112 protein-coding genes and 2 tRNA genes (2 of these 114 cut by a window edge) are annotated in these 112,151 nt (G+C 70.6%); 43 read left to right on the forward strand and 71 right to left on the reverse strand.

Annotated elements, in window-relative coordinates:
- On the reverse strand, positions 1-295 hold the beginning of the coding sequence (gene dacB / locus AB0M59_RS06700) for a D-alanyl-D-alanine carboxypeptidase/D-alanyl-D-alanine-endopeptidase (RefSeq protein WP_364609853.1). Its footprint begins 2,069 nt before the window's first position; the window shows 295 of its 2,364 coding nt (coding positions 1-295); the start codon lies at positions 293-295; its stop codon lies beyond the left edge, outside the window.
- Positions 296-471: 176 nt separating this feature from the next.
- Here dacB and AB0M59_RS06705 point away from each other — a divergent pair, with 176 nt between their 5' ends.
- A complete protein-coding gene (locus tag AB0M59_RS06705; RefSeq protein ID WP_364610688.1) occupies positions 472-990 on the forward strand; it encodes an inorganic diphosphatase in 519 nt (172 codons plus the stop codon).
- 72 nt (positions 991-1,062) lie between these two features.
- On the opposite strand, the gene AB0M59_RS06710 is transcribed toward AB0M59_RS06705, so the two are convergent.
- Positions 1,063-2,718, reverse strand: a complete 1,656-nt coding sequence (locus AB0M59_RS06710) for an MDR family MFS transporter (protein WP_364609856.1) — start codon at positions 2,716-2,718, stop codon at positions 1,063-1,065.
- 682 nt (positions 2,719-3,400) lie between these two features.
- Here AB0M59_RS06710 and AB0M59_RS06715 point away from each other — a divergent pair.
- Positions 3,401-3,604, forward strand: coding sequence for a hypothetical protein (locus tag AB0M59_RS06715; protein ID WP_364610690.1), 204 nt, complete (start codon positions 3,401-3,403; stop codon positions 3,602-3,604).
- On the opposite strand, the gene glyA is transcribed toward AB0M59_RS06715, so the two are convergent.
- From glyA to AB0M59_RS06745, 6 genes are all read right to left on the reverse strand, one after another.
- Positions 3,592-4,860, reverse strand: a complete 1,269-nt coding sequence (gene glyA, locus AB0M59_RS06720) for a serine hydroxymethyltransferase (protein WP_364609859.1) — start codon at positions 4,858-4,860, stop codon at positions 3,592-3,594. The genes AB0M59_RS06715 and glyA overlap by 13 nt on opposite strands.
- 112 nt (positions 4,861-4,972) lie before the next feature.
- A complete protein-coding gene (locus AB0M59_RS06725; protein ID WP_364609862.1) occupies positions 4,973-5,377 on the reverse strand; it encodes a hypothetical protein in 405 nt (134 codons plus the stop codon).
- A gap of 1 nt (position 5,378) precedes the next feature.
- Positions 5,379-5,801: a 50S ribosomal protein L11 gene (locus tag AB0M59_RS06730; RefSeq protein ID WP_364609865.1), complete on the reverse strand. Its 423-nt coding sequence runs from the start codon at positions 5,799-5,801 to the stop codon at positions 5,379-5,381.
- Between the two features lie 39 nt (positions 5,802-5,840).
- Positions 5,841-6,365, reverse strand: a complete 525-nt coding sequence (locus AB0M59_RS06735) for a gamma carbonic anhydrase family protein (protein ID WP_364609868.1) — start codon at positions 6,363-6,365, stop codon at positions 5,841-5,843.
- Positions 6,366-6,395: 30 nt separating this feature from the next.
- Positions 6,396-7,601 (reverse strand): M14 family metallopeptidase, encoded by a 1,206-nt coding sequence (locus AB0M59_RS06740; protein ID WP_364610693.1) that lies wholly within the window; start codon positions 7,599-7,601, stop codon positions 6,396-6,398.
- A gap of 106 nt (positions 7,602-7,707) precedes the next feature.
- The gene (locus tag AB0M59_RS06745) at positions 7,708-8,295 is read right to left on the reverse strand and encodes a TetR family transcriptional regulator (protein ID WP_364609871.1); all 588 of its coding nucleotides are present in this window, start codon (positions 8,293-8,295) and stop codon (positions 7,708-7,710) included.
- 122 nt (positions 8,296-8,417) lie between these two features.
- Between AB0M59_RS06745 and AB0M59_RS06750 the strand changes: the two genes are divergently transcribed.
- Positions 8,418-8,873, forward strand: a complete 456-nt coding sequence (locus AB0M59_RS06750) for a GreA/GreB family elongation factor (protein WP_364609874.1) — start codon at positions 8,418-8,420, stop codon at positions 8,871-8,873.
- 174 nt (positions 8,874-9,047) lie between these two features.
- On the opposite strand, the gene AB0M59_RS06755 is transcribed toward AB0M59_RS06750, so the two are convergent.
- Positions 9,048-9,121: transfer RNA gene (locus AB0M59_RS06755), tRNA-Thr, on the reverse strand.
- Positions 9,122-9,254: 133 nt separating this feature from the next.
- Here AB0M59_RS06755 and AB0M59_RS06760 point away from each other — a divergent pair.
- Positions 9,255-10,919, forward strand: a complete 1,665-nt coding sequence (locus AB0M59_RS06760) for a hypothetical protein (protein WP_364609877.1) — start codon at positions 9,255-9,257, stop codon at positions 10,917-10,919.
- Positions 10,920-11,260: 341 nt separating this feature from the next.
- Here AB0M59_RS06760 and AB0M59_RS06765 read toward each other — a convergent pair whose 3' ends face one another.
- The 8 genes from AB0M59_RS06765 to topA all read right to left on the reverse strand — a co-directional run bounded on the left by AB0M59_RS06765 (position 11,261) and on the right by topA (position 21,686).
- The gene (locus tag AB0M59_RS06765; RefSeq protein WP_364609880.1) at positions 11,261-12,466 is read right to left on the reverse strand and encodes a DNA polymerase III subunit delta'; all 1,206 of its coding nucleotides are present in this window, start codon (positions 12,464-12,466) and stop codon (positions 11,261-11,263) included.
- On the reverse strand, positions 12,463-14,631 hold the full coding sequence (locus tag AB0M59_RS06770; protein ID WP_364609883.1) for a dTMP kinase: 2,169 nt from the start codon (positions 14,629-14,631) through the stop codon (positions 12,463-12,465). Before AB0M59_RS06770 ends, AB0M59_RS06765 begins: the two co-directional genes overlap by 4 nt.
- 149 nt (positions 14,632-14,780) lie before the next feature.
- Positions 14,781-15,386, reverse strand: coding sequence for a hypothetical protein (locus AB0M59_RS06775; RefSeq protein WP_364609886.1), 606 nt, complete (start codon positions 15,384-15,386; stop codon positions 14,781-14,783).
- Between the two features lie 835 nt (positions 15,387-16,221).
- On the reverse strand, positions 16,222-17,013 hold the full coding sequence (locus AB0M59_RS06780; RefSeq protein WP_364609889.1) for a hypothetical protein: 792 nt from the start codon (positions 17,011-17,013) through the stop codon (positions 16,222-16,224).
- Positions 17,006-17,209: a hypothetical protein gene (locus AB0M59_RS06785; protein ID WP_364609892.1), complete on the reverse strand. Its 204-nt coding sequence runs from the start codon at positions 17,207-17,209 to the stop codon at positions 17,006-17,008. Before AB0M59_RS06785 ends, AB0M59_RS06780 begins: the two co-directional genes overlap by 8 nt.
- Positions 17,202-17,993 carry an ESX secretion-associated protein EspG gene (locus AB0M59_RS06790; protein ID WP_364609895.1) on the reverse strand — a complete coding sequence of 264 codons (792 nt, stop codon included), beginning with the start codon at positions 17,991-17,993 and terminating at the stop codon, positions 17,202-17,204. Before AB0M59_RS06790 ends, AB0M59_RS06785 begins: the two co-directional genes overlap by 8 nt.
- Before the next feature lie 86 nt (positions 17,994-18,079).
- Positions 18,080-18,658, reverse strand: a complete 579-nt coding sequence (locus AB0M59_RS06795; RefSeq protein ID WP_364609898.1) for a hypothetical protein — start codon at positions 18,656-18,658, stop codon at positions 18,080-18,082.
- A gap of 148 nt (positions 18,659-18,806) precedes the next feature.
- Positions 18,807-21,686: a type I DNA topoisomerase gene (gene topA, locus AB0M59_RS06800; protein WP_364609901.1), complete on the reverse strand. Its 2,880-nt coding sequence runs from the start codon at positions 21,684-21,686 to the stop codon at positions 18,807-18,809.
- A gap of 307 nt (positions 21,687-21,993) precedes the next feature.
- Here topA and AB0M59_RS06805 point away from each other — a divergent pair, with 307 nt between their 5' ends.
- Positions 21,994-22,800, forward strand: a complete 807-nt coding sequence (locus tag AB0M59_RS06805) for a serine protease (RefSeq protein WP_364609904.1) — start codon at positions 21,994-21,996, stop codon at positions 22,798-22,800.
- Between the two features lie 18 nt (positions 22,801-22,818).
- On the opposite strand, the gene AB0M59_RS06810 is transcribed toward AB0M59_RS06805, so the two are convergent.
- From AB0M59_RS06810 to AB0M59_RS06820, 3 genes are all read right to left on the reverse strand, one after another.
- Positions 22,819-23,469: a hypothetical protein gene (locus AB0M59_RS06810; protein ID WP_364609907.1), complete on the reverse strand. Its 651-nt coding sequence runs from the start codon at positions 23,467-23,469 to the stop codon at positions 22,819-22,821.
- A gap of 51 nt (positions 23,470-23,520) precedes the next feature.
- Positions 23,521-23,997 (reverse strand): hypothetical protein, encoded by a 477-nt coding sequence (locus AB0M59_RS06815; RefSeq protein WP_364609910.1) that lies wholly within the window; start codon positions 23,995-23,997, stop codon positions 23,521-23,523.
- Between the two features lie 256 nt (positions 23,998-24,253).
- Positions 24,254-26,548 (reverse strand): sodium-translocating pyrophosphatase, encoded by a 2,295-nt coding sequence (locus tag AB0M59_RS06820; RefSeq protein WP_364609913.1) that lies wholly within the window; start codon positions 26,546-26,548, stop codon positions 24,254-24,256.
- 357 nt (positions 26,549-26,905) lie between these two features.
- Between AB0M59_RS06820 and AB0M59_RS06825 the strand changes: the two genes are divergently transcribed.
- Positions 26,906-29,368: a DEAD/DEAH box helicase gene (locus AB0M59_RS06825; RefSeq protein ID WP_364610696.1), complete on the forward strand. Its 2,463-nt coding sequence runs from the start codon at positions 26,906-26,908 to the stop codon at positions 29,366-29,368.
- A gap of 100 nt (positions 29,369-29,468) precedes the next feature.
- Here AB0M59_RS06825 and AB0M59_RS06830 read toward each other — a convergent pair whose 3' ends face one another.
- From AB0M59_RS06830 to ssd, 9 genes are all read right to left on the reverse strand, one after another.
- Positions 29,469-30,086: a bifunctional DNA primase/polymerase gene (locus AB0M59_RS06830; RefSeq protein ID WP_364609916.1), complete on the reverse strand. Its 618-nt coding sequence runs from the start codon at positions 30,084-30,086 to the stop codon at positions 29,469-29,471.
- 1,018 nt (positions 30,087-31,104) lie between these two features.
- Positions 31,105-31,482 carry an Rv3654c family TadE-like protein gene (locus AB0M59_RS06835; protein WP_364609919.1) on the reverse strand — a complete coding sequence of 126 codons (378 nt, stop codon included), beginning with the start codon at positions 31,480-31,482 and terminating at the stop codon, positions 31,105-31,107.
- Positions 31,469-31,804: a TadE family type IV pilus minor pilin gene (locus AB0M59_RS06840; protein WP_364610699.1), complete on the reverse strand. Its 336-nt coding sequence runs from the start codon at positions 31,802-31,804 to the stop codon at positions 31,469-31,471. The genes AB0M59_RS06835 and AB0M59_RS06840 overlap by 14 nt, the downstream gene beginning before the upstream one ends.
- 20 nt (positions 31,805-31,824) lie before the next feature.
- Positions 31,825-32,001 carry a DUF4244 domain-containing protein gene (locus AB0M59_RS06845; protein ID WP_364609922.1) on the reverse strand — a complete coding sequence of 59 codons (177 nt, stop codon included), beginning with the start codon at positions 31,999-32,001 and terminating at the stop codon, positions 31,825-31,827.
- A 27-nt stretch (positions 32,002-32,028) separates the two neighbouring features.
- Positions 32,029-32,751, reverse strand: a complete 723-nt coding sequence (locus AB0M59_RS06850; protein WP_364609925.1) for a type II secretion system F family protein — start codon at positions 32,749-32,751, stop codon at positions 32,029-32,031.
- Between the two features lie 100 nt (positions 32,752-32,851).
- A complete protein-coding gene (locus tag AB0M59_RS06855) occupies positions 32,852-33,610 on the reverse strand; it encodes a type II secretion system protein (RefSeq protein WP_364609928.1) in 759 nt (252 codons plus the stop codon).
- A gap of 64 nt (positions 33,611-33,674) precedes the next feature.
- Positions 33,675-34,826 (reverse strand): TadA family conjugal transfer-associated ATPase, encoded by a 1,152-nt coding sequence (locus AB0M59_RS06860; RefSeq protein ID WP_364609930.1) that lies wholly within the window; start codon positions 34,824-34,826, stop codon positions 33,675-33,677.
- Complete coding sequence (locus AB0M59_RS06865) at positions 34,823-34,996, reverse strand: hypothetical protein (protein WP_364609933.1); 174 nt, start codon at positions 34,994-34,996, stop codon at positions 34,823-34,825. Before AB0M59_RS06865 ends, AB0M59_RS06860 begins: the two co-directional genes overlap by 4 nt.
- Positions 34,993-36,066 carry a septum site-determining protein Ssd gene (gene ssd, locus AB0M59_RS06870; RefSeq protein WP_364609935.1) on the reverse strand — a complete coding sequence of 358 codons (1,074 nt, stop codon included), beginning with the start codon at positions 36,064-36,066 and terminating at the stop codon, positions 34,993-34,995. Before ssd ends, AB0M59_RS06865 begins: the two co-directional genes overlap by 4 nt.
- A 599-nt stretch (positions 36,067-36,665) precedes the next feature.
- On the opposite strand from ssd, the gene AB0M59_RS06875 reads away from it, so the two are divergent.
- The 7 genes from AB0M59_RS06875 to AB0M59_RS06905 all read left to right on the forward strand — a co-directional run bounded on the left by AB0M59_RS06875 (position 36,666) and on the right by AB0M59_RS06905 (position 46,277).
- Positions 36,666-37,496 carry an HAD family hydrolase gene (locus tag AB0M59_RS06875; protein WP_364609938.1) on the forward strand — a complete coding sequence of 277 codons (831 nt, stop codon included), beginning with the start codon at positions 36,666-36,668 and terminating at the stop codon, positions 37,494-37,496.
- A gap of 671 nt (positions 37,497-38,167) precedes the next feature.
- Complete coding sequence (locus AB0M59_RS06880; protein ID WP_364610701.1) at positions 38,168-39,907, forward strand: glycoside hydrolase family 3 protein; 1,740 nt, start codon at positions 38,168-38,170, stop codon at positions 39,905-39,907.
- Complete coding sequence (locus tag AB0M59_RS06885; protein WP_364609940.1) at positions 39,904-41,181, forward strand: DUF1343 domain-containing protein; 1,278 nt, start codon at positions 39,904-39,906, stop codon at positions 41,179-41,181. The genes AB0M59_RS06880 and AB0M59_RS06885 overlap by 4 nt, the downstream gene beginning before the upstream one ends.
- Before the next feature lie 46 nt (positions 41,182-41,227).
- Positions 41,228-42,952, forward strand: a complete 1,725-nt coding sequence (locus tag AB0M59_RS06890) for a serine hydrolase (protein WP_364610704.1) — start codon at positions 41,228-41,230, stop codon at positions 42,950-42,952.
- Positions 42,953-43,163: 211 nt separating this feature from the next.
- Positions 43,164-44,165 carry a MurR/RpiR family transcriptional regulator gene (locus tag AB0M59_RS06895; RefSeq protein ID WP_364609947.1) on the forward strand — a complete coding sequence of 334 codons (1,002 nt, stop codon included), beginning with the start codon at positions 43,164-43,166 and terminating at the stop codon, positions 44,163-44,165.
- Positions 44,166-44,188: 23 nt separating this feature from the next.
- Positions 44,189-45,118 carry an N-acetylmuramic acid 6-phosphate etherase gene (locus AB0M59_RS06900; RefSeq protein WP_364609952.1) on the forward strand — a complete coding sequence of 310 codons (930 nt, stop codon included), beginning with the start codon at positions 44,189-44,191 and terminating at the stop codon, positions 45,116-45,118.
- A 61-nt stretch (positions 45,119-45,179) separates the two neighbouring features.
- Positions 45,180-46,277: a HoxN/HupN/NixA family nickel/cobalt transporter gene (locus tag AB0M59_RS06905; protein ID WP_364609955.1), complete on the forward strand. Its 1,098-nt coding sequence runs from the start codon at positions 45,180-45,182 to the stop codon at positions 46,275-46,277.
- On the opposite strand, the gene AB0M59_RS06910 is transcribed toward AB0M59_RS06905, so the two are convergent.
- Both AB0M59_RS06910 and AB0M59_RS06915 read right to left on the reverse strand, forming a co-directional pair.
- Positions 46,274-46,996: an oxidoreductase gene (locus tag AB0M59_RS06910; RefSeq protein WP_364609958.1), complete on the reverse strand. Its 723-nt coding sequence runs from the start codon at positions 46,994-46,996 to the stop codon at positions 46,274-46,276. The two genes, AB0M59_RS06905 and AB0M59_RS06910, sit on opposite strands and share 4 nt — an antisense overlap.
- Entirely contained in the window at positions 46,989-47,486 is a 498-nt protein-coding gene (locus AB0M59_RS06915) for a phosphoribosyltransferase (RefSeq protein WP_285477178.1), read from the reverse strand. Before AB0M59_RS06915 ends, AB0M59_RS06910 begins: the two co-directional genes overlap by 8 nt.
- Before the next feature lie 112 nt (positions 47,487-47,598).
- On the opposite strand from AB0M59_RS06915, the gene AB0M59_RS06920 reads away from it, so the two are divergent.
- From AB0M59_RS06920 to AB0M59_RS06930, 3 genes are all read left to right on the forward strand, one after another.
- Positions 47,599-48,201 carry a GNAT family protein gene (locus tag AB0M59_RS06920; RefSeq protein WP_364609961.1) on the forward strand — a complete coding sequence of 201 codons (603 nt, stop codon included), beginning with the start codon at positions 47,599-47,601 and terminating at the stop codon, positions 48,199-48,201.
- A gap of 100 nt (positions 48,202-48,301) precedes the next feature.
- Positions 48,302-50,284, forward strand: a complete 1,983-nt coding sequence (acs, locus tag AB0M59_RS06925) for an acetate--CoA ligase (protein WP_364609964.1) — start codon at positions 48,302-48,304, stop codon at positions 50,282-50,284.
- 141 nt (positions 50,285-50,425) lie between these two features.
- Positions 50,426-50,911, forward strand: a complete 486-nt coding sequence (locus AB0M59_RS06930) for a DUF6319 family protein (protein ID WP_364609967.1) — start codon at positions 50,426-50,428, stop codon at positions 50,909-50,911.
- Positions 50,912-51,000: 89 nt separating this feature from the next.
- Here the strand turns inward: AB0M59_RS06930 and AB0M59_RS06935 are convergent, their stop codons facing one another.
- Positions 51,001-51,342, reverse strand: coding sequence for a cupin domain-containing protein (locus tag AB0M59_RS06935; protein WP_364609970.1), 342 nt, complete (start codon positions 51,340-51,342; stop codon positions 51,001-51,003).
- A gap of 130 nt (positions 51,343-51,472) precedes the next feature.
- Between AB0M59_RS06935 and AB0M59_RS06940 the strand changes: the two genes are divergently transcribed.
- A complete protein-coding gene (locus tag AB0M59_RS06940) occupies positions 51,473-52,189 on the forward strand; it encodes a VIT family protein (RefSeq protein ID WP_364609973.1) in 717 nt (238 codons plus the stop codon).
- Positions 52,190-52,228: 39 nt separating this feature from the next.
- Here AB0M59_RS06940 and AB0M59_RS06945 read toward each other — a convergent pair whose 3' ends face one another.
- The gene (locus AB0M59_RS06945; RefSeq protein WP_364609976.1) at positions 52,229-53,686 is read right to left on the reverse strand and encodes a peptide MFS transporter; all 1,458 of its coding nucleotides are present in this window, start codon (positions 53,684-53,686) and stop codon (positions 52,229-52,231) included.
- 187 nt (positions 53,687-53,873) lie between these two features.
- Here AB0M59_RS06945 and nhaA point away from each other — a divergent pair, with 187 nt between their 5' ends.
- The 3 genes from nhaA to AB0M59_RS06960 are packed head-to-tail and all read left to right on the forward strand — an operon-like array spanning position 53,874 to position 56,538.
- Entirely contained in the window at positions 53,874-55,052 is a 1,179-nt protein-coding gene (gene nhaA, locus AB0M59_RS06950) for a Na+/H+ antiporter NhaA (RefSeq protein WP_364609979.1), read from the forward strand.
- 60 nt (positions 55,053-55,112) lie between these two features.
- The gene (locus AB0M59_RS06955) at positions 55,113-55,613 is read left to right on the forward strand and encodes a phage holin family protein (protein WP_364609982.1); all 501 of its coding nucleotides are present in this window, start codon (positions 55,113-55,115) and stop codon (positions 55,611-55,613) included.
- 4 nt (positions 55,614-55,617) lie between these two features.
- Positions 55,618-56,538, forward strand: coding sequence for an alpha/beta hydrolase (locus AB0M59_RS06960; protein ID WP_364609986.1), 921 nt, complete (start codon positions 55,618-55,620; stop codon positions 56,536-56,538).
- On the opposite strand, the gene AB0M59_RS06965 is transcribed toward AB0M59_RS06960, so the two are convergent.
- Complete coding sequence (locus AB0M59_RS06965) at positions 56,531-57,619, reverse strand: FAD-dependent monooxygenase (RefSeq protein WP_364609989.1); 1,089 nt, start codon at positions 57,617-57,619, stop codon at positions 56,531-56,533. The genes AB0M59_RS06960 and AB0M59_RS06965 overlap by 8 nt on opposite strands.
- 109 nt (positions 57,620-57,728) lie before the next feature.
- On the opposite strand from AB0M59_RS06965, the gene AB0M59_RS06970 reads away from it, so the two are divergent.
- The gene (locus tag AB0M59_RS06970) at positions 57,729-58,610 is read left to right on the forward strand and encodes a GntR family transcriptional regulator (RefSeq protein ID WP_364609992.1); all 882 of its coding nucleotides are present in this window, start codon (positions 57,729-57,731) and stop codon (positions 58,608-58,610) included.
- Here the strand turns inward: AB0M59_RS06970 and AB0M59_RS06975 are convergent.
- The 4 genes from AB0M59_RS06975 to nth are packed head-to-tail and all read right to left on the reverse strand — an operon-like array spanning position 58,607 to position 61,770.
- Positions 58,607-59,791 (reverse strand): MarP family serine protease, encoded by a 1,185-nt coding sequence (locus tag AB0M59_RS06975; RefSeq protein ID WP_364609995.1) that lies wholly within the window; start codon positions 59,789-59,791, stop codon positions 58,607-58,609. The genes AB0M59_RS06970 and AB0M59_RS06975 overlap by 4 nt on opposite strands.
- 4 nt (positions 59,792-59,795) lie before the next feature.
- The gene (locus AB0M59_RS06980) at positions 59,796-60,494 is read right to left on the reverse strand and encodes a CoA pyrophosphatase (protein WP_364609998.1); all 699 of its coding nucleotides are present in this window, start codon (positions 60,492-60,494) and stop codon (positions 59,796-59,798) included.
- On the reverse strand, positions 60,491-61,090 hold the full coding sequence (locus AB0M59_RS06985; protein WP_364610001.1) for a TlpA disulfide reductase family protein: 600 nt from the start codon (positions 61,088-61,090) through the stop codon (positions 60,491-60,493). Before AB0M59_RS06985 ends, AB0M59_RS06980 begins: the two co-directional genes overlap by 4 nt.
- Positions 61,087-61,770, reverse strand: a complete 684-nt coding sequence (gene nth / locus AB0M59_RS06990) for an endonuclease III (protein WP_364610004.1) — start codon at positions 61,768-61,770, stop codon at positions 61,087-61,089. The genes AB0M59_RS06985 and nth overlap by 4 nt, the downstream gene beginning before the upstream one ends.
- A 239-nt stretch (positions 61,771-62,009) precedes the next feature.
- Between nth and AB0M59_RS06995 the strand changes: the two genes are divergently transcribed.
- From AB0M59_RS06995 to dnaN, 4 genes are all read left to right on the forward strand, one after another.
- Entirely contained in the window at positions 62,010-62,261 is a 252-nt protein-coding gene (locus AB0M59_RS06995; RefSeq protein ID WP_013230551.1) for a hypothetical protein, read from the forward strand.
- Positions 62,262-62,410: 149 nt separating this feature from the next.
- On the forward strand, positions 62,411-63,085 hold the full coding sequence (locus tag AB0M59_RS07000) for a Crp/Fnr family transcriptional regulator (RefSeq protein ID WP_003081747.1): 675 nt from the start codon (positions 62,411-62,413) through the stop codon (positions 63,083-63,085).
- Between the two features lie 414 nt (positions 63,086-63,499).
- A complete protein-coding gene (locus AB0M59_RS07005) occupies positions 63,500-64,762 on the forward strand; it encodes an MFS transporter (protein WP_364610707.1) in 1,263 nt (420 codons plus the stop codon).
- A 37-nt stretch (positions 64,763-64,799) separates the two neighbouring features.
- Positions 64,800-65,861: a DNA polymerase III subunit beta gene (dnaN, locus tag AB0M59_RS07010; protein WP_364610007.1), complete on the forward strand. Its 1,062-nt coding sequence runs from the start codon at positions 64,800-64,802 to the stop codon at positions 65,859-65,861.
- Here the strand turns inward: dnaN and AB0M59_RS07015 are convergent.
- On the reverse strand, positions 65,851-66,600 hold the full coding sequence (locus AB0M59_RS07015; protein ID WP_364610010.1) for a hypothetical protein: 750 nt from the start codon (positions 66,598-66,600) through the stop codon (positions 65,851-65,853). The two genes, dnaN and AB0M59_RS07015, sit on opposite strands and share 11 nt — an antisense overlap.
- 205 nt (positions 66,601-66,805) lie before the next feature.
- The gene (locus AB0M59_RS07020; protein ID WP_364610013.1) at positions 66,806-67,771 is read right to left on the reverse strand and encodes an Lrp/AsnC family transcriptional regulator; all 966 of its coding nucleotides are present in this window, start codon (positions 67,769-67,771) and stop codon (positions 66,806-66,808) included.
- Positions 67,772-67,854: 83 nt separating this feature from the next.
- On the opposite strand from AB0M59_RS07020, the gene AB0M59_RS07025 reads away from it, so the two are divergent.
- On the forward strand, positions 67,855-68,676 hold the full coding sequence (locus tag AB0M59_RS07025) for a VOC family protein (protein WP_364610016.1): 822 nt from the start codon (positions 67,855-67,857) through the stop codon (positions 68,674-68,676).
- Positions 68,673-69,854: a carboxylesterase family protein gene (locus AB0M59_RS07030; protein WP_364610019.1), complete on the forward strand. Its 1,182-nt coding sequence runs from the start codon at positions 68,673-68,675 to the stop codon at positions 69,852-69,854. The genes AB0M59_RS07025 and AB0M59_RS07030 overlap by 4 nt, the downstream gene beginning before the upstream one ends.
- On the opposite strand, the gene AB0M59_RS07035 is transcribed toward AB0M59_RS07030, so the two are convergent.
- From AB0M59_RS07035 to AB0M59_RS07065, 7 genes are all read right to left on the reverse strand, one after another.
- On the reverse strand, positions 69,835-70,086 hold the full coding sequence (locus tag AB0M59_RS07035; protein ID WP_364512631.1) for a glutaredoxin domain-containing protein: 252 nt from the start codon (positions 70,084-70,086) through the stop codon (positions 69,835-69,837). The two genes, AB0M59_RS07030 and AB0M59_RS07035, sit on opposite strands and share 20 nt — an antisense overlap.
- Positions 70,083-70,853 carry an MBL fold metallo-hydrolase gene (locus AB0M59_RS07040; protein WP_364610022.1) on the reverse strand — a complete coding sequence of 257 codons (771 nt, stop codon included), beginning with the start codon at positions 70,851-70,853 and terminating at the stop codon, positions 70,083-70,085. The genes AB0M59_RS07035 and AB0M59_RS07040 overlap by 4 nt, the downstream gene beginning before the upstream one ends.
- On the reverse strand, positions 70,850-71,668 hold the full coding sequence (locus AB0M59_RS07045; RefSeq protein ID WP_364610025.1) for an NUDIX hydrolase: 819 nt from the start codon (positions 71,666-71,668) through the stop codon (positions 70,850-70,852). The genes AB0M59_RS07040 and AB0M59_RS07045 overlap by 4 nt, the downstream gene beginning before the upstream one ends.
- A gap of 110 nt (positions 71,669-71,778) precedes the next feature.
- Positions 71,779-72,930: a hypothetical protein gene (locus tag AB0M59_RS07050; protein WP_364610028.1), complete on the reverse strand. Its 1,152-nt coding sequence runs from the start codon at positions 72,928-72,930 to the stop codon at positions 71,779-71,781.
- A 36-nt stretch (positions 72,931-72,966) separates the two neighbouring features.
- Positions 72,967-73,593, reverse strand: a complete 627-nt coding sequence (locus tag AB0M59_RS07055; RefSeq protein ID WP_364610031.1) for a hypothetical protein — start codon at positions 73,591-73,593, stop codon at positions 72,967-72,969.
- The gene (locus AB0M59_RS07060; protein WP_086840822.1) at positions 73,593-74,048 is read right to left on the reverse strand and encodes a RidA family protein; all 456 of its coding nucleotides are present in this window, start codon (positions 74,046-74,048) and stop codon (positions 73,593-73,595) included. Before AB0M59_RS07060 ends, AB0M59_RS07055 begins: the two co-directional genes overlap by 1 nt.
- A gap of 4 nt (positions 74,049-74,052) precedes the next feature.
- A complete protein-coding gene (locus tag AB0M59_RS07065; RefSeq protein ID WP_086679227.1) occupies positions 74,053-74,214 on the reverse strand; it encodes a DUF4177 domain-containing protein in 162 nt (53 codons plus the stop codon).
- 163 nt (positions 74,215-74,377) lie between these two features.
- On the opposite strand from AB0M59_RS07065, the gene AB0M59_RS07070 reads away from it, so the two are divergent.
- Genes AB0M59_RS07070 through AB0M59_RS07080 form a run of 3 tightly spaced genes read left to right on the forward strand, consistent with a single transcriptional unit; the run spans position 74,378 to position 76,764 of the window.
- Complete coding sequence (locus AB0M59_RS07070; protein ID WP_364610034.1) at positions 74,378-74,626, forward strand: hypothetical protein; 249 nt, start codon at positions 74,378-74,380, stop codon at positions 74,624-74,626.
- Between the two features lie 21 nt (positions 74,627-74,647).
- Positions 74,648-75,655, forward strand: a complete 1,008-nt coding sequence (locus AB0M59_RS07075; protein WP_364610037.1) for an ArsA-related P-loop ATPase — start codon at positions 74,648-74,650, stop codon at positions 75,653-75,655.
- Entirely contained in the window at positions 75,652-76,764 is a 1,113-nt protein-coding gene (locus tag AB0M59_RS07080; protein WP_364610040.1) for an ArsA family ATPase, read from the forward strand. Before AB0M59_RS07075 ends, AB0M59_RS07080 begins: the two co-directional genes overlap by 4 nt.
- Before the next feature lie 496 nt (positions 76,765-77,260).
- On the opposite strand, the gene AB0M59_RS07085 is transcribed toward AB0M59_RS07080, so the two are convergent.
- On the reverse strand, positions 77,261-77,557 hold the full coding sequence (locus AB0M59_RS07085; RefSeq protein WP_364610043.1) for a WhiB family transcriptional regulator: 297 nt from the start codon (positions 77,555-77,557) through the stop codon (positions 77,261-77,263).
- Between the two features lie 342 nt (positions 77,558-77,899).
- Here AB0M59_RS07085 and AB0M59_RS07090 point away from each other — a divergent pair, with 342 nt between their 5' ends.
- Positions 77,900-80,077 carry a transglycosylase domain-containing protein gene (locus AB0M59_RS07090; protein ID WP_364610046.1) on the forward strand — a complete coding sequence of 726 codons (2,178 nt, stop codon included), beginning with the start codon at positions 77,900-77,902 and terminating at the stop codon, positions 80,075-80,077.
- Between the two features lie 52 nt (positions 80,078-80,129).
- Here AB0M59_RS07090 and AB0M59_RS07095 read toward each other — a convergent pair whose 3' ends face one another.
- The gene (locus tag AB0M59_RS07095) at positions 80,130-81,875 is read right to left on the reverse strand and encodes a protein kinase (protein WP_364610049.1); all 1,746 of its coding nucleotides are present in this window, start codon (positions 81,873-81,875) and stop codon (positions 80,130-80,132) included.
- A gap of 118 nt (positions 81,876-81,993) precedes the next feature.
- Between AB0M59_RS07095 and AB0M59_RS07100 the strand changes: the two genes are divergently transcribed.
- Together AB0M59_RS07100 and AB0M59_RS07105 are read left to right on the forward strand one after the other, a co-directional pair.
- A complete protein-coding gene (locus AB0M59_RS07100) occupies positions 81,994-82,974 on the forward strand; it encodes a metallophosphoesterase (RefSeq protein ID WP_364610052.1) in 981 nt (326 codons plus the stop codon).
- A gap of 29 nt (positions 82,975-83,003) precedes the next feature.
- A tRNA-Pro gene (locus tag AB0M59_RS07105) sits at positions 83,004-83,077 on the forward strand.
- A gap of 53 nt (positions 83,078-83,130) precedes the next feature.
- On the opposite strand, the gene AB0M59_RS07110 is transcribed toward AB0M59_RS07105, so the two are convergent.
- Positions 83,131-83,895, reverse strand: a complete 765-nt coding sequence (locus AB0M59_RS07110) for a methyltransferase domain-containing protein (RefSeq protein ID WP_364610055.1) — start codon at positions 83,893-83,895, stop codon at positions 83,131-83,133.
- Between the two features lie 39 nt (positions 83,896-83,934).
- On the opposite strand from AB0M59_RS07110, the gene AB0M59_RS07115 reads away from it, so the two are divergent.
- Entirely contained in the window at positions 83,935-85,785 is a 1,851-nt protein-coding gene (locus AB0M59_RS07115) for a prolyl oligopeptidase family serine peptidase (RefSeq protein WP_364610058.1), read from the forward strand.
- A 41-nt stretch (positions 85,786-85,826) separates the two neighbouring features.
- Here AB0M59_RS07115 and AB0M59_RS07120 read toward each other — a convergent pair whose 3' ends face one another.
- Complete coding sequence (locus AB0M59_RS07120) at positions 85,827-86,012, reverse strand: tautomerase family protein (protein WP_013230573.1); 186 nt, start codon at positions 86,010-86,012, stop codon at positions 85,827-85,829.
- Between the two features lie 10 nt (positions 86,013-86,022).
- Positions 86,023-86,649 (reverse strand): TIGR03085 family metal-binding protein, encoded by a 627-nt coding sequence (locus AB0M59_RS07125; RefSeq protein WP_364610061.1) that lies wholly within the window; start codon positions 86,647-86,649, stop codon positions 86,023-86,025.
- A 73-nt stretch (positions 86,650-86,722) separates the two neighbouring features.
- Between AB0M59_RS07125 and AB0M59_RS07130 the strand changes: the two genes are divergently transcribed.
- Positions 86,723-87,784 carry an NADH:flavin oxidoreductase/NADH oxidase gene (locus AB0M59_RS07130; protein ID WP_364610064.1) on the forward strand — a complete coding sequence of 354 codons (1,062 nt, stop codon included), beginning with the start codon at positions 86,723-86,725 and terminating at the stop codon, positions 87,782-87,784.
- Between the two features lie 9 nt (positions 87,785-87,793).
- Here the strand turns inward: AB0M59_RS07130 and AB0M59_RS07135 are convergent, their stop codons facing one another.
- From AB0M59_RS07135 to AB0M59_RS07150, 4 genes are all read right to left on the reverse strand, one after another.
- Positions 87,794-89,182 carry a glutamate decarboxylase gene (locus tag AB0M59_RS07135; protein WP_364610067.1) on the reverse strand — a complete coding sequence of 463 codons (1,389 nt, stop codon included), beginning with the start codon at positions 89,180-89,182 and terminating at the stop codon, positions 87,794-87,796.
- Positions 89,183-89,269: 87 nt separating this feature from the next.
- Positions 89,270-89,746 carry a DNA starvation/stationary phase protection protein gene (locus tag AB0M59_RS07140; RefSeq protein ID WP_155547858.1) on the reverse strand — a complete coding sequence of 159 codons (477 nt, stop codon included), beginning with the start codon at positions 89,744-89,746 and terminating at the stop codon, positions 89,270-89,272.
- A gap of 46 nt (positions 89,747-89,792) precedes the next feature.
- Positions 89,793-90,215 carry an organic hydroperoxide resistance protein gene (locus AB0M59_RS07145; protein WP_364610070.1) on the reverse strand — a complete coding sequence of 141 codons (423 nt, stop codon included), beginning with the start codon at positions 90,213-90,215 and terminating at the stop codon, positions 89,793-89,795.
- A 134-nt stretch (positions 90,216-90,349) separates the two neighbouring features.
- Positions 90,350-90,922 carry an NADPH-dependent FMN reductase gene (locus AB0M59_RS07150; RefSeq protein ID WP_364610073.1) on the reverse strand — a complete coding sequence of 191 codons (573 nt, stop codon included), beginning with the start codon at positions 90,920-90,922 and terminating at the stop codon, positions 90,350-90,352.
- A gap of 128 nt (positions 90,923-91,050) precedes the next feature.
- Between AB0M59_RS07150 and AB0M59_RS07155 the strand changes: the two genes are divergently transcribed.
- The gene (locus AB0M59_RS07155) at positions 91,051-92,103 is read left to right on the forward strand and encodes an alpha/beta hydrolase (protein ID WP_364610076.1); all 1,053 of its coding nucleotides are present in this window, start codon (positions 91,051-91,053) and stop codon (positions 92,101-92,103) included.
- A 96-nt stretch (positions 92,104-92,199) separates the two neighbouring features.
- Here AB0M59_RS07155 and AB0M59_RS07160 read toward each other — a convergent pair whose 3' ends face one another.
- The 3 genes from AB0M59_RS07160 to AB0M59_RS07170 all read right to left on the reverse strand — a co-directional run bounded on the left by AB0M59_RS07160 (position 92,200) and on the right by AB0M59_RS07170 (position 95,236).
- A complete protein-coding gene (locus AB0M59_RS07160; protein WP_364610079.1) occupies positions 92,200-92,730 on the reverse strand; it encodes a hypothetical protein in 531 nt (176 codons plus the stop codon).
- Between the two features lie 399 nt (positions 92,731-93,129).
- On the reverse strand, positions 93,130-93,729 hold the full coding sequence (locus AB0M59_RS07165; protein WP_364610082.1) for a TetR family transcriptional regulator: 600 nt from the start codon (positions 93,727-93,729) through the stop codon (positions 93,130-93,132).
- Positions 93,710-95,236 (reverse strand): DHA2 family efflux MFS transporter permease subunit, encoded by a 1,527-nt coding sequence (locus AB0M59_RS07170; protein WP_364610085.1) that lies wholly within the window; start codon positions 95,234-95,236, stop codon positions 93,710-93,712. The genes AB0M59_RS07165 and AB0M59_RS07170 overlap by 20 nt, the downstream gene beginning before the upstream one ends.
- Before the next feature lie 184 nt (positions 95,237-95,420).
- On the opposite strand from AB0M59_RS07170, the gene AB0M59_RS07175 reads away from it, so the two are divergent.
- On the forward strand, positions 95,421-96,560 hold the full coding sequence (locus AB0M59_RS07175; protein ID WP_364610710.1) for an MFS transporter: 1,140 nt from the start codon (positions 95,421-95,423) through the stop codon (positions 96,558-96,560).
- A 62-nt stretch (positions 96,561-96,622) separates the two neighbouring features.
- Here the strand turns inward: AB0M59_RS07175 and AB0M59_RS07180 are convergent, their stop codons facing one another.
- The 5 genes from AB0M59_RS07180 to AB0M59_RS07200 form a co-directional block, all read right to left on the reverse strand.
- Entirely contained in the window at positions 96,623-97,003 is a 381-nt protein-coding gene (locus tag AB0M59_RS07180; protein WP_364610088.1) for a hypothetical protein, read from the reverse strand.
- 16 nt (positions 97,004-97,019) lie between these two features.
- Complete coding sequence (locus AB0M59_RS07185) at positions 97,020-98,201, reverse strand: RtcB family protein (RefSeq protein WP_364610091.1); 1,182 nt, start codon at positions 98,199-98,201, stop codon at positions 97,020-97,022.
- A 97-nt stretch (positions 98,202-98,298) separates the two neighbouring features.
- Entirely contained in the window at positions 98,299-99,087 is a 789-nt protein-coding gene (locus AB0M59_RS07190; RefSeq protein ID WP_364610094.1) for an arginase family protein, read from the reverse strand.
- Positions 99,088-99,121: 34 nt separating this feature from the next.
- Positions 99,122-100,162, reverse strand: a complete 1,041-nt coding sequence (locus AB0M59_RS07195; RefSeq protein WP_364610097.1) for an aspartate-semialdehyde dehydrogenase — start codon at positions 100,160-100,162, stop codon at positions 99,122-99,124.
- The gene (locus AB0M59_RS07200) at positions 100,162-101,427 is read right to left on the reverse strand and encodes an aspartate kinase (RefSeq protein ID WP_364610099.1); all 1,266 of its coding nucleotides are present in this window, start codon (positions 101,425-101,427) and stop codon (positions 100,162-100,164) included. Before AB0M59_RS07200 ends, AB0M59_RS07195 begins: the two co-directional genes overlap by 1 nt.
- Positions 101,428-101,657: 230 nt before the next feature.
- Between AB0M59_RS07200 and AB0M59_RS07205 the strand changes: the two genes are divergently transcribed.
- The gene (locus AB0M59_RS07205) at positions 101,658-102,248 is read left to right on the forward strand and encodes a nitroreductase family protein (protein ID WP_364610102.1); all 591 of its coding nucleotides are present in this window, start codon (positions 101,658-101,660) and stop codon (positions 102,246-102,248) included.
- A 127-nt stretch (positions 102,249-102,375) separates the two neighbouring features.
- Here the strand turns inward: AB0M59_RS07205 and AB0M59_RS07210 are convergent, their stop codons facing one another.
- Positions 102,376-102,762 carry a hypothetical protein gene (locus AB0M59_RS07210; RefSeq protein ID WP_364610105.1) on the reverse strand — a complete coding sequence of 129 codons (387 nt, stop codon included), beginning with the start codon at positions 102,760-102,762 and terminating at the stop codon, positions 102,376-102,378.
- Positions 102,763-102,982: 220 nt separating this feature from the next.
- On the opposite strand from AB0M59_RS07210, the gene leuA reads away from it, so the two are divergent.
- Together leuA and AB0M59_RS07220 are read left to right on the forward strand one after the other, a co-directional pair.
- On the forward strand, positions 102,983-104,743 hold the full coding sequence (leuA, locus tag AB0M59_RS07215) for a 2-isopropylmalate synthase (protein ID WP_364610108.1): 1,761 nt from the start codon (positions 102,983-102,985) through the stop codon (positions 104,741-104,743).
- 80 nt (positions 104,744-104,823) lie between these two features.
- A complete protein-coding gene (locus AB0M59_RS07220; RefSeq protein WP_364610111.1) occupies positions 104,824-105,375 on the forward strand; it encodes a DedA family protein in 552 nt (183 codons plus the stop codon).
- Here the strand turns inward: AB0M59_RS07220 and AB0M59_RS07225 are convergent.
- Positions 105,362-105,982: a peroxiredoxin-like family protein gene (locus tag AB0M59_RS07225; protein ID WP_364610114.1), complete on the reverse strand. Its 621-nt coding sequence runs from the start codon at positions 105,980-105,982 to the stop codon at positions 105,362-105,364. The genes AB0M59_RS07220 and AB0M59_RS07225 overlap by 14 nt on opposite strands.
- 59 nt (positions 105,983-106,041) lie before the next feature.
- Between AB0M59_RS07225 and AB0M59_RS07230 the strand changes: the two genes are divergently transcribed.
- Entirely contained in the window at positions 106,042-106,647 is a 606-nt protein-coding gene (locus AB0M59_RS07230) for a TetR/AcrR family transcriptional regulator (protein ID WP_364610117.1), read from the forward strand.
- Here AB0M59_RS07230 and AB0M59_RS07235 read toward each other — a convergent pair.
- The gene (locus tag AB0M59_RS07235; protein WP_364610120.1) at positions 106,637-107,542 is read right to left on the reverse strand and encodes a LysR family transcriptional regulator; all 906 of its coding nucleotides are present in this window, start codon (positions 107,540-107,542) and stop codon (positions 106,637-106,639) included. The two genes, AB0M59_RS07230 and AB0M59_RS07235, sit on opposite strands and share 11 nt — an antisense overlap.
- Before the next feature lie 86 nt (positions 107,543-107,628).
- Between AB0M59_RS07235 and AB0M59_RS07240 the strand changes: the two genes are divergently transcribed.
- The gene (locus AB0M59_RS07240; protein WP_364610122.1) at positions 107,629-108,525 is read left to right on the forward strand and encodes an EamA family transporter; all 897 of its coding nucleotides are present in this window, start codon (positions 107,629-107,631) and stop codon (positions 108,523-108,525) included.
- On the opposite strand, the gene AB0M59_RS07245 is transcribed toward AB0M59_RS07240, so the two are convergent.
- The 4 genes from AB0M59_RS07245 to AB0M59_RS07260 form a co-directional block, all read right to left on the reverse strand.
- Positions 108,522-109,166: a DedA family protein gene (locus AB0M59_RS07245; RefSeq protein WP_155547873.1), complete on the reverse strand. Its 645-nt coding sequence runs from the start codon at positions 109,164-109,166 to the stop codon at positions 108,522-108,524. The genes AB0M59_RS07240 and AB0M59_RS07245 overlap by 4 nt on opposite strands.
- 108 nt (positions 109,167-109,274) lie before the next feature.
- Positions 109,275-109,916 carry an SDR family oxidoreductase gene (locus tag AB0M59_RS07250; protein WP_364610125.1) on the reverse strand — a complete coding sequence of 214 codons (642 nt, stop codon included), beginning with the start codon at positions 109,914-109,916 and terminating at the stop codon, positions 109,275-109,277.
- Between the two features lie 394 nt (positions 109,917-110,310).
- Entirely contained in the window at positions 110,311-111,486 is a 1,176-nt protein-coding gene (locus AB0M59_RS07255; protein ID WP_364610128.1) for a sigma-70 family RNA polymerase sigma factor, read from the reverse strand.
- Positions 111,483-111,854, reverse strand: a complete 372-nt coding sequence (locus tag AB0M59_RS07260; RefSeq protein WP_364610131.1) for a YciI family protein — start codon at positions 111,852-111,854, stop codon at positions 111,483-111,485. The genes AB0M59_RS07255 and AB0M59_RS07260 overlap by 4 nt, the downstream gene beginning before the upstream one ends.
- A gap of 79 nt (positions 111,855-111,933) precedes the next feature.
- Here AB0M59_RS07260 and AB0M59_RS07265 point away from each other — a divergent pair, with 79 nt between their 5' ends.
- A protein-coding gene (locus tag AB0M59_RS07265) for a nuclear transport factor 2 family protein (protein WP_364610134.1) crosses the window boundary here: on the forward strand, positions 111,934-112,151 show its 5' portion. Its footprint extends 214 nt past the window's final position; only the first 218 of its 432 coding nucleotides appear in the window; its start codon is at positions 111,934-111,936; its stop codon lies off the right edge, out of view.

Genomic DNA, 112,151 nt, shown 5'->3' on the forward strand with positions numbered 1-112,151 from the left:
GCTTCTGCTTCGGCTCGCGCGAACCGAGCCGGTCGGCCAGGTCCTGCTTGGCGGGGGCCGGCGAGGGCGGCGGCTCCTCCTCGGGGGCGTTCAAACCCGGGATCGGCTCGGGCTCGACGTTCGGCGCGAACCACGATCCCTTCGGCGCCTCACTGCTTGTGACCTTGGGCACGCCAGACTCCCCCGGCGCCTTCGCCGGCGGGTCCGGCAGCGACATCGGCGTGGTCTTCCGCGCGCCGGACGACGAGCGGTCTTCGTCCGACGAAGGCCACCTCGGCTGGTCGTTTTCCGGCACCCACCACTCCTTCTCACCTGCCCCGCAAGGGGCCAAGCTCACATGCGTCCGGGCCGACATCGATGCGACCCCGGCGCAGGGCGTAGTCCACACTAGGAGACGTCAAGACAGTCATGAAGGTTGCCGCCCGCGACGCGTGGCATGCCGGGACCTATGAAGAAGCAGTGAGGACAGGCGTGGAGTTCGACGTCACGATCGAAATCCCCAAAGGGGAGCGCAACAAGTACGAGGTCGACCACAAGACCGGCCGCATCAAGCTGGACCGGACCCTGTTCACGGCCACGCAGTACCCGGCCGACTACGGCTTCATCGACGACACCCTCGGCCAGGACGGCGACCCGCTCGACGTGCTGGTCCTCGTCCAGGAGCCGACGTTCCCGGGCTGCCTGATCCGCTGCCGCGCGATCGGCATGTTCCGGATGACCGACGAGAAGGGCCCGGACGACAAGGTCCTCGCGGTCCCGAGCGCCGACCCGCGCCTGGAGCACTTGCGCGACATCCACCACCTGAACGAGTTCCACAAGCTGGAGATCCAGCACTTCTTCGAGGTCTACAAGGACCTGGAGCCCGGCAAGAGCGTCGAAGGCTCGTCCTGGGTCGGTCGCACCGAGGCCGAGGCGGAGATCGCCCGGTCGTACGAGCGCGAGACCGACCGCCTGGCCAAGGAAGCGGCCGACGGCGGCTCGGCGCACTAGTCCCCCAACGCCGTGAAGGCCCCCTTACCGGCTCTTATGGCCGGTAGGGGGCCTTTACGGCTTTTCAGCGGGTCAGTGCGCGAGGGCCAGAGCCGGAGCGGCGTCCGCCTCGGCTTCCGCGCGCTGCTCCATCGCCGACTTGTCCGACAGCGGCTTCTCCTTGAGGAACCACACCAGCGCGAACCCGACGGTCAGCACGATCCCGCCGACCAGGAACACCGTGCTCATCGACTCGGCGAAGCCCTGCAGGATCGGCCGGGCCAGCGTCGGGTCGAGCGAGGACAGGAACGACGTGTCGTTGACGTCCAGGCCGCTCTGCATCTGCTTCGCGAACTCCGGGTGCTGCGCCAGCGCCGACGTGTAGGCCGGCGTGGTCATCGCCGAGCGGATGGCGTTCGCGATCCGGTCGCCGACCGTGCCGAACAGGATCGACAGGAACACCGCGGTGCCCGCCGTGCCGCCGATCTGCCGGAAGAACGTCGCGGCCGAGGTGGCGACGCCGATGTCCTGCGGACGGACGTCGTTGGTCGCGGCCAGCACCAGCGTCTGCATCGAGGCGCCGAGGCCGAGGCCGATCACGAAGGCGATCACCATGACGAAGGACAGCGAGGTGTCGACGCTGATCGTCGACAGCGCGAACAGCGCCGCCGCCATCAGGCCGATCCCGGCCACCGCGAACATCTTGTAGCGCCCGGTCTTCGCGATCAGGCGGCCGCTGGTCAGGCTGGCGACCATGATGCCCAGCGTCAGCGGGAGCATCTGCAGGCCGGCCTGGGTGGGCGTCGCGCCCTTGACGATCTGCAGGTAGAGCGGCAGCGACATCATCGCGCCGAACATCCCGGCACCCTGCACGACGGTGACCAGCGTCGCCATCCGGAACACGGTCCGCTTGAACAGGCGCAGCGGCAGCAGGGCGGCGTCGCCCATCCGGCGTTCGATCCACACGAACGCGGCCACGCCCAGCCCGCCGACGACGTACATGGCGATCGACGCGGCCGAACCCCAGCCCCACTCGCGACCCTGCTCGGCGACGATCAGCAGCGGCACCAGCCCGGTGGCCAGCGCGACGGCGCCCCAGTAGTCGACCTTCTGGTCGACGCGGGTGTGCGGGAGGTTCAGCACCTTGGTGACGACGACCAGCGCGGCGAGCGCGATCGGGACGTTGACCAGGAAGACCCAGCGCCAGCCGGTGATGCCGGCGAAGGAGTCGACACCGGCGAAGAAGCCGCCGACGACCGGGCCCAGGACGCTCGAGACACCGAAGACGGCCATGAAGTAGCCCTGGTACTTGCTGCGCTCACGCGGCGCGGTGATGTCGGTGATGATCGCCAGCGCCAGGGACATCAGGCCACCGGCACCGAGGCCCTGGAAGGCGCGGAACGCGGCGAGCTCGTACATCGACGTCGCCATTCCGCTGGCCAGCGAGCCGACCAGGAACAGCGAGATCGCCGTCAGGTACATGGGCTTGCGGCCGTAGAGGTCGGACAGCTTGCCGTACAGCGGCGTCGAGAGCGTCGCGGTGATCAGGTACGCCGTGGTGGCCCAGGCCTGCAGGGACAGGCCGTGCAGCTCGTCGGCGATGGTGCGCATCGACGACGAGACGATCGTCTGGTCGAGCGCGGCGAGGAACATGCCGAGCATCAGCCCGGACAGGACGGTCAGGATCTGGCGGTGGGACAGTTTGCCGTTCGTAGCGGCTGCTCCTTCCGCCGTGGTGGTGTCGCTCATGGTGGTCTCCCTCGGTCAGCCTTCGCTGTAGTTGCTTGTACCCCTCAACTACTTGCCTCAGCCAAGTATTCCGCGGAAGCTTGTATCGTGCAATCAAATATTCTGTGAGCCCGGTCTCCCGCCTCGCTTGACGGCCCGCGCGACCACGGTGACCTCCGCGGACGGCACATCGAGGCTGGTCACGAAGGTGTAGAGGTCGCTCAGGTCCCGGCACCACACCGCGGCCATCAGGTCGTGACACCCGTGGTGGCGCGGGTGCCGTGGACCATCGGGTGCCGCGCCAGCGCACGTCCGACGTCGTCGAGCCGGCCGGGCGGGACGGTCATCCAGACGTTGGCGTCGACCGTCAGGCCGCGCGCCGCGACGTCGATGTTCGCGTAGGTGCGGCCAGGGCATCGGCGATCACCGGCGTCCGGCCGCGGAGCACCTTGACCCGCAGCAGCATCGCGCCGCGCAGGCCGTGCGCCGGATCGGGAACGCAGACGACGCTCAGCCGCCCATCGGTCTTGAGCCGGGCGATGACCCGGGTGACGGTGCGCGCCGAGAGGCCGAGCACCTCGGCCCATGCGGAAATCAGTGATCGACATCGTGGAAACCCTGGCTGCCGGCATCCGGCGGCCGGCACCCCCACCCACGTCGCTCGAAGACGTCGTGGCAGGTCGCCGACGTCGGCGCCGGGCGGCTGGACCTCTTCTGGCAGTACGGCACCGACGCGACGAACCTGGTCGGCGCGGCCCTGATCGGCGCGGCCCTGATCGCGCGCGAAGCCGGCGCGGTGGTCACCACCGCCGACGGCGCCCCGTGGACGCCGTCGGCCGGCAGTTTCCTCGCCGCCGCGCCGGCCCTGCACGAAAAGGCCGTGGAAATCCTGCGTCAGGCGGAGTAGCCCGGGATCGGGAACGGCGCCAGGAACTCGCGGATCTCCGCGGCGATGGTGTCGAGCGAGGACTCGTCGGACGCGGCCGCGGCGGTGATCGTGCGGTCGATCCACTCCGCCACCTGGACCTGGTGCTCCGGCCGCAGACCGCGGGTCGTGATCGCGGACGTGCCGAGCCGGATGCCCGACGGGTCGAACGGCTTGCGCGGGTCGAACGGCACCGTGTTGTAGTTCAGCTCGATGCCCGCGCGGTCGAGGGCCTGCGCGGCCGGCTTGCCCGCGACCCCCTTGTTCGTCAGGTCGATCAGCAGCAGGTGGTTGTCCGTGCCGCCGGACACCAGGTCGTAGCCGCAGGCGAGCAGCGCGTCGCCCAGCGCGCGGGCGTTCGCGACGATCGTGTGCGCGTAGTCGCTGAACGACGGCTGCTGCGCCTCCCCGAGCGCGACGGCGATCGCGGCCGTCGTGTGGTTGTGCGGGCCGCCCTGCAGACCCGGGAACACCGCTTTGTCGACCGCCTTGGCGTGCTCGGAATCGGAAAGGATCATCGCGCCGCGCGGGCCGCGCAGGGTCTTGTGCGTCGTCGTCGTGATCACCTGCGCGTGCCCGACCGGCGACGGGTGCGCGCCGCCCGCGACGAGCCCGGCGATGTGCGCGATGTCGGCGACGAGGACCGCGTCCACCTCGCGCGCGATCTCGGCGAACGCCGGGAAGTCGATCGTGCGCGGGATCGCCGTGCCGCCGGCGAAGATCAGCTTCGGCCGGTGCCGGCGTGCGAGGTCGCGCACCTGGTCTAGATCGACGCGGCCGGTCTCCTTCGCGACGCCGTAGCGCACCGGGTTGAACCACTTGCCGGTCGCCGACACGCTCCAGCCGTGCGTGAGGTGGCCGCCGTCCGGCAGCGCCATGCCGAGCACCGTGTCGCCGGGCTGCGCGAAAGCCAGGTACACGGCCAGGTTCGCCGGAGACCCGGAGTACGGCTGGACGTTCGCGTGGTCGGCGCCGAACACGGCCTTCGCGCGCTCGATGGCCAGCAACTCGACCTGGTCGATGAACTGCTGGCCCTCGTAGTAGCGCTTGCCCGCGTACCCCTCGGAGTACTTGTTGGTGAGCACGGTGCCGGTCGCCTCGAGCACAGCCTGCGAGACGTAGTTCTCCGAGGCGATCAGGCGGATCTTGTCGTGCTGGCGCTTCGCCTCGTCCTCCACGAGCCCGGCGATCGCGGGGTCGGCGGCGGCGAGTGCGTTCAGTTTCGGCTGGTGTGTCATGGCGTACTCCGGCTCTGGAGTGGCCTTCACCCAGGCGCGCGGTGCCGGCCTCGTCGTCGCTTCCCGGTGGTGCTCCACCTCGATGGCGCCAGTCGCTGCTGCGGGGAAGAGCCTAGTCCACCGCGCGCGGGGCCCGGCGGTGTTCGGCGCACCACTTGCGGGTGCAGCCCGACGTGCGGTCGCAGAACGGCCGGGCGCACGTCGCGCAGCGCTTCACCCGGCGCCAGCCGCCGACCGTGACGAGCTCCGCGAGTCCCGCGGCGCCCGCCGCCAGCTCGCTCTCGCTCACCGACGACGTCACGTAGACGATCCGCCAAGTCGCGCCCGTGTCGACGAGCCGCGGCCGCGCTCCCGCCTCGGCCAGCACGGCGTTGAGGCGGCGCGCGGCCGCGTGTTCGTCGGGCAGCTGCGCGGCGATCCCGCACAGCTGCGCGTTTCCTTTGCGCAGCAACCGTTCCGCCACCCCGAGTTCGGGATCCAGTGCGTGGAACGGCGGCACGACCGCGTGCTTGCGCACGTCAGTCGACGACCACGACGCCCATGGACCGGGCCGTGCCCGCGATCGTGCGCATCGCCATCTCGACGTCGGCGGTGTTCAGGTCCGGCAGCTTGCGCTCGGCGATCTCGCGCAGCTGCTGCGTCGTGAGCTTGCCGGCGACCTCGTGCCCGGGTCGTGAAGAACCCTTGTCCCCCAACGCCTTCTTGATGAGGAACGACGTCGGCGGCGTCTTGAGCCGCAGCGCGAACGAGCGGTCCTCGAACACCGAGACGACCACCGGCACGATGTCGCCGCGCTGGGCCACCGTCGCCGCGTCGTAGGCCTTCTTGATCTCGACGAGGTTGACCCCGGTCTGCCCCAGCATCTTGCCGAGGTCGACGACCGGGGCGTTGCCCGCGGCGAGTTCGAGGGTGACCTGGTGGGTGAGTTTCTTCGGAGCCATGCCCCGAAGCTAGAGTCTCCAGTTACTGGAGAGTCAAACTCAATCCAGGGGCTTGGCGCCGGCCTTGTGCCGCCTCGCCAGGTCCTGGTAGACGGGCGCGTTGTGCTCCACCCACAGCCGTGCGGAGTCGGTCAGCGGCACGAACTTCTTGGCCGGGCTGCCCATCGCGACGACCTCGGACGGCACCTCGGTACCCGGCGTCACGGTCGCGCCGGCCGCGACCAGCGTCCGCTCGCCGATCTTCGCGTCGTCCAGGATCGTCGAGCCGTTCCCGATCAGGGCCTGCTCGCCGACGGTGCAGTCGTGCACCAGGCACTGGTGGCCGACGGTGGCGTTCTTGCCGATCTCGCACACCTTGCCGACGTTGACGTGCACGACGGAGTTGTCCTGGATGTTGGCGCCTTCGCGCACGATGATCTTGCCGAAGTCGGCGCGCAGCACGGCGCCGTACCAGACCGAAGCGTCCTTTTCGACGACGACGTCGCCGATGAGCGTGGCGGTGGGGGCGATGAAGGCGTCCGGGTGGACCTGCGGGCTGAGCCCTTCGAACGAGAACAGAGGCATGCCCGCACCCTAAACCGCCCCCGCGCGCGCTCAGCCCGTGATCGCCGCGTTGATCAGGATGTCGACGGCTTTGTCGTTGCGCGTGGTCTGCGGGACGATCTGGGTGTCGCGCGGGTAGAAGCCCGGGCTGCTGCCCTTCGGGTACATCTCGAAGGTGAAGCTCCAGATCTTGTGCGTCGCCCACATCCAGTCGTTGACGCTGCCGTCGGTGATGTAGAGGTCGCTCGACTGCTGCGGCGTGTAGCCGTTGGTCGCCGCCATCTGCTTGCCGAGCGTCTCGAACTTCGTCGCTTCGGCGGCGGTCAGCCCGGGCGCCGTCCGGTCGTAGGTGTAGCCGAACGGCCAGAGCACCAGCTCGGAGTAGGTGTGGAAGTCGATGTGCGTCTTGATCTGCTGGACACCGCCGACCACGCGGGAGTTCACCCAGTTCGAGACGGCCCGGGTCTCGGGCGCGGAGAACGCCGCCGTGCCGCGGTAGGTCTCGCTGGACGTCGAGCCCGAGGAGCCGCCGCAGCAACCCCACTTGTAGCCCCAGTTGCGGTTGGTGTCGGTGCCGGGGCCCTGGCGGTTCTTGCGCCAGCTGTGGAACGTGCCGCCGGAGATGTCGTACTCGGAGCCGTCCGGGTTGACGCTCGGGACGACCCAGATCTCGGTGCTGTCGACGAGCCGCTTGATCGCGCTGTCGGTGGCGTACCCGCTGGTCAGCCGCTGGACGATGCGCAGGCACATCTCGGTCGTGAGGTGCTCGCGCGCGTGCTGGTTGCAGGTGAACAGCACCTCCGGCTCGTTCTCGTCGGTCGCGGCGTTGTCGGAGATCTTGATCAGCGACAGCGCGCGGCCTTCGTAGGAGTTGCCGGCGCTGCCGAGCTTCGTCAACGCCGGGTAGTTCGCGACGGCCTTCTGCAGCTCGGTCTGGGTCTCGGCGTAGGTGTGGTAGCCGGTGTAGTCGGCCGGGAAGTCCTCGACGGTCGCGGTGCCCTGCGGCCGGTTGACCGCGGAGAGCGCTCTGACGCCGAAGCCGAGCGCCCGCAGCTGGGCCGCTTCGCCCGGGTTGGCGATGACGGTGGTCGTCGCGCCTTCGGTGTCGAGGATGTCGGCGCCGGTCCGGGCGACTTCGGTGCGCAGCTGGGCCGTGCCGGTGCCGGTCACCTCGTACACCTGCGGTTCGGTGGGCTGGGCGGCACCGGCGTGACCGCCGGTCGTGAGCATCAAGAGGGCGGCCGCGGCCGCCGCCAGGCACGTTCGTGAGCGCATCACGTCTCCTGCTCTCGGGGGTTTTCCGAGAGTGGCCGGAGCCGGACGTAGTGCACAATCCGTACGTCTACGGATCTAAAGGGCGTTTCTAGCCGTAGTTGGCGAAGCAGAGCGCCTCGATGTCGGCACGCAGCGTGGCGAACGGCCGCGGGCGCACCCGCTGCTGGACGACGGTGCCCAGCAGGTACGACAGCAGCGCACGGGCCCGCGCCCGCGGGTCGTCGACGTCCAGCGGGGCGAGCAGCTCGGCCAGCAGCTCGGTGAGCGAGGAGAGCATGGCGTCGATGGCCTGCGGGTGGTGCGCGCGCCCGGCCGCGATCCAGTACTCGAACCAGAGGAACGCGGCGTTCGGGTTGGCGGCGAAGACGCTCAGGTACTCCTCGAGGACGGCGAAGAGGCGCTCGCGGGGCTCGTCGTGCTTCGCGGCGACCTCGCGCAACCCCGCGGCGAAGGCGGTGATGTGCGCGGCCATGGCGCGGTCGATGAGGACGTCGATGTCGGCGAAGTAGTAGTGGATCGCGCTCTTGGTGAGCGGCCCGGCGTCGGCGATGGCCCGCACGGTGCACCCGGCGAGCCCGTCGCGCGCGAGGACGACCCGCGCGGCTTCGACGATCTGTTCCTGCTTGGCCAGCTGGTTGGGAGAGAGCCGCTCGCTGCGACCGGGGACTGCGCTCACGGTGATTCTCGTTACCTTCTTCCTGGACGGCAGCCCCGAATCCTAGGGCAGACGTCCCGCGGGTGGCCTCGGGGTGAAAAACCGGATTGGCCACCCCGGTCCGCGCAGCGGACAATGCGCGCATGGTGATCTCAGGGGACAAGGGGCTCAGCCCGGCTGCGCGCAGCCAGCTGGAGAAGGAAATCGCGAACCTCCGCGTGCAACGGGCCGCTCTCGCGCCGCAACCCGGCGAGCAGGAGCGAACGGGCGACGCGGCGGACCAGGCGGACGTGATCGACCGCGCGGAGGCGGCGGCGCGACTCGACCGCCAGATCGCCGACCTGGCCGCGAAGATGGAGCACGGCGGTTACGGCAACGCCCAGCTCCCCGACGGCACAACGGTGGCCCTCCGCTTCGCGGACGGCGACGAAGAGACGTTCCAGGTGGTGACGGTCCCAGGCGAGGACGCGGACGCGATCACGTCCGACAGCCCCCTGGGCCTGGCCCTGGTGGGCCGCAAGGCGGGCGACGAGATCACCTACCGAACCCCCCGAGGCGACGCGAAGGCCACGGTGCTGAAGGTGACCCCGCCCAAGTAAGCCCCAACCCCCGCAGCGAAGGCCGTCTCCCCCGGGAGGCGGCTTTCGCTGTCTGAATTTGACCCGTAAGGGTGGTTCCCCCGAGGAGATTCCTCCCGCCGCGGCGGACTTCGCGTACGTCGCAACGCAAACAGGGACCTTCCGGAATCCGGAAAGTCCCTGATCTTCTGCTTGAGCCGCCTAGGGGAATCGAACCCCTGACCTATTCATTACGAGTGAATCGCTCTGGCCGACTGAGCTAAGGCGGCATGCCACCGGCTCGCGCTGGCGACGTCAGCAAGTGTAGCGGAGGCTGTCAGCGTCACTTTCCGGGGGGACTGTCGTTAGGGCCCTATGACGTCGGTCTCACTCCCCGGTCGACCTATCTGGAGGCTCTGGCACATGCGGCGAAGACTGCCCCGTTCGGTGGCCCTGCCGGCGGCCGCGGCGTTGCTCCTGTTCAGCGCGGCGCCCGCGAACGCCGACCCGACCTATCCGACGACGCCGATCCCGCAGCCGGCGAACCCGGGGCAGGCGCCGATCTCGGCGCCGATCGGGCCGCAGCCGCTGGGGCAGGCCGTCGGGGACGCGGGGACCGCGCTCGGCATCATCCGGTTGCTGCCCAACGCCGTGCCGACGAGCACGATCCTGCCCGGGTTCGGGGAGACGCTGCCGAAGCAGTCCGCGCTCGAGGCCGGGATGGGCCTGTCGAGCGCGTCGGCGAACTCCGACGCTTACCTGAGCTACGAGAAGGCGATCGCACAGGCGTCGCCGTTCGGGCTGTCGGTGGGCGGGAACGCGCCGCAGACGCCGGGCAGCGTCGTGCAGACGGCCTTGCCGGACAACCCGCAGCCGATCAGCGGTGGCCTGAACGCGCCGCCGAATCCGCTGCTGAACATCGGGCTGCTCAACGGGAGCGCGCACGCGCGGTGGAGCCCGACGCTCGGCCCGTGCGTCGACACCATCGCGGACGCGAGCACGTCGGTGGCGAGCCTGTCGCTGCTGAACGTCATCCCGTCGATGCCGAACCTGGGACTGGACGCGCTGAAGCCGAAGCTCGACCCGAGCACGCTGGCGAGCGGGTTCGACCTGACCAAGGGCCTGCAGAGCCTCGGTGGCCTGCTGCAGGGCGGCGGCCAGACCGCAGCGAACGGCAACGGCTCGCTGCTGAGCCTGCCGAACACGCTGTCGTCGCGTTCGCAGGTGAAGCTCGTCGACGTGCCCGGCTCGAAGAACAAGGCCGTGCAGTCGACGTCCACGCTGCAGGCCGCGGACATCGAGATCCTCAAGGGCACGCCGCTGGCGCTGAGCATCAAGGTGGCCAGCCAGCCGACGCTGAAGGTGACCTCCACCGGCGACGCGAAGACGTCCAAGGTGGAGTATTCCGCGCCGGTGCTGACCATCGAGGCAGCCGGGAAGACGCTGTACACGCTGGACGCGGCGCACCCGACAAAGGACATCCCGATCGGGCTGCCGCTGGCCGGGCTGAGCGACCAGTTCGGGCAGCTCAACGACATCCCGGTGGTCGGCGGCCTGGTTTCGACGCTCACCAAGGGCATCCAGCAGGTCGGCAACACCGCGGGGACCGTGCTCGACCTCGGCGTCCTGCGGCTGAGCATCGCCGGGCTGGACCAGAAGTCGGCGCAGATGACCACGCCGTTCAAGGGCTTCCAGCTGGGTGCGTCGGCGCGGCTGTTCGACCTGCAGCTGCTGCCGACGGCGAAGCTCAAGAGCCTGCTGCCGGACGACCAGGCGAAGAACCTGCCGTCGTCGCTGGCCCAGCTGTCGCTCGGCGAGCAGGTGGCGCGGGCCTACGCCCCGACCGGCGGCGTGGTCTGCGGGACCGCGTCGACGCCGCCCGCGGGCGGCCAGGCACCGAAGGGGCCGGTGAAGAACCTCGCCTACACCGGCGGCGCGTACGACACGGTGCCGTTGTTCTGGTGGGGCACGGCGATGCTGCTGCTCGGCGTGGTCATGGTGGCCGCGATGCCGGGTTCGCGACGTCGTCCGCTGGCCGTGACGGTCGAAGAGAAGCCGTTCAAGCCGTCACCGCGTCCGCGCGAGTGACCTGAGACAGCCCCCGGGGGGCAGTGGAGGAACCCGCCAAGAGCTCCGGCTCTTGGCGGGTTCTTCGTTCGTCAGGTGCCCAGGGCCGCCAGGGCGCGGCGCAGCCTGGCCGGCTCCGGCCGCGGCGTCCGGAGGGTGGCGAGCGACTCGTCGACGACCTCACGGTCGGTGCCGGACAGCGCCCAAGCCGAGAACCAGCCACAGCAGCGCAAAGCCCAGGAACCGGCCGAACGCGGCTCCGCGCCGGACCGTCAGCCACACCACCCTTGCCCGCGCGGAAACCGCAACGGATCCAGGGTCACCGGAATTCGTACCCGGAACAATGTCCTTTCGGGCGGACCTCAGCCCTGGCGAAGAGTCGTGACCATGGCTTCGACGGCGATGCGCGGCTTGACGTTCAGGTCGATCGCCTCGCGGCATTCCAGCACCGCTTCGAGCCGGCGGAGCGTCGATTCCGGTGTCCACGCCGAAGCCGCTTCGGCGATCTGGTCGGCGTGGTCGGGGTGGTTGAGCGTCGCGCCGGAGCGGGTCGTCGTCACCAGGACGTCGCGGTAGAAGCCGGCCAGGTCGATCAGGGACAGGTCGAGCGTGTCGCGCTGGGTGCGCGTCGCGCGGGACTTCTGCTTCTTCTCGAGCTGCTTGACCGCCGCTTCCGCGGCCCGCTTCGCGCCGGCGACGCCCTTGCCGATGCCGTCGCCGCCCATTGCTGTGCGCAGTTCGTTGCGCTCGTCCTCGTCGCGGCCCTTGCTCGCCTCGCCCGCGTCGGCCTCCGCCGCGCTGATCAGCTGGTCGGCGCAGGTGAAGACGTCACCGGGCCGGCGCAGGCCCAGCGGGATGCGGAGCACGGTGGCCCGCCGGTGCCGGGCGGCCTCGTCCGTGGCGAGGCGGCGCGCGCGGCCGACGTGGCCGCCGCACACCGAAGCCGCCCAGTGCGCGCGCTCCGGGTCGACGTGGTCGCGGCGCATCAGGACGTCGGCAATTGCTTCCGGCGGCGGGGTCCGCAGCGTCACCAGGCGGCAGCGCGAGCGGATGGTCACCGAGACGTCGTCGGGGTGGTCCGACGGCGCGCAGAGCAGGAAGACCGTGCGCTCCGGCGGCTCCTCGACGGCCTTCAGCAGCGCGTTCGACGCGCCTTCGGTGAGCCTGTCGGCGTCCTCGATGATCACGACCTGCCAGTGGCCGGTGGTCGGGCGGCGCGCGGCCGCCTGCACCAGCGCGCGCATCTCGGCGACCGAGATCGACAGGCCTTCCGGCACCACGAGCCGGACGTCGGCGTGGGTGCCCGCCATCGTCGTGTGGCAGCCCGGGCAGGCGTCGCAGCCGGTGCCGGTGCTGCACTGCAGGGCCGCGGCGAACGTCCGCGCGGCCACCGAGCGGCCGGACCCGGGCGGGCCGGTGAGCAGCCACGCGTGCGTCATCGCGCCGGGCGGGGCGGGCTCGCCGGCGACGATCTTCGCGGCGGCCGCCGCGGCCGAGGCCAGCGTTTCGACCGCGGGCTCCTGGCCGACCAGCTGGTTCCAGACGCCGATGCGTTCGGTCGTCGTCACTTCGCCTCCACGCGAGGCTCTTCCGGGGTTTCGACGGGCAGCGGGTCGTCGAGGTCCAGCGGCAGGGTCGACGGCAGGTCCGTCGCCGGCCCGTCGGCGGTCGCCGGGTTTCCGGTGGCCGGCGTGCCGGCCGTCGGGGCCAGCGCGGACAGCCGGCCGACGAACACGGCGCGCAGTGCGGTGCGGATGCGCTCGGCGACCTCGGTGTCGGTGCCGTCCGCGTCGATCACGACGTACCGTTCCGGGTCGGCCGCGGCCATCTCGGTGAGCAGGTGCTGGACGCGCCACTGGTCGTTCATCGCGGTCGCCCGGTCGCGCGGCGCGCCGTGCGGGGCGGAGTCCAGCAGGACAGTCAGGTCCGGCCGCAGCCGCCCGGTCGCCCAGTCGGCGAGGCCTTCGAGCTCGTCGCTGTCCAGCCCGGCGACGGCCGACAGGTGCGCCAGCGGCGAGTCGACGAACCGTTCCATCACCACGACCGAACCGGCGTCGAGCGCCGGCTGCACGTGCCGCTCGACGATGTCGGCCCGCACCGCGGCGGCGGCCAGCGCCTGGGCCCTCGCGCCGGTCAGCGAAGCGCCCGAGACGAGCGCGGTGAGCCGCTTGTCGTCGAGCGCCGGATCGGCGGCGACCACCACGGGCCGGGTGCCGCCGCGCATCCAGTCGGCGAGGTTGACGGCCTGGATCGCGGTGTTGATCGCGGTGGTGCCCTCGACGGCGATGAGGAAGCCGTTGACTCGCCTCGGCGTGCGGCGCAGCGCGTTGCGCAGGTCCGACAGGATCGGCTCGGTGCGCTTGTCGTCCATCTGCCGGTAGGCGAAGAGGCCGGCGACCAGCGCGATCGCGGCGCCGGCGAGCATGATCGGCCGGGTGCCGTCGATCGTGACCGGGCTGCCCCAGACGTTGATGGTGCGCGGCGCCACCACACCGACCAGGACCGGAACCGTGACCGTGGTGCCGAACAGCACCAGCTTCATCATCAGCTGGTAGATCGCGTTGATCCGGCCGCGGATGGCGTCTTCGACACGGGAGCCGATGATCGTGACACCGGTGAGGAACGCCGTCCCGGCCCAGAAGCCGACCAGCACCACCGTGATGAGCGAGATCGACAGGTGCGGCGACAACGCCACCAGCGCGAGCGAGAGCCCGGCCGCGATGATCGAGACGCCGAACAGCCGGTCGTGCGGGAGCCGCCGGGAGAGCTTGGGCGCGAAGGCCATCCCGGAGGCCAGGCCGAGGAAGACGGCCAGCACCAGGAGGCTGAACGCCGAGTCGCCGGCCAGCAGGCTCGAGGAGTACGGCTTGGCCGAGCCGATGACGGCGCCGCCGGCCGCGAACGCGCCGAAGGCGCCGACCAGCAGGCCGCGCACGAGCGGCGTGCTGCGGATGAACCGGAAGCCGTCGGCGATCATCCTGCCGATGCCGAGCTTCTCCTCGTCGGCCGCCTGGACCTTCTGCTCCGGCAGCGCGTGGACGTTGCGCAGCGAAAGCTCGGGGATCCGGGTGGCGATGAGGATCGCGCTGGCCAGGTAGAGCAGGCCGGTGATGACGACGACCAGCTTCGCGATGTTGAGGCTCGGGTCGCCGGAGAACAGGTGGAACGTCGTGTTGACGCCGGTGATGATCGCGTTCGCGCCGGCCGCGGTGACGACGGCCAGGCCGTAGGTCATCACCATGCCGAGCTGGTTGGCGGTCTCGACCTGGTCCGGCCGGCGGAGCAGGTTCGGGACCGCGGCCTCTTTCGAGGGGATCCACATGCTCGCCGCGCTGCCGACGAGGAAGTTGCCGGCCAGCAGCCACCACGGCGCGCTGACGAAGGCGATGGACAGCAGGAAGCCGCAGCGCAGCAGGTCCGCCACGATCATGACCTTGCGGCGGTCGAACCGGTCCGCGAGCAGCCCGCCGACCGGGGCGAACAGCAGCCCCGGCGCCAGGCCGGTCAGCACGACACCGACGAAGGCGAAGTTCTGCGCGAAGTAGTTGTTCGTCAGCTTCGTGGCGAGGCCGGTGAGGGCGAGGATGTTCAGCCAGTCGGCCACGCTGCACAGGTACGTGACACCCCAGAGGCGCCGGAACGGTTTGATCGCCAGTACCCGCCGGACCCGGTTGATCGTGGACGCCTCGGCGCCCGACGACCTACCCGGGCCGGCCCCGGGTACCGATCGCACGCCCTCGCTGATACGCCCACCCCACTAGTCACCGCGGTGCCGGGACGCCATCATGAGGTCGCCCGACCGTGAAGCCAGAGTAGCCCGATCGGCCCTTGCCTCGCGGACGGCCCCGAGGTGCCGGTGGGGTGGGGAACAGCGATCGAACGCTAGTCGAACAGTCCGGTCACGCTGCTGACCAGGCTGGACACCAGCTCGATGGCGACGACTCCGAACACGATCAGCAACACCACGGCGAGCATGACCCCCGCCGCACTCGACGACGGCCGGCTGAACGCCGGCATCGACATCGACGGCAGGCGCCGCCGCTTGACGGGCACCACCTCGAGGTCTTCGTCGAAGTCGTCGTCGGCGGGTGCCTTCTGCCGCACGGGCCGTTGCAGCGGCGGCCGGTTCGGCCACGTCCGCCGCCGGTTCCGCTGGCGCGGAAGGAGCCCCATCGGCGGCGCCACGTCTTCGCCGACGCTGCTCGTGGTGCCGGCCGGCGGGATCGCCTTCGGAGTCGAGGCGTTCTCCTCCCGGAGGGTTTCCTCGACCATCCGCCGCACGGCTTCCTCGTCGGGCGGCACGGGCCCCGCTACCGGGAAGGCAGCGGGCTCGTGGCCATTGGCGACCGCGGTGCGTGGCTCGGGGGCCGCTGTGACCAGTCCCGAGACGGGGTCGGCGAACATTTCGCCGGGGGCTTCGGACAACGTGCCGTCGCGCTGCGTGAGCTCGGGGGCATTGAAGAAGGGAGCCTCACCGTTCGCGCTCATGGTGACCACCTCACTACTGAATGTCCTCGCCTTTCCAGGGTAGCGACGATGGCGGATAACGCATCCGCCCAATGGCTCTGTCTCCAGTGGAGGGTCGGTCACGCAGCGCAAGCCCGTGCCCGAACCCCCTGCAGTGTCCAGTCAGACGGTGGTTCGGTCGACCGCCAATGGTGACGGATCGTAGTGAGTCGGGTCACAAGGGCCGTTGGGAGGGGCTGGCCAAGGGCGGGCCTTCGGTGACCAGTTTGCCGGTCTTCGGTCGGGTTGGGGACGGGTTTCCCTGGAGGCGACTGGTTAGTGGGGTGCGCCGGTCGGCGGGTCGGTGGCGGCTGGTTGGAGCAGCGGGTTGCGGGAGCGTGGTGACTGCCTGTTTCGGTTGGCGTGCCCGCGCCGGCTCGGGCACGTGGGCCGGACCGGGCCGCCGCCGGCAGCGGCTGGCTTGGCCGACTGGGCGCTCTTCGCGGCGACGGATTCAAGCCGACTGAGACCGCACCGGCCACCGGTGCCGGTTGGCGAGTTGGCAGCGGCTGGCTAGAGCACGGCCCGCGCGAGCGCGGTCGCCGTCCGGCTACGGCGCGACCAACCGGCTTGGGCGCGGGGACAGTCAGCGGCCGGCGTGGCCTGCCGGACGCTCCCCAGCGACGGATCCACGCCGGTTGCGATCGGGCGGCCGCGTACCGGGGCCCGGCAATGCTGACGCGCCAGCATTGCCGGACCGCCGGCTCGGCTGGCGTTGCGCCGGCCGGGACTGCGCGACCCGACCTCGGCCGGCAGGAGAGCTGCAAGTGCCGTCGGGGGCGGCGGCCGCTCCCCCTGCACCGCCGCGCTCCAGTTCTCAGGGCACCTCCTCGTGTCCCAGGTCGATCATCTTCCGGCACCAGTCGCGGAGCATTTCGCGGCTGAAGGGGCTCAGGACCAGCTGGCGGCGGCCGTCGCCGCGGTCCAGGGCCGCCAGGGCGAACCGGCCCAGGTCCGTGTCCACCAGGACGAACCCGTGGTCCGGGAACTCCGCGCACAGGCCGCCGAACGCCAGCATGTCCAGCACCGCCGTGCCCGAGCGCGGGCGGGCCAGCAGCTCGCGCATCGCGCCCACGTCGGCGTCCTGGCCGTCGTGGACCAGGCCGTCGTCGTCGACCGACAGCCAGATCGCGCGGGGCGAAGCGCCGAACGGGGCCTCCGGCAGCTCCGCCACCAGCATCTCCGGCAGCTCCTCGAAGTCGGCGAGGTGGATCGCCGTACGGCCGGGCAGCGAACCCATCATGAAGGCCCGCTCGCCGTCCGCGTAGCAGCGGATGTCCGCCGTCTCCGGCCCTTCGTCGAACACGCCGCACAGCGCCGCCCGGACCGAACCGCGCAGCATCAGCGACACCACCTCGAAGCCGACCTCGTTGAGCTCCCCGTCCACGCCGAACGGTGTGCCGTCGATCCAGGCGGCCCACGCCGTGTGCCGCTCGACCTCCTCGACCAGATCCGCGGGGTCGTCGGAGACCGGGCCGTGGACCAGGATGTCGTGGTCGCTGACCTCCGGGTTGTAGAGCCGGTCGACCGGCTCGCGGTCCGGCATCGCCGCCAGCACCGGGCCGGCCGCCAGCTCGAGCAGCTCCAAGGCCGCCGTACGTTCAGCCATGCCGCCGCCTCTCGTCCGCCTCGGCCTCCGAACCGGTCTCGCCCGCCGGCGCCGCCCACCGCTGCTCCGGGACGCCGCTGTTCAGCTCGGCCGCCGCGAGGATCGCCTCGCGGACCGTCAGGTCCCTCGAGGCCGCCACGACCACCCGGTCCACGCCCTCCCCGGCTGTCGTCCGCACCTCCGCGTGCTCAGGCATGGCTCTGCACCGCCTCGACGATCCACTGCTCGGCCGTGCTCCGCGATGCCGGACCCCACGTGACCGTCCAGCGCCCGGTCCGGCCCACCGCGGCACTGAACTGGTACCGGCCCAGGTCGTTGTCCACCAGCCCGAACGCGCCGTGCGGGTACTCGGCCAGGATCGCGTCGCGCACCGCGAGGTCGACCAGCACCGTGCCCAGCCGCGGCCGGGCCGCGCACTCGCGGATCAGCTCGACCGCCCGCTCGCACCGGCGCGGGATCAGCCCGCCCTCGTCGGTTTCGATGCGCAAGTGCTGCCCGGGGCCCGGCGGCCGGTCGGGCAGGCCGTCGAACACCCAGCCCGGCAGCTCGCTCAGGAAGCCGGACCGCAGGCGCGCTCGGTTGCCCAGCTTGTGCAGCACCGTGGTGTAGTCCTCGTCGCCGAAGAACCGCACCTCCCACGGCTCGCGCCGAGTCGGGAAGACACCGGTGACCACGCCGCGGATGAAGCCGCCCCGCAGCGCCCGGTACAGCCCGACCGCTTCGGGCGTGACCTCGCCACCCGGGGCGAGGCCGATCGCGGCCATCCCGGCGACGAACCGGGTGTACTGCTCCACCTCGTCGGCGAGGTTCCGCGCGGGCGCGGAGCGACGACCCGGCAGCGGTTCGGTCTCCGCCAGCACCGGCGGGATCTCGAACTGGGGGTCGTAGAACTCCATCACCGAGGGCCGCTCCGGCACCTCGGCCGACAGCGGAGCGATGACCTCGTCGATGACGTCGAAGACGGCGACTGAAGTGTTCACCCCTAGATTGAACACCCTGGCACCGACAATTTCTCGCACATATGTTCGAGTGGGTGACATCGTTCGGTGAGCGGTCGCCGAGCGGCTCAGGCATGCTCCGGCACCCGCCCTTCGACGAACTCCGCGAGCCTGCCGACGCTTCCGGGCAGCCACCAGAACCGGCGGTGGCCGCCCTGGCGTCTGCCCAGCGCCGCCAGGTGCCGGCCGCGGTCGTCGTCGACGAACGCCAGCATCTCCCACGGCCACCGCGAGCCGTCGCGGGTGATGTCGAACTGGACGGTGCCGAGCCGCGGCCGGCGCAGGTCGTCCATCAGATCGAAGATCAAGCAATCCTGTTCGGGCTCGATCACTCCACGCTCGTCGGCATCGAGGCACAGCCCTTCACCCGGCGCCGGCGGGCGAGGCGGCAGCCGTGTCAACGCCAGGGCGAGGAACTCCGCGACCGAACCCGGCGAGGGCCCGGACATGCGCAGACCGTCCCCGGCGACGCCGAACCGCGTCCGGTCGTCGAAGAACGCCGACGTCCACGGCTCCTCGAACACCGCGACGGCCACGCCGCAGACGCCGCCGCTGCCCGCGAAGCCCGGGAGCGAGTCGATCAGGTCCGTGGCGGTGGAACTGCCGGCGGCCGCCGCCCGGACCGGCTTGAGGATCTTGGTGGTCACCGTGTGCACGGTGCGTGGTGTTGTGGTCACGCGTTCATGAAACCCGGGACCACCGACAATTTCCCGAACATCCGTTCGAGGTGTCACCCGAAAGTGTGGCCGGACGCCGTGAAGGCCCCCAGCGCACCGGGGGCCTTCACGAGCGGTCTTACTTGGCCTTCGTCGCGGTCGAGCTGCGCTTCGTCGTGGTGGACTTGGCGGTCGCGGCCTTGGCGGTCTTGCTCGTGCCCGCCTTGACCGTCTTCGCCGTCGTCGAAGCCGGCTTCCGCGCCGGCGCCTTCCGCTTCGGCGCCGGCCCCTTCGCCCGCTTCTCCGCGAGCAGCTCGGACGCCCGTTCGGCGGTCAGCGACTCGATTTCGTCGCCCTTCCGCAGGGTAGCGTTGTACTCGCCGTCGGTCACGTACGGGCCGAACCGGCCTTCCTTGACGACCATCGGCTTCTTCGACGCCGGGTCCTCGCCGAGCTCCTTGAGCGGCGGCTTCGCCGTGGCGGAACGCCCGCGCTGCTTGGGCTCGGCGTAGATCTTCAACGCCTCTTCGACCGTGATCGAGAACAACTGGTCCTCGGTCGAGAGCGAACGCGAGTCCGTGCCCTTCTTCAGGTACGGCCCGTAGCGCCCGTTCTGCGCCGTGATCTCGTCACCGGACTCCGGGTCCTTGCCGACCACGCGCGGCAGCGAAAGCAGCTTCAGCGCGTCTTCGAGCGTGATGGTCTCGATGTCCATCGACTTGAACAGCGAACCCGTACGCGGCTTCGGCGCCTTCGCCTTGGCGGCCTTCTTCTGCGCCGGCGTGGCGTCCTCGGGAATCTCGATCTCCGGGAGCACCTCGGTCACGTACGGACCGAAACGGCCTTCCTTCGCGACGATGTCGTGCCCGCTCACCGGGTCGGTGCCCAGCGTGCGGCCCTCCTGCGGCGTCGCGAACAGCTTCTCCGCGATCTCCTGCGAGAGCTCGTCGGGCGGCAGGTCCTCGGGCAGGTTCGCGCGCTGCGACTCGCCGTTGACCTCGCGCTCGAGGTACGGCCCGTAGCGTCCGACCCGGACGACGACGGTGTGCCCGTCGGCGTCGCTGAACAGCGGGATCGAGTTGATCTCCCGCGCGTCGATGTCCTCGACACTGCCTTCGACCAGCTTCTTCAGCCCGCCCAGGCGGCCGATCGAGCCGTCGACGCCCATGTCGCCGCCGAAGTAGAACTTCGACAGCCACTGCGCGCGCTGCTCGTTGCCGGACGCGATGCGGTCGAGCTCGTCCTCCATGCCGGCGGTGAAGTCGTAGTCGACCAGCCGCTCGAAGTGCCGCTCCAGCAGGCCGATCACGGCGAACGCGACCCACGACGGAACGAGCGCGGAGCCCTTCTTCCAGACGTAGCCGCGGTCCTGGATGGTCTTGATGATCGACGCGTACGTCGACGGGCGGCCGATGCCCAGCTCTTCCAGCTTGCTGACCAGGCTCGGCTCGGAGTACCGCGCCGGCGGCGACGTCGTGTGCCCGTCCGGGCTCAGCTCGGTCGCGGTGAGGGCCTGGTCCTTCGCCAGCACCGGCAGGCGGCTCTGCTTGTCGTCGGCCTCGCCACCGGTCTCGGTGTCGACCGCCTCGACGTACGCCTTCAGGAAGCCCGCGAAGGTGATCGTGCGGCCCGAAGCCGCGAAGGTGCACTCCTCGCCCGAAGTCGCGTTGCCGACGATGCGCACGGACATCGTGGTGCCCTTGGCGTCCGCCATCTGCGACGCGATCGTGCGCTGCCAGATCATCTCGTAGAGGCGGTACTCGTCGGTGTCCAGCTCGCTCGCGACCTGGCCCGGCGTGCGGAAGACCTCGCCCGAGGGCCGGATCGCCTCGTGCGCCTCCTGCGCGTTCTTGACCTTGCGCGTGTACTGGCGCGGCGACGGCGAGACGTACTCCTTGCCGTACAGCTGCGTGGCCTGGCTGCGCGCCGCCGAGATCGCCGACTCCGACAGCGTCGTGGAGTCGGTACGCATATAGGTGATGTAGCCGTTCTCGTACAGCTTCTGCGCGATCCGCATCGTGCGCTCCGAGGTGAACCGCATCTTGCGGCCCGCCTCCTGCTGCAGCGTCGACGTCATGAACGGCGCGTACGGCTTCCGCGTGTACGGCTTCTCTTCGACGCTCGAGACCTTGAAGTCCCGCTGCTTCAGCGCGTCGGCCAAGCGCCGCGCGTCGGCCTCGGCCAGCACGCGGATCTCGTTGTTCGAGGACTTGAGCTGCCCGTCCGAGCCGAAGTCGCGGCCGGTGGCCAGGCGTGCGCCGTCGACGGCGACGAGCCGCGCCGGGAAGCTCCGCGGCGAAGCCTCTTCACCGGCGTCCATCGTCGCGGAAATGTCCCAGTAAGACGCCGACGTGAAGCGCATCCGCTCTCGCTCGCGCTCGACGACGATCCGGGTCGCCACCGACTGCACGCGGCCCGCCGAAAGCTTCGGCATGACCTTCTTCCACAGCACCGGCGAGACCTCGTAGCCGTAGAGGCGGTCGAGGATGCGGCGGGTCTCCTGCGCGTCGACGAGGTCGGCGTCCAGCTCACGGGTCGAGTCGGCGGCCGCGAGGATGGCCTGCTCGGTGACCTCGTGGAAGACCATCCGGCGGACCGGGACCTTCGGCTTGAGCGTCTCGAGCAGGTGCCACGCGATGGCCTCGCCCTCGCGGTCGGGGTCCGTGGCGAGGTAGAGCTCGTCGACGTCCTTCAGCAGGCTTTTGAGCTCGGTGACCTTGGACTTCTTGTCCGGGGTCACCACGTAGAGGGCCTTGAAGTCGTTGTCGACGTCGACGCCGAGGCGCGCCCAGGCCTCGCCCTTGTACTGGGCGGGCACGTCGGCGGCACCACGCGGCAGGTCGCGGATGTGCCCGACGGAGGACTCGACGACGTAACCGCCGCCCAGGTAGGGGGCGATCTTGCGGGCCTTCGTCGGGGACTCGACGATCACCAGCCGCCGGTGCCCGGCGCCGTTGTCCGCCGATGCCCCGGTCTTCTTGGTCCGTGCTCCTGCCACGCTGTCCTGCTCTCCGCTCATCTCGTCCCGCCGCCGCGGAACTGCACCACGTCCGGTCCCCGTGAGGGTCCGAGCCCGTGTCTCGACCTGTCAGTGTGCACGCTGTCGCAGCCCGGACGGCGTGGAGGTGGCCCAACACGCCGCCGGTCCTGTGCCCAGCGCATCGCCGCTGACCTCGACGATGTTTCCCCAACGTACCTGCCACGTGATTTGTGCCACGTCCCGCGCAGCCTAGCGCGTGACCGTCCGGATACCCTCCGTTCGACGGTGGTGGGCGCGGGGACGTCACCGCTTCACTGGATCCCCCGCCCAGCCGAAAGGATCCGCCATGACTCGACGCCTCCTCGGCGCCCTGCTCACCGCCGCGACCGCCACAGTATTACTGGGGACCACTCCGGCGAGCGCGGCCGCGGCGAACTTCGCCGGCACGGTAGCCCTGTCCAACTGCTCGGGTTCGGTGGTCAAGCCCGCCGCGACCCCCGACACCGCACCCGCGCTCGTCATGTCCAACGGGCACTGCCTCGAGACCGGCTTCCCGGGGCCCGGGCAGGTCATCACCAACCGGACGTCCAGCCGGACGTTCACCCTGCTCAACGCGAGCGGCGGCAACGCGGGCACGCTGCGGGCCAAGAAGATCGTCTACGGGACGATGACCGACACCGACGTGTCGCTCTACCAGCTCACCACCACCTACGCGCAGATCAAGTCCAGTTACGGCATTTCGCCGCTCGAGCTGTCGAACGCCCACCCGTCCGCCGGCGCCGCGATCGACGTCGTGTCGGGCTACTGGAAGCGGATTTACTCCTGCAGCGTCGACGGCTTCGTCTACCGGCTCAAGGAGGGCAGCTGGACCTGGAAGGACTCGATCCGCTACACGTCCGCCTGCCAGACCATCGGCGGCACGTCGGGCTCGCCGATCGTCTCCGGCGGCAAGGTCGTCGGCGTGAACAACACCGGCAACGAGGACGGCCAGCGGTGCACGGAGAACAACCCGTGCGAGGTCGACCAGGCCGGGAACGTCACCGTCCACCACCTGACGAACTACGGCCAGGAGACCTACGGCATTCCCGCGTGCCTCACCGCGGCCAACGAGATCGCCCTCACCCAGGCCGGCTGCACGCTGCCCCGCCCCTGACGCGCCGCCCGCGCCCGGTCAGGCCGTGCTCGTCACGGCCTCCGGGTGCGGGACCGGCTGCGGCGCCGCGCCGGGCCACACCGCTTCGGCGCCCGGCGGTGGTTCCCCGATGAGTTCCAGCAGCGCCTCCAACCGGCGTTTCCCGGTGACCTTGACGGCCGGGACCTCGACCTTCGGGCCGGTCAGCTTCGCCGCGACGCCCAGCGGCGTCAGCGCCTCGACCAGCCGCTCGTGCATGCCGGGCGCCAAGGGGTCGACCCCCAGCAAGTAACCCTGCGTGCCGGGGCGGCCGCCGGCCAGCGCCCACATCCGCAGCATCGCCCCGCTCAGCCGGAAGCCGTCCGGCACCGCCTTGCCCGAGTCGTCCTCGACCGGGCCAGCGCAGCCCTCACGCAGCCACCGCAGGGCCAACGGGAGCAGGTCGACCCGGAACGACGTCCGAACCTGCGGATTGCCGCAGTCGGCCTTGGAGACCTGGGCGTCCGCGCCGCGGCAGCGGAATTCGCGCGCCAGGATGTGTGCTCGCCACGGCTCCTCGACGACCACCGACAGCCGGGCGGCCGTGCGCCCGAAGCCGGTGATCTGGCCGTGGCAGCACAACAGCCCGGCCAGGTCGCCCAGACCCGGCCCGCTGGCCTCGGCGGAGAAGAGGGAGATCGTCCGATCCACCGCGCCATACTAGAACACAAGTTCGATCAGTGGCAGTGGTCACGCCGATCTTCACCGAGGTGGTTGATCCAGCTGACGACAGGCGGGAGCGCGCTGCTCGGCCGCCTCCAGGGCCGGGACGTCCTTGAGGCCCTTGAGATAGTCGAGGGCGTCGATGCGGTCGAGCGTGGCCTTGGCCTCGCCGAGGGCCTCTTTGGTCGCCCCTGCGTCGCCACGGACGGCGTCGATGCGCTGGCGCGCGCTTTCGGCCTGTTCGCGGATGGTGGCGAACTGGCCGATGACGTCCTCGCGGCCACCGTCCGCCGACGGCACCGGTGGCGCGCCGAGCGCGTTCAGTCCGGCGAGGCTCTGGTCGAGCCCGCCGACCACCGAGGAGAGCAGGTCACTGGAGGTCCGGGACGCCTGCTGCGGCGTGCTCGGATCGACGGTGGGCAGCGCCGCCAGGGTCCGGACCAGGTGCGTCACCGCGCCGCAGTAGGCGTCCGCCCATCTCGCCGCGGAATCGGCCTGCGGCACCACGGTCGTCACCGACAGACCTTGGTCCCGCGCCGGCGCTTGCGGGGTTTGCTGCCCACAGCCGGCGATGCCGATGGTGATCGTCGTGGTTAGGGCGGCTAAGACGGTTGACCGCGGCCGCACAAGACCTCCTGCTCGACGACGTCCCGGAAGGGCCGACGGTACCGACTCGGTGCCGCTTCGCAAGTCGCCGAGCCTGGGTGGGATGACCCGACACGCCCCGGGCCCGGCACGCGACGCTGCGTGCCGGGCCCGGAGTCGGTGTGCGTCAGGCCTTGATCTCCGTCGGGGTGTCGGAAAGGACCGTCCCCCGGCGCTTCGAAACCACGATCGCCGCCACGATGATGGCGACCGCGACGAGCGAGATGATGATGCGCACGGCGGCGTTCTCGTCCGGACCGATCGAGAACTGGACGACGGCGGGCGCGATCAGCACGGAGACCAGGTTCATGACCTTGATCAGCGGGTTGATCGCCGGGCCGGCGGTGTCCTTGAACGGGTCGCCCACGGTGTCACCGATGATGGTGGCCTCGTGCGCGGACGAGCCCTTGCCACCGTGGTTGCCGTCTTCGACCAGCTTCTTCGCGTTGTCCCACGCGCCACCGGAGTTGGCGAGGAAGATCGCCATCAGGGTGCCGCAGGCGATCGCGCCGGCCAGGTAGCCGGCGAGCGCGCCGGTGCCCAGGCCGAAGCCGACCGCGATCGGGGCGAAGACCGCCAGCAGACCCGGCGTCGTCAGCTCACGCAGCGAGTCGCGCGTGACGATGTCGACGACCTTGCCGTACTCGGGGCGGGTGGTGCCCTCCATGATGCCCGGGATGTCGCGGAACTGGCGACGGACTTCGTAGACGACCGCGCCGGCCGCGCGGGAAACCGCGTTGACGGCGAGACCCGAGAACATGAACACCACGGCCGCACCGATGATCACGCCGACGAGCGTGTTCGGGCTGACGATCGAGTTGACGAACGACTTGCTCGCGTCGAGGCCGGTGACCACGCCGTTGCCCATGCCCGACAGCGTCTTCGTGATCGCGTCGGAGTACGAGCCGAAGAGCGCGGTCGCCGCGAGGACGGCGGTCGCGATCGCGATGCCCTTGGTGATGGCCTTGGTGGTGTTGCCCACCGCGTCCAGCTCCGTGAGGATCTGGGCGGCCTTCTCGTCGACGTCGCCCGACATCTCGGCGATGCCCTGCGCGTTGTCCGAAACCGGGCCGAAGGTGTCCATCGCGACGATGACGCCGACGGTGGTCAGCAGGCCGGTACCGGCCAGCGCCACGGCGAACAGAGCGACGCCGCCGCCCAGCAGGTACGCGCCGAACACGGCCGCGCCGATCACCAGCGCGGTGTACACAGCGGACTCGAAACCGACCGAGATACCGGACAGGATGACGGTCGCGCCACCGGTCTCCGACGTCTGCGCGACGTCCTTGACCGGCTTGTACTCGGTGCCGGTGTAGTAGCCGGTCAGCTTCAGGATGATCGCGGCGAGCACGATGCCGATGATCACCGCGATGGTCGCGATGACCGCCGGGTTGCCCGAGTTCTCGAAGCCCGCGCCGAAGTCGGAGAAGCTGCTCGGCAGGTACACGAACGCCGCGATCGCCGACAGCACCGCGGAGATGACCGCGGAGATGTAGAAGGAGCGGTTGATCGTGACGAGACCGCCTTCGCCCGCGCGCGCCTTCGTGATGTAGACACCGATGACCGCGGTGATGACACCGATGGCCGGCACGATGAGCGGGAAGATCAGGCCGTGCACGCCGAAGGCGGTGCTGCCCAGGATCAGCGCGGCGACCAGCATGACGGCGTAGGACTCGAAGAGGTCCGCGGCCATGCCGGCGCAGTCGCCGACGTTGTCACCCACGTTGTCCGCGATGGTCGCGGCGTTGCGCGGGTCGTCCTCCGGGATGCCTTGCTCGACCTTGCCGACCAGGTCCGCGCCGACGTCGGCGGCCTTGGTGAAGATACCGCCGCCGACACGCATGAACATCGCGATCAGGGCGGCGCCGAAGCCGAAGCCCTCGAGCACCTTGGGCGCCTGGCCGGTGTAGACCAGCACGACGACCGCGGCACCGAACAGACCGAGGCCGACGGTGATCATGCCGACCACACCACCGGTGCGGAACGCCACGCGCATCGCGACCTCTCGGCCGCCCTCTTCACGCGACGCGGCGGCCACGCGCAGGTTCGCCTGCGTGGCCAGCCACATGCCGAGGTAACCGATCGCGAACGAGAACGCCGCACCGACCAGGAAGAAGATCGAACGACCGATCTTCTCGTTCCAGTCGTCGGCGGGAAGTGCGAAGAGCAGGAGGAACACGATCACGCCGAAAATGGCGAGGGTGTTCCGCTGCCGCTTGAGGTAAGCGGCCGCGCCTTCCTGCACCGCCTTGGCGATGTCCTGCATCTTGGCGGTGCCCTGGCCCGCGGCCAGCACCTCCTTGAGCAGGACGTAGCCGATGACGAGTGCGGCAAGCGCGACCACGGCGACTACACCGACAATCGTGTAGCCACCTCCGGAGAGCGTGATGGACCCGCCCTCCGCGAGGAACTGCCGTGACATTCGTCCTCCAGGAGACGTCGCCGATCGCCAGCGTCGACGAGCCGAGGGTTCGACACGGCCGACGCTGGCATGGACCCTGTACGGAGCGACACGCTAGCCGGGCAGCAACGCACGTCTCACATGACGCTCACCACAGAGGGTGTGGATTGCGGGAGTGTATTGGTATCGCAACCAGCGTCTTCACGCCGTCCCGGTGACGGTACATTCCGTTACCTTGTGAGGCTCCTCACTTGATCGATCACTCGTCCGCCGATCCGTTGGCGCGCTTGGGGATCGCTTGGGGATGCGAGAACTGTCGGACCCCTGTGCGAAGCTCGGCTGGTGGACGACTCACGGGGGCGGCGGCTGCTGGGGCGGGTGACCGCCGGCATCCCGTCGCGCGAGGATCCGGTCACGCACGTCGCGGACCTGCCGGGCCGGAACGCGCGCTACGCAGAGTGGCCGTCATGGGTCGATCCGGCCGTGGTGACTGCGCTGCGTGACTGCGGCGTCTCGGCTCCCTGGGCGCACCAGGCGGAGGCGGCCGCGCACGCGTACGAAGGTCGTCACGTCGTGATTTCGACCGGCACGGCGTCGGGCAAGTCGCTGGCCTACCAGCTGCCGGTGCTGTCCCGGCTGGCCGCGGGCGAGAAGGCGAACGCGCTGTACCTGTCGCCGACCAAGGCGCTCGGGGCGGACCAGCTGCGGTCGGTGTCCTCTTTGGACGTCCCCGGCGTCCGGGCCGCGTCGTTCGACGGGGACACGCCGATGGTGGAGCGCGACTGGGTGCGCGCGCACGCGAACTGGGTGTTCACCAACCCGGACATGCTGCACCGCGGGATCCTTTCGCAGCACGGGCGGTGGGCGCAGTTCTTCCGGCGGCTCAGCTGCGTGGTGGTCGACGAGTGCCACAGCTACCGCGGCGTCTTCGGCTCGCACGTCGCGCTGCTGCTTCGCCGGCTTCGGCGCGTCGCCGAGCATTACGGCGCTTCGCCGGTGTTCGTGCTCGCTTCGGCGACGACGGCTTCGCCTGCTTCGTTCGCTTCGCGGTTGACGGGTGTGCCTTGCTCCGCGGTGACGGACGACGCTTCTCCGCGCGGCGCGCGGACGGTCGTGTTGTGGGAGCCGCCGCTGCTGGAGGAGCTGACCGGGGAGAACGGCGCGCCGGTCCGGCGTTCGGCGGGCGCGGAGACGTCGCGGATCCTGGCCGACCTGGTCGTCGAAGGCGCCCGGTCACTGGCGTTCATCCGGTCGCGGCGGGGTGCGGAGCTGGCCGCGCTGGGTGCGCGTCGCATACTGTCCGAAGTGGACCCCGCTTTGGCCGAAACCGTTGCGGCGTATAGGTCTGGTTATCTCCCGGAAGAGCGACGGGCACTGGAGGCAGCGTTGCTGTCGGGGCGTCTGCTGGGTGTCGCGACGACCAACGCGTTGGAGCTCGGCGTCGACATCGCGGGGCTGGACGCGGTGGTGCTGGCCGGCTACCCGGGCACGCTCGCGTCGTTCTGGCAGCAGGCCGGGCGCGCGGGCCGCTCCGGCGACTCGGCGCTGGTGGTGTTCGTGGCGCGGGACGATCCGCTCGACACGTACCTGGTGCACCACCCGGCGGCGTTGCTCGACCGTCCGGTCGAGACGGCGGTGCTCGACCCGGCGAACCCGTACGTGCTGGCGCCGCAGCTCGCGTGCGCCGTGGCCGAGCTGCCGCTGACGCTCCCGGAGCTGGAGATGTTCGGCGGCGCGGCGGCCCAGGAAGTGCTGACCGAGCTGGCGGAGCAGCAGTTGCTGCGGCGCCGGTCGAGCGGCTGGTACTGGACGTCCCGCGATCGGCCGCACGCCGAGGTCGGGATCCGCGGGACGGGCGGCGAGCAGATCGCGGTGGTCGAGTCGGACTCCGGGCGGATGCTGGGAACGGTCGACCCGGGGTCGGCGTGCTTCGCGGTCCACCCCGGCGCGGTGTACCTGCACCAGGGGTCGTCGTACGTCGTCGACGAGCTGGACCTGGAGCAGGGGCTGGCGATGGTCCACGCGGAGAACCCGGACTGGACGACGACGCCGCGCGAGATCGTGGACATCGCGGTGCTGAGTACGCAGGAGAAGCAGGACTTCGGCGGGGTGAGCGTGTGCCTGGGCGAGGTGGCGGTGACGTCCCAGGTGGTCGGCTACCTGCGGCGACGTCCGTCGGGTGAGGTGCTGGACCACACGCCGCTCGACCTGCCGGAGCAGAGCCTGCGTACGCGGGCGGTCTGGTACACGATCTCGTCGGAGCTGCTCGGGACCGATGGGGCGCGGGATTCGGCCGGCTCGGCGCTTTCGAGCGGCTCGGGCGTTTCGGCTGATGGCGTGGCGGGGACCGGGGGCCATCGGGTGGGGACCGAATCTGCGGGGCCGGTGGGGACCGGGGAGGAACCCCTGGCGAACGGTCGGGGGCCCGTTCACGGGGGTGGCAGGGCACCGGGGGGTGCCGGATTGGTTCCGGCACGGGTCCCCGGTGCCCTGCATGCCGCCGAGCACGCGGCGATCGGCCTGCTACCGCTGTTCGCTACGTGCGACCGATGGGACATCGGCGGGGTGAGTACCGCGTGGCACGAAGACACCGGGGAGGCGACGGTGTTCGTGCATGACGGCCATCCCGGGGGTGCGGGATTCGCCGAACGCGGTTATGCCGCGATTGTCCCGTGGCTGGTCGCTACGCGGGAGGCGATCGTCTCCTGCGAGTGCCCGACGGGATGCCCGTCCTGCGTCCAGTCGCCGAAGTGCGGGAACGGCAACGATCCGCTGGACAAGGCGGGGGCAGTGGCTGTCCTGGGCACCGTGCTCGGGGCGTTGCGTCAACACGGCGCTTGAGACGGCCACTTTGGTGGTTCATGGAGTTGTGTCCTGCTCCGCCTCGGCCGGGTTGGGACCGGCCGGCGGCGGTGGTTCGGGTGACTCGGTCGTTTGACGATTAGGCCGCGGTGGTCTGAACCAGCTGCGCGGCGTCGGCGCCGGCGAGCGCACGGACGAGGACGTCGTGCACCTCGGCGGCGTCCGGCAGCTGCCAGCCGCAGACCTCGGGCTTGACGCGCCAGTGCACGACACCGTGCTGGAACGGCGACGGGGGCAGCGGGATGTAGCTGTCCTTGCCGTGCCACTGGATCGAAGCGCGGGTCGCCAGCTCGGCCGGGATGTGGTCGGCGACGGTGGTGAGGAAGAGCCAGCGGCCGTTCGGCATCGCGACGATGGGCGCGGGGTGGCCGAGGGCACGCAGCAGGCGGCAGGCGCGCTTGCCGAGTTCGTCGTCGACCTCGATGGCGTCGAGCACGGTGCCGGTCGCGACGAGCAGGCTGTGAGTGCGGTCGGAGAACCAGGTGGCGACCTCGTGGGCGTGGGTGCCGATCTGCTCGCGCCAGTTCTCACTGGCCGGGACCGGGCGCCGCCAGGTGAGGTCGTCGCCGCCGGTCAGCGGTGCGGGGTCGACACCCGGGAGCACCGGCCAGCCGCGCCAGGCGAGACCGATCGCCTCCGCCCGCAGTTCGATGCGGAAAGCACCTCGCCAGCTGTCCGGCCAATTCGCGTCCAACATTGTCTTCCTGCCTTAGGTTCCGGTTCTCCCCGCGACCCCCGCTAAACGCTGCCGTGGTGTCGCACATCTCACTTAACGGCAAGTTGCACATTGCCCGGAACCCCCGCGCGACAACCGGTGGTTACGCGGCGATGAACGCCCGGTAGTCCGTACCGCCCGACCGAACCCGGCGGCGCGGATCGACGGTGAACGGCAGCCGCCGACGGACCGTTCGTCGCGGGAAACCCCAGGATCGGCAGTCCTCCGGAGGGGCGTGCGGCCACCGAGACGTGTCCTCTCGGCCCAGGTGGGCGGGGGTTTCGACCGCTCACCGTGCACTACCGACCGCTGCCCGTGACCACCGGCCGCTCATCGTCCGTCCCGACGGATCAGCCGGTCACCGTGGCATACCGACCGGTCGGCGTCCGCCGAGCGGCGGGGCTGAGAGGTGTCCCGGTGAACGGGTCACTGGGTGGGTGGACGGCTGCCGGGGGCGGTTGGTCGGGGCTGTTGGCGTGCCGGGATGGGATGGACGGGTGGCGGTGAGGCGAGGCGAGCGGGGATCGGCGGCGTGGGTGGCTGCGGCGCCGCGGATCGTGCGGGGCGTGGGTGCCGAGAGTCGGAGTGGTGCATCGGCGGCCGCTGACTGGGACCCGGCGGCTCACGGGCCGGGACGGCCATGGACACGAGTGCACTCGGAGGGCGCGCTGTCCCAGCCCTGACCGTGCAAGTGCGCCACGGGCCCCGCGGCCGCTCGCGGTGGTTGGGCGACGGGTCCGGCGCAAGCCCTCGCCAACGAGTCCGGGCAGCGCGGCCGCTCACGGCGGCTGCCCAACGGATCCGGCGCAAGCCCTCGCCAATGAACTTAGAGGCCGCGCAGCCGGTCACGGCGGCTGCCCGACGGCGCGGCCGCTCACGCGGCTGCCCGACGGATCCGGTGCGAGCCCCGCTCGGCGGACGCGGGCGGCGCGGCCCTCACGGCGGCTGCCCGCCGGTCCCGACGCGAGCCCTGCTCGGCGGACCCGGACGGCGCGGCTCCTCACGGTGGCTGCCCGGTGGGTCCTGCGCGAGCCCTCGCCGACGGGCCCGGTAGTCCGGCGAAGCCGAGGCTTGGCGCCTGGACCTCGACGAACGCGTCCAGTCGCTGCCATCGGCACGTCAGGAGGCTGACCGCCATTCGGTCGGCGATCCACCTGGCGCGCTCGCAGGCTTGGGCTGGGCCTTCCGCTGCGTGCGAGGCCGCGGCTAGTGCGCCCAGGTCAGCCGCGCTCTCCGCTCGGTGGCGGGCGAGGACCGCCGCGCCCAGCCAGCAGCCGAGGACCGCCACTCCCGTCAGCGCGGCCACCGCCATCGCTGTCCAAATCGTGGCCACGCCGCTGTCAGGACTGTCCTCCAGGCACCTGTCACCCTGCCGCATCGGCAGCCTCCGTGCCCGGCTCGGCCACTGCGTACGCCGTTGCGTTCAGGTCGATCGCCGGGAGCAGGCCGCCTGCCGGGTGGGCGCTCACCTTGACCGTTATCGCGTCGCCGGTCTGGTGGACGTCGAGGTTCGCGCCTGCCGGGGCTATCTGGTGGGCCGCGGCCGCCGCCTCGTGGGGCTGGCCTCTGGCCAGGAGCCGGGCGGCCTCGTGGGCAGCGTCGGTGCAGCGCAGCTGGCTTGTCAGCAGCGTCAGACCCGCGACCAGCAGGACCGTCACCACCGTCAGGCCGGCCAGGCCGAGGGCCGCTTCGACCGTCACCGCGCCTTCGTCTCTGCGGCTCACGACGGCACCGTCAGGGCCTTCATCACCAGGCTCGTCAGCCACGAGACCACCGAGTCACCGGTGAGGAGGGTGTAGAGGACAGCCGCGAAGGCCGCGACGGCGACCGTGACGATCGCGTACTCGACCGTTGTGGAGCCGTCGTCGGAGCCCGGCCGGCGGTGGGACGCGCGCATGGGATTCCCTTCAGTACTTGTCGGTGGTCAGAAGAGCGGGCCGAGGCGGGCGGCCAGGCCGAGGACGACCGGCAGCACGCCCAGGCAAAAGAAGGCCGGCAGGAAACACAGGCCGACCGGTAGCGCCAGCGCCACCCCGGCTCGCTCCGCGCGCTCCTCCGCGTCGGTGGTCAGCTCCTCGCGGAACCGTCCGGCGAGGTCGGCGGCCGACGCGGCGAAGGCCGCGCCCGAGCGGGACGTCCGGATCGCCGCGGCCGCCAGTTCGCCGAGGCCTGGGATGGCCTGCACCGGTGCCCAGGCTTCTTCCGGACCGGAGCCGAGAGCGAGCAGGCCGGCGGTCGAGCGCAGTGCCGCGCCCGCCTCGGCGGGCGCGGTGGCGGCCACCGCGTCGAGGGCCGAGGGGACCGGTAGCCCGGCGCGGAGGCACGCCGCGAGGAGATCGAGGGTTCCGGCGAGCCGGAGCTTGGCCGCCAGGCCGACGGTGGGTGCTCGCGGCCGCCGGGTCCGGCGGATCGCCCACCAGCCGGCGGCGGTCACCAATGCGCCGACGACTACTCCGGGCGCTCCACCTATGAGCACTGCCGTCGATACGCCGCCCAGGGTGGACGCGATGGGCGGGACTGCCCGGGGCCATTCGCGCCGCCCGGGGTTCCTGCTGCCGGCCAGCCAGGTGAAGCGCCGTGCCGCGGCGGAGTCGTTCGGCCAGATGAAGAGAGCCGCGGCGAAGAGAAGGAAGGAGGTCGCGTTCATCGGATGCGCTCCCACCTGATGTGCGCGCGACAAAGAAGCTCGAGTGCCGTCGCTTTCATCGGGCCCGGCCCGTTCGGTGAATGTTCGGCGAAGGCTGCTCTCATCGGATTCGCACCCGGCCCGTCAGGGCGCGGCACCAGGCCGTTCCCGCCCAAAGCAGGATGCTGCCGACTACCAGCAACAGCTGGCCTGGCGCGCTCTCCGCCAGCACCGGCAGCGGGGATGCGCCCATCGCCTGGCCGAGCAGGATGCACAGGGCCGGCAAGCCGGTGAGCACCGCCGCGCTCGCTCGGGGGCCGGCCAGCTTCGCGCGCGTTCGACGAGCGAACGTCAAGCTTGCCTCGGCGTCAGAGCGGGCCGCGTTCAGGACGTCGGCCATCGGCAGGCCGTAGCGCCTGCCCAGGGTCCAGGCCGCGGCCAGCTCCGGGAGGGCCGGAGCACGCAGCTCGCCGTCGAGACGGGCCGATGCCGCCAACGCGCGGAGGTCACCCGACACTGCCGGCACTACCTCTGCCGCTGCTTCCGCCGCCGTCACCGGATGGGCGCCGGAGCGCAGCTCGGACACCATCGTGCGCAACGCCGTTGCCGTGTGGGCCGCTGTCTCCAGGTCCGCGGTCGCCCGGCGGTGGGCCCGCCGCTCCTGGCGCCACGCCAGCGTCAGCACGCCGGCGGCGATCGCGCCTCCGGGCCCGGCGAGCAAGCCCGCGAGGGCCGCCGGGAGCAGCCAGCGGATCACGGCCCACACGTCCGGAAGGCGGACTGCCGTGCGTTGCTCGACCACCGCCTGGAGCCGGGTCGGTGCCGCGGGCCAGCACGCCAGGGCCGCGCCGACGCAGAGCGGGAACCACGGCGTGATCACCGTGTTCTCCTTCTTCGGCGTGGAAAGATGTTCACCAGCAGGGAGATGCGCACCAGCAACAGGATCAGCACGCGATCGCTCCCGTCGTGACGAACAGGTGGCGGTCGACCGTCCAGCGGCCTGCGCGCCACACCGGCACCACTCGCGCCCGGCCGTGGTCCGCGCGGAGCACGCCGACCTCCGCGAGCCGGCGTCGGCCGCCGGGCTCGCGTCGCATGTGGAGGACCACGCGGATCGCCGCGACGAGCTGGCTGTGCACCGCTTCACGACCGAGGCCGCCGAGCGCCGCCAGTGCCTCGATACGGGCCGGCACCTCGGCCGGTGAGTTCGCGTGGACCGTGCACGCGCCGCCGTCGTGGCCCGTGTTCAAGGCCGTGAGCAAAGCGCCGACCTCGGCGCCGCGGACCTCGCCGACCACCAGCCGGTCCGGGCGCATGCGCAGCGCCTCGCGGACGAGCTCCGGCAGGCCCACCGCGCCCGCACCCTCCACATTGGCCGGGCGGGCGACGAGGCTGACGAACTGGGGGTGCGCGGGCTGCAGCTCGCCGGCGTCTTCGACGCAGACGATCCGTTCGGCCGGGTCGACCGCGCCGAGCAGCGCGGCCAGCAGCGTCGTCTTGCCCGCGCCGGTGCCGCCGGTGACGAGGAACGCCATCCGCCGCGAAACAACGGTCTTCAGCAGCTTCGCGCCCTCCGCGTCGAACGCGCCGAGCTCCTGCAGTGTCGTGAGGTCGTGCGTTGCCGGGCGGAGGACACGCAGGGACAGGCACGTGCCACCGGCCGCGACCGGTGGCAGGACGGCGTGTATCCGGATGCGGCCGTGCGGGCCGGAGCCCGGGAGCCAGCCGTCCACATAGGGCTGTGCGTCGTCGAGCCGCCGGCCGGCCGCGAGTGCGAGGCGCTGCGCCAGGCGGCGAACGGCTTCCTCGTCGGTGAACCGGATGCCGGTGCGGGCGAGGCCGTCCGGACCGTCCGTCCAGACCTCGTCCGGGCCGGTGACGAGCACGTCGGTCGTCGCCGGGTTCTCGAGGAGCGGGGCCAGTCGCCCGGCGCCGATGAACTCGTCGCCGGCTCGGCGCGCCGCGTCGAGCACCGCGTCGTGGCCGAGGGCACCGCCGGCTTCGGCGCGGACCGCCGTCGCGACGGCGACCGGATCGGCTTGGCGGCGATCGCCCGCGAGGCGGTTGCGGACGCGGTCCACGAAGTCGGTGCTCATGGTTTCACCGCTTTGGTCCGGTTGCGGCCGGCTGTCACGCGGGTACCGGCCAGCACGGCCAGGAAGTTCTCCGCGCTCACCGGGCCGCGGCCGGCGAGGGTCAGGACCGTGGGCAGCAGGAGCTCGGCCACCCTGATCGGCGGTCCCGGCGGGCGGAGCCGGGCGTTCATCGGGCCGCCGCCCGGGCCTCGCGGCGCGCGACCGCCAAGACGTCCGCTGCCGCCGTCGCCAGCGGACCGGACGGCTTGGCCGGGAACTCGCCGCGTTCGATCGCCACCGGTAAGCCCCGCTCCGGCGCCATCGACGCCAGCAGGGGCGGGCCGAGGAGACCGGCGGTCCGGACTGGTGAGACGCCGGCCCGGGACCGTCCACACGCGACCACGCCCAGGCGCGCCGTCAGTTCCGACAGGGGCCGCAGCACCTGCTTCGCCGCCATGCAGGCGCGGAACTCCACCGGCACCACCAGCACCACCAGGTCGGCCACGGCGACCGCTTCCGCCGCCGCGTCGCCCAAGGTTCGCGGGAGGTCGCAGATCACCGTGCGGCCCGAACGGCGGCCGGCGGTGAGGACCGCCGACAGCGACTCGACCGCCGGGCCCTCGCCCTCCCGGCCGCACGCCAGCACCGGCAGGCTGCCGCCGCGATGTCTTCGCTGCGGGAGCGCCGCCGCCAGCGCCGGTACCGAGACGCGGCCGCTCAGCCGCACTTCCGACCAGCGTGGCCCCGGCGCTTTTTCCAATCCCAGCAACAGGTCCAGGCCGCCACCGAGGGGGTCGCAGTCCACCAGCAGGGCACCGCCCGGATCCCGGTCGGCCGCCAGCGCCAGCGTCGCGGCGAAGACGGACGCGCCCGCGCCGCCCCGGCCGCCGACGACGGCGAGCACCAGGCCGGCTTCCTCCGCCGGGGTCTCGACGACGTCGGCGAACGCCCCCGCGAGTTCGGTCTCCTCGTCGGGCAACGAGATCACCCGCTCGACTCCGACGCGGAACGCGTGCTCCCACGTCCGGGTCCCCGGACTGCCCTTGCAGACCAAGAGGATCCCGGCCCGCCGGGGCAGGACGGGCGCGAGCCGCACGGCTTCTTCGTCGAGGACCACCAGCGGCGCCCGGGGCCAGTGTGCGCGGGCCGCCGTCAGGTCCGGCGCCCGGTCGAGCTCGCAGCCCGCCACCGCGGCCACGCGCAGGATCTCGTCGAGCACGGTTTCGTCCGCGGCGACCACGATCGGTCGTTCCCCCGTCATGCGTTCCTCCCCCGTCGTCGGTGCGGGCCGTGGGTGGCCCGGGTTCCACCGTCGCGGTGGGCGGCTCGGGGGCGCAACGGGTCGGGCGGGCAGCTGTGGACAACCGGGGTGTTGTGGACAACTGCGGTCCGGCGGACGGCACGCGGGCCGGTTCGGTCGGGGGTCTGTGGCAGGATCGCGCCCGCCCGCGACGCACGTGCGGCGGGAAACACGGGGAATACCCGCGTCCGAAGATTCGACCGCGCCGAAGAAACGACGATCCAGCCCGGGAAAACGGAATCGAGAAAGGTAAGCGGAAGGCAAGACGGTCCGCGAACCGAAAGGCAAGAAGGAGGTTAAGAGGGCGGCCCCCGCCAGGGGGGAGGGACGGGGGCCGCCGTGGGTTCAGCCCCGGGGGGTCGGACTGAACCAGCCCGGTTGGACACCGGGCTCCCTCACTGTAACTCCGCCGACAGCCGGTTCGCGCGCCGGGCGAGGCACACAGTTCGGTAACGGCACAGCGCGCCGGAAGTGCCTTCCTGTCATGGATTTTCCGCCGCCGCGCGACGCGCGTGGTGGACCAACGGGACGCGCCGCGATCAAGCTCTTATCCTGGGCACGTGGCCGAACCGAGCAGCGCCCCGTCGCGCATCCGGAACCCGGGCCCGGAGCACGCGGTGGCCGCGTTCTTCGACCTGGACAAGACGATCATCGCCTCGTCGAGCGCGCTGGCGTTCAGCAAACCATTGCTCAAAGAAGGATTGATCAACCGTCGCGCCGCGTTGCGCAGTGCCTACGCGCAGCTGGTGTTCTCGCTCGCCGGCGCCGACGAGAACAAGACCGAGCGGCTCCGGGCCGAGGTTTCCGCGCTGTGCGCGGGCTGGGACGTCGCGCAGGTTTCGGCGATCGTCCGCGAAACCCTGCACGACGTCGTCGACCCGCTCGTGTACGTGGAGGCGGCGGAACTGATCGCACGGCACCGCGAAGACGGGCACGACGTCATCGTGCTGTCGGCGACCGGCGAGGAGGTCGTCGCGCCGGTGGCGGAGATGCTCGGCGCGACCCGCAGCGTCGCCACGCGGATGCAGATCGTCAACGGCCGCTACTCCGGCCAAGTCGACTTCTACTGCTACGGCGCCAACAAGGCTGTGGCCGCGAAGCAGCTCGCCGCTACCCACGGGTACGACCTCGCCGAGTGCTTCGCCTACACCGATTCGAGCACCGACATCCCGCTGCTCGAGGTCGTCGGGCACCCGCACGCGGTCAACCCGGACAAGCTCCTGCGGCGCGAGGCCCTCGATCGCGGCTGGCCGATCCTGGCCTTCGACCGGCCGATGTCGCTGCGCAGCCGGATCCCGACACGATCGGCGGGAATGGTGGCCCTCGGCGTCGGCGCGGTGGCGGCCGGAGCGACCTGGTACGGCCTCAATCGTCGCCGTCGGTCCCGATAGCCGCGCAAGGCGCCACCCACACGGCCGTACGGCCTCCGCTTTGCTTGGCCCAGCCCCGAATTGTCCGTCGCGCAGGGTGCCGGTGTCACCCGATCCAGCCTCTGTACCGGTGCACCCGTCCGCGCACTTGAAGTGACCGGGCTCACGGCGTAGAAAGTAGGTGCGGACGTTCGGTCGGCCAGGGAGCAGGTAGAAGAGAAGCCTGTTCCACCCCGGCAAACCTCCGTGCGCGGACTCCGGGTACCCACGCGCAGCGCGCCGCGGGAGGCTCGTCGTCTAGGGACTGCGTAGTGGGACGCCACACGCCGAGTCCATGTAGGTACGACCAGAGTTGCACGCTTGGTCGCCCGAGAAGTTCGCGCTCTGCAGGCGGCGCCCGTTGGCCCTAGGCCACGGGCGCCGCCTCGTTTACGTCCAGGGACAGGGGGCACAGCCACCACCCGTTCGGCCGCCTCGCACCTTGCGAACGGCGACTTTCTTACCGATCCGGGTACGAACGGTCCGTTGGTGCTGTCGGTCGATGGACATCGACGGATTCGGTGAGTAGCTTCCCGATACTGGCGCTTCCGAGTGGACTTCTGACGTCCGCCGAGCGCCCGCAACTTTCTGGGAGGCTGGTCGTGACGACCCGAAATCGGAGGTTCCATGCGCTCGCCCTGCCCGTCGCGGGGGTGCTCGCCCTCACCGGTGTGGGTGTCGCGGCCGCGGCGAGTGCACCGCGGGTGACCGCGGACGCGCAGGCGGAGGCCGCGGCGACGCAGGCGCTGCGTGGGCTGACGCTCGAGCAGAAAGTCGGGCAGCTGTTCGTCACCTGGGTGAACGGCAAGTCGGCCGACGAAGTGAACCCGAAGAACCAGACGGACTTCGGCGTCGACACCCCCGCTCAGGTCATCCAGAAGTACCACCTGGGCGGCGTCATCTACTTCAACAACGACTCGCGCGACAACTTCGACGACCCCGTGCAGGTCTCGAAGCTGTCGAACGGCCTCCAGAAGGCCGCCATCACCAGCGGGGCGCACATCCCGCTGCAGATCGGCGCCGACCAGGAGGGTGGCACGGTGACCCGGATGGGCGCGCCCGCCACCGAGTTCCCCAACGCGATGGCCATCTCGGCCGGGCGCGACACCGGACGCGCGACGAAGGCCGCCACGATCCTCGGCCAGGAGCTGCGGGCCGTCGGCATCAACCAGGACTTCGCGCCCGACTCTGATGTCAACTCCAACCCCGTCAACCCGGTCATCGGCGTCCGGTCGTTCGCCGGGCAGCCGGGCTTGGCCAGCGACTTCGTCACCGCCGAGATCAAGGGCTTCCAGAAGTCGGTGGCCGCGACCTCGAAGCACTTCCCCGGCCACGGCGCCGCGCCGACCGACAGCCACACCGGGCTGCCGCGGATCGACAGCACCGAGGACCAGTGGCGGGCCACCGACGTGCCGCCGTTCAAGGCCGCCATCAAGGCCGGCATCGACTCGATCATGACCGCGCACATCCAGTTCCCCAGCCTCGACCCGTCGCTGGAGCCCGCGACGCTGTCGAAGCCGATCGTCACCGGCAAGCTGCGCAACGAGCTGCACTACAACGGCGTCGTCATCACCGACTCCCTCGAGATGCAGGGCGTGCGCGAGATGCACAGCGACGCCGAGATCCCGGTCCTCGCGCTCAAGGCCGGTGTCGACCAGCTGCTCATGCCGGTGCACCTCGACGTCGCCGTCAACTCGGTGCTCGCCGCCGTGAAGTCCGGTGAGATCCCGATGCAGCGGATCGACCAGAGCGTGCTGCGGGTGCTGACGCTGAAGTTCAAGAGCGGCATCCTCTTCTCCCCGTTCGTCGACCCGAACCGGGTGATGAAGACCGTCGGCACGCCGGCGAACCTCAAGACGGCGCAGGACATCGCCGACCGCGGCATCACGGCCGTCGCGAACGACGCCGGTCTCCTGCCGCTGAAGCAGAAGCCCGCCACGGCGCTCGTGACCGGCTGGGGCGTCTCCACGACGACGACGCTCGCGCAGAAGCTGACCGCCCACGGCACGGCCGCGACGGCCTACCAGACCGGTCAGGCCCCGACGGACGCTCAGATCGCGCAGGCGGTCGCCAACGCCCGGAACGTCGACCTCGTCGTCGTCCTGACCAACAACATCGGCGGCTTCCCCCTGCAGACCAAGCTCCTCGACGCTCTGCAGGCCACCGGCAAGCCGGTCGTCGCGGTCGCCGCGCAGATCCCGTACGACGCCGGTTACGCGTCCACGGTGAAGACCTGGCTCGCGACCTACGGCTACATCGGGCCGACCCTGGAAGCACTGGCCAAGGTGATCCTCGGTGAGACGAAGCCGGTCGGGAAGCTGCCGGTCGACATCCCGGCGGGCGCCGACGTGCACACCGTGAAGTACCCCTTCGGCCACGGGCTGACCTGGTGAACCTGAACCGGCGCCACTTCCTCGGCGCGGGTGCGCTCGCGGTCCCGGCCCTGGCGGGCGGCTCGGCCGTCGCCGGTGCCCAGCCCGAGCCGCAGGCCCAGGACCAGGCGCATCCCGGTCGCGTCCTGACCGGCGCCGAGCAGCTGGCCGCGCAGGGCTGGCGGTCCTTCAAGGGCCGCAAGCTCGGCGTCCTGTCGAACCCGACCGGGGTCCTGCTGAACGGCGACCACATCGTCGACTCGATGGTCGCGGCCGGCGTGCGGCCGGTCGCGGCTTTCGGGCCCGAGCACGGCTTCCGCGGCAGCGCGCAGGCCGGCGGCTCCGAAGGCGACTACACGGACCCGCGCACCGGCGTACCCGTGTACGACGCGTACGGCGCCGACGCGACGAAGCTCGCTTCGCTGTTCACCAAGGCGGGCGTCGACACGGTCGTCTTCGACATCGCCGACGTCGGCGCGCGCTTCTACACCTACATCTGGTCGCTCTACACGGCGATGGTGGCCGCGGCGCAGGTCAAAGCCGCCTTCGTCGTGCTCGACCGGCCGAACCCGATCGGCGGCCGGGCGGCCGGCCCGCTGCTCGACCCGAAGTTCTCCTCGGGAATCGGGAAGAAGCCGATCGTCCAGCAACACGGCATGACCGTCGGCGAGCTCGCGCGCTTCTTCGCCGAAGAGTTCCTGCCCGGCGAAGGCGTGAAGCTGGAGCGCCTCGACGTCGTCCAGGTACGCGGCTGGCAGCGCGACACGCTCTTCGCCCGGACCGGGCTGAACTGGGTGCTGCCGAGCCCGAACATGCCGACCCCGGACACGGCGCTCGTCTACCCGGGCACCGGCATGTTCGAAGGCACGGTGTTTTCCGAAGGCCGCGGCACGACCAGGCCGTTCGAGATCATCGGCGCGCCCGGGCTCGACTGGCGCTGGCGCGAGAAGCTCGAGGACCTCGCGCTGCCCGGCGCCCGGTTCCGCGAGATCTACTTCGTGCCGACGTTCAGCAAGTTCGTCAACCAGACCTGCGGAGGCGTGCAGGTCAGCGTCGACGACCCGCGGGCCTTCGACGCGATCCGCACCGCGGTCGCCATGCTCGTCACGGCGAAGGCGCTGCACCCGGACGTCTTCGCCTGGCGTCCCGACAACTACATCGACAAGCTCTCCGGGTCCGACCGCCTCCGGACCATGGTCGACGCCGGCGCGGGCGTCGACGAGGTCACCGGGGCCTGGCGGGCCGAGCTCGCCGAGTTCGACCGGAAACGTCGTCGCCACCTGCTCTACCGCTGAGGGGGAACTCGTGCGTGCTAGGAAGGTCATCGCCGCGGCCACCGGAGTGCTGGTCGCGCTGACCACCTTGACTTCGGGAGCCAGCGCCATCACCGGACACCACGACGACGCGGGCCGCTTCGACCGGCCGCAGCAGGGCTTCGCCCCGGCGTGGACGACGTTGCGCACCGCGAGCCCCCGGGAGGTGAACCTCGACCCGGCGCCGATCAAGGCCGCCGAGGACTTCCTCGCGAGCTGGACGAAGCCGGACGCCACCGGGCACCCGCACTTCTCCGGCGCGGTCGGCCTGCTGGCCCACGACGGCGTGGTCGTCGACCGGTACGCCGTCGGCGGCGCGCTGCGGTACGCCGACGCCGCGGGGACCGAGCTGCCCGCGGACCAGCAGGTCCCGATGCGGAACGACACCATCTTCGACATGGCGTCGATCTCGAAGCTGTTCACCTCGATCGCCGTGCTGCAGCTCGTCGAACGCGGTCAGCTCACCATCGACACCCCGGTGAGCCGGTTCTTCGCGGAATTCGCCACCGGCGACAAGGCCGCCATCACGATCAAGATGCTGCTCACGCACGTCTCGGGATTCGACGCCGACCCGATCCCGTCGCTGTGGGCCGGCTACCCGGACATCCCGTCGCGCCGGCAGGCGGTGCTCGACAGCCCGCTGAAGAACAAGCCGGGCACGACCTACCTCTACTCCGACATCAACCTGCTCACCCTCGGCTTCATCGTCGAGAAGCTGACCGGGCAGTCGCTGGACAAGGTCGTCCACGATCGGATCACCGCGCCCCTGGGCATGGTCGACACCGGGTACAACCCGCCCGCGGCGAAGCTGAACCGGGTGGCCGCGACGGAGTACGAGGCCAACCCGCCACGCGGGATGGTGCGCGGCAGCGTGCACGACGAGAACGCGTGGTCGCTCGGCGGCGTCGCCGGGCACGCCGGGGTGTTCAGCACCGCGAGCGACATGGCCACCCTCGCCCAGACGATGCTCAACGGCGGCAGCTACCGCGGGCACCGGATCCTCCGCGAGGAGACCGTGCGGCAGATGATGCTGACGAACTACAACCAGCAGTTCCCGGACGACGCGCACGGCCTGGGCTTCGAGCTCGACCAGCCCTGGTACATGGGTGCGCTGGCCTCCCCGGTCACCGCCGGGCACACCGGCTTCACCGGGACGACGCTGGTCATCGACCCCGAGTCGCGCTCCTTCGCGATCCTGCTGACCAACCGTGTGCACCCGAGCCGCAACTGGGGCTCGATCAACACCGCGCGCCAGGTGTGGGCGACGTCGCTGGCCAGGGCGATGGCCGTGAAGCCCGAGGTCGGGAAGGAGGCCTGGACGAGCACACTGGGTAACGCCAGCGCGGCCACGCTGAGTACCCGCCCCTTTACTACGCAAAGTGATCAAGCACGAGTGTCCTTCTACGCCTTCGTGGATACCGAAGGAACCACTGATCCATTACAGCTGCAGGCGTCCATCGACGGGGTGAACTGGCAACCGGTCACCCTCTCGGTTTCCGGACCGGGCGCACCCTCCGGAGATGTGACGTCGCTCTCCGGGCACGGGCACCGTGCCTGGTGGAAGGCGAGCGGCCCGCTGCCCCAGGGCGCGTCGGTGAGCCTGCGATGGCGTTACAGCACCGACCCGAACTACACGGGCCGCGGCGTTTCGGTCGACGGTGTGAAAGTCACCGAGAGCGGCCGATCACTCCTCGACGGTGAACGGAACCCCGCCGCTTTTGTTGCTGAGGGTTGGCAGTTGAGCTCACGGTGACCACGTTGTCGCACACTGTCGACCTTATGGCCGAGTTAACCGTCTCCTTGCCGTTTGCACCGCGACACTAAGTTGCCAAGTCGTTAGCTTGACCTCGTTAACAAGAGCGACCTGGTTGGCGACTTTCTGGTCAGTGATTAATCGCAAATCCAGATCCGCAGACACGGACGGGTTGCGTTAAGACTGAAGGGTGTGGGTAGCCTTGTCGCAGATGCCAACGGTTAGTAACTTTCCGACGGTGAGTGATACCGAATCCGTAGTCGGCACGGCACCGTCCGAGCCCGTATCGGTCCAGACGGCCGTGCGGGACGCGGACTCCAGCCCGCTGGTGCGGATCCGGTCGCTGCTCCCCGGCCTGGCCCGCGCCGAGCAGCGCGTGGCGAAGGTGGTGCTGGAGGATCCCGCGCACGTCGCGAGACGCAGCATCACCGAGGTGGCCCTGGCCGCCAACACGAGCGAGACGACGGTGACGCGCTTCTGCAAGGCCGTCGGCGTCGGCGGGTACCCGCAGCTGCGCATCGCGCTGGCCGCGGACACCGCCCGCACCGAGGCGCGCACCACGCGCAACCTCGGCGGCGAGATCGGCCCGGACGACGACCTGGCGGCCGTGATCGGCAAGGTCAGCTTCGCCGACGCGCGGGCCGTCGAAGAGACGGCGGACCAGCTCGACGTCGCCACGCTGGAGCGCGTGATCGAGGTCGTCGCGAGCGCCGGCCGCGCGGACGTCTACGGCGTGGGCGCCAGCGCCTTCGTCGCCGCGGACCTGCAGCAGAAGCTGCACCGCATCGGCCGCGTGTGCTTCTCGTGGTCGGACACGCACATCATGCTGACCTCGGCCGCGGTGCTGAGCCCGGGCGACGTCGCGATCGGCGTCTCGCACACCGGTGCGACCACCGACACCGTCGAGGCGCTGCGGGTGGCCCGTGAGCACGGCGCGATCACCATCGCCGTGACGAACTTCCCGCGGTCCCCGATCACCGAGGTCGCCGACTACGTTTTGACCACGGCAGCGCGGGAAACCACGTTCCGTTCGGGGGCGACGGCGAGCCGCATCGCCCAGCTCACCGTCATCGACTGCCTGTTCATCGGGGTCGCGCAGCGGCACATGGACGCGTCGGTCAACGCCCTGGACGCCACCAGGGACGCCGTCGGCTCGCACCGCCTGGGGGTCAGGCCGGACGGTCGTCGCCGTCCGCGGGAAACCGGCAAGTAATGACCGGAGAAAATGTGAGGCGCATGATGACCGTCCCCGTGCAGGCGGTGCACGTCGATTCGCCGACCGAAACCCGCAATCCCCGCACCACGGACATCGACCTGATGTCCACCGCGGGGATCCTGGGCGCGATCAACGCCGAGGACCGCACAGTCCCCGGCGCCGTGGCCGCGGTGCTGCCCCAGGTGGCGCGCGCGGTCGACTACGCGGTGGACGCCCTGCGGGCCGGTGGCCGGGTGCACTACGTCGGTGCGGGGACGTCCGGGCGCCTGGCCACGCTGGACGCGGCCGAGCTGGTGCCGACGTTCAACGTGCCGGCGGACTGGTTCATCGCGCACCACGCCGGCGGCGAGCGCGCCCTGCGCCAAGCCGTCGAAAACGCGGAGGACGACGACGGTGCCGGTGCGGCCGAGATGGCCGCCATGGTCCAGCCGGGCGACTTCGTGCTGGGGCTGACGGCGTCGGGCCGGACGCCGTACGTCTTGGGCGCGCTGCTGGCCGCGTCGCGCCAGGGCGCCCACACCGGCCTGGTATCGGGCAACCCGAAGGCCGCCAAGCCGGCGGGCGTCGACGTGCTCATCGCCGTCGACACCGGCCCGGAGGCGATCGCCGGGTCGACCCGGATGAAGGCGGGGACGGCGCAGAAGATGATCCTCACGTCGTTCTCCACGGCGACGATGATCAAGCTGGGCCGCACTTATTCGAACCTGATGGTCAGCATGCGGGCCACGAACGCGAAGCTGCGCGGCCGGACCATCCGGATCCTGCAGGAAGCCACCGGCATGACGATGGCGGACTGCTCGGACGCGCTCACCGAGGCCGGGGGCGACCTCAAGGTGGCGCTGGTGCACTTGCTGTCCGGGGAGGACGTCAAGAACGCCGCGAAGGCGCTGCACGCTTCCGGCGGGCACGTGCGCAAGGCGCTGGACTTGGTGCGGGTGCGCGCCAGCTAGAACTCATTGCCGTCCATCTGTTCACCTGTCTAACCTCTCAGATGAGGGAAGGCTGGTGGCGATGGCGGGCACGGGCACGATCGAGGACTCGCGGCGCGGGCTTTCGCGCCGCGAGTGGGTGTCGATCGGCGGGATGGCGGGGTTCATCCTCCTGTTGAACGTCGTGGGCTGGGTGGTGCTGGCCGCTTTCGTCGCACCTCAGCACTACGACCTCGGCGCGTCCGGCGTGTTCGGGATCGGGCTGGGCGTCACGGCGTTCACGCTCGGCATGCGGCACGCGTTCGACGCCGACCACATCGCCGCGATCGACAACACCACCCGCAAGCTGATGGCCGACGGGCAGCGTCCCCTCTCGGTCGGCTTCTGGTTCTCCCTCGGGCACTCGACGATCGTCTTCGCGCTGTGCCTGCTGCTCTCTCTCGGCGTCCGCGCGCTGGCCGGGCAGGTCGAGGACGACTCCTCGGCGTTGCACGACGCGACCGGCATCATCGGGACGTCGGTGTCCGGCGTGTTCCTGTACGTGATCGCGATCCTCAACCTCGTCGTGCTGATCGGCATCCTGCGGGTGTTCAGGCGGATGCGTCACGGCGAGTTCGACGAGGCGGCGCTGGAGCGCCAGCTGAACAACCGCGGGGTGATGAACCGCCTGCTGCGTGGCGCGACGAAGTCCGTGCGCAAGCCGTGGCACATCTACCCCGTCGGCGTGCTGTTCGGCCTGGGCTTCGACACCGCGACCGAGATCGGGCTGCTGGTGCTCGCCGCCGGCGCCGCCACGTTCGCCCTGCCCTGGTACGCGATCCTCGTGCTGCCGATCCTCTTCGCCGCCGGGATGAGCCTGTTCGACACCGTGGACGGCTGCTTCATGAACTTCGCCTACGGCTGGGCGTTCGCGAAGCCGGTGCGCAAGATCTTCTACAACATCACGGTGACGACGTTGTCGGTCGCCGTCGCGTTCGTCATCGGCACGATCGAGCTGGTGTCGATCCTCACCGAGAAGCTGGACATCACGTCGGGACCGCTCGCCGCGATCGCTTCGGTGGACCTGGACTACGTCGGCTTCGGGATCATCGGGCTGTTCGTGCTGACGTGGGTCGTCGCGCTCGCGGTGTGGCGGTTCGGGCGGATCGAAGAGAAGTGGTCGGCGAAACTGTCCGATTAAGACGCCGCATCCGAAATGCTCTTCGCTTCGCGCGCGCCCGCTTCGAACGCTTCGCAGCAGAAGAGCAGCCACGCGCGTACGCCTTCGGGCTCCCCGCTCGCGAATCCTTCGGCGGCTTCGAGATAGCGAGGCACGCGGCGGAAGAACGCGACTTCGGGAATGCTCAGGGCTTTCGGGTCCAGGCCCGTCGCGACCATCGTCAGCCGCGCCGCGGCTCGCGCCACGACGCCGTCCGCGCTGCCGAACGGCTTGAGCGCCAGCAGTTCCCCGTGCACGACGGCCGTCAAGACCGGGCCCGGCACCGACGTCGCGCCCGTCACGAGCTGGGCGAGCAGTTCGAGGCGGCCACCGCCGGAATGCGGGCGCCCCAACGCATCCAGGTCGTCGACGAGGTCCGCCGCGGCCAGGACGTGCAGCCGCGCCAGCGCCTGCAGCGGCGCCCGGCGCCAGGTCGGGAGCAGCGTTTCCAACGTCTCCGCGACGCGCAGCGCGCCGGCGAGCACCGGATCGGCGACCGCGCCGTCCGCGGGCAGTTCCGGGTTGGCGCCCTCGATCCCGGCGGACGCCCGCGCCGCGCGGACCGACGCCTCGGCCGCGGTCGCCGCGCCGCCGCGGAGGTTGGCGGGCAGCCGGTGCACCGCGAAGACGGCGTCCTGCGCGGACTTCGCGGCCGCCGCGACGCCTTCGAGGTCGAGAAGCGGCTTCAGCGGATCAGGCATCGAGCACCTGGCCTTCGCGGGAGACCACGGGCGGCAGCACCGACCACGGGAAGTTGATCCAGCGGTCGGTGTGCCGCCAGACGTACTCGCACTTGACCGTGGAATGCGGCTTCTCGTAGACGACGGCCGAGCGCACCTCGGCGACGTGCTCGACGCAGAAGTCGCGGACCAGCTTGAGCGTGGCGCCGGTGTCGGCGACGTCGTCGGCGATCAGCACCTTCTTGCTCGTCAGGTCGACGACGTTGGGCACCGGCGGCAGCATCACCGGCAGGTCGAGGCGCTGGTCGACGCCGGTGTAGAACTCCACGTTCATCACGTGGAGGTTCTTCACGTCGAGCGCGTAGCCGAGCGCGCCGGCGACGAACAGCCCGCCGCGCGCGATGGACAGGATGAGGTCCGGCGCGAAGCCGTCGTCGGCGATGGTGTGAGCCAGTTCACGGCTCGCGGTGCCGAACAGCTCCCAGCTCAGCTCTTCCCGCTCTTCGGCCATCGATCTCGCCCTTCGTCGTGGTCAGCCGAGCATAGGCAACGCCGAAGTGGACTTCGGAAACGCTCGGAAATTGGCTATCAGAGGAAGCCATTGCGGCGCTTACGGTGATCACGTGAGCGACTGGAGCACCCGACCGACCCTGTCCGGCGAGCACGTCCGCCTGGAACCGTTGACGCCCGAGCACGCCAAGGGCCTGTTCGAAGCGGGCGCCGACCCGGGCATCTGGGCGTGGCTGAGCATCAAGCAGCCGGGGGATCTTCCCGCGGCGGAGCGCATGGTCGAAGAGACGCTCGCCGACCCCGACCGGCGGCCCTTCGCGCAGATCGACGTCACGTCCGGCCGCGTCGCCGGGACGACGTCGTACTACCAGGTCGTCGAGAAGCACCGGATCCTCTCGATCGGGCACACGTGGATCGGCGCGGACTGGCAGCGCACCGGACTGAACACCGAGTCGAAGCTGCTCCTGCTCACGCACGCGTTCGAAACCCTTGACGCGCAACGGGTCTGCTGGGAGACCGACATCCGCAACCTGCGCTCGCAACGCGCCATCGAGCGGCTCGGCGCGCTTCGCGAAGGGGTGCTGCGGGCGCACCGGATCCGGCCGGACGGCTCGTCGCGCGACACCGTCACCTATTCGATGCTGGCGCCGGAGTGGCCGGCGGCGAAGGCGCGGCTGAACGAACGCTTAGTCACCGGGGCTCGCCTGGCACGGTGAACCGAGAGGGCAACGTGGGTGCAACCTTTTACAAGGCGGACTAACGTCGCTAGCGTGCCGCTAGCCGTCATGTCGGCGCACTACAGGAGGCCTTGCAACCATGACCGAGCAGTCCCCAGCCCTGGACAACCTGCTCACCGAGAGCCGCACCTTCCCGCCCAGCGACGAATTCGCTGGCCAGGCCAACGCGAAGGCCGACCTCTACGCCGAGGCGGACGCCGATCGCGAGGCGTTCTGGGCGAAGCAGGCGGAGCGGCTGACGTGGGACACGAAGTGGACCACGGTACTGGACTGGACCAATGCGCCGTTCGCGAAGTGGTTCGTCGGCGGCAAGCTGAACGTCGCGTACAACTGCGTCGACCGGCACGTCGAGTCCGGGCACGGCGAGCAGGTCGCGATCCACTGGGTCGGCGAGCCCGGTGACACGCGGGACATCACCTACGCCGAGCTGAAGACCGAGGTTTCCAAGGCCGCCAACGCACTCGCGTCGCTGGGCGTCACCGCGGGCGACGTCGTGGCGATCCAGCTGCAGATGGTCCCCGAGGCCATCTTCGCAATGCTCGCGTGCGCTCGGATCGGGGCGCTGCACAACGTCGTCTTCGGCGGCTTCTCGCCGACGGCGCTGCGGGCCCGCGTCGACGACGCCGCCGCGAAGGTCGTGATCACCTCCGACGGGCAGTTCCGCCGCGGCAAGGCCGCGCCGATGAAGGCCAATGTCGACGAAGCGCTCGAAGGCGCCGAAACCGTCGAGAAGGTCATCGTCGTGAAGCGCACGGGCGACAAGCTCGAGGGCGACGTGTCGTGGAACGACTCCCGCGACGTCTGGTGGCACGAGCTCGTCGACGGACAGTCCGAAGAGCACACTCCCGAGGCGTTCGACAGCGAGCACCCGCTGTTCATCCTCTACACGTCCGGGACGACCGGGAAGCCGAAGGGCATCCTGCACACCTCCGGCGGCTACCTGACGCAGACGGCCTACACGCACCACAACGTCTTCGACCACAAGCCCGGCGAAGACGTCTACTGGTGCACCGCCGACATCGGCTGGATCACCGGCCACAGCTACATCGTCTACGGCCCGCTCGCCAACCGCGTCACGCAGGTCGTCTACGAAGGCACGCCGAACACCCCGCACGAGGGCCGGCACTGGGAGATCATCCAGAAGCACAAGGTCTCCATCTACTACACGGCACCGACGCTGATCCGCACGTTCATGAAGTGGGGCGCGGAGATCCCGGAGAAGTACGACCTGTCGTCGCTGCGGGTGCTGGGCTCGGTCGGCGAGCCGATCAACCCCGAGGCGTGGATCTGGTACCGCGAGAACATCGGCGCGGGCAAGGCGCCGGTCGTCGACACGTGGTGGCAGACCGAGACCGGCGCGATCATGATCTCGCCGCTGCCGGGCGTCACTTCCGCGAAGCCGGGCTCCGCGCAGAAGGCGCTGCCGGGGATCTCCGCGAAGGTCGTCGACGACCAGGGCAACGAGGTCGGCCCGGGCGGCGGCGGGTACCTGGTGCTCGACAAGCCGTGGCCGTCGATGCTGCGGGGCGTCTGGGGCGACGAGGAGCGCTTCCGCGACACGTACTGGTCGCGCTTCAAGGACCAGGGCTTCTACTTCGCCGGCGACGGCGCGAAGTACGACAGCGACGGTGACGTCTGGCTGCTGGGCCGCGTCGACGACGTGATGAACGTGTCCGGCCACCGGATCTCGACGACCGAGGTCGAGTCGGCACTGGTCTCGCACCCGACGGTGGCCGAGGCCGCGGTCGTCGGCGCGACCGACCCGACGACCGGCCAGGGCATCGTCGCGTTCGTCATCCTCCGCGGCAACGCGGTCGATGGCGGCGAGGAGGCCATCCAGGCCCTGCGCAACCACGTCGCGAAGGAGATCGGGCCGATCGCGAAGCCGCGTCAGATCATGGTCGTGCCGGAGCTGCCGAAGACGCGCTCGGGCAAGATCATGCGCCGTCTCCTCCGCGACGTCGCGGAGAACCGGCAGGTCGGGGACGTCACGACGCTGGCCGACTCGTCGGTGATGGACCTGATCTCGTCGGGCCTGAAGTCGGGCAAGTCCGAGGAGTGAGCTAGCGTTCGGTGAGTCAGAGCCCTTCCGGCTTCGCGCCGGAAGGGCTCTGTCATGACACCCCGAGTGGCACGGCTCGAACGCATGTTCTACGCTGTGCCGCGAACCACCCCCCTTCCCGGGCAAGGAGACGACACGACGATGACCGTGGATGTCCTGACGCACGACGAGGAAACCGCCGAGGCCCCGGCTTCGGCTCCGGCTTCGGCTCCGGAGGTTTCCCCCGACGAGGCGACCGTCACCGAGTCCGCGTCCCCGGCCTCTTCGGAAGGCTCGACCGAGCCCGCCGCCGAAGAGGCCCCCAAGCCGAAGCGCGGCCGCCCGAAGGGTGCGGCGACGGCGTCGACGGCGAAGAAGACCCGCACGGTCGAGCTGACCCTGACCGTCACCGGCACCGCCGACGGCGAGTGGCAGGCCGAGCTGAAGAACGGCTCCAAGTGGGTCGCGAAGGGCCTCGAGATTCCGGCGGCGGCGGTTTCGCGGGCGGCGAAGGAGCTGCACGCGGACCTGTCGGGCCCGATCGACGAGGTGATCAACCAGGCCCGCGAGGCGCAGGCGGCGAAGGTCGCGGCGCTGGAGGCCGAGCTCGAGAAGGCCAAGCAGGCCCTCGCCGAGCTGGACGCCTGAGCTTCACTCCAGGGAGCGCCCGGTTCCGCATTTCGCGGGGCCGGGCGTTTCCGCTTTCCGGGGTCGGTTCGCGTACCCAGAGGGCCGGCTCAGGCGATCGGCGGCCGCTCCGGCAGCGGGGACTTGAACTCCACCCACATCGAGTCCGTCAACGCCTCCACGTAGTGGGTCACCTCACGCGGGTGCAGCACCGAATCCCCCGGCTCCAGCACCGTCTCCACCCCGTCCACCGCGCCGCGCAGGCGACCCGACAGGACGTAGACGATCGAGTCGTGGTCGTGCGCGTGCGGGGGCGAAGCCACCCCGGCCGGGTAGTGGATCAAGTACGCCAGGCCGCTCTCCGCCGTCTCCAGCAGCCGGAACCGGCCTTCGCCGCCCGTCAGCGGGAGGCCCTCCACCGTCACCAGCGGCTGCCAAACCTGCTCCTCCATGCCGCCCATGATGACCCACAACCGCGGAGTCCACACAGGACTCGCTTAGGTTAGGCACTCGTTATTTAGGCGAACCTGATCCAAACCGCAGGTCTCGCCACGATTCTCCGTTCGTGTTTCACTGGTCCCCGTGACCGAAATCGCCGTGCAGCACGCCCACGAACCGCACAAGGATCTGGGCGGAAAACTCAATTGGCTGCGGGCCGGGGTACTCGGGGCGAACGACGGGATCGTGTCGGTCGCCGGGATCGTGGTCGGGGTCGCCGGGGCGACCACCGAAAGCACGACGATCCTCACCGCCGGGATCGCCGGGCTCGTCGCCGGGGCCTTTTCCATGGCCGGCGGGGAATACGTCTCCGTGAGCACGCAGCGCGACACCGAACAGGCTTTGCTCCGGCTGGAAAAGCAGGAGCTCAAGATGATGCCGGAGGCCGAGGAGCGTGAGCTCGCCGGGATCTACGAGGACAAAGGGCTTTCCGCGGACCTGGCGAGCCAGGTCGCGCGCGAACTGACCGAAAAGGACGCCCTGCAGGCGCACGCGGAGGCCGAGCTCGGCATCGACCCGGACAACCTGACCAGCCCGTGGCAAGCGGCCTGGGCGTCGTTGCTGGCTTTCTCGGTGGGCGCGCTGCTGCCGATCCTGTCCATCGCCTGGGCCGGCGTCTCCCTGCGGGTGTGGGCGTGCGCCGCCGCGGTCGTCGTCGGCCTCACGCTGACCGGGTGGGTCAGCGCGAGGCTCGGCGACGCGAACGTGGGGCGCGCGATCCTCCGCAACGTCGGGGTCGGCGCCCTCACCATGGTCGTGACCTACTTCGTCGGGGTGCTCTTCGGCACCACGGTCGGCTAGCCGGCTCGAGGCACTCCTTCCCGCCGAGGGCCCATCAGCTCAGTGGACGCCCTTCATCAGCTTGCGGATGAAGGGGATGCCGAGGAACAGCAGCACACCGACGCCGATGGCGACCCCGCCGACCGTGCTGAAGTACGGCGCTTCGTCGTCGACGGAGTAGTACTCGGCGAGCTTGCCGGACATCGCGGTGCCGAACGAGATCGACAGGAAGTTCAGCGCGACCATCTGCGTCCGGAACGCCTCCGGCGCGAGCTTCGTCGACAGCGACAGCCCGACCGGTGAGAGGCACAGCTCGGCGATCGTGAAGACGAACAGGATGCCGACCATCGCGAGCATCGGGCTGGCGTTCTTGCCGCTGCCCACCATCGGCAGGAACAGCAGGAACGCCGCGCCCATCAGCACCGTGCCGAGGACGAACTTCATCGGCGTCGACGGCTGGCGCTCGCCGAGCTTCGTCCACAGCGCCGCCAGGACCGGGGCGAACACGATGATGAACACCGGGTTGATCGAGTTGACCCAGGACACCGGCAGCTCCCAGCCGAACAGGCTCCGGTTCAGCCGCTGGTCGGTGTAGGCCGCGACGACCGTGAACTGCTGCTGGTACAGCGAAAAGAACACCGCGCTCGCGATGAACATCGGGATGAACGAGAACACCCGGCTGCGCTCGTCGCCGGTGATCTTGCCGCTGGTCAGGATGACGAGGAAGTAGATCACCGAGATCACGCCGACCACCACGACGACGACGTCGGCGAGGTTGCCCGGGTTGACGACACCGGTCATCACGAGGGCCACGACCGCGGCGACCAGCACGAGGGCGGCCCCGATGGCCAGCAGCCGCTGCGACGACGGGAGCGGGTTCGGGATCTCCCGGGCCTTCTCGCCGAGGTTCTTGCGGCCGAACGTGTACTGGATCAGGCCGAGCGCCATGCCGATCGCGGCGAGGCCGAAGCCGAGGTGGAAGCCGACCTCCGTCTGCGCGAGCCCGGTCAGCAGCGGCCCGACGAAGCCGCCGAGGTTGACACCCATGTAGAAGATCGTGAAGCCGGCGTCGCGCCGTTCGTCGCCGTCGGCGTAGAGCGTGCCGACGATCGCCGTCGCGTTGGACTTCAGCCCGCCGCTGCCGACCGCGACGCAGACCAGGCCGACGCCGATCCCGGCCAGGCCCGGCAGCAGCGCCAGGCTGATGTGGCCGATCATGATCAGCACGGCGCTGTAGAACAGCGTCCGTTCGGAGCCGAGCAGCCGGTCGGCGACCCAGGCGCCGATGACGGCGGACAGGTACACCAGCCCGCCGTACGCGCCGACGATGCCGAGCGCGGACTCCTGCGCCAGGCCCAGCCCGCCCTGTTCGACCTTGTAGTAGAGGTAGATCGGCAGGATGCCGAGCATCCCGTAGTAGGAGAAGCGTTCCCACATCTCCACGCCGAAGAGGTTCGCCAGCCCTCGTGGGTGCCCGAAGAACCTCGTGTCCTGCTGGACCTCGGTAGAGGTGCTCACAACTCTGTCTTCCTTTGTCTCGGACTTCGTTGTCGCTTGGCATGCTATGAGCACACCGTGTGACTCACCACCGGTACCCCGTGTGGCGGCGGCCATAACGGTCCGTAACAAAGAGGGGTTAAAATACGCTCAAGGTGCGCCGGGAAGTCTGGTCGGCAACAGTGATCAGCGACCCCAGGAGACGCCCGTGTCCCGTCCGTTGAGCGAGTTCGCGCGCTACCTGCGCACCGAAACCACCGGCGGCCTCATCCTGCTCGGCGCGACCGCCGTCGCCCTGCTCTGGGCCAACTCCCCGCTCCGCGACAGCTACGACGCGCTGCGCGACTTCCGGCTCGGCCCGGAGTTCCTGCACCTGAACCTGACCGTCGGCGACTGGGCGAAGGACGGCCTCCTCGCGTTGTTCTTCTTCGTCGCCGGGCTTGAACTCAAACGCGAGCTCGTCATCGGCGAGCTGTCCCGCAGGAAGCAGGCCGTGCTTCCCGTCGTGGCCGCGCTCGGCGGGATGGTCGTGCCGGCGCTCGTCGCGCTGGGCGTCGGCTGGGGGACGCCGGGGATCGAGCGGGCCTGGGCCATCCCGGTCGCGACGGACATCGCGTTCGCGCTCGGCGTGCTGGCCTTGACCGCCTCGAACCTGCCCTCGAGCGCGCGGGTGTTCCTGCTGTCGCTGGCCGTCGTGGACGACCTCGGGGCGATCGTCGTCATCGCCGTGGTGTTCACGACCGGCTTCGACCTGGTCGCGGTCGGCGTCGCCGTGGTGGCCCTCGCGCTGTACGCCTTCCTGCAGCACCGCCGCGTCCGGACGCCGTGGCTGTACGTGCCGCTCGCGCTGGTCACCTGGGTCGCGGTGCACTCCGCGGGCATCCACGCAACGATCGCCGGCGTCGCGCTGGGCCTGCTCACCCGCGTCCGCGCGGACGAAGGCGAGGCCGAAGCACCGGCGTTGCGGCTCGAACACCGGCTGCAGCCGTGGTCGGCCGCCGTCGCCGTGCCGCTGTTCGCGTTGTTCGCGGCCGGCATCTCGGTCAGCGGCAGCTCACTCGGCGCGGTGTTCACGACGGCGTTGCCGCTCGCGGTCCTCGCCGGGCTGCTGGTCGGCAAGATCGTCGGGATCTTCGGCGCGAGCTGGCTGGCCGTGAAGCTCAAGGCCGCCGAGAAGCCCCAGGGTGTGGGCTGGCGAGACATCGGCGCGTTGTCGGTGCTCGGCGGCGTCGGGTTCACGGTCAGCCTGCTGATCGCGGAGCTGGCGTTGCCCGGCGACGCGAGCGAGCTGGCGAAGGCGGCCGTGCTGATCGCGTCCGCATTCGCGTCGCTGCTGGGCGCGGTGATGCTCATGAGGCGGAGCCGCGTGCACGCCGAAGCGGAGTGATCTCGCGACACTCGGCGACACCGCCGCGCCCCGATTCCGGACACATGGCACGATGACCCGGTGAGCAGCCCCAAGCACGAACGCACCGGCCCCGACGGCGTGGGGGCCGTGCCTTACCTCCCGCTGTCCTCCGACTCCGACGTCCCCGGCGACCAGTCGATCGGCAGGCTCGTCGGCGACGCGACCCAGCACATCTCGACCCTCGTCCGGGCCGAGATGGAGCTCGCGAAGTCCGAGCTGGTCGGCGAGGTGAAGAAGGGCCTCAAGGGGGCCATCTACTTCCTGATCGCGCTGACCGTCGTCCTGTACAGCTCGTTCTTCTTCTTTTTCTTTCTGGCCGAAGGCTTCGCGGACTGGATCCGGCCCGTCCACCGCTGGGGCGCGTTCGGCATCGTGTTCGTCCTGATGCTGCTGGTCGCGATCGGGGCCGGGTTCCTCGGCTACCGCAAGGTGAAGAAGTTCAAGGCACCCGAGCGGACGATCGCCAGCGTGAAGGAGACCGCCGCCGCGCTCAAGCCGCAGAAGGCGCCCGACGCCGACCTGACCACCACGCGCGACTGAGTCGTTGCACGCGTCCCCCGACCCGTCGAGCGTCCGGCTCGACGGCCCGTGGGCCCACCGCGACGTGTCCGCGAACGGCATCCGGCTGCACGTCGCCGAGCTCGGCGAGGGGCCCGTCGTGGTGTTGCTGCACGGGTTCGCCGAGTTCTGGTGGACCTGGCACCACCAGCTGCGGGCCCTGGCCGAAGCCGGGTTCCGCGCGGTCGCCGTCGACCTGCGCGGCTACGGCGACTCGGACAAGCCGCCGCGCGGCTACGACGCGTGGACGCTCGCCGGGGACGTCGGCGGCCTGATCAAGTCGCTCGGGGCGCGCCGCGCGCACCTCGTCGGGCACGCGTGGGGCGGCATGCTCGCCTGGACGGTCGCGTCCCTGCACCCCCGGCTCGTGTCGTCGGTGACGGCGATCGGCGCCGCCCATCCCCTGGCCCTGCGGTCGTCGGCGGCCCGTCCGTGGCGCGGCCAGGGCCGGGCCGCCGGGCACCTGTTCCGCTTCCAGGTCCCGATGGCGCCGGAGAAGTGGCTCGTGAAGAACGACGCCCAGGCCGTCGGGGATCTCTTCACCGGCTGGGCCGGCAGCGGCTGGCAGTCCACTTCGGACTTCGCCGAGAGCGTCGGCGCCTTCCGGCAGGCGATGCTCGTGCCCGGGGTCGCCCACAGCGCGCTCGAGTACTACCGCTGGGCGTTCCGCGCGCAGTTCCGCGGCGAAGGCCGCCGGTTCACCGACGCCGTCGACGCCCGGATCACGGCGCCGACGCTGCAGCTGCACGGCGCCGACGACACCTGCATCCTGCCCGAGACGGCGACGTCGTCGGTGCGCTGGGCGGGCCCGCACGCCGAGCCGGAGCTCTGGCCGGGCGTCGGGCACTTCCCCCACCTCGAGGCGCCGGAGCGCACCTCGGCGGCCCTGGTCGACTTCCTCAAGTGAGGTCGATGGCGTTCTTCGCCCGCTCTGTCGACTCCTCCGCCGGACCACCTGTCGGGTTCTCCGTCGCCAGCGCCTGGTTGAGCTCGACGAAGGGCCGCATCCGGCGCTCGTAAGCCGCGAAGGCCGGTTCGTGCTCCGCGCGGCCCAGCTCCTGGGCGAGGACGTACGCGCCGACCAGCGCGAGGCTCGTCCCCTGGCCGGAAAGCGCCGAAGCGCAGTAGGCAGCGTCGCCGAGCAACACGATCCGGCCCGCCGACCAGCGGTCGAGGTGGATCTGCGCCATCGCGTCGAAGTAGAAGACGTCCGCGGCGGCCATCGCCTCCAGCAGCTTCGGCACCTCCCAGCCGATCCCGCCCAGTCGCTCGGCGATGAGCCGTTTCTGGTCCTCGACGTCCATCCGGGGCAGCGGGTCCGACCCGAAGCCGAGGGTGACGCGCAGCTCGGTGTTGTCCCGGACCGGGTAGATCGCCCCGCCGGTCTCCTCGTGCCGGAACCAGACCTGCCAGTCCTCGAGGCCCAGGAAGTTCGGCGCCGGGAAGATCGCCAGGTACTGGCCGAGGTGGCGGACGAACCGCTCTTCCGGCCCGAAGGTCAGCCGCCGCACCGCCGAGTGCAGGCCGTCCGCGCCGACGACCAGGTCGAACGTCCGGAAGCCGCCGCGCTCGAACTCGACGCGCACGCCGTGCGCCTCCTCCGTCAACGCGGTGACCGAGTCGCCGAAGACGTACTCGACGTCGGCCGCTCCCTGCAGGATCTCGACTACGTCGTCGCGCAGGATCTCGAAGTCGTCGCTGTCGAGCCGGCCGCTGCTGTAGGTGAACTCCTCGGACCGGAACAGCTCCTGGCCGGTGCCGTCCACCATGGACATCCCGCGCATCCGGGTGCGCACCGCGCGCATCCGCTCGCCCAGGCCCATCCGGTCGACGACCTCGAGCGCGGCGCCGCGCACGTCGATCGCCTGGCCGCCGGTGCGCGGGCCGGGCGCGCGCTCCACCACGGTCACCGTCCAGCCCGCGCGGGCCAGGAACCAGGCCAAGGTGCCGCCGGCGACACCGGCACCGGAGATCAGGACGTTTCGCATTGTTCCTCCAGAGTCGTACGCTTGTCTGCACCACAGTGGAGTTGTCGCAGCTCAAGCGGCGAATCTGTACTAGTACAGATGACCGTCTGTGCTAGGTCAGGGGGAAGCCGTGAAGTACGTGGCCATCGCCGAGGAGCTGCGCGCCCGGATCGCGCGCGGCGAGCTGCCGCCCGGCGCGCGCGTGCCCTCGACCCGGCGGCTCGCGGCCGAACACGGCGTCGCGATGGCGACCGCGGCCAAAGCACTGGACCTGCTGGGCCACGAAGGGGTCGTTCGCGCGGAACCGCGGTCGGGCACGGTCGTCGCCGGCCGTGAACACCGTGGCGGCCAGCGAGGGCTGACCCGCGAGCAGATCGTGCGGACGGCCATCGCCGTCGCCGACACCGAAGGCCTCGGCGCGCTGTCCATGAGGGGAATCGCGGCCCGCCTCGGCGTCGCCGCCATGGCGCCGTACCGGTACGTGAAGGGCAAGGACGAACTGGTCCTGCTCATGGCCGACGCCGCGTTCGGCGAACGCGGCTACCCGGCGGAGCCGTCAGGTTACTGGCGCGACCGACTGACGCTCGGCGGCCGCACGCTCTGGTCGCTCTTCCGCCGCCACCCGTGGCTGGCGCAGCTCGGACCGATCACCCGCCCGCTGCCGCTGCGCAACCTCGCCGTGCACGGTGAGTGGGCCCTGTCGGCCCTGTCCGAGCTGGACGTCGACGCCGCGACGCTGTGCGACCTGCACGTCCTGTTCTTCAGCCACGTCCAGGGCATGGCGGTCCACCTGGAACGCGAGCAGAGCGCGCTGGCGTCGTCCGGGCTGACCGAAGACGACTGGATGGACCACCAGGGCCCCGCCGTGGCGGCGATGGCGGCCGGCCACCCGACGTTCGCCCGGATGTTCGCCGACCTGACCGGAACCGGCTACGACCTGGTGCTCGACGACATCTTCGAGCTGGGCATGCGCGCCCTGCTGGACGGCCTGGCGCTGCGGTTCGGGCGTTAGGCGGCGCAGGAGCCGGTGGACACGTTCGTCGACTGCGACGGCGCCGCGTCGACCTCCGCCCGCACCTGCTCGGCCGTGAGGGTGAAGCCCGTCTCCGGGTCCTCGACCGCCGCCCCGAAGACGACGCCGATGACCTGGCCGTCCGGGGTCACCATCGGGCCGCCCGAGTTGCCGCTGCGGATCTCCGCGCGGACCGTGAAGACGTCCCGTTGGACGGTGTTCGCGTCGTAGATGTCCGGGCCGCGCAGGTTGATCCGGCCGCGCACGCGCGCCGGTGTAGCCCGGTACGGGCCGTCGAGCGGGTAGCCGAGCACGATCGCGCTGTCGCCCGCCCGGGCCGTCTCGGACGCGAACTGCAGGGCCGGGGCACGCAGCCGCGGCACGGCGAGCACCGCGATGTCGACCTCCGGGTCGAAGTACACGACGCGCGCCGGGTAGTCGCCCTGCGTCGTCTCGATGCCGACGGTGTCGGTGCCGGCCACGACGTGCGCGTTCGTCATCACCCGCTGGGGTGCGATGACGAACCCGCTGCCTTCCAGCGACCGCGAGCACGAGCTGGCGCTGCCGCGGATCTTGACGACGCTGCCGTGCAGCTGCTGGACGGTCCCGCTGCTCTGCAGCGCCGGGTCCGGCGGCGAGGTGTCGGCCGTCGGGGCCTTCTGGAAGGGGTCGACGATGGACGGGAAGCCGGACGCGTCGAGCAGCTTGCGCAGCTGGCTCGGGAAGCCCTGCGCGGCTTCCGGCATGGCGTCGTTGACCTTGCCGAGCACCACCGAGCCGTTGATCGCCTTGGCGAGCCCGGGTAGGCCGGACACGGTGGTCAGCGGCGTCGCGATCAGCCACGCCACGATGAAGACGACGAGGGCCTGCACGACCGCGCCGAGCGACTTGTCGACGCCGGACAGCTTGTCCGGGTTGATCTTCTGACGCAGCCGGCGCCCGACGTACACGCCGATGGCCTCACCGAAGGCGACCAGGAACACCACGGTCGCGACGGCGAAGGCGACTTTCCAGACCGGGTCGTCGAAGAACGAGACGACGACCGGCGCGAGCTTGATCCCGGCGAGGGCGCCGAGCACGACGCCGACCAGCGACGGCAGCGCGACGATCACGCCCTGGTATGCGCCGGACACCGCCGCCAGCACAGCCAGCAGCAAGACCAGCACATCGACCCAGTTCACCGCGTCACTCCTCGCCCTTTAACCGCGCCTGGAACGCCGCCAGCGCCTCGTCGAGGTCCCGGACGTCGTCCGAGTCCCATTCGCGCTCCCAGCCTCCCAGGCCGAGCAGGACGGACAGCAACCCGGCGGTGAACCCCCAGACGAACAGGCCGCCGACCTCGAAGGCCGGCCCCTTCCACGGCATGCCGGCCTTCTTGATCGTGAACCGGTTGGCCGGGTCGACCAGGTCGGCGATGGCGACGCGGGCGACGGACGCCGTCTCGCCCGGGTCGACCGCGTGCACCGGCGACGGCTCGGCCCAGTACGCCAGCACCGGCGTCACGGCGAAGCCGGACACCGGGACGAACAGCTCCGGCAGCACCGCGACCGGCCGGACGCCGGACGGGACCACGCCGGTCTCTTCTTCGGCCTCGCGCAGCGCGGTGCCGACCGGGCCGCCGTCGCCGTCCTCGGCGCCGCCGCCGGGGAACGCGACCTGCCCGGCGTGCGAGCCCAGCGTGTCGGCGCGGCGCTGCAGCAGGACGTCGGGCTCGCCGTCGGCTTCGCGCTCGCCGAAGAGGATGAGCACCGCCGCGGCGCGCGTGTAGGCGTCCTCGGGCGGGCTGAACCGGGTGAACGTCTTCGAATCGACCTCGGCACTCACCTTGACCAGCGGCCGGAGCCACTCGGGCACCGACTCCGGCTCGACCAGTGGTCCGATCACGCTGCCCCCTCGACTGCCGCACGCACCTGGTCAGTGTTCCCGAAGGTGCGCGGGTTCGCGATGAACCGCACCTCGCCCGCGGCGGTGACCAGGTAGGACGCCGGGAGCGACGAAGGCACTTTCAGCGCCGTCCGGACGGGCCCGCTCGGCCCGTCGCCGTCGAACACCGACGGTAGGTGCACGCCCAGCTTCGCCAGCAGGTTCAAGCCGTCCTCCGCCGGGCTCTGGACCTGGACGCCGAGCACGCGCACGGCACCGGGCTGCGCGGCGTACTCCTGGAGCACGGGCAGCTCGGTCCGGCACGGCTCGCACCACGACGCCCACACGTTGACCAGCACCGGAGCACCGGCCAGCGCACGGCCGACGTCGACGCTCGCGCCGTCGCCGAGGCAGTCCGCCTTGACGCCGTCGAGCTGCTTCACCGGCTGAGCGGGGCCGGGCGCGGGGCAGGGCCGGAGCGCCGCCGCGGACCGGGCCGGGGCCAGATCTTCGGACGGCTTCGCGGCGCTGTCGTCACCCCCGCGCGGCAGCAGCGCGACGATGAGCGCCACCGCCAGCACGGCGGCGGCCAGCGCCCATTTGGTGACGGTCGTCACCGGGGCGCCGCCAGCGCCAGGATGTGGTCCTTTTCGACGCCTTTGACCAGCTTCGCGGCTTCTTCGAACCCGGTCGGGCCGGTGCCGTAGGACGGGCAGTCCCTGGCCAGCGGGCACGCGCCGCAGGCGGGCTTCTTGGCGTGGCAGACGCGCCGGCCGTGGAAGATCACCCGGTGCGAGAGCATCGTCCACTCCTTGCGGGGGATCAGCTCCCCGACGGCGTGCTCGACCTTGACCGGGTCCTCTTCGGTCGTCCAGCCCCAGCGCCGGACCAGCCGGCCGAAGTGGGTGTCGACGGTGATGCCCGGGACGTCGAAGGCGTTCCCGAGCACGACGTTGGCGGTCTTGCGGCCGACGCCGGGCAGCGTGACGAGGTCGTCGAGCTTGCCGGGGACCTCGCCGTCGAAGCGTTCGACCAGCGCCGCCCCGAGACCCATCACGGAGTTCGCCTTGGCCCGGTAGAAGCCGGTGCTTCGAAGAAATTCCTCCAGCTCGGCGCGGTCGGCGCCCGCGTAGTCGGCGGCGGTCCGGTAGCGCTTGAACAGCGCGGGCGTGACCAGGTTCACCCGGACGTCGGTGGTTTGCGCGGACAGGACGACCGCGACCAGCAGTTCCAGCGGAGTGGCGAAGTCGAGCTCGCAGTGGGCGTCGGGATACACGTCGTCGAGGCAACGCTTCATCCGCCTGGCGCGTCTCACCAGAGCTAACCGGCTTTCACCAGCGCCCTCACGGGGGGCGTTCGTGGTGGCAGGTGGCACCCCGATAGCCTACGGGCGCCGTCGGACGAGCCGGTCAGTGCACCGGTGGACGACCGACACGCCAGAGCACCACCTCGGCGCAGTTTCCCGGCCGCCATGAGCGAGGATCTGGAGTAGATGCTTTCCACTGAGTGTTTCCGGCTGTGTTCAGGAGTCCGGCCATGACCGTCTGGTTCGTCATCCTGGTCCCCCTGGTGATCATGTTCTTCGCGCTCTTCATGGAGCGCGTGGAAAGCAGGCTCAAGCACGTCGCGGTGCAGGAGAACGAGGTCGAAGAGTTCCTCGAGCAGGCGCAGCCCAACGAGGTCCGGGCGCTCTACGGGCACGGCATCGGCCGCGCGCTGGAGCTGTTCCGGCTGCGTAGGCTGGGCGGACGGGCGGCCAGGCTACGCGCGCGACGCGTGCGGAGTTAGGCTCCACGTTCGAACGAGATCATCTGGCGGGCGCGCGCGTCCGACAGGCGATCTCGCGAGTACGCCCTAGACTGACGCGCAAGTGATCGGCGTCACGCTCTTCCAGCCAAGGGAGGGCGTGAACGTTTTTCGACGAGGAGGCACCCGAGGTGGACGAAACCCTGGCCCGTGCGGGCATTTTCCAGGGTGTGGAGCCGGCAGCGGCGGAGGCGCTGGCCCAGACCTTGGAATCCGTGGAGTTCCCCCGCGGCCATGTCATCTTCAACGAGGGTGAACCCGGCGACAAGCTGTACATCATCCAGTCCGGCAAGGTGAAGATCGGCCGCAAGTCCCCGGACGGCCGCGAGAACCTGCTGGGCATCTTCGGCCCGTCCGACATGTTCGGCGAGCTGTCCATCTTCGACCCCGGCCCCCGGACGTCGAGCGCGACCACCGTCACCGAGGTCCGCGCGGTCACCATGGACCGCCCGGCACTGCGGCAGTGGATCTCGACCCGCCCGGAGATCGCCGAGCAGCTGCTGCGCGTGGTCGCGCGCCGCCTGCGCCGGACGAACAACATGGTCGCGGAACTGATCTTCACCGACGTCCCCGGTCGCGTGGCGCGGGCGCTGCTGCAGCTCGCCCAGCGCTTCGGCAGCCAGGAGGCGGGCCTGCTGCGGGTCACGCACGACCTGACGCAGGAAGAGATCGCCCAGTACGTCGGCGCTTCGCGCGAGACCGTCAACAAGGCGCTCGCCGACTTCGCCCACCGCGGCTGGCTGCGGCTCGAGGGCAAGAGCGTGCTGATCCTGGACCCGGAGCGGCTCGCCCGCCGGGCCCGCTGAGTCCTTGACGTGAAGAAGGCCTCCTCACCCTGGTGAGGAGGCCTTCTTCACGCTTCGCGACAGACACAGTGTTTGATCAACAAAGAGCCGGGCGCCACCCCCGACGTGGCGCACCGGCTCTTCGTTTGTCGCGCGGACCATCCCCCGACGATCCGCGCTCCCCGCCCTCCGGACCAGGCCCCGACCCATATGCCGGAGGGAGCTGGGTTGTGTGCTGTTGTTCAACCATCACGGCCCATACCCACGAATTCAAGGCCATTCACTCTCAAGGACGCCGTGCCCGTCGTTTTGTTGCACGAGTTCACAGAGAATATCGGGAGTGTTACCCGATCGAGACCTCACCTGAGCCACTTCCCGCCTGCCGGTGACGCACCTGACCGTCAAATAACTGGTACTCACGTACCACTCTGTTGCATACTGGTACGCGTGTCCCACTCCGAAGGTCGTACGTCCCTGGCCGACTACCGCAGCGCGCTGACGACCCGCGCCGCCCGGTGGCCCGCCATCGCGTCCGTGCTCGCCCGCCTGCCGATCGCCATGATCGGCATCTCCGCGCTGCTCTACGTCCAGCGCGAGACCGGGTCCTTCGCCGCCGCCGGGCTGGTCTCGGCCGGTTCGCTCGTCGGTGTCTCGGTGGGCGCGGTGATCCAGGGCAGGCTGATCGACCGCTTCGGCCCGACGCGGCCGCTGCTCGTCGCCTCCCTGCTCCTGGCGCTGTCGATGACAGCGCTGGTCACGGCGATCGAGTCGCACGCCTCGACGCCCGCGCTGGTCGCGTTCGCCGTGGTCACCGGGCTGTCGGAGCCGATGGTCGGCTCGGCGTCCCGCGCGCTGTGGACCCGCCTGCTTCCTGCGGGCGGCGCGCGCAACGCGGCGTTCTCGTACGAGGCGATCAGCATGGAGGTGTTCTTCATCCTCGGTCCCGGCCTGGCCGGTCTGCTGGTCCTGGCGCCGTGGGCGGGGACCGGCCTGGTGCTGGGCGTCGTGCTGCAGTTCTCCGGCGCCGTGCTGTTCGCGCTGAGCCCGGCGGTGCGGTCGTGGGGTCGTTCCTCGGAGCCGGGTGGTTCGCTGCTGGGCGCGTTGGCGAGCCCGGGCATGCGGACGCTGGCGCTGGCCGCGCTCGGCTTCGGCGTGGTGATCGGGTTCGTCGAGGTCGCGGTCCCGGCGTCGGCGACCGAAGCCGGCTCTCCTTCGTTCGGTGGGTTGCTGCTTTCGGCGTGGTCCCTGAGCTCGGTGGCGTTCGGCGTGGCGTACAGCCTGCGCCCGTGGCCCCGCCGGATGGGCCTGCGGTTGCCGGCCCTGCTCGGCGCGTTCGGGGCACTGGTGGCGCTGCTCGCGTGGCCGTCGTCGCTGTGGGGCTTGGCGCTGATGATGCTGCTGGCGGGGGCGTTGATCACGCCCCAGTCGACGGCGCACTCGTCGGCGATCGAGCTGGTGGCGCCGTCCGGGACCGCCGCGGAGGCGTTCGGGTGGGTGCTGACGGCGGTGACGCTGGGGCTGGCCGCCGGTCAGTCGATCAGCGGGTACGTCGTGGAACACGCCGGGCCTTCGGCGGCATTCCTGGCCGCGAGCGTGGCCGGGTTGGTGCTCGCGGCGGTGGTCTGGCTGCTGCGGGGGACGGTTCGGGCGCCTCAGCAGGTCACGGCGGTTTCGGAGCTGGTCGGCGCCGGCCGGTAGGCCGTTTTTGTCGGTGCCCCGCGCTAGCTTGCGGGGCATGGACGTCACCGCGCCTGCCCACCGCCTCTCGGCGGCCGTCTCCGCCGCTTCGCGGCTGCTGCCCGCCCGCGCCGGCCTGCGGTTGCGGGCGGACGCGGCCGGACTGACGGTCGCCGGGAGCGATCCGGATCTCGCCGTCCGGTTCGACTGTCCGGCCACCACCCACACCGACGGCTCGGTCACCGTCCCCGCGCCACCGCTCGCCGAGACGCTTCGAATGCTCGAGACAGACTTGGTGCGCCTGGTCGTCGAAGGCAGCCGCCTGGCCCTGCGGCTCGACAACGCCCGGTTCGCGTTGCCCCTCCTGTCCACCGAGGCCGGCCCGCCGGTTCCCGACCCACCCCAAGTGTCCGAAGTGGACGGTGCGGCGTTCGCGTCGGCGCTGCGGATCGTCGCGGGAACGGCGTCCAAGGACGACCCGCTGCCCCTGTTCACCGGCGTCCGCGTCCAGGCAGCCGACCGCCTGACGCTGACGGCGTCCGACCGCTACCGGATGGCGGTGGCCCGCCTGCCGCTGCGCGAGCCGGGCTCGCTGGACGTGCTGGTCCCGGCGACCTTGCTGACCGAAGCGGCGCGCCAGGCGAAGGGCATCGTGGGCCTGCACGCGGGCCCCGGACGCTTCGGCCTGAGCTGGGAAGGTGGCCTGGTCGGCACGGCGGTCCTCGACGCGGGGTTCCTGTCGGAGGACTCGATCCCGTCGTCCGCGGTCGACACAACGGTGACCGTGGACGCGGACGCCCTGGCGGCAGCGGTCCGCCGGGTCGGGGTGTACGCCGAGGATCGCCGGGTGTTGACCCTGGAGGTCGGAGATGCGCAGGTCCGGCTGGCGAGCGCCCGCCAGGACACAGGTGAGGCGGAGGAGACGCTGAAGGCGGACGTCGGCGGCGGCCGGACATCGCCGTCGTTCCAGGCGAGGTATCTGCTGGACGCGTTGCAGGCTTTCACCGGGTCGCGGATCACCTTGTCGATCCAGCCGGGGATGCGAGCGTGCATCCTACGGGCCGCGGAGCCCGGGGAGGTGGAACTGACGTACTACCTGATGCCGATGCTCAGCCGATGATTTCGGTCAGGTCCCGGAGGACGACGTCGGCCGCCGGTCCGGCCGTGAACTGGCTGACCGTCAACGCGGCGCTCCCGAAGCGCTGCTCGTAGGCGTCCCGAAGGTTCGGTGCCGAGCGGCCGAGCATCCACTCGACCGTCGAGGTGCTGGTTCGCAGGAAGTCGAGTGGCAGGCGACCGAACACGTACAGCTCGGCGCGACGCTCGCCACGCTTGAGGACCAGGCCGACCAGGTCGGCGACGAGCAAGCGTTTGCGCATCGTGTCGCCGCCCTTCCACCGGGCCGTTTTGAACTCGGCCACCCGGCGGTCGGTCTCGAGGTCGAACGGGCGATCCGGGTCGTTCCCCGAGGCCAGCGACGGGCGCCGGACGATGCGCTCGCCCGGTTCGAGGATCTTCGGCAGCGCCCGGACGATCGTCGCCGCGTGGATGAGGTCGTTGACGCGCCCGGCGTGCTGCCGCACCAGCAGCGCGGCCTGAAGCAGCTCGTCCGTCATGCCGCCGTTCAAGCCATCGACGTTCCCGAGCTGAGCTCCCTCCAGCCGCTGTTCCACGCGGCGAATGCGAGTGCTCAGGTCTTCGACGGTCAGAAAATCGACGAGGGACGCGAAGGCTTCCCCCGGTGCGGTATCCGGCAGCTCGCGCTGAACATCGGATTCCTGCGGCAGCGGGCTGGTCGGGAACCCGAGCCGGCGAAGGTGGCGGATCGCGGCGTGCGAGATGAACTCGGTGCGCGACACCCCCAGAGCGCGCTCGAAGAGCTGTCTCGGCGGCCACCGCTGGTCTCCGATGGAGACCCAGTGCGTGCGAATCGGCTCCGGTCCGCCTCTCGCCGCCGCACTGAGTACCTGAGCACGGGTCAGCCGATGCTGCTCACCATTCAGGATGAAGTCGATCGCGCGCTCGTCGTCCACAGGCAGTGAGTCGCGGATCCACCAGCCGGCGCTACACCGGCGCAAGGGTGCCGAAGCGTTTCAGCGTCCGGATCATCGGCGCCGTCTCCACCTGCTGCACTCCGGCCAACCCGCCCAGGTCGTCGGCCAGGTACGAGTACAGCGCCGCGTCGTCGCGGCAGCCCACGTTCGCCACCAGGTTCGCCGGGCCCGTGGTTGCCGCCGCGAAGGCCACCTGGGGGTGCGTTGCCAACGCTCGGCCCGTCGACTCCAACGCCGAGGGCGCCACCGTCAACCAGAGCGTCGCCGTCAGGGGGTAGCCCAGCAGGGCCGCGTCCACCTCCACGTCGAAATACAACGCCCCTGATGAACACAGCGCCGAAAGGCGACGGCGGACCGTCGACTCCGACCGGCCCGAGGCTGCCGTCAATGTCGACATGTCGGCTCGGCCGTCGTGAGCCAACGCGGCGAACAGGGCGGAGTCGCCCGGCTCGGGGTGGTAAGGCACCACCGAAGGACTACGGCGCAAAGCAGCGACCTGTGAAGCCGACAAGGCGTTCGACCGGCCGGTCCACCCCGCCGGCCCACCCGCGAAACGGCGCAGCAACCGGTACGCCGTCATCGACACCACCCGCGGCGTCCGGGGCAGCTGCCCCAGCAGCAACCCGTCCGTCTCCTCCCGCAGCGGCGCCCGGATGAAGCACACGATCTCCGTTCCACCGGACATCAGGCTCACCCATTGGGTATCCGGACGCCGGGCCAGGCCCGCCGCGATCGCCGCCGCCGCGTCCGGGACGCAGCGCAGCCGTACCAGCCAATGGACCTGCCCCAGCGGCGCCGCCTCCGGGACGCCCACCACCCGCAGCACCCCGGACGACCGCAGCTTCCGGTACCGGCGCGCCACCGTCTGGTCGGAGACGCCCAGCACCGACGCGATCGTGCTGAACGACGCCCGCCCGTCCAGTTGCAGTGCGTGCGCCAGGCGGCGGTCGAGGTCGTCGAGCAGGCCGGATTCCACCAGACAAGACTAAGCAATGTCGAATTTCGGGCACAATCCACGAGCAAGCGGAAGAAAACGGAGACGAGCTCCACCCTGAAAGCATGAACATCGACCACACCGTCTTCCTGACCAGGAACCACGACGAAACCTGGCAGCGCTACGAGCAGCTCGGCTTCACGCTCAGCCCGCCGTCGCGGCACTTCGCCGCCTCCACCGACCAGAGTGAACCGGTCCCGAGCTGCACCGCGAACCGCTGCGCCTACTTCGGCGACTCCTTCCTCGAGTTCATCGGCATCGTCGACGAAGCCGCCGGCGACCCCTGGCGGGTGCTGCCGATCCTCGACGCCCGCGGCGACGGCCTCCACGGCTGCTCCTTCGGCGTCGACGACTCCGATGCGGCGTCGGAACGGCTCAGCGAAGCCGGCCTCTCGAGTTCGGGCGTGCTGAAGCTGCAACGGGACGTCGAACTTCCCGAAGGCACCCGCACCGCCCGCTTCCGCAGTGTCCACATCAGACGGGACCGGACGCCGGAGGGCATTCTCCACACCGCCGAGCACCTCACCCCGGAGTACGTCCACCAGCCGCGCTACCTCGACCACCCCAACGGCGCCCGCGGGATCGCCGGGATCGTCCTGATCGTCCCCGACGACGAGATCGACGCCTACCGGAAGCGCTACGACGTGATCACCGACGGCCAGAAGCTGGTCGACATCGTCAGGGTGAGCGACCTCGACACCGTCCTGCCGGGTGAAACCCCGAAGACGCTGCCGTACTTCGCCGCCCACGGCGTCCTGGTTGCGGATCTCGCGAAAGCGCGGAAGCTGATCGAGCAGCACGTTCCGACGAAGACGCACGACCAAGGGTTCTTCGTCCGCGCCGAAGACGCCGAAGGAGCCGCTGTGTACTTCGAGGTGGCACGATGATCGTCGAAACCACCACCGGCCGAATTCGCGGAGAAGCAGGGGTCTTCTGGGGAATCCCTTATGCAACAGCAAAACGCTTCGAAGCGCCGCAGCCGCCCAAGCCGTGGACCGACGTCCGGGACGCGCTGGAGCCCGGCCCCGCGGCGCCGCAGCCGCCGTCACGCCTGGAGCACGCCCTCGGGCCGATGCCCCTGCCGCAGAGTGAGGACTGCCTGTCGCTCAACGTCTTCACGCCGTCGACCACCGGGAGCCGCCCGGTGCTGGTGTGGATCCACGGCGGCGGGTTCTCCAGCGGCTCGGGCGGCCAGGTCTGGTACACCGGCACGCGCCTGGCCCGTGAGGCCGACGCCGTCGTCGTGACGCTCAACTACCGCCTCGGCGCCCTCGGCTTCCTGAGCGCACCAGGGATTCCGCCCAACCTCGGCATCGCCGACCAGCTCGCCGCCTTGGAATGGGTCCGCGACAACGTCGCCGCGTTCGGCGGGAATCCCGCCGAAGTCACCCTCGGCGGGCAGTCGGCCGGGGCGCAGTCGACGCTCGCCCTGTGGTCGGCGCCGCGCGCCCGAGGTCTCGTCAAGCGAATCGCCCTGCAGAGCGCACCGCTCGGCATGCGACCGTCCACATCGGACGAGGCGAGCCAGAACGCGGTGCTGCTCCAACAGGAACTCGGCGAAGACTTCCGAGCAGTGCCAACAGCACAACTCCTCGAAGCCCAGCTCAAAGTCGCGGCCAAGACGGCGAAGCCCGGCTCGCTCGAACCGCCGTTCCAGCTGGTCGCCGACGACGACCTCGTCGCGAAGGACCTCATCGAAGCCGCTCCGGCCGGACCGGCGCTCATCAGCTCGACGAAAGACGAGCTACGCGCGTTCGCCCCCGACGCACCGCAAGAAGTAGTCGACAAAGCGAACAGCTTCTTCGTCAGCGACACGCTGGCCGCGAAGCTCGACGCCTTCGCCTACCGCTTCGACTGGGAAGCGCCTGGCAACCCGTTCAAGGCGTGCCACTGCATCGACCTCCCGTTCCTCTTCGGCACCCACGACGTCTGGGACGCACCGATGCTCGAAGGCGCGCCGAAGGGTCTCGAAGCGGAGACCGGGCTGCGCGAAGTCTGGGCCGCCTTCCTGCACGGAAAGCGGCCCAGCCCGACGTGGGAAGCGATCAGGCCGACGCGGCCTTGACGGCGGCCTCGACCTCGGCGAAGGACGGGTTGACCATCGCGGTCGACCCGACGATCACGGTCGGGACCGTCTCGTTCCCGTTCGCGACCTCGCGCACGCGCGCGGCCGCGGACGGGTCCTCCCAGATGTTGATCTTCCGGATGTTGAAGCCGCTCTTCGACATCGGCCGGTCGAGCGCGGCGCAGAACCCGCACCCCGGCCGCCAGTAGAACTCGACCTCGACGTTGCTCATCCCTGTTCCTCCGACCGCAAGTAGTCCAGCTGCGCCTGCACGCTCAGTTCGGCCGGCGCCCACAGCGCCCGGTCGACATCGGCGTACACGACCTCGACGACCTGGCGCGGACTGGCGTCCGCACCGAGTGTCTTCAGAGCCGAACGCACCTGGTCGAGCCGCTGTTCCCGATGCGCGAGGTACTCGCGCGCGGTCGCGGGCAGATCGGGGAGCTCCGGACCGTGCCCGGGCAGCCCGAGCGTGCCCGCCGGGAGCTCGATCAGCTTCCGCAGCGAGCGCAGGTAGTCACCCAGGTCGTGCAGCACCGTGGTGCCACGCCCGAGGATGGTGTCGCCGGTCAGCACCTGGCCGTCGAGCACCAGCGACACCGAGTCGCCGGTGTGGCCGGGCGTGTGCAGCACGCGGATCGACAGCCCGCCGGCGGAGATCTCTTCGCCGTCCACAAAGGACTCGGCCGAGACGCACAGCGAAGGGTCGAAGGCCCGCACCGGTGCGCCTACGCGCTCGGCGAACCATGGCGCACCCTCGGCGTGATCGGGGTGGAAGTGCGTGAGGAGCACCAGCTCCACCGAACCGGCCGCGGCCAGCAGCTCGAGGTGCTCGAGGTCGCGGTAACCGGGGTCGACGACGACGGCCGGCGTCTCCGGGGTCGCCCGCAGCACCCAGCTGTTGGTGCCTTCGAGCGTCATCGACGACGGGTTGTTCTCCAGCAGCACCGACGCTGTCTCGGACACCTGGCGCAGCACGCCGTACGCGGGAGCGCTCATCGCTGCTCCAGCACGACGCGGACGTGGTCGTTCTCACGGATCAGAGTCGGGGCGATCCGGACGATCTCGCGCTGCGCGTTCAGGACGTCGTCGGCCGTGGCGAACTCCGCCAGCTCGCTCAGCGTCAGCCAGGTCGGCGGCATCAGCATCCGGCGGCCTTCGCGCGCGTCGGCGATCGCGTCCTCGGGACGCTGCCAGCCGGAGCTCGACGCCTCCGACGTCGCACCGTCCGCCTCCTGGCCTTCGGGCAGCTTCGCGACGTAGAACCGGGTGTCGTAGCGGCGCGGCTCCTGTTCGGGCGTGATCCAGTGCGCCCACGGCCGCAGCAGGTCGGCCCGCAGCGTCAGCCCGGCGTCGGCGAGGAAGCCGGCGAGCGACACTTCGCGCGTCTCCAAGGCCTGGCGGGCGGCCGCGTACGACGTGACGTCGGTGAGCACCGCGTCCGCACTGCCCGCGAGCAGCACGCCGGACTCTTCGAACGTCTCGCGCACCGCCGCGCAGGTCAGCGCCCGCGCGAGAGCATCGTCACAGCCGAAGCGCGAAGCCCACCACGACGGCTCCGGACCGGCCCACGCCACGGACGCGTCGGCGTCGCGCTGGTCGACCCCGCCGCCGGGGAAGACGGTCATCCCGCCGGCGAACGGCATGCCCTTGACCCGGTGCTGCAGGAAGATCTCGACGCCGTCGGCGCCATCCCGGACCAGGATCACGGTGGCCGCGTCCTTCGGGACAGCGGGCGGCCCGTCGACGTTGGCGCGGGTGGCTACCCCGGCGCCGACGGGGATGTCGAAGACAAACTCCTTTGGCTGCTCCACCCGGGAAACATACCTCCGGACCCCGACGTTCCGTCGCGCAGTTGTGGCGTCTCAGACAGTGAAAAGGCGGTGTCTCCCGGGGGAGACACCGCCTTCTCGCGAAAGAGGACTTAAGGAGCGGTCCAGCCGCGCTGGTCGCCGCCGGAGCGGGAAGCGCCGTTGAGCCGCATCTTCGCCGCCTCGGCGCGCTCGCGCTCGGCCAGCTCGGCGTGCAGCTCACGCAGCAGTGCCCGGTCGCGTTCGCTCAGGCTCGGGTCGTCCAGGTCCAGCGCGGGCAGCTCGACGACCTCGTGCATCGACGGCTTGCCCGCGGCGATCTCGCGGCCCTTTTCCGGGTCTTCGGCCAGCGCCTGCCGCAGCTGCGCGACCTCGGCCGGGGTCAGGTCGGCGGTGCGCTCCGCCCGTGTTTCGGACCGTTCGGAGGACCGCTCGACCCGCGACTGGCGGGGCGGCTCCGGGACGGGCGGCGGCGACACGATCGGCACCACCGGGGCGACGGGCTCCGGCGGGGTCGTCGTGGCGGTGCTCGACCGCATGCTGTGCCGGCTTCCCGAGGACTCCGCGACCGGTTCCGGCACCACCGCGGCCGGCGCCTTGACCGGCTCGGGCCGGTACACCGACGCCGACGACGTCGTGCTCCCGGTCACCCAGGCGGGCGACGCGGCCGCCGAAGCGGCCTGGTGGTACTCGGAGTGCGCGACGCCAGGGCCGCTGACCTCGACGACGGAGTGGATCCCGGCCCGGCGCAGCGCCGTGTCGACGCGGAACGCGACGGCCGGCGGGTTGCCCTCCGGCCCCAGCTCGACGAGCACCACGCGCTGCGGCAGCGCGCCCGGCACGCTGCCGGCCGGGGTGTTGCGCCACACCGCGTGCACCGAGCGGACGTCCGGCAGCACCTGCAGGGTCCGGTCGAGCGCCTCGGCGATGCCGAACTCCGGGGAGTTCTCGCCGCTGAACCGGTGCGTGCTGACCGGCTCGGCCTCGTCGACCAGCAGGTCGTTCGCCAGCGTCGCGTCCGACCGGCTCATCTCGAGCACCAGCGCCAGCTCCCGCTGCTCGGCGGAGCTGACCGGGATCCGGCCCGCGATGAGCGTGCCGGTGGTCAGCTCGACCGCCTCGTCGATGTGCGCCCGGGCGATCAGCTCACGCGCCTCGGTGAGCGCGCTGTCGTCGATCCGGCCCGCCAGGGCCAGTAACAGGTTGTGCAGGCGCAGGGGCACCGAGAACCCGTCCATGGGCGGGCCGTCGTGGACCTCCACCATTGCCTTGCTCCCTCCCAGCTCGCTGGCGGGCGAGCGTTATGCGGCTACTAGCCGGGTTCCCGTCACCGCGCCCACGCAGACCAGCTCTGAGTCAGCCAGCGCGGCCCGGTGGTAACCCGGCAGGTCGAAGCGCGGCGGAATGACCTCGACGCTGGGCTCTTCGTCGCCCAGAACGCGCAGCACCCGCTGCAGTTCGCCGGTCAACCTCGGCAACCCCGACAGCGCGGTGATCAGCAGGACGCGCTTGGCGGTCCCCTGCCCGACCACACCGACGTGTCGCCAGCTCTGCCGCACTTCCCCCACGTCCGGGCGTCCCCGCAACGTTGCGTGGATCAACACGGACACGGAGTCGACCGAGTTAACCCATTCGGGCGCACTCGACGTGAATGTGTACCGGTTCTCGGTGACGTCGTCTACCCCCAGCGTCGAACTGACCTGGTGCCAGTCGGCGCCGTGCGGGATGAGCCCGGCCACGAGCAGGCGGTACTCCGTCTGGTCGAGGTCAATCCTGTGCTTAAGCAAAGACCTCGGCAGGGTCCGGGCGAGGGTGCCCATGGCGCCCTCGCCGAGCCAGTCGCGGAACCGCCACAGCAGCTGGTCGGGCAGCCGCCCGGCCAGCCGGAGCAGCAGCTCGTGGGTGGACTGCTCGATGTCCGGATCCATCACTGCACCTCCACGATCAGTTCGACCTCCACCGGCGAGCCGATGGGCAGCTCCGCGACGCCGACGGCCGAGCGGGCGTGGATGCCCGCGTCGCCGAAGACCTCGCCGAGGAGCTCGGACGCGCCGTTGACGACCGCGGGCTGACCGGTGAAGCCCTCCGCGGAAGCCACGAAGCCGACAACCTTGACGATCCGCGCGACGTTGTCAATGCCCACCAGCGCGTGCACGGCCGCGAGCGCGTTGAGCGCCGACGTGCGGGCGTGGCCCTTCGCCTCTTCGGGACTGATCTCCGCGCCGACCTTGCCGGTCGCGGCGAGGACGCCGTCGACGAAAGGCAGCTGGCCGGAGGTGTAGACGTGCTTGCCGCTCTGGACCGCGGGCACGTAGGCGGCCAGCGGGGCGGCCACGCCGGGCAGCTCGATGCCGAGCTCCTTCAGCCGTTCGCTCCAGCTCACGGGGTCAGCCCTTCGGACGCTTGAGGTACGCGACGTGCTGCTCGCCCGTCGGGTTCGGCAGCACGGTGACCAGTTCCCAGCCGTCCTCGCCCCACTGGTCGAGGATCTGCTTCGTGGCGTGGATCAGCAGAGGGACGGTCGCGTACTCCCACTTGGTGGCGCTCATGAACCGGGAGCGTAGCCAAGCGGGCAAGACCGCCGGGGGGCCGCCGCCGGAAATCCGCGCGCGACGCGCCGTGCTGTGGCAGACCTCACACCCGTCCACGAGGGGCACCCTCATGGACCCAAGAGCCATGGGGGTGCCTCTCATGGACCGCTAGCGTGAGCCCGTGGAAACGTGGCGCGTGATCGCGACGGCACTGCTCGCGGCGACCGGGCTGCCCCTGGTGCTCGTCGTGATGGCCAAGGTGCGCGACCGGACGCAGAGCTCCGGCCAGGTCGCCCTCGGCGGCGTGATCACCTTCACGCTGCTGCTCGTCCTGGGTGTGCTCATCCTCACCGTGCTGCCCGGGCTCGTCGCCTGGGTGCTCGTCGCGGCGGTCGCCGGTGCGGTCAGCGTCATGCTGCTGGCCAGCTGAGCGCTGATTTAGGGTGAAGAAGTGACCACTTCCCATGCCGGCTGGACCGACGAGCTTGCCCGCGCCCGGCTGCACTTCGTCACCGGCAAGGGCGGGACCGGCAAGACGACGCTCGCCGCGGCGCTCGGGCTCGCGCTCGCCCGCGAAGGCCGGCGCGTGCTGCTCATCGAGGTCGAGGGCCGCCAGGGCATCGCCCAGCTCTTCGACACCGAGCCGCTGCCCTACGCCGAGCAGCGCATCGCCGCCGTCCCCGGCGGGGGCGAACTGCGCGCGCTGCACATCGACGTCGAAGCCGCGCTGCTCGAGTACTTCGAGATGTTCTACAACCTCGGCTTCGCCGGCCGGACGCTGCGGCGGATGGGCGCGATCGAGTTCGCGACCACGCTCGCGCCGGGCCTGCGGGACGTCCTGCTCACCGGGAAGATCAAGGAGTGCGTCGGCCGCACCGAGTCCGACGGGCGGCACACCTACGACGCCGTCGTCGTCGACTCGCCGCCGACCGGCCGGGTAGTCAAGTTCCTCGACGTCACCAAGGCCCTGACCGACCTCGCGAAGACCGGCCCGATCCGCGGCCAAGCCGAAGGCGTCGTGCGGCTGCTGCACTCCGGCGAGACCGTGATCCACCTGGCCACGCTGCTGGAGGAGATGCCGGTCCGCGAGACCGTCGAAGCCGTCGCCGAGCTGGACGGCGCCGACCTGCGCCCGGGCGCGGTGCTGGTCAACCGGGTCAGACCGCCGCGACTGCCCGCACGCTCGGTGACCGCGGCCGCGGACGGGCGCGTCGACGCCTCCCGCGTCCGCAGCGGGCTCGCATCGGCCGGGCTGAAGCTGCCGGAGGCCACCCTGGACGCGCTGGTCGAGGAGACCGTCGAGCACGCCGTGCGGGTCGCGTCCGAACAGCGGGCGCGCGAACAGCTCGCCGAGGCCGACCTGCCGACCCTGGAACTGCCGGACCTGACCGACGGCGTCGACGTCGCGGCCCTCTACGACCTGGCCGAGGCCCTGACCGACCAGGGGGTGCGGTTGTGACCACCACCATCGACATCGACGCGTTGCTCGACGATCCGGAGAGCCGCGTGATCGTCTGCTGCGGCTCCGGCGGCGTCGGCAAGACGACCACGGCCGCGGCGCTGGCCCTGCGCGCGGCCGAGCGCGGCCGCCAGACCGTCGTGCTGACGATCGACCCCGCGCGGCGCCTGGCGCAGGCGCTCGGCCTGCGCGAGCTCGGCAACCACCCGAAGCAGGTGCGGGTCGAAGGGTTCGAGCCCAAGGGCGAGCTGTGGGCGATGATGCTCGACATGCGCCGCACGTTCGACGACATGGTGCGCGTGCACGCCGGCCCGGAGCGCGCCGAGCAGCTGCTGCAGAACCCCTTCTACCAGACCATTTCCACGTCTTTCTCCGGCACGCAGGAGTACATGGCGATGGAGAAGCTGGGCCAGCTCGCGGCCAGCGGCGACTGGGACCTGATCATCGTCGACACCCCGCCGAGCCGATCCGCGCTGGACTTCCTCGACGCGCCGACGCGGCTGTCGTCCGCTTTGGACGGCCGGATGATCCGGCTCCTGACGGGCCCGGCGAAAGCCGGCGGCTGGGGTCTGCGCAAGGTCGTCAACGCGGGGTTCTCGATGTTCGCGAAGGCCGTGTCGACGATCATCGGCGGCCAGCTGCTGACCGACGCGTCGGCGTTCATGCAGGCGTTCGACAGCATGTTCGGCGGCTTCCGCGAGCGCGCCCGCAAGACGGCCGAGCTGCTGCGCTCGTCCGGGACGTCGTTCCTGGTGGTGGCGGCCCCGGAGCCGGACGCGCTGCGCGAGGCGTCCTACTTCGTGGAGCGGCTGTCCTCGGAGTCGATGCCGCTGGCGGGGTTGATCGCGAACCGGACGCACCCGGTGCTGGCGTCGCTTTCGGGGTCCGAGGCGCGCACCGCGGCGGATTCCCTGCAGAGCGCACCCCTGGCCGAAGCAGTGCTGCGGCTGCACGCGGACCGCGTCGACCTGGCGGCGCGCGAGGAACGGCTGCTGGCGCGGTTCACCCGGGCGCACCCCGAGGTGGCGCTGGCCCGGGTCCCCGCGCTGGCCGGTGACGTGCACGACCTGGAGGGTCTGCGCGACATCGGCGTGAAGCTCGCCGGCTGACCCGCACGGCTCGGTGTCCCGAATGACTCACTCGGGACATCGGAGGCCGCGAACGAGTCATTCGCGGCGAAGCGGTGCCCGACCGCCCTGGCGAAACGCCATGAATGACTCGTTCATGGCGTCGGGTACCAGGGCTCCGGCAACCGGTCGCCCACCCGCCGCCGGCCCACCAAACGTCTTGAATGACTCATTCAGGTCTTCGGCGGTCCTAAATGACTCATTCAAGACCTCCGACGCCCGAGCAACCCCCGATCCGGCTTGACCACCCGACTTTGCCGGGACCCTGGCGACGGACGTCATCAACGACTCTTTCATGACGTCCAGGGCGTCGGCTCAGTCGCGGCCTCGTTCGACGTCCTGAATGAGTCATTCAAGACGCCTGAAGACCTGAATGACTCATTCAAGACGTTCGGGGCCAGCTTCCGAGGTGAGCGGGCCCGGCGAAATCTGAACAGCACGGGCGGCGCGCCGGCAGGGCCGCGCCGCCCGCGGCCGCTCAGCCGACTTCCACCCGCTCGAGCGCGTCCCTCTTGGCCGCGTCGAGCAGGTCTGCCCAGCTCACCACGTCGGGACGGCGGCGCAGCAACGCCCGCCGCTCCCGTTCGGTCATGCCTCCCCATACGCCGAAGTTGATCCGGCCGTCGAGTGCTTCGGCGAGGCATTCGGTCCGTACCGGGCAGCCCAGGCAGACGGCCTTGGCCCGGTTCTGCTCCGCGCCCCGGACGAACAATCCGTCCGGGTCGGCGTCCCGGCAGGACGCGTTGATTCGCCAGCTCGACTGGTTGGTTTCCATACCCCCAGCTCCCTACCCTGGTGTTCGACGCACCAGCGGGGAAAGGCACTGCGCTCCTTGCCCCCGCGAGCGTGTCTCCCTCTGCTCACGTCGGTTCCGGGCACCTCCCCGGTGCCGGTGCCGCCGTTCGGACCAGGCGAGCTCCCACCCGCGTTGATCCATCCGACGGCTTGTCTTCGTGAGACGTTGACGGACTGTAGGGGCCCTCGGTTCCCCCCGTCGAGACCTAGAATGCCTTCCGTTACCAGATGTCACCGAAGGGGGTCGGTTTTGTCACTGTTTTCACACCTGCGGAGACACGGCGTCACCGGCGCCTGACTCACTCCGGGTAGCCTGGCCCTCGTGCGAAAAGCGGATGGTTTGTTCAAGCTCATCGGCCTCTGTCTGCTCGCGGGGGTGCTCGTCGCCGGCATGCTCTTCCCGGTCGTGGGGGCTGCCGGTGTCATGTCCAACCAGGCCAGCGAGACGGTGGAGAAGACGTCCTCGGACCTCGCCGACATCCCGCCGCCCCTGGTCACGACGGTCACCGACAGCACCGGGAAGCCGATCGCGACCCTGTACGACCAGTACCGGCTGCCGGTCAACGAGAACCAGATCAACGAGGCCATGAAGTGGGCGCTGGTCTCGGTCGAGGACAAGCGGTTCTACGACCACCACGGCGTCGACTGGCAGGGCACGCTGCGCGCGGCCGTCAGCAACAGCACGGGCGCCGACACGCAGGGCGCCTCGACGCTGACCCAGCAGTACGTGAAGAACTACCTGATCAACGTGGTCTACCGCACCGACCAGGTCGGTCAGAAGAAGGCCCAGGAGCAGTCGGTCGCCCGCAAGCTCAAGGAAGCGCGGATCGCGATCCAGCTCGAGACCAAGCTGAGCAAGCAGCAGATCCTGGCCGGCTACCTGAACATCGTCGAGTTCTCGCGGCAGATCTTCGGGATCGGCGCCGCGGCGCACGCGTACTTCGACACCACGCCGGAGAAGCTCACGGTGCCGCAGGCGGCGCTGCTGGCCGGGCTGGTGAACAACCCGATCAACAACGACCCGTGGAAGCACGCCGACAAGGCCACCGCGCGCCGCAACCTCGTCCTCGACCGGATGGTGGAGAACAAGAAGCTGGCCAAGGCCGACGCGGACCGCTTCAAGGGCGAGCCGCTGGGCGTCGTGCCGGACTTCCCGGCCAAGCCGGCGGCCAACTGCATCGGCGCGGGCCCGGAGTCCGGCTTCTTCTGCCAGTACGTCGAGGACTACCTCCTCAAGGCCGGCGGGATGACGAAGGACCAGCTCTACACCGGCGGCTACACGATCAAGACGACGCTGGACGAGCGCGCCAACCACGAGGCGAAGGTTTCGGCCGAAGCGCAGGTGAAGAAGACCCAGCCGTACGTGGCGAACACGTTGTCGCTGATCAGACCAGGCAAGGAGCGGCACGAAGTGGTCGCACTGGCCGCGAACCGCGACTACGGCCAGAACCAGGACGAAGGCCAGACGACCTACGCGCTGCCCACCGGCGTCTACAACACCGGTGGCGCGGGGTCGACGTACAAGATCTTCACGTCGGCCGCGGCGCTCGAAAAGGGCGTGTCGGGAATCTATTCGCCGGTGCAGGTGCCGGACTCCTACACCTCGCACGTGTTCACCGGTGGCGGGAAGAGCTGCCCGCCGACCGGCCCGCCGCTGAACTCCAAGTGGTACTGCGTCGGCAACGCCGGTGACTACAGCCGGATCGCCCAGGGCGCGACCCTGCAGACGGCCCTCGCGACCTCGCCGAACACCGCGTTCGTCGAGCTCGAGGACCGGCTCGGCAGCACCGCGCCCGGCATCGACATGGCCCGGCGGCTCGGCATGCGCGACACGATGGCGAGCAACATCGGCGGCGGCACGGTCGACCCGAAGTCCGACGACGGGAACAAGAACAAGACCCAGGCGGAGGCTTACGGGCCGAACGGCCGCAGTCCGGGCTTCGGCGCGTTCACGCTGGGCTTCAGCCCGCTGAGCGGCCTGGAGCTGGGCAACGTCGCGGCGACGATCCTCTCCGGCGGCGTCTGGTGCCCGCCGACGCCGCTCGCCAGTGTGACCGACCGCAACGGCCAGCCGGTGCCGGTCAAGGAAGCCCCGTGCGAGCAGGCGGTGCCCGAGGGCCTGGCGAACACCCTCGCCGTCGGCATGAGCAAGGACGACCAGCCCGGCGGCACGTCGGCCGGCGCGGCGAGCGCGGCGAAGTGGGACCGCCCGATCATCGGCAAGACGGGCACGACGCAGGGCAACGTCTCGGCGACGTTCGTCGGCGGCACGCCGCAGCTCGCGGGCGCGGCGATGACGTTCAAGTTCGGCGGCGGCCAGGGCGGTATCTGCGACGCGGGACCGGGCAACGTCCGGGTCTGCGGCAGCGGGAACATCTTCGGTGGCAAGGCTCCGGCCCGGACGTGGTTCGGCGCGATGAAGAACATCATGGACGACAGCCAGCCGAGAATGGAGCTACCGCAACCGGATCCGCAGTACATGGGCGGCCCGGGCCGGTAACCGTGACGACGCAGAGGGGGCCCCGCGGGGCCCCCTCTGTTCGTTCACCGGGTCAGTTCCCCGCCATGTCCACCAGGATCCCCGTGTTCCACCACTCGTAGAGGTCCTCCAGCTCCGCGTTGTTCGTCACCCTGGTCGACAGCAGCACGCCCGCGACCAGGTTCTGCTGCGTCCACACGAGCTGAGCCGGGTCGCCGAGGAAGCAGGTCAGGAACTCGCCCGGCTTCGGGGCCGACGCGCGGTAGTAGGTGCCCCAGATCTTCGGGTACTTCTCGGGCCGGCACGCGCCCTGCGCGTCGTTGCGTGCGAGACCCTGCGCCTTCACGATGCCCTGGAAGAACGCGTCCATCGCCCCCGCGTCGGCGAACCGGAGGAACCGCGCCCCGGTCGGCTCCGGGAACACCACGTTGCCCGACTTGATGTCCCCGACGTTCGAGCCCCGGCACTCCACCGCCGCGACCGCACCGGCGGGCACGGCCGCGTCGACGCACGAGTATTGCTTGTAGACCGCGGGAAGCGCGGCATACAGCTGCTCGTCGTGCGCCGGCTTCGACTCCGAAGTGGACGGTGGCGGAGTCGTCTTCTCCGTCGACGTCCCGGGCGTCGTCGAGGACGTCGCCGGGTCGACGGTCACCGGGACCAGCGGGCCGCCGGTCTGCGTCTTGTCGTCCTTGGTCACCAGGTACGTGACCAGCAACGCGACCACGACGACCCCGGCGAGCGCGGCGCACAGCGCGACCCACCGGTTCCGCTGGGACTTCGGCGGCCGGGTCCCGGCCGGGGCGAGCTTGCCGGCCGGCCCGGTGAACGGCTGCGGGCCCGCGTAGGGCGCGGCCGGCATCGGCCGCGGCGGGGTCATCGGGGCGGACACCGCGTGCTGCTGCGAGATCGGTCCGGAGAAGGTGGGCCGCGGCGCGGCCAGGGTGGGCCGCGGCGGGGTCACCGGGCCCGGCAGCGTCTTCTGCCACGTCGGGTGCGGGGTCGCCGGCTCGGCGAGCCCGGCCCGAACGGCGTCGGCGAACGCCTGCGCCGTCGGGTACCGGTCGGCGGGGTTCTTCGCCATTCCGCGCGCGACGACGGCGTCCAGCGCCGCGGGCAGGCCCGGCCGCTCCCGCGAAAGCACCGGCGGCGGCGCGGTCAGGTGCGCGCCCATCTGCGCGGCCGCGCCGTCGGCCGGGAACGGGCGATGCCCGGCGAGGCATTCGAAGAACACGCACGCGAGCGCGTAGACGTCGACGAGCCTGGTGATCGGTGCGTCGCCGAAGCGTTCCGGCGCCATGTAGTCGAGCGTGCCGATCACGTTGCCGGTACCGGTGATCGACGTCCCCTCGGCGGTCATCGACCGCGCGATGCCGAAGTCCACGAGGTACACGAAGTCGCTGCTCGTCACGAGCACGTTGGACGGCTTGACGTCGCGGTGCACCAGGCCGTCCTCGTGGGCGGCGTCGAGCGCACCCGCGACCTGCTCGACGATCCCCACCGCCCGTTCGGGCGTCAGCGGCCCGTCCTCGAGCAGCTCCTTCAGGTCCTTGCCCTCGACGAGCCGCATGTCGAGGTACAGCTGCCCGTCGATTTCGCCGTACGCGTGGATCGGGATCACGTGCGGCTCACGCAGCCGCGCGACGATCTGCGACTCGCGCCGGAACCGCGCGCGGAACGCCTCGTCGCCGGCGTTCGGCCCGGACAACAGCTTCAGCGCGACGACGCGGTCGTGCGCCGTGTCGTAGGCGCGGTGAACCTCGCCCATGCCACCGCGGCCGAGCAGGCCTTCGATGCGGTACGGCCCGAACTGCTCCATCGTTCTCCCCAAGCCCCCCGGCTTGTCACCCGTTTTCAGGCCGACGCAAATGCTAAGCGGCAGGTTCCCCGGAACGGCGGCGAAGTCATCCAACTGTTGAGCACGTATCCTGGACTTCGTGAGCACGCTCAGTAACACAAGCAGGTCGGGGGCGACCGCGAAGCGCCTCGCCGCGGGGACGCTGGCGCTCGGCGCCGCGACCCTCGGTTACGCCGTCGGCATCGAACGGCGCCACTGGACCCTGCGCACCGCCCAGCTCCCGGTGCTGGCGCCCGGGTCACGGCCGTTCACCATCCTGCACGTCTCGGACCTGCACATGCTGCCGGGCCACCGCAGCAAGCAGCGCTGGGTCGCCGCGCTCGACGAGCTGAACCCCGACCTGGTCGTCAACACCGGCGACAACCTGTCGCACCAGCAGGCGGTCCCGTCCGTGCTGCGCGCGCTGGGCCCGCTGCTCGACCGCCCAGGCGTGTTCGTCTTCGGCAGCAACGACTACTACGCGCCGAAGCCGAAGAACCCGGCCCGCTACCTGATGCCGCGGGGCAAGAAGAAGCGCATCCACGGCGTCCAGCTGCCGTGGCGCGACCTGCGCGCGGCCTTCGTCGAGCACGGCTGGACCGACCTGACGCACGTCCGCCGCACGATCGACGTCGGCGGGCAGCCGGTGTTCGCGGCCGGCGTCGACGACCCGCACCTGCGCCGCGACCGCTACGCCGACATCGCCGGCCCGGCCGACAGCGGCGCGGCGGTCCGCATCGGCGTGACGCACTCGCCGGAGCCGCGGGTGCTCGACACGTTCGCCACGGACGGTTACGACCTCGTCCTCGCGGGCCACACGCACGGCGGCCAGCTCCGGCTCCCGGGTTACGGCGCACTGGTCACGAACTGTGAGCTGGATCGCACCCGGGCCCGCGGTGCCTCGCGCTGGGGCGCGCACATGTGGCTGCACGTTTCGGCCGGCCTGGGGACGTCGCCCTGGGCGCCGGCCAGGTTCGCATGCCCGCCGGAAGCGAGCTTGTTGACGCTGGTCCCGCGTGGATCGGGGACGGCGAAGCCCCGAAAGCTGGCCCCCCGGAAAGCCCGCGACACCGTCCGCTAGACTTCTCCACGACCCGTTAAGCAGTACCTCGGGGTGTGGCGCAGCTTGGTAGCGTGCCTCGTTCGGGTCGAGGAGGTCGTGGGTTCGAATCCCGCCACCCCGACGAGTAAGAGCCGGTGTCTTCGGACACCGGCTCTTCTGGTTTCAGTGCCCTTTTCAACGGGTCGCGGTCACTTCGACCCAGCATTGGCTGAAGTCTCCGTCACCACCGCGCACCCACGTCAGGGCCGATCGGGCCGCGCTCGCCAGCTGGTCCCGGTCGCGTCCCGGCTCCGCTGCCGCCGCTTCCAAGCGGGACTCCACGTACTTCGCCAGGTCCCGGTAACTCATGTCCGAGCGGTAGCGGGCTCTCGACACGATCTCCGTGAACCCCGCCGCCGCGCACTGCTCGGCTATCACCCGGCCCGCGAACGGGTTGCCGCCCGCTTGCCGGCGCAGCAGGTAATGGCCGCGGAGGGCCGCGTCGACGTTCGCCGTCTTCGGGCGAATCCTGGCCTTGCTCCAGTCCGAAGTGGACAAAGCCAGCCTGCCGCCCGGCTTCAGCACGCGGCGCAGCTCCGCGAGCGCGTCCAAGGGCGCGGCCAGGTGCTCGAACAACGCGTGGGAGAAAGCGACGTCCACGCTCGCGTCGGCGAAGGGCAGGCCGTACGCCGAAGCCGTCACGAAGTCCACTGTGGACCTTCCGGCGCGGCGCGCGGCAGCCCTGGCGAGGGCGACCTGACCGGCGTCGAGGTCGACTCCGGTGACGCGGGACTCCGCCGCCAGCCCGAGGGTGATCGAGCCGGGGCCGCAGCCGAGGTCGACCACCCACATCCCCGGACCGAACAGCGGCTGAGCGAACGTCGCGCGCTGCGCCGCCGTGCGCGCGGACATCATCGAAACCGCGTCTCGCCCGTAGCCCGGCGCGTAACCCTCCAGCACCCCGCACACAGTACGGCCAGAAGGTGGCAGGATCGAGGGGTGAGCACGCAGTCAGCCAAGCAATTCCCGCCCGCGGTGGTCCCGGACCGGCTGTTCGACGACGCCGAAGCCGAAGCCCGCTGGCGCGCCCGCTTCCACGCCCCCCGCATCTCCACGCCCGACTGGGCCCGCGACGCCCCCGACGCCAACCTCTACGTCTCCAATGCCAGCGGTGTCTGGGAGGTCTACGCCTGGAACCGGGCGTCCGGCGAGCACCGCCGCGTCACCGACCGGCCCAACGGCACCCTGCACGCCACGCCGTCCCCCGACGGCGAGTGGATCTGGTGGTTCGACGACACCGACGGCGACGAGTTCGGCTCCTGGGTGCGCGAGCCGTTCGCCGCGACCGAGGGCAGCGAGCCCGAGAAGGCCGTGCCCGACGTCCACGACGGCTATCCGGCCGGCCTCGAGATCGGCGCCAAGCTGGTCGCGGTCGGCGTCTCGACCGACGACGGCAGCGAGCTGTTCGCCCGGATCGGCGGCGAGACGCACCGCTTCTACAGCCACGCGGACGACGCCGGCATCGCGTCGATGTCCCGCGACGAGAGCCTGATCGCGATCTCCCACTCCGAGCACGGCGACTCGCGCCACCCCGCCCTGCGAGTACTCGCCACCGACGGGTTCGCCGCGGTGGCCGAGAAGTGGGACGGCGAAGGCAAGGGCCTCTCCGCGCTCGAGTTCTCCCCGCTGCCGGGCGACCAGCGCCTGCTGGTGCTGCACGAACGCCGGGGCCGCGAGGAGCTGCTCGTCTGGGACGTCCGGGACGACACCGAAACGGAGCTCGAACTCGATCTGCCCGGCGAGGTCGTCGCGGGCTGGTACCCGGACGCGCGCGCCCTGCTCGTCGTCCACTTCCACGAGGGCCGCAGTTCGTTGTACCGCTACGACCTCGACACGACCATGCTGTCCTCTGTAGACACTCCGGCCGGCCGCATCGGCGGCGCCGGGGTCCGTCCGGACGGGACGGTCGAGTACTCGTGGTCCAGCGCCGCCGAGCCGGCCGCGGTCCGGGCGCGAACCGCCGAGGGCACCGACTCGGTGCTGCTCGAGCCGCCGGGCGACCGCGCGCCGGGGTCGGAGCCGGTGACCGACGCGTTCGTCGAAGGCATCGGCGGGCGGATCCACGCGCTGGTCTCGCGGCCTTCGGGCGCGCCGGAGGGTCCGCTGCCCACGGTGTTCTCGCTTCACGGCGGCCCGCACGCCGCGGACGAGGACCGGTTCTCCGCCTACCGCGCGACCTGGCTCGACGCCGGGTTCGCCGTGGTCGAGGTCAACTACCGCGGCTCGACCGGCTACGGCTCGGCCTGGCGCGACGCCATCGAGGGCCGGCCCGGGCTGACCGAGCTGGAGGACGTCGCCTCGGTGCACGACTGGGCCGTCCAAAGTGGACTCAGCGACCCGGCGAAGTGCGTCGTGAACGGCGCTTCGTGGGGCGGTTACCTGTCCCTGCTCGCGCTCGGCACGCAGCCGGCGCGGTGGGCGGCGGGCGTCGCCGGCGTGCCGGTGGCGGACTACGTCGCCGCGTACGAGGACGAGATGGAGCAGCTGCGCTCGTTCGACCGCGCGCTCTTCGGCGGTTCGCCGGAGGACGTCCCCGCGGTGTACGCGGAGTGCTCGCCGATCACGTACGTCGACGCCGTGACGGCTCCGGTGCTCGTGCTGGCCGGCGACAACGACCCGCGCTGCCCGATCCGCCAGATCGAGAACTACTTCGACCGGCTCGGCGGCCGCGAGCTGCACCACGAGTTCTACCGCTACGACGCCGGCCACGGCTCGCTGGTGATCGCGGAGACGATCAAGCAGACGTCGATCGAGGTCAACTTCGCCCAGCGCGTCCTCGGCCTGCGCTGACACTCCGGGGCGGAGCTTTCACGTGAAAGCTCCGCCCCGGGTCAGCGTTCGGAGTGCAGGACGCCGCCGGTGGCCCAGTGGTCGGCGCCGACCTCGACGAGCGTCACCTGGACGCCCTCGGGCTTGCCGCCGCAGGTGCGGATGAACGCGTCGGTCAGCTCCCGGACCAGGGCGCTCTTCTGGGCGGGCGTGCGGCCGGGGAACATGGCAACGCTGATCATCGGCATGACGCGCAGCCTAAAGCCCCCGGTTCACCGACTGCAGCTTGGTGACGGCGGCGGCGTCGCCCTCGAAGTCGAGGTGCACGGCGTCGCGGCCGAAGACGAACAGCAGCAGGTCCAGGGGCTCGCCGACGACCGTGACCGGGTCGGGCCCGGTTTTGACGGCGGCCTCCCGGCCGTCTTTCGTGCGAAGCGTCACGCCGACCGGCGCCTTGCGCAGGTTGAGCTTGGCCGCCTGCCTGGCCGAGCGCCACGCGGCGGCGTCCCGGGTGGCATCGACGGGCCGCGGCTCCCAGCCGGGCTGCGCGCGCCGGACGTCCTCGTGGTGGACCAGGAACTCGGCGGTGTTGGTCAGCTCGTCGAGCGGGCCGATCGCGGTGGGCCAGAACTTCGACGGCCCCCGGCGCACCTGCTCGACCAGCCCGGCCCACGGCTTCGCGGCGTAGCGGTCCTGGACCTTCTGCGTGTACCCGGCGAGGGCGGGCACCATGATCCCGGGCGCGGCGTCCGGCCGGTGCTCACGCACGACGAGGTGCGCGGCGAGATCCCGCGTCGTCCAGCCTTCGCACAACGTGGGCGCGTCGGGCCCGAGGTCTTGGAGGAGCGAGCTCAACGCCTGGCGTTCGTCAGCAGCGACACCCATGTGGTCGACGTTACCCGTCGGTAGACGCCCTGGCGACGGGAAGAGACGCCGGGCACGTGTCGTTGATCCCTACGTGAGCCGACTCTTCAGCCCGATCACCGTCCGCGGCCTGACCCTGCCGAACCGCGCGTGGGTGTCTCCGATGTGCCAGTACTCCGCGACCGACGGCGTCCCGGACGACTGGCACCTCGTCCACCTCGGCCAGTTCGCCACCGGTGGCGCCGGGCTCGTCATGACCGAGGCGACCGCCGTCGCGCCCGAAGGGCGGATCAGCCCCCAGGACACCGGCATCTGGACCGACGAGCAGGCCGAGGCGTGGCGCCGGATCGCCGGGTTCGTGCACCAGCGGGGCACCGCGATCGGCATGCAGCTGGGGCACGCCGGCCGCAAGGGCTCGACGCGGCGGCCGTGGGAAGGCAGCGGCAGCGTCCCCGTCGACGAGGGCGGCTGGCAGAGCGTCGGCGCCGACGCGCAGCCGTTCGGCAAGTACGCCCCGGCGCGGCCGCTCACCACGGACGAGGTCGGCGCCCTTCCCGAGGCGTTCGCCGAGGCGGCCCGACGAGCGATCGGCGCCGGGTTCGACCTGCTCGAACTGCACTTCGCCCACGGCTACCTGGTGCACCAGTTCCTGTCCCCGCTGTCGAACACCCGCACCGACCGCTACGGCGGCGACTTCGAGGGCCGCACCCGGCTCGCCCTCGAAATCGCCGACGCCGTCCGCGCGACGACCGACGTCCCCCTGTTCGCCCGCCTGTCCGCCACGGACTGGACGGACGACGGCTGGACCCTCGACGAGTCCGTCCGGCTCGCGAAGCTGCTGGCCGAACGCGGGATCGACCTGATCGACACTTCGAGCGGCGGCAACACCCCGAACCCGGACATCCCGGTCGGCCCGGGCTATCAGGTGCCGTTCGCCGAGCGGATCCGCACGGAGACCGGCCTCCTGACCGGCGCAGTCGGCATGATCACCAACCCGCAGCAGGCGGAGGACATCATCGCCGACGGCGAAGCGGACGCCGTGTTCCTGGCCCGCGCCCTGCTGCGCGACCCGCACTGGCCGCTCCGGGCGGCGAACACCCTCGGCGCGGACGTGCGGTGGCCGGACCAGTACGCCCGCGCCAAGTCGTGGCACTGACGCGGAGCTCTAGTGGTGGAAGGCGGTCGCCTTCGACGGGTCCTTCGGGCGGCCGCCCTCTTTCTCCAGGTCGGGTAGCAGCCGCGTCAAGTCGGCCAGCAGCAGGTCGGCCAGGTCGTGGGTGAAGCCGTTGCGGACCACGATCCGCAGCACGGCCAGATCCGTCCGGTTCTCCGGGAACGTGTACGCCGGCACCAGCCAGCCGCGCTCGCGCAGCCGTCGTGACACGTCGAAGACGTCGAACCCCGCGTCCGCGCGGGTCGTGAACGCGAACACCGGCAGCTGGTCGCCGCGAGTCAACAGCGAGAACGGCCCCAGCGCCTCGATCCCGGACGACAGGTGCGTCGCGACGTCGCGTGAAGACTGTTGCACCGCCCGGAATCCTTCACGACCGAGCCGCACGAACGTGTAGTACTGCGCCGCGACCTCGGCGCCCGGCCGCGAGAAGTTCAACGCGAACGTCGGCATGTCGCCGCCCAGGTAATTCACGTTGAAGACCAGCTCCGACGGCAGCGCGGCCTGGTCGCGCCAGACCACCCAGCCGACGCCCGGGTACACGAGCCCGTACTTGTGGCCCGACGTGTTGATCGACGCCACGCGCGGCAGCCGGAAGTCCCACTCCAGGTCCGGGTCGAGGAACGGCGCGACCATCGCGCCCGACGCGCCGTCGACGTGCACGGGGATGTCCCAGCCGGTGCGCGACTGCAGCGCGTCCAGCGCCGCGGCGATCTCCGCGACCGGCTCGTAGCTGCCGTCGAACGTCGAGCCCAGGATCGCCACCACGCCGATCGTGTTCTCGTCGCAGCGCGCCACCGCCTCGTCGGCCGAGAGGTGGTACCGGTCGCCGTCCATCGGCACCAGCCGCGGCTCGACCTCCCAGTACTCGCAGAACTTCTCCCAGCACACCTGGACGTTGACGCCCATCACCAGGTTCGGCTTCCCGGGACGCCCGAGCTTGGACCAGCGGCGCTTCAACGCCATCCCGGCGAGCATGCACGCTTCGGACGAACCGGTCGTCGAGCAGCCCATGATGTCGGTGGGATCGGGCGCGTGCCACAGGTCGGCGAGGATGTTCACGCAGCGCCGCTCCAGCTCGGCCGTCTGCGGGTACTCGTCCTTGTCGATCATGTTCTTGTCGACGCACTCGGCCATCAGCTCCCGCGCCTGCGGCTCCATCCACGTCGTGACGAACGTGGCGAGGTTGAGGCGGGCATTGCCGTCGAGCATCAGCTCGTCGCGCACGAGCTGCAGGGCCGCGTCCGGCGGCAGCGGGTCGGCGCGCAACTTGCCGTGCGGCATGACGAACCCCGCCGCCAGCGCCGGGTTCGCTCCGGCGTAGAGCGGGTTCGTCCCGCCGGCACGGTCCGGACGGTCGGCTTTCCCCTGATGCAGCACCATGCCGCCGAACGTACTGCGAATCACGGACTTCAGCAGACGCGAAAGGGGCCGTTCCACCCGGAACGGCCCCTTTGCGCGGAAAAAAGATCAGGCCTGCTGGGCCTGCCACATCCAGTGCGCCTCTTCGAGCGCCCGGGTGATCTCGATCAGCAGGTCCTGCGTCACGAGGTCGCTCTTGTCGGTCTCGTCGATGCGGGCACGCAGCCGCTCGATGAGCGCGGAGAGGATGTCGACGATCGCGGCGACCGTGGACTCCACCGACTGCCAGTTGTCGGGGTACTCGGGCACGCCCGAGCTCTCGACGACGGTCTTCGCCTTGCCGTTCGGCGAGATGCCGATGGCGTTGGCGCGCTCGGCGACCTCGTCGACGTACTGGCGCGCCGTGGCGACGAGCTCGTCGAGCTGCAGGTGCGCGCTGCGGAAGTTCGAGCCGACGACGTTCCAGTGCGCCTGCTTGGCGATGAGGGACAGGTCGACCAGGTCGACCAGCGTCGCCTGGAGCGCGTTGCCGGTGATCTCCTTGTCGGCCTCGGAAAGCGGGCTCTTGATCGGAGACTTGCTCATCTCTGGTGTTCCTTTCCTCGGACTCGTTCGGGCCTGGAAGCGAGGGTCAGACGGTGGCGGAGAGCGCGACCGCGATGTTGCCGCGGGTCGCGTTGGAGTAGGGGCACACCTGGTGGGCCTGCTCGACCAGCTGGTCGGCCTGGGCCTGCTCGAGGCCCGGGAGGGAGACGTTCAGCGCGACGCCGAGACCGAAGCCGGCGTCCTGCTTGAGCACGCTGACCTCCGCGGTCACCGTGGAGTCGTTCAGCGACACCTTGGCCTGGCGGGCGACCAGCTGCAGCGCGCTGTGGAAGCAAGCCGAGTAGCCGGCGGCGAAGAGCTGCTCCGGGTTGGTCTTGTCCCCACCGGGGCCGCCCATCTCCTTCGGGATGGCCAGGGACTCGTCGATGACGCCGTCGGACGAGGTCACCTCGCCGTTGCGGCCGTCGCCGCGTGCCGTCGCCACCGCGGTGTAGATCGCCTGACCCATGCTCAGCCTGCCTTCTGTCGCGGACACTCCCCGTCGAGCGTCTCACTGAGCACAACATCCCGCACCCGCGGAACAGTGCCCCCACATGGCAGGCATCACGTGGATCGATTACCCGGCGGCCGCCGGGGGAAACGTCATGCAGCGCGCGTCACCGCGAACTCGGCGACCTGGCGGCCGATCAGGCGCAGGGTGCGGACGCTCTTCTCGTCGGACGCGCCGCCGCCTTCGTCGAACTTGGTTTCGGCCGAGTTGATCGCGCCACCCAGCGGGGTCGCCCAGCCGCGCAGCGCGTGCGTGATCGTGCGCAGCTGCTCGAGTGTCGTCACCGCGGCCTGCCAGCCGTAGGCGACGGCGGCGAGGCCGACCGCGCGGCCGTCGAGGTAGGGACGCTGGTCGTCGCGCAGGTCTTCGACGTAGTCCAGGGCGTTCTTGACCAGGCCGGACAGCGCGCCGTGGTAGCCCGGCGAGACGACGATGAGCCCGTCCGCCTGCCGCACGGCTTCGATGAGCGTGCCGGCGCGTTCGTGGCGGTCCGGCTCGCCGGCGTCGTAGAACGGCAGCACCAGGTCCGGCCCGGTGAGCATCCGGATCCCGACCCCGACTTCGGCCGCGCCGGCGAGCGCGATCTGCAGGGCGCGTTCGGACTGGGAGCCCTCACGCAGAGAGCCGCCGATCCCGAGCACGTTGATCGTCCTGGCTGAAGTCACGCTTTCCAGGCTAACCCCTCCACTTGAGTGGATATCCAGACTTTGGGACCGAGGGCCGCGTCACAGCTGGACCTGTTACCTACTGGCGAGTAACATCCCGGGCGGCACCGACGCTCAGGAGGCAAAAGATGGCGATCCCGCTCCCGGTCCGCGTCCAGGCCGCGGCATCCCAGCTCGCGTTCTGGCTGCCCGCGCCGCTGCGGCGGGCGGTCGCGGGCCGCCAGGTGCACATCGACGGCCAAGACCTCGCGCTCGACGCCCAGCTCCTGCTCCGGCTGCAGAAGCTTTCGGGTGCGGAACTGGTGCAGGGCTCGGTGGAGCAGTCGCGCGCCCTGCTCGACGTCGGGCGGCACCTGGTCAGCGGCAAGCCGATCGAGCCGGTTTCGGTGCGGGAGATCGCCGTGCCGACTCCCGACGGCGACTTGCCGGCCACGCTCTACACACCGGTCGGGCTGCCCGAGAAGTCCCCGCTGCTGGTGTTCTTCCACGGCGGCGGCTGGGTGATCGGCACGCGCGCGAGCCACGACAACGCCGTCCGCTTCCTGGCCAAGCACGCCGGGGTGCGGGTGCTGTCGATCGAGTACCGGCTCGCGCCGGAGTTCCCGTTCCCGGCGGCCGCGGAGGACGCGCTCGCGGCGTTTGAGTACGCGGTGGCGAAGGCGAGCGACCTCGGCGCCGACCCCGCGCGGATCGCCGTCGGCGGCGACAGCGCGGGCGGCAACCTGGCGGCCGTCACCGCTCAGCAGGCGGTTCTGCGGGGCGGTCCGGTGCCGGCGTTCCAGCTGCTGATCTACCCGGCGACGGACTTCGCTCGGCGCTACCGGTCGCAGGACCTGTTCGCCGAGGATCTGTTCCTGACCGACGTGCACATGAAGTGGTTCGAGGGCCACTACGTGCCGGAAGGCGCGGACCTGACCGACCCGCGGCTCTCCCCGCTGCGCGCGGACGACCTGAGTGGCCTGCCACCGGCACTGGTCGTCACGGCGGGCTTCGACCCGCTGCGCGACGAGGGTGAGGCGTACGCGGAGAAGCTGCGCGAGGCGGGCGTCGAGGTGGCGTTGCGCCGGCACGACGACCTGATCCACGGCTTCATCAACTTCACGGGTGTGGGGACCCGGTTCCGCGAGGCGCTGGCCGAGATGGCGGGCGCACTGCGGCAGGGTCTGTCCAAACGGGACTGAGCGCGCGCCGGCCGGAACGAACCCGGAGCCCGGCGCGGAGGAATGTCCGCGCCGGGCCCTGGGCCCCCTGTTTTCAGTGGTCTTTCAGCGGTCGGGTCAGGGCGTGGGCAGGGGCGGTACCGGCAGCGGCAGCGGCGGCACCGGAAGGCCGCCGAGCAGACCGCCGAGGATGCCGGTCACGGCGGCGAGCAGCGCCTTGACCAGGTCGCTGACGATCTTCAGCGGACCGGGCAGGTCCGGCAGCGAAGGGATCGGCAACGGCAGCGGCGGCAACTGACGAGCCTTGGCCGTCGGGTCGGCCAGGAGCCGGCTGGACTCGTCGGCGCGCCCCTTGGCGAGCCCGGCGAGCTGCTCGGTGTCGGTCTGGACCGTGTAGCGCTTCCCGGCGGCGATGTCCGCCAGCACCGGGCTCAGCTGACCCAGATCGGCCCGCGTGGCACCGACGTTGCCCGCGTAGGCCACCTTGGTCAAGCCGTCACGCATCTGGAGCACCTGGGCGGCGAGGGCCTGGGTGCTGGAGGAACCCTTGCCCCCTTCCGGGCTCGCCGAAGCGATCCCCGCCATTCCGACCGCGAGCAGACTGCCGGCGGCTACCAGGGCGATGGACCGCCCGAACTTGCCTTTCATTTCCTACCTCCTGGCCTCGGGAGACCTGACGGGGTAAATCGATACCCCCCGTATCGGAGATAAGCCACCCGGTCACCGGTTGGTGACGTTTTCTAACCCTTACGTGCCGGATGCGGAGGCGGCGAACTGGCCCGCAATTGATTAACGTCGAAAGCTTGCCCGTCCCCCCGAAGATCATCCTGATCGATTCGCGCCGTTACTGCTGGTAGCGGATGTCCACTGTGGAGCAGTTCGGTCACTCACGCGGGTGTAAACGGTGATCATTTAGCTTCATCACTCCGTCGGACCGCGTGTCGACACTGCTCCAGACGGGGCGTCCCCCACGCTCGCACCGCCACCCACAAGGTTCCCTCCCGACGAGGGCGGAAACGCGAAATCAATTCCCGGAAATGCCACCGATCACAGCGGCAGGCCCGCCTCCAGGTGGACCAGCGCCTGGTCGAGGGCCACCAGGTAATCGGACTCGGGATCGCTCGCCGCCCGCGCGAACGAAGCCAGCAGGACCCCCACCACCGCCCCGGCCCAGTTGCGCGCCTCGAAGTCGTCCGGCGCCCGGCCCGTGCGCCGCGCGGCCACGCCGGCGATCAGGTCGATCCCCTCGGCGAACTGGTCCATGATCGCGCCGCGCAGCTCGGGCTCGCGGAACACGAGCAGCTGCCGCTGGCGCACGTCCTCCATCTCCTCCTCGGACAACTGCCCGAGCACGACGCGCACCGCCCCTCGCAGCGCCGCGATCGGGCCCAGCTCGGCCGGCTGCCCGATCGCGGCTTCGATGAAGACCGGGTCGACGGGGTCGTAGAGGGCCGTCGCTTCCTTCGTCGCGAAGTACCGGAAGAAGGTGCTGGGCGAGATCTCCGCCGCGGCCGCGATCTGGTCGACCGTCGTCGCGCCGTAGCCCTGCTCCCGGAACAGCCGCAACGCGTGCCGCTGGATCGCGGCCCGCGTCTTGGCCTTCTTCCGTTCCCGCAGCCCCATGGGCTCAGATCGCGACGACGTCATGCTCCGATTCTCGCGGTAGCGCCCCCGCCGCCGCCCGCCTGGGCAGGAACAGCACCGCGAGCAGCGCGCCGGCCACGGCGAGCCCGGCGCAGACCCACAACGTCGCCGCCATGCCGTCGGTGAACGCGACCCGTGCGGACTCGGCAAGCGCGGGCAGGCGAAGCTTCGCCGCGACGGCGACCGCGCCCGACGCGCTGCCGCGGACCGCGTCGGCGACCGGGGCGGGCAGGCCGTCGACGGTGACGCCGGCGCGGTAGACGCCGTTGAGCACCGTGCCCAGCACCGCGACGCCGATCGTGCCGCCGACCTGGCGCAGCACCTGGATCAGCGCCGAGCCGGCCCCCGAGCGGCCCTCGGTGAGCGCGCCCATCGCCATCGTCATCAGCGGCGTCAGCGTGCATCCCGTGCCGAGGCCGATGACGAGCTCCCAGCCGACGGTGACGCCGTAACCGTCCGACGGCGACGTCGTCGAACCCCAGGCCAGTCCGGCCGCGAGCAGCACGAACCCGGCCACCACGACCACGCGGACGCCGGCCGCGGCGACCAGCTTCTCGGCGATCTTCGACGACACCAGCATCCCGCCGATCAGCGGCAGCAGCCGTACCCCGGTTTCCAGGGCGTCGGCCCCCTGCACCGCCTGGAACAGCTGCGGCAGCACGAACAGCAGGCCCATCAGCGCGAACGACGCCATCGTGGCGAGCACCGCGCCCCAGACGAACCGCGGCTCGCGCAGCAGCCCGAGGTCGGTCAACGGCGTGGCCGTCCGCGTCTGCAGCCGGCAGAACACCGCGAGCACCGCCGCGCCGAGCGCGAGCAGGCCGTACGTCGCCGGGTCGGCCCAGCCGTGCTCGCCGGCGTAGACGAAGCCGTAGGTCAGCGCCACCAGCCCGGCCGCCGAGAGCACGATGCCCGTGAAGTCGATCGCGCCGCGGCCGGACCCGGGCGTGAGCGGCACCAGGAACAGCACCGCGACCAGGCCGACGACGGTCAGCGGGACGTTGATCAGGAACACCGAGCCCCACGCGAAGTGGTCGAGCAGCCAGCCGCCGAGCAGCGGGCCGAGCGGAATGCCGACGAACGTCGCCATCACCCACGTCGTCAGCGCCTTCGCCCGTTCCTCCGGCGGGAACAGGATGTTGAGCAGCGAGAGCGAAAGCGGGATGAGGAACGCGGCGCCGACGCCGAGCACGACGCGGGCGGCGATCAGCTCACCCGGCGAACTCGCGTAGGCGCACCCCAGCGAGGCCAGCCCGAACAGCGCGAGCGCACCGAGCAGCAGTTTCTTCGGGCCGAACCGGTCGCCCAGCAGGCCCGCCGGCAGCAGCAGCGCGGCCAGCGCCAGCGTGTAGGCGTTGCCGAACCACTGCAGCTGCGTGGTCGTGGCGCCGAGGTCGACGGCGAGCGTCGGCACGGCGACGTTCAGCACGGTCAGGTCGAGTCCGACGGTCAGCAGGCTCACCGCGAGCGCGCCGAGCGCCCACCACCTGCGCGGATAGAGCTGAGTCACAGGAACCCCCATTTGGTAGTCACTACCAAATGAGAGTAGCTCTCATAATCTCCGGGCGCCAGCACGGGGGTGACGGGAAATAAGTTGCACGCGCGTACCACCTTGGGTTCTCATCGAGGGCGTGCCGCTGCAGCCCTACCGCCGGGTCCTCTCCGTCCCCCGCGTTCCCTCGACGATGGCTCTGATGTTCCTGGCGCGGCTGCCGATGACCATGAACGGCGTGCTGATGACGCTGTACATCGTCACCGGGCTCGGCCGCGGCTACGGCGCCGCCGGGCTGGTCGGCGCCGGCGTCACCCTCGGCATGGCGCTCGGCGCGCCCCTGCTCGGCCGGTGCTTCGACCGGTACGGGCTGCGTCCGATCGTCGCCGTCTGCGGGATCGGCACGACGGTGTTCTGGATCGCCGCGCCACACCTGCCGTACGCGGCGCTCGCCGCCGTCGCGATCCCGGCCGGGATGCTTTCGGTGCCGGCGGGCTCGCTCGCGCGGCAGGTCCTGGCCACGCTCGTCCCGGCCGAGGAGCGCCGCGCGGCGTACTCGCTCGACACGATCTCGATCGAGGCGACGTTCATGATCGGCCCCGCGATCGGCATCGCGGCGATCACGACGCTCTCCCCGACCTTCACACTCACCGCGCTCGGCGTGCTGTTCGGCGGCACGGCGTTCCTGATCTGGCTGGTCGATCCGCCCATCCGCGAAACGGCCGAGCCCGGGGTGTCCACGACCCGGCCACCGCTGCGGAGCTGGCTCACCGGCCGGCTCGTGGCGACGCTGCTGATCGCCGCCGGCGCGCTGTTCGTGCTCGTCGGCACCGAGCTCGCGACCCTCGCGGCCCTGCGTGCGAACGGCGACATCGGCGTGACCGGGCTGGTGATCGCGGTGATGTGCGTGGCGTCGATCATCGGCGGCATCGTGCACGGCGCGGTGAAGAAGTCGCTTCCGCAGGGCGTGCTGATGCTGCTGCTCGCGCTGCTGGTGGTGCCGGTCGGGCTCGCGGACCAGCCGTGGTGGCTGCTGATGCTGGTGTTGATCCCGACGAACCTGGTCTGCGCGCCGACACTCGCGGCGACCACCGAGACGGTCAGCCGGATCGCCCCGCCGCAGGTCCGCGGCGAGGCGATGGGGCTGCAGGACGCGTCGACGCGCCTCGGCCTGGCGCTGGGCAGCCCGGTGGTCGGCTTCGCGATCGACCACTCGACCCCGGCGTGGGGCTTCGCCGCGGCGGGCCTGGGTGGCCTGGTCATCGCGGCGGCCGGCTTGCTGTACCGCCGCGCGCCGGAACCCGCGGCGGAGCCGGCCCCCGCGCTGGCCGAAAGTCAGTAGGTCTGCCGCGGCGGTCGTGAGTGAGAAACAGTGTTCTAACCCTGTTCCTCACTCACGACCGGCTAGCTGCAGGCCAGGCGGAGGGCGTCGAGCTTCTTGACGTTGCGCTGCACCCACTGGGCCACGACGCCGGCGTCCTCGATGCGTTCCTTCTGCACCTCGACGTACGAGCCGGCCATGCCCAGCAGCGCGTTCTTGACGTCCTGGTCCTGGACGTTCCCCGCCAGCTCCCGCAGCCGCTTTTCCTTGTCCGCGGCGCGGGCCTTGAGCTTGTCCGGGTCGACCAGCGGATTCAGGTCCGCGAGCCCGAGCGCCTCGGTGCACGCGCTCACCTTGTCCGCGGTCTTCGACCCCTGGTCGACCGCATCGCCGACCTGGTCGCACCCGCTCAGCAGCAGTGCGGCCCCGGCCAGCAGCGCGGCCGTCTTTCCACCCCTCGTCATGGCGCCAAGGTACCGCTCAGCCCTTGACGCAGACCACCTGCTTGAGGTGCGCCACGACCTCGACCAGGTCCGTCTGGGCACGGATCACCGAATCGATGTCCTTGTACGCCGCCGGGATCTCGTCGACGACGCCCGAGTCCTTGCGGCACTCGACGCCGGCCGTCTGCGCCGCGAGGTCGTCGGCGGTGAACAGCTTCTTGGCCTTGGTACGGGACATCCGGCGGCCGGCACCGTGCGACGCCGACTGGAACGACGACTCGTTCCCGAGGCCGCGGACGATGTACGAACCGGTCCCCATGCTGCCCGGGATGATCCCGAGGTCACCCGATCCGGCACGGATCGCGCCCTTGCGGGTGACGAGCAGCTCGACACCGTCGTACGTCTCCTCGGAGACGTAGTTGTGGTGGCAGGAGATCGCGTCGTCGAACGTCGTGCCGGGCACGACCTCCGCCAGCGCCAGCTTCACGAGCGCGACCATCGTGGCGCGGTTGCGCGCCGCGTAGTCCTGCGCCCAGAACAGGTCACGCCGGTAGGCCGCCATTTCCGGCGTGCCGGCGACGAACACCGCGAGGTCCCGGTCGGGCAGGTCGGCGTTGTGCGGCAGCTTGCGCGCGACGGCCATGTGCCGTTCCGCCAGCTCCTTGCCGATGTTGCGCGAGCCCGAGTGCAGCATCAGCCAGACCTGGCCGGTGCCCTCTTCGAGGCAGACCTCGATGAAGTGGTTCCCGCCGCCGAGGCTCCCGATCTGGCGCGCGGCCCGGTCGTGCAGCTCCTGGACGCCGGTGTGTAGCTCGCCGAAGCCCTTCCAGAACGTGTCCCAGCCACCGACGCCGTGCACCTTCGCGGGGTTCACGGGCGTCTTGTGCAGCCCGAAGCCCACGGGAACGGCGCTTTCGATGCGCCGGCGCAGCTTGCCGAGGTCGTCGGGCAGGTCGCTCGCGGTGAGCGACGTCCGCACGGCGCTCATGCCGCACCCGATGTCCACGCCGACCGCGGCGGGCGAAACGGCGTCGCGCATGGCGATGACGCTGCCGACGGTCGCGCCCTTGCCGTAGTGCACGTCGGGCATCACGGCGACGCCGTGCACCCACGGCAGGTTCGCGACGTTCTGCAGCTGCCGCATGGCCTGGTCTTCGACCGACGCGGGGTCCGCCCACATCCGGATCGGGACGCGGGCCCCTTCGACAGCGGTGTACATGATTTCCTCCCCTGGAAGTGCTTGCGGGGTAAGGATCCCTCGCGGGAGCGGATCGGACAAGACGTTTTCCGATCGTCCACTGTGGATGCACCGTCGGTCACGCCAGTAGTCCGCCGGTCAGTTCGATCAGGTCCAGCGCCGCCGCACGCACTCCGCCGCCGACATCGGCAGCCGGGTCGTAAGCCGCGAACGTCGCGCTCACCACCGGCAGCCGCGCACTCACCGCCTCGACGATGCGCCTCACCTCGGCCGCGTCCGGGCCGCCGGGCACCGCGTACTCGTTGGCCGCGCCGACCAGCCGCGAGTCGTGCACGTCGAGGTCCACGTGCAGGTGCACCCGCCGCACCCGGCGCGGAAACCCGGCCGCCGCCACGTCGGCCGCCCGGGCCGGCAGCAGCCGGATCCGCGACCCGTCGAGCACGGCCCGCTCCGCCGCATCGAGATCGCGGGCCCCCACCAGCAGGACCTGTTCGTCGGGTACGGGACGGAACCCGGCGAGCGTCGGGCAGCGCCCCGTGAGCATCGCGAGCGCCATTCCGTCGACGAAGCCCGAGGTCGTCGTCTCGGGTGTGTTCAGGTCGCCGTGCGCGTCGAGCCAGACGACCGCCAAGTCGTCCGGCGCGGCCAGCCCCTCGACCACGCCCACCGACGCGCCGCAGTTGCCGGCCAGCACGATCGGGGCCGCACCCTCGGAAACCGCGCACCGGACCTGCTCGGCGACCGCCCGCTGGACCTCTTCGTAAGCACCTTCCGGCCCCACCGTGACCACCTCGGCCCTCAGCCTGCGGGCCACGCCGTGCCGCACGAGGTCGGCGGGCCCGGCGCCCATCCGCCAGTCGCGGCGGCCGGAGTCGAACGGTGCGAGGATCAGCCGTGTCACGCCCATGGACCCGAGCATGGCACCTCGAAGGAGAACCAGGTCAGAGCTGCTGTGCGATCAGCTCCGCGATCTGCACGGCGTTGAGCGCCGCGCCCTTGCGCAGGTTGTCGTTCGCGATGAACAGCGCCAGGCCGCGGCCACCCTCGACGCCCTGGTCGGCGCGGATGCGGCCGACGTAGCTCGGGTCGTTGCCCGCCGCCTGCAGCGGGGTCGGGACCTCCGACAGCTCGACGCCCGGCGCGTGGGCCAGCAGCTCCGTCGCCCGCTCGACCGTCAGCGGCTGCGAGAACTCCGCGTTCACCGAGATCGAGTGCCCCGAGAACACCGGCACCCGCACGCACGTGCAGGACACGCCGAGACCCGGGATGCTCAGGATCTTGCGGCTCTCGTTGCGGAACTTCTTCTCTTCGTCCGTCTCGAGCTCACCGTCGTCCACAATGGACCCCGCCATCGGCAGGACGTTGAACGCGATCGGGCGCACGTACTTGTTCGGTGCGGGGAAGTCGATCGCCGCGCCGTCGTGCGTCAGCAGCGACGCGTGTTCCGCGGCCGCCTTCACCTGACCGGCCAGCTCATCGACGCCGGCCAGCCCGCTGCCGGACACCGCCTGGTACGTCGACGCGACCAGCCGGACCAGCCCGGCTTCGTCGTGCAGCGGCTTCAGCACCGGCATCGCGGCCATGGTGGTGCAGTTGGGGTTCGCGATGATCCCCTTGCGCGCCTCCTTGATGGCTTGCGGGTTGACCTCGCTGACGACCAGCGGCACGTCCGGGTCCATCCGGAACGCCGAAGAGTTGTCGATCACCGTCACGCCCGCCTCGGCGAACCGCGGCGCCTGCGCCTTCGACGTCGACCCGCCCGCGGAGAACAGCGCGATGTCCAAACCGGACGGATCGGCCGTCGACGCGTCTTCGATCGTGATCTCGCTGTCGCGCCACGGCAGCTTCGAACCCGCCGAGCGCGCCGAAGCGAAGTACCTCAGCTCGGCGATCGGGAACTCCCGCTCCGCCAGCAGCTTGCGCATCACCGCGCCGACCTGGCCGGTCGCGCCGACCACCCCGACCCGCAACCCTTCCGCCATCAGCGACCACTCCCCGCGTAGACCACGGCTTCCTCGTCCCCGCCGAGCTCGAACGCGTCGTGGATCGCGCGCACGGCGTCGTCCAGCTGAGCGTCGCGGATCAGCACCGAGATCCGGATTTCCGAGGTGTTGATGATTTCGATGTTGACGCCGGCGTTGGCCAGCGCTTCGCAGAACGTCGCCGTGACACCCGGGTGCGAGCGCATCCCGGCGCCGACCAGCGAGACCTTGCCGACGTGGTCGTCGTAGAGCACCGACTCGAAGCTGATCTCCGCCTTGACCTTCTCCAGCTCCTTGACCGCCTTGGCGCCGTTGGCCTTCGACAGCGTGAACGTGATGTCGGTGCGGCCGGAGACGGTGCTGGACACGTTCTGCAGCACCATGTCGATGTCGATCTCGGCGTCGGCGATCACGCGGAAGATCCGCGCCGCGGCACCGGCGTGGTCCGGCACCCCGGTGACCGTGATCTTCGCTTCGGAGCGGTCGTGCGCCACACCGGTGATCAGGGCTTGTTCCACGGGGATCTCCTCGATAGAACCGGTCACCGTGGTGCCCGGCTTGTCACTGTAGGAAGAACGGACGCGGATCGGCACGCCGTAGCGGCGGGCGTACTCGACCGAACGCAGGTGGAGGATCTTCGAGCCGCTCGCGGCGAGCTCGAGCATCTCCTCGTAGGGGATGACGTCGAGTTTCTTCGCGTCCGGGACGATCCGCGGGTCGGCGGAGTACACACCGTCCACATCGGAATAGATCTCGCAGACGTCGGCGTTCAGCGCGGCGGCCAGCGCGACGGCGGTGGTGTCCGAGCCGCCGCGGCCCAGCGTGGTGATGTCCTTGGTGTCCTGCGCGACGCCCTGGAAGCCCGCCACCAGCGCGACGTAACCCTGCTCGAGGGCTTCGGTGACGCGGCTCGGGGTGACGTCGATGATGCGCGCGTTCCCGTGGACGGACGTCGTCACGACCCCGGCCTGCGATCCGGTGAACGACCACGCCTCCGCGCCCTGGGCCGAGATGGCCATCGCGACCAGCGAGTTCGAGATGCGCTCACCCGCCGTGAGCAGCATGTCCATCTCCCGCTCCGGCGGCGCGGGGTTGACCTGCTGCGCCAGGTCGAGCAGCTCGTCGGTGGTGTCACCCATCGCCGAGCAGACCACGACGACGTCGTTGCCGGCCTTCTTGGTGGCGACGATCCGCTCGGCGACGCGCTTGATCCGGTCGGCACTTTCCAGCGACGATCCGCCGTACTTCTGGACCACGAGGGCCACGCCCGAACCTCCTAGACGGGCCGGGTCTGCTCCCTGGTGGGCACCGAGGAGCCCCCGCGTCCCATATTTGAAGTGGAGCCTACCGGGGCTCAAGCGGCCCGCCACCCTCTTGACGTGGGGCGGGTGCCGCGGGTGGGTGGTGCGGAAGTAAATCTTCCGTAACACCAACGGAATGCGCGGAGCCCTTCCTCCCGAGTGATGCAGCGCACTAGGTAGGTACCGTGTCGATCGTGCGAAAGCCAGCTGTGACGAGCGTCCCGATCGCTTCCCTGATGGCCGAGCGGTGGAGCCCGCGAGCCTTGGACGCGTCTTCAGTCGTGTCTCCCGACCAGGTGAGAGCGCTCCTGGAGGCGGCCCGCTGGGCCCCGTCGTTCGGCAACACGCAGCCGGCCCGCTACCTGGTGGGCCTTCGCGGCACGCCGTCGTTCGACGCGATCCTGGCGACGTTGAACTCGGGCAACCGGGCGTGGGCGCACCGGGCGAGCCTGCTGCTGATCGGCGTGATGGTGACGACGAACGAGAAGGGGTCGGTGCCGTACGCCGAGTACGGGTTGGGGCTGGCTTCGGAGAACCTCGTGCTGCAGGCAGTGGAGCTGGGGCTCGTCGCGCATCAGATGGCGGGGTTTTCGGCTCCCGACGTCAGCGCTTCTTTCGGCTTGCCTTCCGACGCCGTCCCGAAGGTGGCCATCGCTGTCGGCTCTGTGGCTTCGGCGGAGGTGCTGGAGGAGGACTGGCGGGTGGAGCGCGAGAAGGCGGAGCGGAAGCGGGTGCCGCTGGCGGAGTTCGCGTTCACCGACCAGTGGGGCACGCCGGCCCTCTAGCCGGCGAGTCACGGACTCAATCACGCGAGTTACGGCCTTGATCACGCGGGATACGAGTTCCGTCCCGAAATCTCTGACGCGTGAACCGCGCCGATCGCCGGGGTCGGCGCGTTCTAAGCGGCGAAAGTCAGGAAGCGCCGCCCACGCGGCGGATGATCTTCGCCAGGATCCCCGACACCACGAGCCAGAAGATCGCCGCGATGCCGTAGTTCACCAGCACCCGCAGCTTCGCGTCACTCGGCGTGAACAGGTCGCTGAACCCCAGCGCCAGGCTGTCCGCCCAGGACTTCACGAACGAGACGATGCCGTTGTCCGGGTTGGCCGAGCCGACCGTGAAGATCACGTGGATCACCAGCAGCGCGGCGAAGATCAGTCCCACCCAGCGGACGATCGACGCCACGATGGAGGCGACCCGGCCTCCCGTGGCGCGCCAGTCGACCGGAGCCCGGCGGGAGACCTTCGTCTCCTCCTCCGAGGACGACGACGTCGAAGACGACTCCGCGTGCTCACCCATGCCCGCAGTTTCGCACGGCGATCGTCCCGTCGCTACCCACAGGTAACCCTCATCAGGAGAACGGCCCGGCTTCCCCCTCACCGCGTTCCGTGGTTATGGTGGGGACGTGGCGCGTGCTCTCCTGCTTCGCTGCCGCGACGGGGCCTGACCGGACCGGCTCCCCGTCGCGGGGCTTCGTGGTGCCGGTCGCACCCGTCGATCTGGAGACACCCCCAATCCCATGAGCAAGATCCGCAAGCCTTCGCGTCCCGCGCCCGCTGACCAGCCCGCTTGGAACACCCAGCGCGGCACGTCCATGCCGGTCCACCGCTATCGCCCCTGGTACGACCTCGTCGAGAACATCGACCTGCCCGACCGCACCTGGCCCACCAAGCGCATCGACCGCGCGCCGCTGTGGTGCGCCGTCGACCTGCGGGACGGCAACCAGGCCCTGATCGACCCGATGTCGCCCGCGCGCAAGCGGAAGTTCTTCGACCTGCTCGTACGCATGGGCTACAAGGAGATCGAGGTCGGCTTCCCGGCCGCGTCGCAAACCGACTTCGACTTCGTCCGCGAGATCATCGAAGAGCACGCCATCCCGGACGACGTCAGCATCCAGGTGCTGACCCAGTGCCGTCCCGAGCTGATCGAGCGGACCTTCAAGTCGCTCGAAGGCGCGCCGCGGGCGATCGTCCACATCTACAACTCGACGTCGATCCTGCAGCGCCGCGTGGTCTTCCGCGAGGAGCGCGAGGGCATCAAGAAGATCGCCACGCAGGCCGCGGAAATGGTCGTCGAGCTGGCCGCGAAGCAGCCGGACACCGACTTCCGCTTCCAGTACTCGCCGGAGTCCTACACCGGCACCGAGCTGTCGTACGCGCTCGAGGTCTGCAACGCCGTCACCGAGATCTGGAAGCCGACGCCGGAGAAGCCGGTGATCCTGAACCTGCCGGCGACCGTCGAGATGGCGACGCCGAACGTCTACGCCGACTCGATCGAGTGGATGAGCCGCAACCTGGAGCGCCGCGACTCGGTGATCCTGTCGCTGCACCCGCACAACGACCGCGGCACCGGCATCGCCGCCGCCGAGCTGGGCTACCAGGCCGGCGCCGACCGGATCGAAGGCTGCCTGTTCGGCAACGGCGAGCGCACCGGCAACGTCGACCTGGTCGCGCTGGGCATGAACCTCTACAGCCAGGGCATCGACCCGCAGATCGACTTCTCCGACATGGACGAGATCAAGCGGACCGTCGAGTACTGCAACCAGCTGCCGGTGCCCGAGCGCTCGCCGTGGGGTGGCGACCTGGTGTTCACCGCCTTCTCGGGCAGCCACCAGGACGCGATCAACAAGGGCCTCGACGCGCTGAAGGACGCCGCCGACAAGCAGGGCGTCCCGATCGACGAGTACCCGTGGGAGGTCCCGTACCTGCCGATCGACCCGAAGGACGTCGGCCGCACGTACGAGGCCGTCATCCGCGTGAACTCGCAGTCCGGCAAGGGCGGCGTCGCCTACATCATGAAGGCCGAGCACCAGCTCGACCTGCCGCGGCGCCTGCAGATCGAGTTTTCGAAGGTCATCCAGCGCTACACCGACACCGAGGGCGGCGAGGTCGACCCGACCACGATGTACAACGCCTTCTCGGCCGAGTACCTGGAGCTGAAGACGCCGCTGGAGCTGGTCCGCCAGCACGTCCAGGACAACGGGGACGGCGAGTACGACATCACCGCGACCGTCCGCGTCGAGGGTGACGAGCACGAGGTCACCGGGCGCGGCAACGGCCCGATCGCGGCGTTCTTCGACGCGCTGTCGACCGTCGGCTTCGACCTGCGTCTCCTGGACTACTCCGAGCACACGCTCTCGCCGGGCGACGACGCGCGCGCCGCGTCGTACATCGAGTGCGCGATCTCGGACCGGGTGTTCTGGGGCATCGGCATCGACCCGTCGATCGTCACGGCGTCGCTGCGCGCGGTCGTCTCGGCCGTGAACCGCGCCAACCGCTGAACCTGTGGGCCGCCTGTCGGGTTCCTGTGAGTACTCCTTGATCAGGAGTTTTCCGGGCCCGGCAGGCGGTTAATGGAGATGTGGACGCGACTACGACGGGACTGCTGGTGCTGTTCGTCGTCTCGCTCGTGCCGCTGCTGCCCACCGAGGTGACACTCCTCGGCATGGGCGTCGCGGCGGCGCAGGGCGGGACGTCGCTGGCGCTGGTGATCGCCGTGGCCTCGGCCGGGTGCCTGGTTTCCGACCAGGCGCTCTACGCCCTCGGCCGGTTCGGTGGCCGGGCGGCGCTGGACCGGCTGAGCCGGCGGAAGAAGCTCGCCGCCGGCATCGGCTGGCTCGACGGACGGCTGCAGCGCCACCCGCGCCCCGTGCTGGTGGTCGCCCGCTGGCTGCCGTCGGGCGGGACGGTCGGTGCCCTGCTCGCCGGATCACTCCGGTGGCCGATGGCGGAGTTCTTCACCGCGTCGGCCGTCGGCGTCACGCTCTGGACGTCGTACGTGGCCTTCCTCGGCTACGCGGGCGGCCAGATCATCACCGAACCCGGGATCAGCATGCTGCTCTCCCTCGGCGTCGCCCTGGTCCTGGGTTCGGTGATCACCTACGGCGTGAAGCGATCTGCTAAAGCGATTTGACCGCTTCGAGAATTGCCGCCGGCTCGGTCCGCGTCGTGAAATCCGGGTGGACGTCGACGAAGCGGAGCACGCGATCCCGGTCGACCACGACGACCGCCGGGTGGACCAGCTCCCAGGTGCCGTTGACCTCTTCGAGGTCCGTGCCGAGCGCCTCCATGGCCTCGCGCACCAGGGCGGAGACCGGGTAACTCAGCCCGAGGCCTCGCGCGACGGTGCTGCCGACGTCCGAAAGGACGGGGAATTCCAGCTCCGCCACCGGCAGCGAGCCGTCCGGCCGCTGCGGGCTGATCGCCGCCAGGGTCGCGCCGAGCGCCGTCAGCTCGGGCAGGACTTCTTGCTGGTACGTGCGCAGGGTCAAGTTGCAGTACGGGCACCACTGGCCGCGGTAGAACACGAGCACCGCCGGTCCGTCCGCGACGAGCGCGGCCAAGGTCGCCGGCCCGCCGTCGGCGCCCGCCAGCGTGAAGTCCTCGATCTTGTCGCCCGCTTCGGCGAACTTCGTCCCGGCGGCCCGGCGCCGGTCCGCTTCGAGGACGTCGAAGACCTCCGGCGGCAGCACGCCCCGGAGGTGGTCGTTCACTCCGGTCAGAGCGTTGTCGAGCGTCATGGATCCCCCTAGCTTGTTGTACTGATTGGTACAGTGATGCTGACTGTACTATTCAGTACATGGAGACGCAAGCGGCGGCCTCGACCCCGCGCGGAAAGCGGACGCGCGACGCGATCGTCGATGCCGCGGCCCAGCTGATGTACGTCGACGGCGTCGCGGGCACGAGCGTCGACAAGGTGCTCGCCGCGAGCGGGGCCGGGAAATCGCAGATGTACCACTACTTCAAGAACAAGGACCAGCTGGTCGAGGCCGTGATCGACCGGTACCTCGAGCAGATCCTCGGGAACCAGCCCGCGATCTTCGCGCTCACCTCCTGGGCCGACTTCGAGACGTGGACCGAGCAACTGCTGGACGTGCACCGCCGCGCTGGCGGCCCGATCGCGTGCCCACTGGGCAACCTCGCCGGCGAGGTCGGCGACAACCCGAAGCTCGCGCCGCTGGTCGACCAGGCCTACCGGACGTGGGAAGCCCACCTGGAACGCGGGCTGACCACGTTGCGGGACAAGGGAGAGCTCGCCGCCGGCGCCGATCCGGCCCGGCTGGCGCAGGCCGCGATGACGTCCGTCCAAGGTGGACTGCTGCTCGCCCACCTCCGGCACGACATCACGGCACTGGAGGACGCGCTGCAGATCGCGCTGGCCTACCTGCGCGGCTTCAAGCCGTGAGCTGGGCGATCTCCGCGCGCAGTTCGTCGATCACCTGGGCCACCGCCGGACGCTGCAGGGCTCCCGTGCGGCAGACCGCCTCCACCAGCCGGGCCGCGCGGATCCCCGCCAGCGGCCTGCTGACCAGGCCGCTGCCGCGACGGGTATCGATCGTGTAGCGCGGGACCAGCGCGATCCCGTGGCCCGCCGCGACCAGGCGCTCGGTGATCCGGAAGTCGTTGATCCGCTGCACCACCACCGGCCGCACGCCGGTGCGGACGGTCAGCGAGCGCAGCACGTCGTCCACCGGGAAGCCGTGGTCGACGCCGATCCAGCGTTCGTCGGCCAGCTCCGCCAGGTCCACGCGCCGCTTGGCCGCCAGCCGGTGCCCGACCGGCAGCGCGACGTCCAGCGGCTCCCGCAGCAGCGGCACGACGTCGAGGCGATCGTGGTCGAACTCCGGCGCGTGCTCGTCCCGGTGCGCGACGACGATGTCGTAGTCCGCGACCAGGCCGGGCACCTCCGGTGGCGTCATGTCGACGTCCCGGACGTCGACGTGCAGGCCGTCGTACTCGGCGACGCGCGTCAGCAGGCCGGGCAGCAGCATCAGCCCGGCCGACTGGAAGATCGCGATCCGCACGCGGCCCCGCGGCGCGCTGCGGTAGGTGTCCAGTTCGGACTCCGCGCGGTCGAGCGCGGCCAGCACCTCGTCGGCGCGGGCGACCAGCGCGCGGCCGGCGTCGGTCAGCCGCAGTCCCCGCCCGGCGGGCTCGGTGAGCGGCAGGCCGACCTCGCTCTGCAGCGCCCGAAGCTGCTGCGAAACCGCGGACGGCGTGCAGTGCAGCGCCCGCGCGGCGGCCGTCACGCTCCCGCGGTCGGCGAACTCCCGCAGCGTGCGCAGGCGACCCAGGTCCATGCGGCCAGCATATGTGAAGCACGGCTACACGGTTCCTGCAGATATTCTCGCTGGTCCTTCACGATCGCCGTTGACACAGTGGAGGCATGCCCACCCGTGACCGCCTGCTCGCCGTGCTCGTCGCCGTCCTCTGGGGCCTGAACTTCCTCGCCATCCACGCCACGCTCGGCCAGTTCCCGCCGGTGTTCGCGGGCGCGCTGCGGTTCGCCGTGATCGCCGTGCCGACGATCCTGTTCGTGCCGTGGCCCAAGGTGAAGGTGCGGCACCTGCTGGGCTACGGCCTCGGCTTCGGCACCGGGCAGTTCGCGTTCCTGTTCATCGCGATGGACACCGGGATGCCGACCGGGCTCGCGTCGCTGGTGCTGCAGGCGTCGGCGCCGTTCACGGTGCTGCTCGGCGCGGTCTTCCTGCGCGAACGCGTCACGCCGCACCAGCTGGCCGGCATCATGCTGGCCGTCGCCGGGATGGTCGCGATCGCGTGGCAGCAGTCCGGGCACGCGGCCCTGTTGCCGATGCTCCTGACGCTTGTGGCCGCGCTGAGCTGGGCGTTCGGCAACCTCAGCACGCGCAAGGCCGAGCCGGACAACCCGCTGCACTTCACGCTGTGGATGTCGGTGGTGCCGCCGCTGCCGATGTTCGCGCTTTCGCTGGTGATGGAGGGGCCGGCCGCGCAGTGGCACTCGCTGACGACGCTGGGGACGCCGACCGGCCTGACCGCACTGGGCGGGCTGACCTACGTGGTGCTGATCGGCACGGTCGTCGGATCGGGCCTGTGGACGACGCTGATGCGGCGCAACCCGGCGGGCGTGGTTTCGCCGTTTTCGCTGCTCGTACCGGTGGTCGGGCTGACGGCGTCGTTCCTGCTGCTCGGCGAGCGGCCGACGGTACTGGAGATCGTCGCGGCACTGGTCGTGATCGGCGGCGTGCTGCTCGGTTCGCTGCGGCCGGCGCGGAAGCGGGAACCGGAGCTCGTCGCGGTCTAGGCCGTCGGCTCGCTGACTTCCTGCTTTTCTTCTTCGTCGTGCTTCTTGCCGAGCCGCTTCTTCATCACGAAGAAGACGACGACGCCGATCACGATGGCGGCCACCAGGCCGTACTTGGAGAAGTTGCCGAGCCACTTCTCGGCGACCACGCCGAGGTAGTAGACGAGGGCGGTGGTGCCGCCCGCCCACACGATGCCGCCGGCCGCGTTCGCCATCAGGAACTTCGGGTAGTGCATCTTGAGCGACCCGGCGAGCGGGCCGGCGAGGATGCGCAGGAACGCGATGAAGCGGCCGAGGAAGACGGCCCACACGCCGCGTTTGTCGAAGATCCGTTCGGCGTTGGCGAGGTGCGTCGGGCCGAAATGCTTCGGGAATTTCCGGCCCGCCCAGGCGAACAGCCGTTGGCCACCGGTCTTTCCGATCAGATACCCGATGCTGTCGCCGATGATGGCGCCGGCGCTGGCCAGGATGCCGATCCACAGCGGGCTCAGGTTGCTGTGCTGCGACGCCAGCAGAGCGGCGCTGACCAGCACGATCTCGCCGGGCAGCGGAATGCCGAGGCTTTCGATCATGATCACCGCGCCGACGATCAGGTACACCGAGAGCGGCGGGATCGCCTCCAGCCATTGGTCGATGTGCACTGGCCGTACCCCCTGCTGTTCCGGATATCTGCTTTTCGCAGAGTACCGGGGGTGGCGCGCCCGGGGCGGCCTACTCAGGTATTGGCAGGGGTACGACTTAAGGCGGGGTCACTCGAGTGTGGCCAGAGCCGGGGCAACCGGGAAATCCCCGGAAACGACGTCGAAGCCGCGGTTTTCGGTGAGCGGCTCGCCGAGCACCCCGACGAGCACGGCGGCGACGTCCCGCCGGGTGATCCGCCCGGGTTCGAGGTGGCCGGCGACCTTGACGCGGCCGGTGGCGGGGCCGTCGGTGAGCGTCCCGGGCCGGACGATGGTCCAGGTCAGCGCGGACTTCTGCAGGACGCTGTCCGAGATCTGCTTGGCGAGCAGGATCGACCGCACGAGCCGGTCGCCTTGGTCCGGCGAGTCGGCGAACTGGGCGGAGAGCTGGATGTAGCGCGGCACACCGGCGACTTCGGCGGCCCGGATGGCGGCGATGGCCCCGTCCCGGTCGACGAGGTTCACCGATTCGGGTTCCGGATCGGGGGCGCCGATGGTGCTGATGACGACGTCGGAGTCCTTGAAGACCTCGACGAGCTCGTCCCGATCGGCGGTGACGTCGGCGACGACGGGTTTCGCGTTTTCGTCTCTCAGCACTTCGGCCCGCCGACGGCTTCTCAGCCCGGCCCGGACGGTGTGACCTCGGGCGGCGAGCAGGCGGACCACGTGGATCCCGGTTCGGCCTGTCGCCCCCAGCACGGTGACCTGCATGGGGTGATCCTCCCGCAGGTGAGGCGGGCTTGCCCGGTACCGGAGTTGTCCACAGGGTTCACCCCCATGTGGACAACTTCGGGCGGTGGGGGCTGAACAGCGGGTTTCGTCGGTGGGCGCCGATAGACTGGACGTGGGCACGCCCCCCAGGGAAGGGCGGGGGTCCCGATGGGTCGGGTGGCCGGACCGGGGTGCCGGTTTCGGTGGCTCGGGTGTGGTCGCGGTGTCTTGAATGAGTCATTCAGGACCTCCGATGACCTGAATGAGTCATTCAAGACACCGCAGCGGGCGACAATCCTCCTTGATCGACCCTCGCCGCGCCGCCAAAGCCCGGGCCGGCCGGCCGGCCGCACAGAGCCGACTTTGCCGGCGCCCCAGGGAAGGGCGGGTTCCGTCAGGACTTCAGATCCGCGGCCCGCGACCGGAGGTACGCCTGCTCCGGCAGGCTCAACGTCCGCCGAGCAGCAGCCAAATACGCCTCCCGCGCACCGGCAACATCACCCGACAGCTCCAGCAAGTGCGCCCGCACCGCATCCACCCGGTGGTGCTCCTTCAACTCCGCGCCCGCCAGCTCCGCCAACCCGGCCTCAGGCCCGTTGACCTGCGCGAACGCCACCACCCGGTTCAGCGTCACCATCGGCCCCGGCGCCACCACCCGCAGCAGGTCGTACAGCGTGAGGATCTGCGCCCAGTCCGTCTCGGCCGCCGTCGGGGCCTCGTCGTGGACCGCCGCGATCGCCGCCTGGAGCTGGTACGGCCCTACCGGTGCGCTCGACAACGCCACCGTGATCAGCGAGATGCCCTCGTCGATGAGCTTCGCGTTCCACCGAGTCCGGTCCTGGTCGGCCAGCGGAACCAGGGCGCCGGAAGCGTCGACGCGGGCCGGGCGGCGGGCCTCCGTCAGGAGCATCAAGGCCAGCAGACCCGTGACCTCGCCGTCGTCCGGGAGCTCGATGCGAAGCAGGCGGACCAGCCGGATCGCCTCGGTCGTCAGCTCGACGCGGTTCAGCGCGTCGCCCGAGCTGGCCGTGTGGCCCTCCGTGTAGATCAGGTACAGCACCTGCAGCACGGCGGCCAGCCGCTCCGGGCGGTGATCGCCGGTGAGCCGTTCGCCGTGGAGCTTCTGCTTCGCGCGGCTGATCCGCTGGCCGATCGTCGCCTCCGGGACGAGGAACGCGCGGGCGATCTCCGCCGTCGTCAGACCGCCGACCGCGCGCAGCGTGAGCGCCACCTGGGACGGCTGGGTCAGCGACGGGTGGCAGCAGAGCAGCAGCAACGTCAGCGTGTCGTCGACCCCGACCGGCTCCGGTTCCGGCGGCGAGGCCAGCGCCACCGCTTCTTCACGCCGTTGCCGGGCGGTCTCGCTGCGCCACTGCTCGATGCGGCGCCGGGACGCCGTCGTGATCAGCCACCCCTTCGGGTGGTCCGGGATCCCCGAAGACGGCCACTGCTGCGACGCCGCCAGCAGCGCCTCCTGGACGGCGTCCTCGCACGCCTCGAAGTCGCCGTAACGCCGGACCAAAGCCGCGAGGACCTGGGGTGCGAGGGACCGCAGCAGCTCCGGGTTCACAGCTCCGGCCCGTGCAGTCCCATCACCGGCCGCACCTCGACCACGCCGAACGCCGCTTCGGGGATCCGCGCGGCGATCTCGACCGCGCGCTCGTGGCTCTCGCAGTCGAGCAGGTAGAAGCCGGCGAGGAACTCCTTGGCCTCGGCGAACGGCCCGTCGGTCGTCGTCGTGCCGCGGTCGCCCACGCTGACGCGCGTGGTGCGCTCGGGAAAGGCGAGCCGCTCCGAGACGATCCGCTCGCCGGACGCGTCGAGGTCGTCGTTGAGCTGCTGGTAGTACGCGAGCCCGGCGGCCTGCTGCTCGTCGCTCATGCCCTCCCAGGCGGCGCGGGACTCGGGGTTGCCGTAGATCAGGACCACGTATTTCACGAACGCCTCCCGGTCGATGTCGAAATCCGCGTGGCGGCGCCTACGTCCCCTCCGAAGCACCGACTCACAGGAGGATGGCATGACCGAGCAGGACGACAAGCGGATTCGCGAACTGGTGGCCGCCCGCGCGACGGCGATGACCGAGCGTGACGCCGAAGCACTCGCCGGGCAGTCCGCGCCGGACGTCCGCGCGTTCACCCTGGCCCCGCCGCTCGTGCACCACGGCGAAGACGTCGAGGCCCGCAAGGCCTGGTTCGCGGGCTTCGACGGCCCGATCGAGTACGAGGTCCGCGACCT

The organism is Amycolatopsis sp. NPDC051371 (assembly GCF_040682155.1).
GTDB lineage: Bacteria > Actinomycetota > Actinomycetes > Mycobacteriales > Pseudonocardiaceae > Amycolatopsis.

Coding starts and splice junctions, on each gene's coding strand:
- AB0M59_RS06710 (WP_364609856.1), bottom strand. CDS start 2,718: ATGAGCGACACCACCACGGCGGAAGGAGCAGCCGCTACGAACGGCAAA.
- glyA (WP_364609859.1), bottom strand. CDS start 4,860: ATGACACACCAGCCGAAACTGAACGCACTCGCCGCCGCCGACCCCGCG.
- AB0M59_RS06730 (WP_364609865.1), bottom strand. CDS start 5,801: ATGGCTCCGAAGAAACTCACCCACCAGGTCACCCTCGAACTCGCCGCG.
- AB0M59_RS06735 (WP_364609868.1), bottom strand. CDS start 6,365: ATGCCTCTGTTCTCGTTCGAAGGGCTCAGCCCGCAGGTCCACCCGGAC.
- AB0M59_RS06750 (WP_364609874.1), top strand. CDS start 8,418: ATGGTGATCTCAGGGGACAAGGGGCTCAGCCCGGCTGCGCGCAGCCAG.
- AB0M59_RS06760 (WP_364609877.1), top strand. CDS start 9,255: ATGCGGCGAAGACTGCCCCGTTCGGTGGCCCTGCCGGCGGCCGCGGCG.
- AB0M59_RS06775 (WP_364609886.1), bottom strand. CDS start 15,386: ATGAGCGCGAACGGTGAGGCTCCCTTCTTCAATGCCCCCGAGCTCACG.
- AB0M59_RS06780 (WP_364609889.1), bottom strand. CDS start 17,013: ATGGCTGAACGTACGGCGGCCTTGGAGCTGCTCGAGCTGGCGGCCGGC.
- AB0M59_RS06785 (WP_364609892.1), bottom strand. CDS start 17,209: ATGCCTGAGCACGCGGAGGTGCGGACGACAGCCGGGGAGGGCGTGGAC.
- topA (WP_364609901.1), bottom strand. CDS start 21,686: ATGAGCGGAGAGCAGGACAGCGTGGCAGGAGCACGGACCAAGAAGACC.
- AB0M59_RS06805 (WP_364609904.1), top strand. CDS start 21,994: ATGACTCGACGCCTCCTCGGCGCCCTGCTCACCGCCGCGACCGCCACA.
- AB0M59_RS06820 (WP_364609913.1), bottom strand. CDS start 26,548: ATGTCACGGCAGTTCCTCGCGGAGGGCGGGTCCATCACGCTCTCCGGA.
- AB0M59_RS06830 (WP_364609916.1), bottom strand. CDS start 30,086: ATGTTGGACGCGAATTGGCCGGACAGCTGGCGAGGTGCTTTCCGCATC.
- AB0M59_RS06835 (WP_364609919.1), bottom strand. CDS start 31,482: ATGCGGCAGGGTGACAGGTGCCTGGAGGACAGTCCTGACAGCGGCGTG.
- AB0M59_RS06845 (WP_364609922.1), bottom strand. CDS start 32,001: ATGCGCGCGTCCCACCGCCGGCCGGGCTCCGACGACGGCTCCACAACG.
- AB0M59_RS06850 (WP_364609925.1), bottom strand. CDS start 32,751: ATGAACGCGACCTCCTTCCTTCTCTTCGCCGCGGCTCTCTTCATCTGG.
- AB0M59_RS06860 (WP_364609930.1), bottom strand. CDS start 34,826: ATGAGCACCGACTTCGTGGACCGCGTCCGCAACCGCCTCGCGGGCGAT.
- AB0M59_RS06865 (WP_364609933.1), bottom strand. CDS start 34,996: ATGAACGCCCGGCTCCGCCCGCCGGGACCGCCGATCAGGGTGGCCGAG.
- ssd (WP_364609935.1), bottom strand. CDS start 36,066: ATGACGGGGGAACGACCGATCGTGGTCGCCGCGGACGAAACCGTGCTC.
- AB0M59_RS06895 (WP_364609947.1), top strand. CDS start 43,164: ATGCCAACGGTTAGTAACTTTCCGACGGTGAGTGATACCGAATCCGTA.
- AB0M59_RS06900 (WP_364609952.1), top strand. CDS start 44,189: ATGATGACCGTCCCCGTGCAGGCGGTGCACGTCGATTCGCCGACCGAA.
- AB0M59_RS06905 (WP_364609955.1), top strand. CDS start 45,180: ATGGCGGGCACGGGCACGATCGAGGACTCGCGGCGCGGGCTTTCGCGC.
- AB0M59_RS06910 (WP_364609958.1), bottom strand. CDS start 46,996: ATGCCTGATCCGCTGAAGCCGCTTCTCGACCTCGAAGGCGTCGCGGCG.
- AB0M59_RS06915 (WP_285477178.1), bottom strand. CDS start 47,486: ATGGCCGAAGAGCGGGAAGAGCTGAGCTGGGAGCTGTTCGGCACCGCG.
- acs (WP_364609964.1), top strand. CDS start 48,302: ATGACCGAGCAGTCCCCAGCCCTGGACAACCTGCTCACCGAGAGCCGC.
- AB0M59_RS06930 (WP_364609967.1), top strand. CDS start 50,426: ATGACCGTGGATGTCCTGACGCACGACGAGGAAACCGCCGAGGCCCCG.
- AB0M59_RS06935 (WP_364609970.1), bottom strand. CDS start 51,342: ATGGAGGAGCAGGTTTGGCAGCCGCTGGTGACGGTGGAGGGCCTCCCG.
- AB0M59_RS06965 (WP_364609989.1), bottom strand. CDS start 57,619: ATGCGAAACGTCCTGATCTCCGGTGCCGGTGTCGCCGGCGGCACCTTG.
- nth (WP_364610004.1), bottom strand. CDS start 61,770: ATGAAGCGTTGCCTCGACGACGTGTATCCCGACGCCCACTGCGAGCTC.
- AB0M59_RS06995 (WP_013230551.1), top strand. CDS start 62,010: ATGACCGTCTGGTTCGTCATCCTGGTCCCCCTGGTGATCATGTTCTTC.
- dnaN (WP_364610007.1), top strand. CDS start 64,800: ATGGACGTCACCGCGCCTGCCCACCGCCTCTCGGCGGCCGTCTCCGCC.
- AB0M59_RS07025 (WP_364610016.1), top strand. CDS start 67,855: ATGAACATCGACCACACCGTCTTCCTGACCAGGAACCACGACGAAACC.
- AB0M59_RS07030 (WP_364610019.1), top strand. CDS start 68,673: ATGATCGTCGAAACCACCACCGGCCGAATTCGCGGAGAAGCAGGGGTC.
- AB0M59_RS07035 (WP_364512631.1), bottom strand. CDS start 70,086: ATGAGCAACGTCGAGGTCGAGTTCTACTGGCGGCCGGGGTGCGGGTTC.
- AB0M59_RS07040 (WP_364610022.1), bottom strand. CDS start 70,853: ATGAGCGCTCCCGCGTACGGCGTGCTGCGCCAGGTGTCCGAGACAGCG.
- AB0M59_RS07050 (WP_364610028.1), bottom strand. CDS start 72,930: ATGGTGGAGGTCCACGACGGCCCGCCCATGGACGGGTTCTCGGTGCCC.
- AB0M59_RS07055 (WP_364610031.1), bottom strand. CDS start 73,593: ATGGATCCGGACATCGAGCAGTCCACCCACGAGCTGCTGCTCCGGCTG.
- AB0M59_RS07065 (WP_086679227.1), bottom strand. CDS start 74,214: ATGAGCGCCACCAAGTGGGAGTACGCGACCGTCCCTCTGCTGATCCAC.
- AB0M59_RS07085 (WP_364610043.1), bottom strand. CDS start 77,557: ATGGAAACCAACCAGTCGAGCTGGCGAATCAACGCGTCCTGCCGGGAC.
- AB0M59_RS07095 (WP_364610049.1), bottom strand. CDS start 81,875: ATGGAGCAGTTCGGGCCGTACCGCATCGAAGGCCTGCTCGGCCGCGGT.
- AB0M59_RS07120 (WP_013230573.1), bottom strand. CDS start 86,012: ATGCCGATGATCAGCGTTGCCATGTTCCCCGGCCGCACGCCCGCCCAG.
- AB0M59_RS07125 (WP_364610061.1), bottom strand. CDS start 86,649: ATGGGTGTCGCTGCTGACGAACGCCAGGCGTTGAGCTCGCTCCTCCAA.
- AB0M59_RS07135 (WP_364610067.1), bottom strand. CDS start 89,182: ATGGTGCTGCATCAGGGGAAAGCCGACCGTCCGGACCGTGCCGGCGGG.
- AB0M59_RS07140 (WP_155547858.1), bottom strand. CDS start 89,746: ATGAGCAAGTCTCCGATCAAGAGCCCGCTTTCCGAGGCCGACAAGGAG.
- AB0M59_RS07145 (WP_364610070.1), bottom strand. CDS start 90,215: ATGGGTCAGGCGATCTACACCGCGGTGGCGACGGCACGCGGCGACGGC.
- AB0M59_RS07155 (WP_364610076.1), top strand. CDS start 91,051: ATGGCGATCCCGCTCCCGGTCCGCGTCCAGGCCGCGGCATCCCAGCTC.
- AB0M59_RS07160 (WP_364610079.1), bottom strand. CDS start 92,730: ATGAAAGGCAAGTTCGGGCGGTCCATCGCCCTGGTAGCCGCCGGCAGT.
- AB0M59_RS07165 (WP_364610082.1), bottom strand. CDS start 93,729: ATGACGTCGTCGCGATCTGAGCCCATGGGGCTGCGGGAACGGAAGAAG.
- AB0M59_RS07175 (WP_364610710.1), top strand. CDS start 95,421: ATGTTCCTGGCGCGGCTGCCGATGACCATGAACGGCGTGCTGATGACG.
- AB0M59_RS07180 (WP_364610088.1), bottom strand. CDS start 97,003: ATGACGAGGGGTGGAAAGACGGCCGCGCTGCTGGCCGGGGCCGCACTG.
- AB0M59_RS07185 (WP_364610091.1), bottom strand. CDS start 98,201: ATGTACACCGCTGTCGAAGGGGCCCGCGTCCCGATCCGGATGTGGGCG.
- AB0M59_RS07190 (WP_364610094.1), bottom strand. CDS start 99,087: ATGGGCGTGACACGGCTGATCCTCGCACCGTTCGACTCCGGCCGCCGC.
- AB0M59_RS07195 (WP_364610097.1), bottom strand. CDS start 100,162: ATGGCGGAAGGGTTGCGGGTCGGGGTGGTCGGCGCGACCGGCCAGGTC.
- AB0M59_RS07210 (WP_364610105.1), bottom strand. CDS start 102,762: ATGGGTGAGCACGCGGAGTCGTCTTCGACGTCGTCGTCCTCGGAGGAG.
- leuA (WP_364610108.1), top strand. CDS start 102,983: ATGAGCAAGATCCGCAAGCCTTCGCGTCCCGCGCCCGCTGACCAGCCC.
- AB0M59_RS07225 (WP_364610114.1), bottom strand. CDS start 105,982: ATGACGCTCGACAACGCTCTGACCGGAGTGAACGACCACCTCCGGGGC.
- AB0M59_RS07230 (WP_364610117.1), top strand. CDS start 106,042: ATGGAGACGCAAGCGGCGGCCTCGACCCCGCGCGGAAAGCGGACGCGC.
- AB0M59_RS07235 (WP_364610120.1), bottom strand. CDS start 107,542: ATGGACCTGGGTCGCCTGCGCACGCTGCGGGAGTTCGCCGACCGCGGG.
- AB0M59_RS07240 (WP_364610122.1), top strand. CDS start 107,629: ATGCCCACCCGTGACCGCCTGCTCGCCGTGCTCGTCGCCGTCCTCTGG.
- AB0M59_RS07250 (WP_364610125.1), bottom strand. CDS start 109,916: ATGCAGGTCACCGTGCTGGGGGCGACAGGCCGAACCGGGATCCACGTG.